Genomic DNA, 111,089 nt, shown 5'->3' with positions numbered 1-111,089 from the left:
ACAAGGCACAGGGGTCGAGCGAGAACATCTCCTCGCTGTCGGCGGTGATCCAGCGCAATCCCCAAGATCCTGAAGGCTACAATGTGCGCGGCTCGGCCTATGGCCGTGGCGGCCAGTACCAGGCGGCATTGAAGGACTTCAACACCGCGATCCAGTTGAACCCGAATTTCTACCAGGCCTATTCGAACCGGGCTCTCATCCAGCGTTTCCTCGGCAATCAGCCGGCGGCCTTGGACGACTATAACCACTCGATCCAGATCAACGGCAGTTATGACGCCGCCTATATCGGCCGCGGCAATCTCTATCGCAAGGCCGGTCGCACCCAGGAAGCCTTCAACGATTTCCAGAAGGCGATCCAGCTCGACACCACTGATGCGCGCGCCTACCACAATCGCGGCCTGATCTATCAAAGCCAGGGCCAGCACAAATTCGCCATCGAGGATTTCTCGACCGCCATCTCGCTGGCGCCGGACGCTGCCGAGCCTTACAACGGCCGGGGTCTCTCCTATCTGGCACAGAACGACGAGGACAACGCCTTCGCCGACTTCAACATGGCGATCAAGCTGGATGGCAAGAGCGCTGAAGCGTGGGCCAACCAGGCTCTCGTCTATGAAAGACGCGGCGACAAGGCCAAGGCGGCGAAATCCTATCGCGAAGCCGTCCACCTTGATCCGAGCTACCAGCCGGCCAAGGATGGCCTGTCACGCACGTCGGGCGCCGCGGCCGGCTAGAACCCGGCTGGCGCCGCAATGCCTCGCCTGCGCGCGATCCGCCGGCAACACTGTCACTCAACCTTAACCACAGGGGTCAAAGCGCTGACCCCTTGCCTTGTTCGCGCCAAGTTTTCGGCGGAACGGTCTGCTCACTTCAGCCGTTATTGCAGGCATTTGCGAAAGGACCTCACCATGATCAAGAAACTCATCTGCGCCGCCGCGCTAGCCACGACCGTGTTTGCCGCCCCGGCCAGTGCCGGCAAGCTGGAGCTCGGCGTGCTCGACTGCACCATCGACGGCGGCACTTCCTTTGTCATCGGTTCCAACAAGGGCGTGGCTTGCACCTTCCGCCCGCATCATGGTGGCCCTTCGGAAGCCTACACCGGTGTGATCTCCAAGCTGGGCATCGATCTCGGCCAGACGCATCAGGGCCAGTTGGTATGGTCTGTCCTGGCAGCGACGCGCAGCCGCGAGTCCGGCGATCTTGCCGGCCATTATTATGGCGTGAACGCCGAAGCCAGCGTCGTCACCGGTGGCGGCGCCAATCTTCTGGTCGGTGGCCTGGACAGCGCTTTCTCGCTGCAGCCGCTGAGCGCACAGGCGCAGACGGGCGTCAACCTGGCGGTCGCGGTCACCTCGCTTGAGCTGATTCACTCCTACAAATAATCATCTTGATGCCTCACCGTGCGGCGCGGAACCGGATAGGATCAACCGTCCCGTCCCGCGCCGCACGACCGAGGTCCCGAATGCCAAAGACGCTTGTCGCCATCGCCGCCCTCGCGGCCACTCTCGCCGGCCCGGCGAGCGCGCAGGACCGAGGCATTGAACTCGGCACGCTGGATTGTGCGATAGGCGGCGGCACCGGTTACATTTTCGGCTCGAGCAAGGATCTGAGCTGCACCTTCACCCCTGCTGACAAGACCTTTACGCCGGAAGCCTATTTCGGTGTCGTCAACAAATACGGACTCGACATCGGCACCACCAAGCAGACGGTGATGCAGTGGCTGGTGCTGACGCCGCTGAAAAACATCTATGCGCCGGGTGCGTTGGCTGGCGACTATATCGGCGCCAGCGCCGAGGTCACGGCAGCGGTTGGCGCCGGCGCCAACCTGTTGGTCGGCGGCTCGTCCCAGGCCTTCACGTTGCAGCCGCTCAGCCTGCAGACGCAAACCGGCATCAACATCGCGATCGGCGTCAGCCAGTTCCAGTTGCGTAGCACCGAGAACTGATCGTCGATCTATCGTCGGCGCATCGCGAAAATTCCCTCTTGAAAAAACTGCTTGAGCTCAACCTCGGTTGAGGTTCTACAAGCCTGCTTCGAACGGAGCGGCAAGCCCGATTGGGCACGAAACGCGCTCCCACGCCTTTGGCCGGTGCATGGTCCTGCCGGAAGTCGGAGCTGGCTTCTGGTGTCCCGTGCTTGCGTCAAGTTATGGAAGATTCGAGGAGTTAACGTGACCGACATCAGCACAAACAAGGTCGACTGGCGCGCTTTGTGGGCGACCGGCGATCTGGCGCGATTCTGCTTCGTCAGCCTTGGCATCCTGTTGCACGCCACCAATGAGACAATGGTGGCAACGGTAATGCCGGCCATGGTCGGCGAGCTGGCCGGCGTGCAGCTGGTCGGCTGGTCGCTGGCGATCTACGAACTCGGCGCCATCGTTGCCGGTGCCGCGGCCGGCCGGCTGGTGAGCTATGTAGCACTTCGTTCCAACATGATGGCCGCTGCCCTGCTCTACGGTGTCGGCGCGCTCGTCTGCGCCACCGCGCCCTCGATGGAACTGTTCCTTGCCGGACGGTTGATCGAGGGCCTGGGCGGCGGCGCGCTGGTATCGCTGGCTTATGTCTCGGTCGAGCGGCTCTTTCCGCGCTCCATCTGGCCGCAGCTCTTCGGCATCATGTCGGCTATCTGGGGCGTCGCCGCCTTCAGCGGTCCTATGCTCGGCGCGATCCTGACCGAGCTCCTGTCGTGGCGCTGGGCCTTCGGCATCTTCACGCTTGGCGGTGCGGTCATGGCGCTGGCGAGCTTCATCGTGCTCAACACGCCGGAAGCAACCAGGCCCAAGGCAACTTCGGGCAAAGCCCCGCCCTTCCCCTTCGCGGCACTCGGTTGTCTCGCCATAAGCGTTGTCCTGATCGCCTCGGCCGGGGTCGACATCGCGTTGCTGCGCTCGTCCCTGCTGATGGTCGTCGGCCTGATCGGACTTTTTCTGTTCTTCCGCATCGACGCGCTGAAGCCGTTGTCCCGGCTTTTCCCCTCGCGGCTTTTCTCGTGGCGCTCGCCTGTCGGCGCCGGCATGACCATGGTCGCGGCCTTTTCGGTGGCGACCTGCTCGTTCGGCGTCTACGGCCCACTGCTTCTGACCAGCCTGCACGGCATTCCGATCCTGACGACCGGCTACATCATTGCAGCGGAATCCATCGCCTGGTCGATCCTGTCGATCCTTGTCGCCAACGCGCCGCCGCAACGCGAACGGCTGATCATCGTCGCCGGCGCGATGATGATCACGGCGGGCATAGCCGGCTTTGCCTACACGGTGCCGCTGGGGTCGATTCCATTGATCCTGCTCTGCGCCCTGCTGCAGGGCGGCGGCTTCGGCATCGCCTGGCCGTTCCTCACGCGCGTCATCGTGGCCTCCGCCCCCAACAGCGAACAGACGATCGCCTCCGCCGCGGTGCCGACCATGCAACGTATCGGCTACGCGGTGGGCGCGGCGCTGGCAGGGATCATCGCCAACGCCAGCGGCTTTTCGGAAGGTCTCAACCGCGAGGCGGCCGCCAATGTCGCGTCCTTGCTGTTCCTCGCCTTCGTGCCGCTCGGCGTTGTCGGATGCCTGGCGGCACTTCGCATGTCCGCCAGAGCGAACCGACCGATGCCGGCGGCCAGCCACCTCTAGCGCGGCTCGCGCATCATGCTGAGATAAGTTGGGTCGAACTCGGCGATTTCCTGCAGCCGGTGCCAATCGAGAATGGTCACCGTGTGGTTTGCCCAGCTGACGACGCCAAACTTGCGCAGAGCGCCAATGACGCGATTCATGTGCACAACGGACAGGCCCAGCACATCGGCCATTTCCGCTTGCGAGAGCGGCAAATGAAAACTCATCCCGTTGGTGCGTTTGACGACCTGCAGCCGCACGAAAAGCTCGCACACAAGATGGGCAAGATGCGAGGTTTTGGAGCGTCGCCCCATGGCGACGATCCATTCGCGGTGGATCGCGCCATCGACCAATGTGTCCAGCCACAACAGGCGCGTCAGATGCGGCGCCTCTTCTGTAATCGCACGAAGCCGGCTGTGATCGGAAAAGATCACATGGCAGGGAGACAGGGCAACAATGCCGTGGTCCATGGTCTTCAGAAGGAATGCATGAAGGTCGACGAAGTCACCCGGCACCTGCAATGACGTAAACTGCCGGCCGCCATTCTCCAGCACCTTGTAGCGCGCTGCCAGGCCATCGAGGATAAGGGTGCTGTAGGTCGGGCGCGACCCGGAGGCCACGATGTCCTGGCCGATCGAGAAATGCCTCTCGAACGTCATCGCACCGGCGAGCAACGCCTTCTCCGCATCGGAAAGCGCATCATGCTGGCCAAGATTCAGATAAAGGGGTTCAAGCACCGCAACCTCCAGCGACAGGGCTCAGAGCCGATCGCCAAGTGTTGTGTCGGAAGCAAGGGGCGGCTGCCGCTGCACTAGGCCTTCGGGCGGTGACGGGCATTAACATTTGTTAGACTGCGCTTATTCTCCGGCAAATGCCACCACTGATGGAACAATCGATTAGCCCGCGAATTGACGGTTGAATCATACCTTTGGGCCATCAAGTTAAGCCGAGCCGCACCATGCCTCGATACTATCTTGACCTTTACAACGGCGACGGCCTGACGGTGGACGATGAAGGCCAGGTTTTCGAAACACGCGAACGCCTGCGGCGAGAAGCAATCCGCATATTGCCTGATATCGTTCGAGACGAGATGCTGGAAGGCGATCGAACGGCCATCACGGTCAAGGTCCGCGACGAGGACGGACACCGCATCTTCGAGGCATCGCTGGTCATCTCCTCGGGCTGGTGCGACTGACTACTCTCCAAGCACAGCACGAAAAAAGGCCGCGGAACCATCATTTGTAATCGTCAACGCCGCCGCCTCGCTGCACCATGACGCGGAGGAGGATCTGGCGAGATGACGACAATTCAGAAACCGACGTTCCGGCAGGTCGCGGAACAGTACATTGACAGCAGGAAGACAGTGGCAACGCCCATATCAACGGCACACGCGCTTCTCGCTTTGAAATCGGCCATGCCGAACTGTGCCCTGTCCGATCCCGAGCTTGTGAACCTGGTGATCGAACTGGCCGTGCAACGTGGCAGAAGTGTTCATTTCGATGTGCCGGCAGCAAGGGCAAGCGGCATATGAACCGAGCGAAGGTCGATACGGAGCGCGACGAACGGGCCAAGCGCGAATCTCAGATTGTCATTGCCGCCGAGCGGGCGGCGCGTGAAGACAAAACCGCCAGATTGAAAGCGCTGCGCCTTGCCATGCAATCAAACGAGTCATTGGCAACCTCCGAAAAAACGTCGCCGCATCGTAGCCGCCCCAAAGCCTGATCCCTTTCGGCCCAGCCGGAGATCGTGATCTAGACGACCACCGTCTTCAGCCGATCCGCGATCAGGGCGGCGAGCCGAGCAGCCACTTCGTCCTTGCTCATCTCCGGCCATTCCTCGATGCCGGCTTTCGAGACGATACGGACCCGGTTGCGGTCGCCGCCCATCACGCCCGAAGGGCCAATGCCGCTCTCGTGCGAGACATCGTTGGCAACGATGAAATCAGCGCCTTTCTTCTTCAGCTTGGCCTCGGCATTGGCGACCAGATCCTGTGTTTCGGCGGCGAAGCCGACCACCAGCGACGGACGCTGCCTGTGATGGCCGATGCCCGCGAGAATGTCGGGATTTTCGACCATTTGCAGCGCCGGCGGCCCCTCGCCGGCCACCTTCTTGATCTTCTCACCCGCCGAATTCTGGGTGCGCCAGTCAGCGACGGCGGCCACGAACAAGGCCGCGTCAGCCGGCAGAAGCTGTTCCACCGCATCGCGCATCTCTTCGGCGCGTTCGACATGGATGGTTTTCACGCCAACCGGATCGGCGATGTTCACTGGCCCCGATACAAGCCGCACATCGGCGCCAAGCCTTGCCAGGGCCGCCGCGATGGCATGGCCCTGCTTGCCCGACGAACGGTTGGCGATATAGCGCACCGGATCGATCGGCTCATGCGTGGGGCCGGACGTGACGATGATCTTGCGGCCCGACAACGGCTTCGGGCTGACATCGAGCAGCGTCTCGATGGCGGCGACGATCTCCAGCGGTTCGGCCATGCGGCCTTCGCCGGCTTCGTTGCTCTCGGCCATCTCACCTTTGGCCGGGCCGACAAAGGCAATTCCGTCCTTCTGCAGTGTCGCACGGTTGCGGCGCGTCGCTGGATGGGCCCACATCCTGGGGTTCATCGCCGGTGCCATCAAGACGGGCTTGTTCGTGGCAATAAGCACCGTGGAGGCGAGATCATTGGCATGGCCATTGGCGAGCTTGGCCATCAGGTCCGCCGTCGCTGGCGCCACCACCAGCAGGTCGGCTTCGCGCGACAGCCTGATATGGCCGACATCATGCTCGTCCTGACGATCGAACAGGTCGGTGAAGACGTGGTCGGCGGATAGCGCCCCGACCGACAGCGTGGTGACAAACTCCTGCGCGGCCGATGTCATGACGACACGCACCGCCGCGCCGCGCTCGCGCAACCGGCGGATCAGGTCGAGCGCCTTGTAGGCGGCGATGCCACCGCCAATGATGAGCAGGATGCGCTTGCCGGAAAGGGTCATGGCCGGGACCAGTTCTTGTAATATGTCATGCCGGCTTCAGAGCCGGTTCGATATCGGTATGGATGAAATCATTGCCCTTGAAAAGCAGCGGCATGTTTTGGGTCTTGGCCAAGGCATAGGCGAAACAATCCCCCATGTTGAGTTTTGCCGGATGGCCATTGCCCCGGCCATAGAGCGCATAGGCCTCTATTCCAGCCTGCGCGTGCTCGGCCGAGAAAGCGACAATCGTGACTTTCAGCCTTGTCAGAAGGCCCGTCAGCGCGGCCGTGCCTGCCACGCCAAAACGACCGCCGACAACCGTGCCGCATTCCATCATGGTTGCGGCGCTCATCAATATCCGTTGATTTCCCGCAAGGCGCTGGGCAATTGCCGGTGCATCAGGTTCCTGCTTCAGGATAGCCAAAATTGCCGAGGTGTCGACGACCAAGGTCAGCCCTCCTCGACAAACGACCAGAGATCATCGGTCAGCTTCTTTTGATCGAAGTCCACTTTTCTCAATCGTCTGCCGAACTCGAGGATCTCCTCTGCGGTAACGATGTCATGCTCACTGGCCGGTATCGCCTCCTTGAGCAACAGGCTTCTCACCTCCTGCTCCATCGACACGCCATGTCTGGCCGCGCGCTCGCGCAGCCTCTGCTTCAGATCGTCGTCGAGATTGCGGATGGTCAGGGTGCCCATGACTACTCTTGCACCCCTGCGCTCGATTGAGCCGCAGTCTTCCTGAATGTCATGCCTCGGTGGTCGAAGCCCTTCGTGGTCGGAAGTCCAACCGATGCCGCCAGTATGTCCCGCGCTTCCTGCTCCATGGAAACGCCGCGCGCCGCGCCGCGTTCACGCAGCTGCTGCATGACACTATCTTCCAGATTGCGGACTGTAATCCTGGCCATATGCGCACTCCTGCACGCTATATAGTGCTACCAAATCCCGACTGCAATGACAGCAATGCTGTCGTTGCAGTCATTCAGACCAGCTTCCAGGCGATATAGATCAACGTCAGCGCGATCACCCAAAGCGCCAGCCGCCCGGAGCGGCTGTAACGCGCCTCGGCCTTGCCGATGGCACGCGCCGTGGTCTCGTCGAAGCGCAGGCCGTGTTCGGCCATCAGGTCGATCTCACGCGATAACCGCTCGGTGCGGGCCGCGAGCTCCGGCGCCTGACGGGCCAAGGCCAACAGCGCCTTGGCGCCATCGCGCGCATCGACCATCAGGCCACGCGGACCAAGGTTGCCGGCAATCCAGCCGCCCACCACCGGTTCGGCGGTCTTCCACATGTTGAAGGCAGGATCGAGCGTGCGCGCCACGCCTTCGACCACGACCATGGTTTTCTGCAACAGGATCAATTCGGGCCGCGCCGCCATGTCGAACAGTTCGGTCACCTCGAACAGCAGCGTCAAAAGCTTGGCCATGGAAATCGTCTCGGCCGGCTGGCCATGGATCGGCTCGCCAATCGCCCGGATCGCCTGCGCGAAGGCCGCGACATTGTGCTGGCGCGGCACGTAGCCAGCCTCGAAATGCACTTCCGCGACACGCAGATAGTCGCGCGTGATGAAGCCGTAGAGGATCTCGGCAAGGAACCGGCGCTCCTTCTTGCCAAGCCTGCCGGCAATGCCAAGATCGACAGCGACAATGGTGCCGTTTGCTTCGACGAACAGGTTTCCCGGATGCATGTCGGCATGGAAGAACCCATCGCGCAGTGTATGCCGTAGAAACGACTGGATGAGGTTGGTGGCAATCGCTTTGAGATCGTGACCGGCGGCTTCGAGGCCGGCAATGTTGTTCATCTTGACGCCGTCGACCCATTCCATGGTCAGCACGTCGCGGCCCGTACGCTCCCAGTCGACGGAAGGCACGCGAAAGCCCGGATCATCCCTGGTGTTCTCGCCGAGTTCCGAGAGCGCTGCCGCCTCAAGCCTGAGATCCATTTCGATCCTGGTGGTCTGCGCCAGGGTCTCGGTCACCTCCACCGGCCGCAGCCGGCGTGACGAAGGGATGTATTTTTCCTGCAGGCGGGCGGCGAGGAAATAGCTCTCGAGATCCTGGAAGAAGCGCCGGCGCACGCCAGGCCGGATCACCTTCACCGCAACTTTCGTGGTGACCCCGTCACGAACCGTGTCGGCGGCATGAACCTGGGCAATGGAGGCCGCCGCGACAGGATCGCCGAACTGCGTGTAGAGATCACCGATCTTGCGTCCGAGCGAGGCTTCGATCGCCGCGACCGCTTCGGCCTTCGGAAAGGTGTGCATCTTGTCCTGCAACATGGCGAGATCGAGCGCCATGTCGTTGCCGACGACGTCGGGCCGGGTCGCCAGGAACTGACCGAGCTTGACATAGGACGGGCCGAGCCGGACCACAGCCTTGGCCAGCCGGTCGCTGCGCTCATAGGCCAGCGCGCGGCGGCGAGTGAAAAGCCGCGCCAGCCGCCAGCCGAATTTCGGCAGGCCTGACAATTCCTCGCCCGGCAAAGCGGCAACGACACCCTCGCGGACCAGCACCCAGCCGGCCCGTACAAGCCGAAATCCAGCGGCAACGGTGCTCATGAGTGGGCTCGCCCTGCTGGCTTTGCGAACCGGCATACAGCACATCGATCATGAAGAATGCGGGTCAGCCTCAAAGCTTCCAGCCCGAATGAAGTGCCGCGATGCCGCCGGAATAATTGCGGAACGAGACGCGGTCGAAGCCCGCGCGGGTGATCATGGAAGCAAAATTCTGCTGGTTAGGAAACTTGGCGATCGATTCGACCAGATAGGAATAGGGCTCGCCGTCTCCGGTCACCGCCTTGCCTATCGCCGGAATGGCCTTGAACGACCAGGCCTCATAGACCTTGTCGAGCAGCGGCATTTCGACTTCGGAGAATTCGAGGCAAAGCAGGCGGCCGCCGGGCTTCAGCACGCGGAACGCCTCACCAAGCGCGACATCGATGCGCGGCACGTTGCGAATGCCGAAAGCAATCGTATAGGCGTCGAATGTGGCATCCGCGAAAGGCAGTTCCTCGGCATTGGCCTCGACGAAATCGGTATTCCGCGACATGCCCTTCTTCTCGGCGCGGTCACGGCCGACGGCCAGCATCGAACCGTTGATGTCGAGCACCGTGGCATGGGCATGGCCATGGCTGGCCTCGACGATGCGGAAGGCGATGTCGCCGGTGCCGCCGGCCACATCGAGCACGCGCCAGCCCGGTCTCTTTGGCGGATTGAGCCATGTCACCATGGCGTCCTTCCACAGCCGATGCAGTCCGGCCGACATCAGATCGTTCATCAGGTCGTAGCGGTTCGCAACCTTGTGGAAAACATCGTTGACCAGGGACTGCTTGTCTTCAGCCCCTACACGCTTGAAACCATAGGAGGTTTCCATGCCGCCCGCGGCCGTGGTTCGCTCAACTGACATTTTTTTGATCCGTCATAAAACCGGCGGGACCATAGCCGATCGATGGTGCGGGCGCTATTGTTTAAGGCGCGGTGTTCGGCCGCGCTTCCAGGTGGTGGGCGTTTGCGACCTGGACCGACCAGACGGGAAGATTGAATGCCTTTGAAAGCAGAACTGCACTGCCACATCGAAGGGGCGGCGGCGCCCGAACTCGTCATCAGCCAGGCAAGGAAATACGGCAAGGACACCTCGCCTTATATTCAGAACGGCTCCTTTGTCTGGCACGATTTCACCTCCTTCCTCGCGGCTTACGATTTTTCCGCCGATCTGTTCCGCACCGAGGAGGATTATGCCCGGCTGGCCGACCACTATCTGACCAGCCTTGCCCGCGATGGCGCCATCTATTCCGAGGTCTTTACCTCACCGGATCATGCGAAAAAGGCCGGCCTGTCGCCCAAGGCCTACACCGATGCGCTTGGTGAAGGCATGGCCCGCGCCAAGGCCAAGACCGGCATCGAAGGCCGCATGATCGTCACCGGCGTACGCCATGTCGGCGTCGAGTCCATCGAGCAGGCGGCGCGCTTCGCGGCACGCTGCGGCAATCCGCTGGTGACCGGCTTCGGCGTCGCCGGCGACGAGCGGATGGGTGATTTCGAGGATTATGTGCGTGCCTTCGAGATCGCGCGTGAAGCTGGGCTCGGCATCACCATCCATGCTGGGGAGTTGATGGGCTGGGAAAGCGTGGCGGCAGCGCTAGACCACATCCGCCCTTCCCGCATCGGCCATGGCGTGCGCGCCATCGAGAATCCGGACCTTGTCAGGCGCATCGCCGACGAAGGGATCGTTCTCGAATGCTGCCCTGGCTCCAACATCGCGCTGAAAGTCTTCGACAGCTTTGCCGACCATCCGTTTCCGGCCTTGCAGGCGGCCGGCTGCAAGGTGACGCTCAATTCCGATGATCCGCCCTATTTCTGGACCTCGCTGAAGCGCGAATACGACATCGCCGCCGAGCATTTCGCCATGAACGAGAAGGCGCTGGCCAATGTCACCCGCACGGCCATCGAAGCCGCTTTCGTCGACAGGAAGACCAGGACCGCCCTTCTCGCCAAGCTGAACGGCAGCGCGCGCTGATTTTCTTCGACAAAGCTGTGGTCGGCGCCGGCAAACGGTTCCTTGCGGGACGCATTGCCGATAGGGTCGTTCCAACAGCTGGAATTCAGGAGAACACCATGAAGGGTGTCACCGTCGTCGACCATCCGCTTGTCCAGCACAAGCTGACCATCATGCGCAAGAAGGAAACATCGACCGCCGGTTTCCGGCGGCTGCTGCGCGAAATCTCGTTGCTGCTCGGCTACGAGGTCACCCGCAACCTCGAACTGACGACGACCACAATCGAGACGCCGATGGAGACGATGGAAGCGCCGACACTGGAAGGCAAGAAGCTTGTCTTCGCCTCGGTGCTGCGCGCCGGCAATGGCTTGCTCGAAGGCCTGCTCGACCTCGTGCCGGCGGCGCGCGTCGCCCATGTCGGCCTCTACCGCGACCACGAGACACTCGAAGCGGTCGAATATTTCTTCAAGGCGCCGAGCGACCTTGGCGACCGGCTGGTGATCGTTGTCGATCCGATGCTGGCCACCGCCAATTCGGCGATCGCGGCGATCGATAAGTTGAAGGAACGCGGCGCCACCAACATCCGCTTTCTCTGCCTGCTGGCCGCACCGGAAGGCATCGAGCGCTTTACCACGGCGCATCCTGACGTTCCGGTCTTCACCGCCTCCATCGACCGCCAGCTCAACGAAAAGGGCTACATCATGCCAGGGCTCGGCGATGCCGGTGACCGGATGTACGGCACCAAGTAGCCGCGTTTACCAATCGTTTACGAAAACGCACGGTTTCGGCTGGCGTTAAAGCGGCAAACACCATCCCGGGATTAAGGATCGGCTCCCACAAAGGCCGATCCATGCTGCAAAAGCTTCTCATCCTTGGCGCGTTTGCCGGAATATCGGCATCGATCCCGATCATCTTTCAGACAAACCCGCAGGCCTTCGACGGCCTGCTGAAATCGGCGGTACCCGCCAAGCCGGCGGACGAAGCGCAACCGGACGTGAACCTGGTCTCGGTGCCCAACAAGCCGACGACGCCGCAACTGCTTGGCCGCAAGGTTGTCGTCAATGCCGATGCGCGTGGCCATTTCTCATCGACGTTCAAGCTCAACGGCCGACAGGTCGATGGCATGATCGACACCGGCGCGACGCTCGTCGCCGTCAACACCTCGACGGCGCGCAGGATTGGCCTGTCGCTGAACGCGTCCGATTTCAACCGCGAGGTCAACACCGCCAATGGCTCCATCAAGGCGGCCGTGGTGATGATCGACCGCTTGCAGATCGGCAGCATCACCATCAACGACGTGCAGGCCATCGTGCTCGACGACAGGGCGCTGCAAACCAATCTGATCGGCATGAGCTTCCTCAACCGGCTCGACAAATATCAGGCCGAGAACGGCGCGCTGCTGCTCGTTCAGTAGACCGAAAACCGGAAACTTTTCTGACTTCAGCCGCGCGGCAGAATGCGCCGGATGACGCTCTTGTCGGCTACAGGCTTCGAAACGCCGACCGTATAGGCCGAACGCACGGCCGTTGCCGCGGCTTCGGCATCCGCGGCGGAACGGGCATGGATCAGCGCCAGTGCCTCGCCGTCTCGAACCTCCGCGCCGATCGGCAAAAGTCTGGTGATGCCGACCGCCGGATCGACCTTGTCATCCGGCCTTGTGCGGCCACCGCCAAGCCCGACCACGGCCAGGCCGATATCCCGCGTGGCAATGCCGGTGACGAAGCCGTTTCCGCTCGCCCTCGCAACGAATTCCGTCGGCGCCGCAGGCAGATATTTCTCCGGCCTCTCGATGAAATCGGCAGGGCCGCCCAGCACCGCCACCATGCGCGCGAAGGTGGCGGCGGCACGGCCGCTGGCCAGCGTTTCGGTGGCGCGCCGCATGCCGTCCTGATTGGACGACACCAGCCCGGCCGATTGCAGCATTTCGGCGGCCAGGGCCAGCGTCACTTCCTCCAGCCTGCGGTCGCGAAGCCGGCCGGTGAGGAAATCCACGGCGTTGCGCACCTCGACCGCATTGCCGGCGGCGGACGCCAGTGGTTCATTCATGCCGGTGATCAGCGCCGAGGCCTTCAGCCCGGCGCCGTTGGCGACCTCGACAAGGCTGTTGGCCAGCGCGGTCGCGTCGCGCGATTTCTCCATGAAGGCGCCATTGCCGACCTTGACGTCGAGCACCAGCGACTGCAGGCTGGCCGCGAGTTTCTTCGACAGGATCGAGGCGGTGATCAGCGGCACCGATTCGACCGTGCCCGTCACATCCCGGATCGCATAGAGCCGGCGGTCGGCTGGCGCCAGATCGGCGGTCTGGCCGATGATGGCACAGCCCGTTTCCAGCACCGCCTTGCGGAAGAGCGCGATGTCGGGTTGGCTGACATAACCGGGGATGGCATCCATCTTGTCCAGCGTGCCGCCGGTGTGGCCAAGGCCACGGCCGGAAATCATCGGCACATAGGCGCCACAGGCAGCCACGATCGGCGCCAGCATCAGCGAGACATTGTCGCCCACGCCGCCTGTCGAATGCTTGTCGGTGACCGGTCCTGGCAGATCCGACCAGTCGAGCACGTCGCCGGAATCGCGCATGGCCATGGTGAGCGCCACGGCTTCATCGCGGCTCATGCCGTTGAAGAACACCGCCATGGCAAAGGCGCCGACCTGGCCGTCCGACACAGCGCCCGACGTCACGCCATCGACCAGCGCGGCGATCTCCTGCGCGGACAGCTTCTGGCCGTCGCGCTTGCGGCGGATGATTTCCTGCGGAAGCATCAGGCGGAACCTTCACTCTCCGGCAACCCGTCGCGGAACACACGCTGGAGGATCGTCGCCAGCCGTGCCCCGCCGACCGGCGCCATGTCCTTGGTTTCCTGATGCGATAGCTCCGCGCCAGTCATTCCGGCGGCAAGGTTGGTAACCACCGAGCAGGCAGCGACGCGCAGCCCAAGGAAGCGGGCAAGAATGACCTCCGGCACGGTCGACATGCCGACGGCGTTCGCGCCCATGACGCGCGCCATGCGGATTTCGGCCGGTGTTTCGAAGCACGGCCCCGAGAACCACATGTAGACGCCCTTGTGCAGCCTGGTGCCGGTTGCCTTGGCCGCCCGCTCGATCGCCTTGCGGATGCCAGCGTCATAGGCTTCGGTCAGGCCGACGAAGCGGCGGTCGCTCGGCTCTCCGATCAGCGGATTGGTGCCCGAGAAATTGATGTGATCGGTGATCAGCATCACCGACCCCGGCGCCATCTCCGGATCGACCGAACCGGCGGCATTGGTGAGGATCAGTTTCGTGATGCCGATGCCGGCCAGCACTTCCAGCACCGGCCGCATGGCGGCGGCGTTGCCGTGCTCGTAATAATGGGCGCGGCCCGACAGCATCAACACCGGCGTACCGGCAAACAGCCCCGCCACCACCTCGCCGGCGTGGCCGGTGACGCCGCTTCTGGGAAAGCCCGGCAGGTCGGCATAGGGAATGCGGACCGGGTTCTCAATCTGATCGACCAGCCCGCCCAGGCCCGAACCCAGCACCAGTGCCGTGGCCGGCGCCAGCCCGTCCAGCTTTTCGACGAGATGATCGAGGGCCTTTTCCGTCATTTCAGCCAGCTCTTCATTTCAAGATATCGCCACGGAAGCCGTAGGGCAGCATGTCGCCCATGGTCACGGTTTCAGCCACGCCGCTGTTGTCGCAGAGATAGAGTTTTGTGTCGGGCTGGCAGAATTCGGCCAGCCGTTGCCGGCAGCCGCCGCAAGGCGAGCATTTCGCCATGCGTTCGGCGATGACGGCAATCTCTGTGATCCTGCCGCCGCCGCCCATGATGTAATGGCCAAGCGCCGTGGTTTCGGCGCACCAGCCTTCCGGATAGGACGCAACCTCGATGTTGGCGCCGGTAAAGACGCGCCCATCCTCGGTGCGTAGCGCGGCACCCACCGGAAACTTGGAATAGGGTGCGTAGGCCTTGGCCATGGCAGCCTGGGCCGCTTCGAACAGATCATGCGACATCTAGGTGTTCTCTCCGATGATCATGTCCAAAAGCCGGCGCTCAGCGTTCCTTGACATAGGGCACGCCGCCGGCGCGCGGCGGGATCGCCTTGCCGATGAAGCCGGCGAGCAGGATGACGGTGAGAATGTAGGGCAGCGCCTGCATGAACTGCGCCGGCACCTTGCCGATGATCGGCAGCGGCGAGCCTTGCAGGCGGATCGACAGCGCGTCGAGGAAGCCGAACAGCAGGCAGGCGAACATGGCGTTGACCGGCTTCCATTTGGCGAAGATCAGCGCCGCCAGCGCGATATAGCCCTTGCCGGCGGTCATGTCCTTCACGAAGCCGCCATTTTGCGCCATCGACAGATAGGCGCCGGCGACACCGGTGAGGATGCCCGTACAGATCAGCGCCCGGTAGCGCAGCCACGCGACGGAAATGCCGGCGGTATCGACCGCCGCCGGATTCTCGCCGACCGCGCGAAGGCGCAAGCCGAAGCGGGTGCGAAACAGCACCCACCAGGTGAACGGCACCATCAGGAAAGCGAGATAGACGAGGATCGAGTGGCCGAGGATCAGCTCGTTGAAAACCGGGCCGACGCCGGGGATGTTTCCAATCGCGTTGGCGATCAGAGCCGGCACATACAAAATCAGCCCGCGTATCGATATCAGGACATCCGCCAGGCTGTCGGTGCCAAAATGATAGTTGGCCAGGAAATCCGATACGGTCGCCGGGGTTATCGGCGCGAAGCGCTCACCCTCCCCCAGCGCGGGCGTGCGCCCACCTTGCTGGAACCAGGCCTGGCCAAGGATGATGGTTGACCCCGCCGCGATGAAATTGATCGCCACACCGGAAACGATCTGGTTGCCGCGATGGGTGATCGAGGCAAAGCCGTGCACCATGGCGAAAGCGACAGAAACCACGATGGCCATGCCGAGGCCGAGAAAGGCCGAATGGAAGACGGCGGCCGCCGCGGCACCGGCAAAGGCGCCGACCAGCATCTTGCCTTCAAGCCCGATGTCGAAGATGCCGGCGCGTTCCGAATAGAGGCCAGCGAGGCAGGCAAGCAGCAGAGGCACGGACAGGCGGATGGTCGAGTCCAGCGTCTGAATGATGGCGTTGAAAATATCCATCTCAGGCACCCTTCCCTTTGACGGCTTCCATGCCGACCGCGCGCGGACTGAAGGAGGCAAACAGCGACTGGATATAGGGCCGAAACATGTGTTCGAGCGCACCGGCGAACAGGATGACCAGGCCCTGAATGATGACGATCATGTCGCGGCTGATGGCCGGCATCTCGAAGGCGAGTTCGGCGCCACCCTGGTAGAGCATGCCGAACAGGATCGCCGCCAGCACGATGCCGACAGGATGCAGGCGGCCCATCAGCGCCACCGCGATGCCGACGAACCCGGCGCCCGAGACGAAATCGATCGCCACATTGTGCTGGTCGCCCATGGTCGGGTTGAGTGTCATCATGCCGGCCAGCGCGCCCGAAATCATCATCGCGACGATGATGATGCGGGTTTCGGAAATCCCGGCATAGCGCGCCGCTTTCGGGCTGTGGCCATAGGTGCGCATTTCATAGCCAAGCTTGGTGCGCCAGATCAGCAGCCAGACCAGGTAGGCCATGAGCAGTGCCAGCAGGAAGCAGATATTGAACGGTGCCGAGCGGATCTTGGCGCCGAACAGCTCGATCATCCAATTGAGCTTCGGCAACTCCCCCCCCGCGAAGAAGTTGCGCGTCTGCGGCGCCTGGGACGCGGCGGGTTTCAGCGGCCCCACCAGGAGGTAGACCATCACCGAAGCGGAGATGAAGTTGAACATGATGGTGGTGATGACGATGTGCGAACCGCGCTTGGCCTGCAGATAGGCCGGGATGAGCGCCCAGAGCGCGCCGACAACCGCAGACGCGACGATCGCCAGCGGAAAGGTCAGCCACCACGGCAACACGCTGTCGAAGGTGAGGCAGACCACGGCGACCCCGAGGCCGGCAATATAGGCCTGCCCTTCGGTGCCGATATTGAACAGGCCGCAATGCGCCGCGACCGCGACCGACAGGCCGGTGAAGATGAAGGTGGTGGCATAGAAGAGCGTAAAGGCGATGCCTGTTCCCTTGCCGAAAGCGCCCTCGACCAGGATGACGGCGGCCCGGAATGGGTTCTCGCCGACCAGCATGACGACGAAGCCGGCGACGACGAAGGCGACGAACAGGTTGATCAGCGGGATCAGCCCGTAATCGGCCCAGGCTGGCAGCTTGGCGTATGGCGTGCTCATTGCGCTGCCTCCTGGTGTTCGACACCGGCCATCAGCAGGCCAAGCTCGCCTTCGGTCGCGTCGCTGCCGCGCTCGCCGACGATGCGGCCGGCAAACATCACCAGAATGCGGTCGGAGAGCGAGCGGATCTCGTCGAGTTCGACCGAGACCACCAGCACCGCCTTGCCCTGGTCGCGCATGGCAATAAGCCGCTTGTGGATGAATTCGATGGCGCCGACATCGACGCCGCGCGTCGGCTGGCCGACGATCAGCACGCCGGGATCCTGTTCCATCTCGCGCGCCAGCACGATCTTCTGCTGGTTGCCGCCGGAGAAATTGGCGGTCTTCAGGCGCGGATTGCCGGGACGTATGTCGTATTTCTCAATCTTGTCCTTCGCATCGGCCATGATGGCGTCGATGTTGAGGAACGGCCCTTTCAGGTAGCGCGGGTCATCGTGATAGCCGAGAATCGAATTCTCGTTCTCCTCGAAGGCCAGCACCAGCCCGACATGATGGCGGTCTTCCGGCACATGGGCGAGGCCCCGGTCGCGCAACTCACCGGGATCGGCGGCACCGGTCAGATCGATCGGCTTGCCGTCGAGCATGACCGAGCCCGAGACGGCCCGCCTGATGCCGGAGATCGCTTCCAGCAGTTCCGACTGCCCGTTGCCGGCAACGCCGGCGATGCCGACGATCTCGCCGGCACGGATATCGAAGGAGATGTCGTCGACCATGGTGACGCCGCGCGAATCCTTCACCGTCAGGTTCTTGACCGCGAGCTTGACGCCACCGGCCGCCGCCTCGCCCTTCTCGACCCTGAGCAGCACGCGCCGCCCGACCATCAGCTCGGCCAGTTCCTCGACCGTGGTCTTGGCGGTTTCGCGCGTCGCCACCATCGTGCCCTGGCGCATGACCGAAACCGTGTCGGTGATCGCCATGATCTCGCGCAATTTGTGCGTGATCAGCACCACCGTCTTGCCCTGCTCCTTCAGCTGCTTGAGGATGCGGAACAGGTGGTCGGCCTCGGCCGGTGTGAGCACGCCCGTCGGTTCGTCGAGGATCAGGATCTCGGCGCCGCGATAGAGCGCCTTGAGGATTTCGACGCGCTGCTGCAGGCCAACCGGCAACTCCTCGATGATCGCATCGGGATCGACTTCCAGGCCATATTCGCGTTCGAGACGTTCGAGCTCGGACCGCGCCTTGGCGATGCTCTTCTTCAGCAGCGCATCGCTTTCGGCGCCGAGAATGATGTTTTCCAGCACCGAGAAATTGTCGACCAGCATGAAATGCTGATGCACCATGCCGATGCCGAGCGCGATCGCGTCGTTGGGCGTCTTGATCGACGCCGGCTTGCCGCCGACACGAATCTCGCCGCTATCGGCCTGGTAGAAACCATAAAGGATCGACATCAGCGTCGATTTGCCGGCGCCGTTCTCGCCGACAATGCCGTGGATGGTGCCGCGCGCGATCTCCAGGTTGATGTCGCGGTTGGCGCGCACGGCGCCAAAACTTTTGTTGATGCCGATCAGCTCGATTGCGGCTTGCGCCATGCAGCCTGTCCCACTCTTATTTTTTTATCACTTGGTCAAAACGCCTAGCATGACGCTCCGCCCATGCCAATTGGCCGTAGCAATGCCACTCTCGACAAATCCCTGCATGCTTGTCAATTTCCAACGTGGCCGGCGCCCTCACATTCGCTAATATGGCGAAGCCTGGGCCTGACAAGGCGCAAGGCATTGCGATGCAAGACTGGGGATTTTGAATGATCATGCCTGCCGACCGGCTGACGACGCTGGAAATCCGCGCCGCCGAGCAGGAAAAGACCATTGAGGAACTGTCCGGCCAGATCGCCGAGCAGTGGAAGGTGATCGAGCGCATGCAGCGCAAGCTTGACGCATTGACCGACCGTTTTCTGGCGCTGGAAGAGCAGGCCGCGCCAGAGATACCGGTGACCAAACCGCCGCACTGGTAGCAATGGAGGGGATGCCATGGCCAGCGAAAGCGACCGCATGGCACGGGCCGGCGATTATGTGCTGGGACTGATGAATGACAGCGAGCGGGAGCGCGCCGAGCGGGACCTCGAAATCGATCCTGCCTTCCGCGATGCGGTGGTGCAACTCGCCGAGCGCATGCATGTCTTCGACAGAGCCCGGCCTGCGGACGAAAGGGACCGCTGGAACCAGATCACCGCGCGGATTGCCGAACTGCCGCAGATGCGCGCCTCAGGCCTGGACGACATCAAACCAGTGATCCGCGGCCTCGCCCGCCCACCATATGGCATGGGACTGCACGCGCTCGGCGGCCAGCGGGGATTTCTCGTCGCCGCCGGGCTGATTGCCGCTTTTGTCCTCGGCTATATCTCGGGAAGACTATAGCCCAGGCCGACGTGCCATCAGCATCATCGTTTCGCCGTCCTGCTCGACACTCTCAACCGCACCCCAGCCGAGCGCCGCGTAGAATTCACGCGCTTCCCATGTGTAGAGGTAGAGCATCTCGACACCGGCTGACGCGGCATGCGCCTCGACCGCCTTGACCAGCGCGGCACCGATCCCCTTGTGCCGATGGCCGGCATCGACGACAAGCCCGGCCAGCCACGGTGTCAATTCATGCGCCGGCTCCAGCTCATGGCGGACCAGCAGGCAGGTCCCAACCGGCACACCGCCGATACGGGCAACAAATGCGGCCTCGAAGCCATCGCCGAGGAGCAGCTTGCGAAGGTCGGCCGCATCGTCCTCAAGCGTCCTGCCGGTGCCTTCGAAAAACGCAGCCACCCGCATTCGCGCGACGGTTGTGACATCGCTTTCGACCATCGGCTCGATTGTCGGCGGCATCGCACTCTCAAACATCATCTCTCGGTGGTTGGTTCAGATCTTCCCGGTCTGAAAAAGCAAGACCGCCGGGCTAGCGCCCGGCGGTCCGCAGATCATGGCAACAGAGGCCGCCGATCAATAGGGGCAGGCGTTGTCAGCCGTATAGTCGTGCACCTTGATCGTGCCGGCGATGATGTCGGCCTTGGCCTTTTCGACAGCGGCCTTCATAGCGTCGGTCACCAGCGCCTTGTTGTTGTCGTCCATGGCGTAGTCGACGCCACCTTCCTTGAGGCCGAGATTCTCGAGGCCGCCCTTGAAGGTGCCGTTCTTGCCATCCATGAAGGCGGTGTAAACGGCAACGTCGACGCGCTTCATCATCGAGGTCAGCACCTTGCCGGGCTGCAGGCCATTCTGGTTGGAATCAACGCCAATGCCGAGTTTGCCCGCATCAGCCGCCGCCTGCAGAACGCCGACACCGGTGCCGCCGGCCGCTGCGTAAACGACGTCGGAGCCCTGGTCGATCTGCGTCTTGGCGATTTCGCCGCCCTTGGTCGGGTCGTTCCAGGCCGCCGGCGTGTCGCCGGTCATGTTCTGGATGACTTCCGTCGCACCGGCCGCCTTGGCGCCGCCGACATAGCCGCATTCGAATTTGCGGATCAGCGGGATGTCCATGCCGCCGATGAAGGAGACCTTCTTCGACTTCGATGCCATCGCCGCCATGATGCCGACGAGGTAGGAGCCTTCATTCTCCTTGAACACCAGCGAGCGGACATTGGGCAGGTCGACGGCATCGTCGATGATGGCGAAGTTGAGATCGGGATATTCGGCCGCGACTTTCTTCAGCGCATCTTCCCAGGCAAAGCCGGCCATGACGATCGGATTGTGACCGTCCTCGGCGAAGCGGCGAAGCGCCTGCTCGCGCTGCGAGGCGTTGGACACTTCGAACTCGACATAGGGCGTGCCGGTCTCGGTCTTGAACTTCTCGGCGCCGTGATAGGCGGCCTCGTTGAAGGACTTGTCGAACTTGCCGCCCAGGTCATAGAGGATGGCCGGCTGAACATCGGCGGCGAAAGCCGGAAGAACCATTGCAGTTGCGGCCAGGAGGCCGAGAACGATACGTTTCATGTGATCCACACCCTGTCGGTTATTTTTTCCGTTACGCACCGCCTGCCCGCCCGGTTCACCGGCAAGTAAGCGACGTCAGCCAGGAGTGTATTCCCCTCCCGCTCCTGGGCAATCTGGCATGCCCCGAAACAAAATTCACGCGGAATTTTGACCTTTTGGAAAAGCATGGCGCGGCTGCGCCCGGCAACGGTTCATTCGTTTCGCCAAAGCGCTCAGGCGGAGGTCGCGGCCGGAATGGCGCAGGCGACGCCGGTGCCCTTGAGGTTGCAGTAGCCATAGGGGTTCTTGGCCAGATACTGCTGATGATCGCCTTCGGCGAAATAGAATTCAGGCGCCGTTGCGATTTCGGTGGTGATCTTGCCCCGGCCGGCACCGCGCAACAACACCTCGTAAGCCTCAGCCGAGGCGGTCGCCGCCCGATATTGTGCGTCGTCCAGCGCATAGATCGCCGATCTATAGGTGGTGCCGACGTCATTGCCCTGGCGCATGCCTTGGGTCGGGTCGTGGCTTTCCCAGAACAGTTTCAAAAGCTCGGCGTAAGAGACGATCCTGGGGTCGTAGACGACGAGGACAACCTCGGTGTGGCCAGTGAGACCGGTACAGGTTTCCTGATAGGTCGGGTTGGGCGTGATGCCGCCGGCATAGCCGACGGCGGTGACCCAGACGCCCTCGGTCTGCCAGAACAGCCGCTCCGCCCCCCAGAAACAGCCAAGCCCGAACATCGCGGTATCCAGCCCTTGGGGATAAGGCCCCTTGAGCGGCCTTTTCAGGACGTGGTGCTTTGAAGTCGTCGCAATCGCCTTGGCGCGGCCCGGCAGCGCCTCGGAAGGCTTTGGCAGATTGAGCTTCTTGTTCAGCATGTCGCTGAGAAAAAACATGCGCGGTCTGCCTTTTCGGCTTGGGGGACAGTCAGCGGCAAGTCATCAGGTCGGCGCGAACTGCCCGGTGCGCGGCTGGCGCCGATAGCCCAGCGCGTAGAGCAGAAAGGCAAGCACCGCGAACACGGCAAAGCCGGGCTGGTTGAGCACCCAGGCGATGCCACCGTCCCACAGCAGCGGATTGACCTTGCCGCGAATGAAGGTTTCGAAAGCCGCCCGCGTGTCTGGCGAGACGGCCAGCCAGCTGGCGTTGAGCGGGGTCAGCACAAGCGCCGAAGCCGCCACCGTGCGTGTCGCGTCGAGCACCGCCATGATCACCGAGATCGACAGCGCGACCATGGCCGCGAGACGGAAGACGAAACGGATCATCAGACACCTTTCTCCCTCGCAGGCCCCTCCCGGGATTCTCCAGCAAGTGTTTCGGACCGAGAAATAGAATGGGCGCGTTGCATGCGCAATCGCGACACGCGAATTTGAATCCCGGATGCGAAATGAAGATCTCGCCGACACAGCCTAGCCGGCCGGTTTGCGCTTTCGCCGATGCACCCACCAGACAGCGAAAATGCCTCCGCCAATGGCGCCGACAATCAGTCCGCCAATCCCTATGAACAGGGCAAAGTACCCGCAGGCGCCCTCGAAACAGCTCATCTCTGTAGCATCCGCGATCACCGAGCCGGCGAAGAACCCGCCCACCGCGCCAATGACAGCACCAAGGATGGTGCCGAGCACGGCAGCGATGATCGAGACGAAGACCGGCGGTCGTTCGGTCTCAGCGCTGGCATAGACCGTTTCCGCGCCGGAGCCGCGGCGCAGCAGATAGATGCAGAGCACCCCGATGGCGATTTCCGCGGCGGTGATGACCAAACCCCGGCCCGAGAAAACGAAACCGGGGGTGGCCAGGAAATAAGCCTGCCGCGCCAGCAGCCACAGGATGGTGGCGACCTGCCAAATGGTGAACTGGCGCGGGAACCGCGCCGAGCGGCCAAAGGCGAGGCCGAGCAGGTAGAGCCCCCAAAGCAGCGTGATGATGTCGACGGCTAGGCCGCCATAGATGAGATAGAAGACGCTGTCGGGCAGGCCGTGGTCCGAAAACAACCGCCAGGACGAAACCAGGCCGTAGACCGACCACGCCATGACGAAGACAAGCCAGCCCGGCGGCACATAAGACAACCCGCTGTCCGGCCGTATCCCCGGCGGCGGGCCCGCCGGCTGTTCATGGGTCGATGTCATCCCGACGATGCCCCCCGCAAAGCCTGCTGGATCACTCGACAGGCGGCTAAGGACGAAGTCAAGCGGCACGGTCATTGCCGCCTGTACGGTGCACATTATTCGCGGCCGCCGCCACATGAAAACGAGCGCTCTGACGGCTCGGCAAAACGTTCAACACCGGCCAAAGCGAATAGAGTGCCGTTATGGCTTGGCATTCGCCGCCGGATCGACTAGATGAGCCCCCGCGCCTGTTGCTTTGACGGCTCAGGTGCGAAGGGAAGGCGTTTGCTGGTTGGCGACGCTCACGCTGCGGAAATCGCGCAGCGGAACCCTGAAGGGACTGCATTGTCCCCAACCCGCGCGGCGAAACCGGCCGATGCGAAAATGCAAGGACGGAGAGGTGGCCGAGTGGTTGAAGGCGCACGCCTGGAAAGTGTGTTTACGGGAGACCGTAACGCGGGTTCGAATCCCGCTCTCTCCGCCAGTCTTTTGTCCCGCATTGCGAAATCGCTCAGTAAGGCTCTTGCGGCCTCGGCTATAGTGCCGGGCGAGGTGTAAATGTTGCAAGAGCCTGAACGTTCAGCCGATCCCATCAGAGTGCACGAGGGCTACATTGCTCCTCTGTTTTCACTGCCTCTAAAGCTGCCCGCAACAGCATGGCACGGTCATATTCCTTTCCTTTTCGTCCTGTTTCGAAATCTGAAGCCTGCGCGTTACGTTGACCTCGGCGTCCACTGGGGGGCCAGCTTGATTGCCGCGGCAAGCGCTTCGCAAGCCTATGATCTGGAGACAGAATTGTGGGGCATCGACACCTGGGCGGGCGACATCCACACGCAGGCATACGAAGGCGACGAAATGTATGCCGATCTGCGATCATATCTGGATCGGAATTTTTCCGGCGTGCATTTGCTGCGCTCAACATTCGATCACGCCCGGGAAGGATTTGACGGCCGCCCGGTCGACTTGCTGCATATCGACGGCCTGCACACCTATGAAGCCGTCAAGCACGACTTTGATACCTGGTTGCCCGTCATGAGCGAGCGCGGAGTGGTGCTCTTTCACGACACGATGGAACGGGATCATGGCTTTGGTGTTTGGCGCCTCTGGGAAGAATTGAAGCACGAATTCCCCTCGTTGGAATTTGTCCATTCGCATGGCCTGGGTGTGCTGTTTGTTGGTGCAAAAAGCCTCGATGATCCGTTTTTGAAGCGCCTCGTCGAAGATCCGGCGCGGTTCGAATCCTATCGCGCCACGGTTTCTCGGATCGCCGGTCTATTGCCTTTTCGCTGCGCTCATCTCCATTTCGAAGCAGAGCTTCAGTCCTTCGTGGCGAACGGAGATGACCCCGAGGAAATCGTGCAGCGCTATAAGGCCCATATGGAACCGGCGGCCAAGCCATTGCTGTCACGGACCGGAGAGAGCCGGGGCCTTGCTGCCAGAGTTCGAAGATGGCTTAAGGGTCGATCCCGAGGAGCGACCAGACGCCCGGACGACCAGGGCGAACCACCAGGCAAATAATCAGCGTTTCGCTTTGAGCATCTTGCCGGCGGCGCGCGGGATACGGAACAACTGAAACCAAACCCCCATGTTTCGCTCTTGTCGATGCTGTTGTTCAGCGTCTTGCCTGTAAGTCCAGCCCCTTCACCACTTCGTGTGTGACAGCCGGTATCGCGGGACTCCCCCTATGCTATCGTCTTCCCACGTTTTCCTGAGGGGAGAAAACTCATGCCGGACGCAGGCCAAACCAAACCAGTATCATGGACGCCATTCCGGGTGATGGCCGCTCTGCTGATCCTGCCCTTTGTCTGGCGGCTTTGTATCCCCGGCGGTGAATATTCCAGCCGGGGCGTCATCTGGCTCGATATCCTCATCAATCTGGGGCTGCTGTTCGGTCTCTATGGTGCTCGCAAGCAGCTCCAGCGCAACGCCTCAGGTGATGAGCGCTGGAAGATCGGCGCCCCCCTCTACTGGGCAGCGATGATCGCAGGTATCGGCGTGCTGTTGATCCGCGTCAGCAGCAGCCATGGCTGGTGGACAGGACATCTGACGTAGGGCGTCCGTTGCCCTGGCTTCAGCTCGAAAACTGTCCGCGTCCCATCTGGAACCTCCTGCCGTGTCGCGCGTTTGAAGGCGTCCCATTTGGACGCGCCCGGATATTTCTCCCGGCGCCGCGACAGATCAGGAGCCTCGCTTCATGCACGACAAGCTGTTTCATTCACCGGTCGCATTGACCGTCGGCCTTGGCTTCAAGCGCGAGATTGCCTCGCTCGCCGACATGCACGATTTCCTTACCGACTGGACGACCTCCCGTCGCGGGCCCCTCTACCAAAATGCCATCAAGGCATGCGACCTCGCCATCCCCGGCTATGTCACCACGGATCAGGCGCGCCAGGCGCTGGTCGAATTCGCCGAAGCCACCGGCATTCTCTGGCCCGATCTCGAACCCGTTGTCGGCGCGCGCGCCGTTGCCCGTGGCTATGGCGGCTACGCCGCCTGATGATTGATGACACCTCCCGTCGTGGTGGCTAGATCCCAAATAGCCATCACAGAAAGCCCGGCTTGGCCCTCCCAGCCGGGCTTTCGCTTTTCCGAGAAGGATTGATCCACCTATGCCGCTTCCGCGGCGATGTTCACCGCCGACTCCGCGATCTGCGTCAGGGCTTGGTCCGTCGCCTTTTCTTCCGTCAATGTCGTTTCGAGAAGTGTCACGGCCTCGTTCAAGCCGAGCTCTTCTGCCCAGGTCCTGAGCGTGCCGTAACGAGAGATCTCGTAGTGTTCCACCGCTTGCGCAGCCGCAAGAAGCCCGGCGTCAAGCGCAGGGGAACCCTTGTACTCCTTGATGATCTCGGCACCTTCCTCCGTAATGCCCATGATGGCCGCGCAGGTCTTGCCGACCGGCTTCTTGCCAAACACGCCGAAGACCTTTTCAAGCCTTGCGACGTGTACTTCGGTCTCGGTGCGGTGCTTTTCAAAGGCGGCCTTGAGGGTGGCGCTCTGAGCGGCCTTGGCCATTTTGGGCAGTGTCGCCAGGATCTTCTTTTCAGCGAAATAGATGTCTTTCAACGTGTCGTGAAAGAGGTCGTCGAGCATTTTCTGTTTTGCCATGGTCGTCTCCTTTGCTGTCCCTCGCACCGACAATTTCGTGTTGGCGGATTTGTTCCGCCCACAGGAGCAAGCCTCCGACCCAAAATCTTTATAAAATTCCTATTTCTTTCCTGCCCGTCCCGTCTCGAACCTTTATGGCGATCGGGTCCATATTCCGCCTGAGAAAACCACATCGGTGCCGTCGCTTGTGAAACAGCGGCGGACCGCCTTGCGGTATTGCGACCCTTTCGACCAAGGTCGTGAAATACAAAGCGGACACAAGGAACAAACAAAATGGACATCGTTGTTCTCGGGATAGGGGTTTTATTTTTTGCCCTGTCCTTCGCCTACATCAAAGCTTGCGACAGAATTTGAGCGAGGATCGGATCATGATTGTCGATTACATCCTCGGTGGTGGCGTGACCTTGTTCCTGCTCGCCTACCTGACATACGCCCTCGTTCGTCCTGAACGCTTCTGAAGGCACGGAAAGCCACAGCCATGACACTGAACGGTTGGATACAGATCCTCGTCTTTTGCGGGATCATCATTTTGCTGGTGAAGCCGCTCGGCGGTTACATGCACCGCGTCTTCAGCGGCGACCGCACGCTGCTGTCGCCCATCCTCGGCCCGCTCGAGCGCGGGCTTTATCGCATTTCCGGAACCAACGAACGCGAGGAACAGCACTGGACCACCTACGCCGCGGCCCTGCTGCTCTTCAATCTGGCCGGTTTCCTGGTTCTGTATTTCCTGCAGCGACTGCAGGGCAGCCTCCCCTACAATCCAGCCGGCATGACTGCTGTTGAGCCTGGATTGGCCTTCAACACCGCCGCCAGCTTCATGACCAACACCAACTGGCAGAACTACGGCGGCGAAAGCACGATGTCCTACCTCGTGCAGATGGCCGGCCTGACGGTGCAGAACTTCGTTTCCGCCGCCACCGGCATCGCCATCGCCATCGCCCTGATTCGTGGCTTCGCGCGCGCTTCCGGCAAGTCGATCGGCAATTTCTGGGTCGATATGACCCGCGCCACCTTCTATCTGCTGCTGCCGCTCTGCATCGTCTTGACCCTGGCCTATGTCTGGCTCGGCGTACCGCAGACGCTTGGCGCCTACATCAACGCCACAACGCTGGAAGGCGCACAGCAGACGCTGGCCATCGGCCCTGTCGCTTCGCAACTCGCCATCAAGATGCTGGGCACCAATGGCGGCGGTTTCTTCAACGCCAACTCCGCCCATCCGTTCGAAAACCCGGACGCCATCTCCAACCTGATCCAGATGGTGTCGATCTTCGCCATCGGCGCTGCCTTGACCAACGTCTTCGGCCGCATGGTCGGCAACCAGCGCCAGGGCTGGGCGATCCTCTCCGCCATGGGCGTCATGTTCATCGCCGGCGTCGTCGTCTGCTACTGGGCGGAAGCCGCCGGGAACCCGCTGGTCCACGCGCTGGGCATCAACGGCGGCAACATGGAGGGCAAGGAAACCCGATTCGGCATCGCCATGTCGGCCCTGTTCGCCGTCATCACCACGGCCGCGTCCTGCGGCGCCGTCAACGCCATGCATGGCTCCTTTACCGCGCTCGGCGGCATGATCCCGATCATCAACATGCAGCTCGGCGAGGTCATCGTCGGCGGTGTCGGCGCCGGTCTCTACGGCATCCTGATGTACATCGTCGTTGCCGTCTTCGTTGCCGGCCTGATGGTTGGCCGCACGCCCGAATATCTCGGCAAGAAGGTCGAGGCCAAGGAGATCAAGATGGCGATGCTCGCCATCCTGTGCCTGCCGCTGGCCATGCTGATCTTCACCGCCGTCGCGGTCGTGCTGCCGACCGGCGTGGCGTCGATGGGCAATGCCGGCCCGCACGGCTTCTCGGAGGTTCTCTATGCCTACACCTCCGCTGCCGCGAACAATGGTTCCGCCTTCGGCGGCCTCGGCGGCAACACGCCCTGGTTCAACATCACCATCGGCATCGGCATGTTGATGGGCCGCTTCCTGGTCATCATCCCGGCGCTGGCGCTAGCCGGTTCGCTGGTGGCGAAGAAGACGGTTCCGGCCTCCGCCGGAACCTTCCCGACCGATGGTCCGCTGTTTGTCGGACTGCTGGTCGGCGTCATCCTGATCGTCGGCGGTCTCACCTTCTTCCCGGCACTCGCCGTCGGCCCGATCATCGAGCATCTTGCGATGATCCACGGGCAGACATTCTGAGAACCGTCATGTCCTGGTTGAAAAACATGCACCGCAACGAACGGGACCCCGCCGATCGCGGAAAGGATGAGCGGCCTCCTCCTTTTCCGACCATGTCGACCTTTCTCGGCATTGCCGCCGCCATGATCGCTCTCTGGCTGCTTGCCTACGGGCTTCCGCATCTTCTTTCGGCATCCGATCGGTCGGTGCCGCCTAACAACACTGAAGCTGGATCTTCAAAATGAGCCACTCAAAATCAGCCAGTATCATGGATGCTCACATCCTCTGGCCAGCCATCGGCGGCGCCTTCCGCAAGCTTGATCCGCGCACCCTGGTCAGGAACCCAGTGATGTTCGTCGTCGCCGTCGTCTCGGCACTCACCACCGTGCTATTCGCCAAGGATCTCATCACTGGCGGTGGCGATCTCGGCTTCTCGCTGCAGATCATCATTTGGCTGTGGTTCACGGTGCTGTTCGCCAACTTCGCCGAGGCCGTCGCCGAAGGGCGTGGCAAGGCGCAGGCGGATTCGCTGCGCAAGGCGCGCACCGAAACCCAGGCCAAGCTTTTGATCGGCGAGGACCGGACAAAATTCAAGCTGGTGCCCGGCACCAGCCTGAAGGTCGGCGACGCCGTTCTGGTAGAAGCCGGCGACATCATCCCTTCGGACGGCGAAGTGATCGAAGGCGTCGCCTCGGTCAACGAGGCGGCGATCACAGGCGAATCCGCACCGGTCATACGTGAATCCGGCGGCGACCGCTCGGCGGTCACCGGCGGCACGCAGGTTCTGTCCGACTGGATCCGCGTGCGCATCACCGCCGCCTCCGGCCACACCTTCCTTGACCGCATGATCTCGCTGGTCGAGGGCGCCGAACGTCAGAAGACGCCGAACGAAATCGCGCTCAACATCCTACTTGTCGGCATGACGCTGATCTTCGTGCTGGCGACCGCGACGATCCCGAGCTTTGCTTCCTATTCTGGCGGCTACATCTCGGTGACCGTGCTTGTCGCCCTGTTCGTCACCTTGATCCCGACCACCATCGGTGCCCTGCTTTCGGCCATCGGCATCGCCGGCATGGACCGCCTGGTGCGCTTCAATGTGCTGGCCATGTCTGGCCGCGCCGTCGAAGCCGCCGGCGACGTCGACACGCTGCTGCTCGACAAGACCGGCACGATCACGCTCGGCAACCGGCAGGCGACGGAGTTTCGCCCGGTCAAGGGTGTCACCGAGCAGGAACTGGCCGACGCCGCACAGCTTGCCTCGCTGGCCGACGAAACGCCGGAAGGCCGCTCGATCGTCGTGCTGGCCAAGGAGAAATACGCCATCCGCGCCCGCGATATGGCCACCCTGCATGCGACCTTCGTGCCTTTCACCGCGCAGACCCGCATGAGCGGGGTCGACATCGACGGCTCCTCGGTGCGCAAGGGCGCGGTGGATTCGGTGCTTGCCCATGTCAGCCAGTCGACGGTCGCCGCCCACGCCACGCGGCCCGGCAGCGATGTCGTGCGCGATCTGCAGACCATCGCCGACGAGATCGCCAAATCAGGCGGCACGCCGCTGGCGGTTGAGCGTGACGGGCGCCTGCTGGGCGTCGTCCACCTCAAGGACATCATCAAGGGCGGCATCCGCGAGCGCTTCGCCGAGTTGCGCCGCATGGGCATCCGCACGGTGATGATCACCGGCGACAACCCGATGACGGCAGCGGCGATCGCCGCCGAAGCCGGCGTTGACGACTTCCTTGCCCAGGCAACGCCCGAGGACAAGCTGAAGCTCATCCGCGACGAGCAGGCCAAGGGCAAGCTTGTCGCCATGTGCGGCGACGGCACCAACGACGCGCCGGCCCTCGCCCAGGCCGATGTCGGCGTCGCAATGAACACGGGCACGGTGGCGGCGCGTGAGGCCGGCAACATGGTCGACCTCGACAGCGACCCGACCAAGCTGATCGAGATCGTCGAGATCGGCAAGGCGCTGCTGATGACGCGCGGCTCGCTGACCACCTTCTCCATCGCCAACGACGTGGCCAAGTATTTCGCCATAATCCCGGCGATGTTCGCTGCCTTCTACATCGCGCCGGGGCAGACCTCCGGCCCGCTGCAGGCGCTCAACGTCATGCATCTGGCGACGCCGCAAAGCGCCATCCTGTCGGCCATCATCTTCAACGCGCTGATCATCATCGCGCTCATCCCGTTGTCGCTGAAAGGCGTCAAATACCGGGCGGTCGGCGCCGGCGCGCTGCTCAGCCGCAACCTTCTCGTCTACGGCCTCGGCGGCATCATCGTGCCGTTCGTCGGCATCAAGGCAATCGACATGGCCATCACGGCCCTCGGCCTTGCATAAGGAATCACGTCCATGCTCAAGCAAATCAGACCCGCGATCATCATGATCGTCTTCTTCACCGTCCTCACCGGCCTCGTCTATCCCTTGGGGATGACCGGCATCGCCCAGGCGCTGTTCCCGCGCCAGGCCAATGGCAGCCTGATCGAAAAGGATGGCAAGGTCATAGGCTCGGACCTGATCGGGCAGGCCTTCGCCAGCGACCGCTATTTCCATGGCCGCCCCTCGGCTGCCGGCGACGGCTACAACGCCGCCTCCTCCGGTGGCTCAAACCTCGGCCCGACCAATCCGAAGCTGATCGACCGCATCAAGGGCGATGCCGAAAAGCTCAAGGTCGAAAACCCTGATGCCCCGGTGCCGATGGATCTCGTCACCACGTCAGGCAGCGGGCTCGATCCGCAGATCAGCCCCGAAGCCGCCTATTTCCAGGTCGCCCGGGTTGCCAAGGCCAGGGGCATCGAAGAGGTCAAGGTCAAGACACTGGTCGACGGCCATGTCGAGGACCGCGAATTCGGCTTCATGGGTGAGCCAACCGTCAATGTGCTGGCGCTCAACCTTGCGCTGGACGACGCCACGAAACAATGAACGATAGCGCCGGGGATCGACACGATCCCCGGCGCCGTTCAAATTGGATGCCGATGCCCGACGATCGAAGCAACGCTGAAAACAGGCCCTCTCCCGACGCGCTGCTCGACCATGCGGAGCGGGAAGCGCGCGGCCGGCTGCGGATATTTCTCGGCGCGGCACCTGGCGTCGGCAAGACCTACGAGATGCTGATGTCGGGCCGCGCCAGACTGGCTGGCGGCACCGACGTGGTGGTGGGTGTCGTCGAGACGCACGGCCGCAAGGAGACCCAGGCGCTGGTCGAGGGCTATGAGATCATCCCGCGCCGCCATGTCGACTACAAGGGCCGCGTCCTCGACGAGATGGATATCGATGCCATCCTGGCACGGCGGCCGGCGCTGGTTCTCGTCGACGAGCTAGCCCACACCAATGCGCCGGGCAGCCGCCACCCGAAGCGCTATCTCGATGTTCAGGAAATCCTGACGCACGGCATCGATGTCTACACCACGCTCAACATCCAGCATGTCGAAAGCCTGAACGACATCGTCGCCCAGATCACCCGGGTCCGTGTCCGCGAGACGGTTCCCGATTCCATTATCGACCAGGCAGACGACATCGAGATCATCGACCTGACGCCCGACGACCTGATCAAGCGGCTGGAGGAGGGCAAGGTCTATTTCCCCAACACCGCCCAGCGCGCCATCGAGAATTATTTCTCGCCCGGCAACCTGACCGCGCTCAGGGAACTGGCGCTGCGCCGCACCGCCCAGCGCGTCGACGACCAGTTGCTCAACCACATGCAGGCCCACGCCATATCAGGACCTTGGGCCGCCAGCGAACGGGTGCTGGTCTGGATCGACGAGGACCCGCGCGGTGCCTCGCTGGTGCGCTACGCCCGCCGGCAGGCCGAGCGGCTGCGCGCGCCATGGCTGGCCCTCTATGTCGAGACGCCGCGCTCGACCGGCCTCTCCGAGCAGGACCGCGACCGGCTGGCGGCGACACTGCGCCTCGCTGAACAACTGGGAGGCGAAGCGGTCACCATTCCGGGGCAGGATGTCGCGGTCGATATCGTGCGCTACGCCAAGGCCAACAATGTCACCCACATCATATCGGGCCGGCCGCGCAAGTCGCGCTGGCGCGAGTTTTTCGAAGGCTCCGTCGCGCATGAACTGATCCGCATCGCCGGTAACATCAGCGTGCATGTCGTTTCCGGCGACGAGCACAACCAGCCGCAAGTCTCGCGCTCCTTCACGCAGGCGGCCTCGGCGCGCTTCGACATCAAGCCTTACCTGATCGTCACCGCCTATGTCGGGGCCGCACTGCTGTTTGGCGAACTGCTGTCGCGCGTACTTGATGTCAGGAACATAGCGCTTGTCTTCCTCATGGGCGTGCTGGCATCGGCTGTGACAGTGGGCCTGTGGCCTGCGATCTTTGCTTCCATCATCAGCGCGCTCGCCTACAATTTCTTCTTTCTCGACCCGCTCTACACGCTCGACATCAGCGACCCGGAAAGCGCTGTCGCGCTCGGCTTTTTCTTCTGCGTGGCGGTCATCGCCAGCAACCTGACGGCGCGTGTGCAGCGTCAGGCAGTGGCGGCACGATCGCGCGCCCGCACCACGGAAGACCTCTATCTCTTCTCCAAGAAGCTGGCCGGCACGGGCACGCTCGACGATGTGCTGTGGGCCACGGCCTTTCAGATTGCCTCGATGCTGAAACTGCGCGTGGTGCTGCTTCTGCCTGAAAACGGCTCCATCGCGGTCCGGGCCGGATATCCGCCCGATGATACCCTGGCCGAAGCCGACATCGCCGCCGCGCGCTGGGCCTGGGAGCACAACCGCGCCGCCGGGCGTGGCGCCGACACGCTGCCTGGCGCAAAACGCCTCTACCTTCCCTTGAGAACCGGGCGCACGGCGATCGGCGTCATTGGCCTCGACAATGACAGGCAAGGTCCGTTGCTGACACCTGAACAGCAGCGCCTGCTCGATGCGCTGGCCGACCAGGCGGCGGTCGCCATCGAGCGCATCCAGCTTGTCGCGGACGTCGACCGGGCCAAGCTCGCGGCGGAAGCGGACCGGCTGCGTTCGGCGCTGCTGACCTCCATCTCCCATGATCTGAAAACGCCACTCGCCTCCATCATGGGGGCCGCCGGCACGCTGCGGGAATTCGCGCCCGCGCTTCCCGAGCAGGATCGGGTGGAATTGCTGTCGACCGTGCTCGACGAGGCCGAGCGGCTGAACCGCTTCATTGCCAACCTGCTCGACATGACCAAGATCGAATCCGGTGCGATGGAGCCGAACTTCGCCTTCCATTATGTCGGCGACATCGTCGGCTCCGCCTTGCACAGGGCGAGAAAGATCATGGCCGAGCACAAGAGCGAGGTGGATATCCCCGCGGATCTGCCGATGCTGCGGCTCGACCCTGTCCTGTTCGAGCAGGTGCTGTTCAACCTTCTCGACAATGCAGCGAAATACGCACCTCCCGCCTCTACGATCCGCCTGCAGGGCTGGACCGACAATGGTTCTGTCATTCTGCAGATCATGGATGAAGGACCTGGCATTCCGCCCGGCGATCTCGAACGCGTCTTTGACACTTTCTACCGCGTGCGCAAGGGTGATCAGGTCCGCGCCGGCACCGGGCTTGGCCTGTCGATCTGCCGTGGCTTCGTCGAGGCGATGGGCGGAACGATCACCGCGGCCAACCGGACCGACCGCTCCGGCGCTGCCTTCACCATCCGCCTGCCGGTGCCGGCTGAACTGCCCGATATGAGCGACCCCAGCATGGACGATCTGGCATGACCAACTCAAACGTCAGGATTTTGGTGGTCGATGACGAGCCGCCGATCCGCAAACTGCTGCGCGTCGGCCTTGGCAGCCAGGGCTACGCGATCAGCGAGGCACCCAATGCCAAGTCCGCGATCGAACTGGTTGGACAGGAAAAGCCGGATCTGATCCTGCTTGACCTTGGCCTGCCCGGCATGGGCGGCCATGACCTGTTGCGCAAATGGCGCGACGAGGGCCTCGACATTCCCGTGGTCATTCTGTCCAGCCGAACCGATGAGGCCGGCATCGTCGGCGCGCTGGAACTCGGCGCGGACGACTATGTCACCAAGCCGTTCGGCATGAACGAACTGATCGCGCGCATCCGCGTGGCGCTGCGCCACCGCTTCCAGCAGCAGGGTGAAAAGCCTGTCTTCCAGACCGGTGATCTCTCCGTCGATCTGGTCAAGCGCATCGTCAAGGTCGAGGGCAGGGAGATCAAGCTGTCGCCGAAGGAATACGACATCCTGCGCATCCTCGTGCAGTATGCCGGCAAAGTGCTGACCCATCATTTCCTGCTGAAACAGGTCTGGGGCGACACGACCGACGTGCAATATCTCAGGGTCTATGTCCGCCAACTCAGGCAGAAGATCGAGAAGACCCCTGACCAGCCACGCTACATCACCACCGAGACCGGCGTCGGCTATCGTCTGCGCGAGGTCGAGTGATGCGGATCACCGAAAGCGGAAAAGGCGCGCCATGCCTGACGCGCCTCCGGTATCTGACAGTCCGTCGATCTAATTCGCCAGAAGTTCCGCGGTCCGGGTCAGCGCACCGCTGAAGCCGTTCAATGGAATGGAAAAGTTTACCGCTTGCCCGGTATCCGCCGCGAAGGCATCGATCTTCAAGGTCGTGCCTGCCTTGAGCAAGGGCGTGACGGTCGCGTCGAACGTCACCGGCACCAGGCAGCCGACGACCTGACAGGTGTTGAACTGCAGGCTGCCATCGAGCTTCTGGTCATCGATCGTCAAGGTGATGCCCTTGGCCAGCGCCAAACCGAACGGCAACGCCAGGGTTCCCGTCGCGTCGTCGCCGGTCTTGCTCGACAGCTCGATCGCCAGCAGGCGCTGGTTGCTTTGCTTGTTGAACTGCTGATGCGAAAGGCTGCACGCCTTGGTCGTGCCGGTGATCTGGCAATTGACGGTCCAGTCGCCATGGGTTTCGGACAAGGCCGAAGCACCGCCCGGCAGTTGCGGTGCATCGGCGGCGGCAGCAGCCGGCACGACCTTGTCACCCTTGGTTTGCGCCGCCACGGCCGGCAAGCCGACGATGCAGGCCGCACCGACCATTGCCACGAAATACGCATACTTTCTCATAAGGTCCTCCCCTGCGACGCCACCCCTGACGGGCATTGCCGATGCCGGCCCGATAGAGCGGCGAATCGACAGCGCCCGTCAAGTACAATGCCGGTTTTCCGGGCTGATTCTCGGTGGCCGCGAAGAGAAAAACCGACCGATGGGGATTGCTACCGGGCAGCTGATGCTCCGGGTCCATCACGATTGGTGACGTGCCCATGGCGCAACCGGACAGACACCCTATATTCGGCTCGGGAATTCATTTCCTGCAGGAATAAGCTTATGTCGCCACTCCGCCCGTCAACCGTTTTCGTATCGGCAATTCTGGCCGCCGCCGTGCTGGCGGGCGCCAGCATTTCCGCCTCCGCGCAGGTCCAGATTCCCGGTACCGGCAACCGGTTGATCCAGCAGAACGACCTGCAGGCCCTGGAGAACAGGCTGCAGCGGCAGCAGTTCCAGGAGCAGCAACAGCAGTTCCGCGCCCAGGATCGCGTGATCGTGCAGCAGCCGCAGCCGGTCGTGCCGCAGTTCAAGCCGAGCTGCCAGACACAGGCAATCGGCACCACTGTTTTAAGCAATTGTCGCTGACAAGCCGGCGTTTTCCATTTATTTAGCCGACTTATGTACCTGAAGTGCCGAACGGCATCGTGGGCGTTTTGGGTTTTGCAACGGTGGCGCTTCGCGTTAAGGGGCATTACGTCGATTGGATTCGCTATGGCAGCAATCAAGAAAAAGGCCGTACGCAAGGCAAAGAAGGGGGAAAGGATCCGCCAGGTGGCGGCCATACCCTTTCGGCTGGGTGCCAAGGGCGATGTCGAGGTCATGCTGGTCACGTCACGAACCACCAGGCGCTTTATCGTCCCCAAAGGGTGGCCTATGAAGGGCAAGAGCGGGCGCAAGGCAGCCACCATCGAGGCGCAGGAAGAAGCCGGTGTGCTCGGCAAGACGCTGAAGGATCCGGCCGGCACCTATTCCTATTGGAAGCGGCTGGCCAATCGCTTCGTCCGCGTCGATGTGATCGTTTATCTGCTGGACGTGACGGAGGAATTGGCCAACTGGCAGGAAGCCAAAAGGCGGCAGCGGGCGTGGTTGACGCCGAGCGATGCGGCGATGCTCATCGATGAGCCGGACCTCTCGACGCTGGTGAGGACCTTGCATATTCCAAAGTCTTCGCCGGCTCCGCAGGTTTGAGCCGGCGCATACTTCCTGGGCGCAGCCGCCCTCTGAACACCACAGCGCAGCGATCTCCGGTAGACGGCTACCGATTGTTAAAATACAATCAACCCGGAATTGAAGCGTGTTCTTGACGTGGGGTAATCTACGGTTGCTGAGAGTTGCAGTCATCAATTGGAAGGGTTCTCAAGTATTTATTCGCTGTTAAGCCCCCCGTGATAACCGGATTGTTGTCGCCACTGCTGGACGACATGAGGGAAGAACATAGCCTCAACCGACGGATGAAACAGTCGGACAGGTGCATTGACCAGGCCATGGCGGCTTCCATGAAATTGCGATGAAACTGTCATCTACAGATGCCAGCCCCCGGCTGCTCGGGCTCGTTTGGCCATTCATCGCCGTGGTCCTGGTCCAGGCCTTGGTCGCCAGCCTCAGTATTTACACATTGTCAGCTGTACGCGCCTATGTCGGCGGTGAGAGCCAGTGGTCCAAGGGACAAAAGCACGCCATCTATTTCCTCAGCCTTTACGCCGATACCGGCAACGATGAGTTCTTTGCTGAGTATCGCGAGGCGATCGCCGTACCGCTGGCCGATCGTTCTGCACGGCTCGCGCTCGAGCAAGCGGTCCCCGACACCAACGCGGCGCGCGCCGGCTTTCTGCAAGGCGGAAATCACACCGACGATGTGGGCGGGCTGATCTGGCTGTTTCAGAATTTTCGCGGTTTCAGCTATCTCGATGCCGCCATCCGGCACTGGACCGCCGCCGACGACATGATCCTCTCCATTGAGCGGCTCGGCGACACGATGCACGAGAGCTTGAGGAACGGGCCGGCGTCCGTGGCCCAGGCCAAGGTCTGGAAGGCCGAGATTCATCAACTCGACCGTCAGATCGGCCCGCTCTCCAAGGCGTTTTCCGACAGTCTCGGCGAAGGTTCGCGCTTCATCAAAATGGCGCTCACCTTGGCCAATCTGGTCACAGCCGCGTTGCTGATCCTGCTGGCGGTGTGGCGCACGCGCAAGCTGCTCGGGCAACGCCAGGCGTTCCAGAATGCTCTCAATGCCGAGCGCGAGCGTGCCCAGGTCACATTGGCCTCGATCGGCCAGGCCGTGATCAGCACCGGCGCGGATGGGCGGCTGGATTATATGAACGCCGTTGCCGAGCGGCTGCTTGCGTGCCCGTTCGGCGCCGCCCGGGGCAAACCGATCGCCTCGCTCTTCCGTCTGGTGGACAAGGATACCAGCATTGAGGAGCCGCGCCTGATCGAGCGGCTTCTGGCTGGCGAGCCGCGCCGCTCCAATGTCCGCCCGCAGCTCTTGCAGCGCATGGACGGCACGGTTGTTCCGGTGGCATTGAACGGCGCGCCGCTGCTCGTCGCCGGCCAGGTCGTTGGCGTGGTGCTGGCCTTCCACGACATGACGCGCGAGCAGGACTATATCGAGCGGCTTTCATGGCAGGCGTCGCACGATGCACTGACCGGCCTGATCAACCGACGCGATTTCGAGAGCCAGCTGGAAAGAACGATCGCCGAGTTGCCGGACCAGCCCCGCCAGCATGCGCTGATGTATCTCGACCTCGACCAGTTCAAGCTCGTCAATGACACCTGTGGCCATGCCGCCGGCGACCAGTTGCTGCGCCAGATATCCGGGCTGCTGACCAACGGACTGCGGCCGGGCGATCTCCTGGCCCGGCTGGGTGGCGACGAGTTTGGCGTGTTGCTCGTCGATTGCGACACGGAAACCGCGGCGGACACCGCCGAACGGTTGCGCGCCACCATTCAGGACCTGCATTTCGCCTGGGACGGCAGGCCCTTCAACACCAGTGTCAGCGTCGGCCTGGTGCAGATCGCCGACACCCAAGTCACCCTCGAGGAAACCCTGCGCGCGGCTGACGTCGCCTGTTACATGGCCAAGGAAAAGGGCCGCAACCGCGTCCAGATTCACAGCGATGGCGACATGGACTTGCGGGAGCGCTTCGGCGAGATGGCCTGGGTTCAACGCCTGCATGCCGCTCTGGAAGAAAACCGCTTCAGGCTTCATGCCCAAGAAATCGCGCCGCTCAACGACGATGCCGCGGAAGCAGGCGCGCATATCGAAATCCTGCTGCGGCTGAACGACGAGAATGGCAACTTCGTCACGCCGCAAAGCTTCATTCCGGCTGCCGAGCGTTACGGCTTGATGCCGTCGATCGACCGCTGGGTGGTGCGCAACACGTTCCGCGTCCTGGCGGCACGGCTCGCCGATCCACACATGGCGCCGATTTCCACGTGCGCCATCAATCTCTCCGGCGCGAGTTTTGGCGACGAGACATTTCTCGGCTTCCTGCGCGAACAGTTCCTGGTCCATGGCATTTCGCCAAAGATGATCTGTCTCGAAATCACCGAGACCAGCGCCATCGCCAACCTCACCAATGCCATGCGCTTCATCGCCGACCTGCGCGGACTGGGCTGCCGTTTCGCGCTCGACGATTTCGGCTCGGGCATGTCGTCCTTCGCCTATCTGAAGCACCTGCCGGTCGACTACCTCAAGATCGACGGCGGCTTCGTCAAGGATATGCTGGAGGATCGCACCGACCATGCCATGGTCGAGATGATCCACCACATCGGCAAGGTGATGGGCAAACGCACCATAGCCGAATTCGTTGAGAGCGACGGCATTGTCGCTGCCCTGAAGAAAATCGGCGTCGACTACGCACAGGGCTATGGAATCGCCAGGCCCCATCCATTTGACGCAACGACGGTACTGCTCGCTCAAGGCACCATGCCGGGGGCGAGCAGCACTGCATACCCATGGGCCGATCTCGCGCCGAAAGCGCGCCGCAAGGCCAGCTAGGGCAATCCTGAAACGTCGGGCGGACGGTGCGCCCGCCTCAGTTCAATTTGACCAGAACCACCCGCCGGTTCTTGGCACGGCCGGTTTCATCGTCATTGCTGGCGACGGGCGCCATCATGCCGGCGCCGGCCGATGTCAGCCGTGCGGCGTCGATGCCGTATTTCGACACCAGCGCCGCCTTCACCGCTTGCGCGCGCCGCGACGAGAGGTCGCGATTGTAATCGAAGGCGCCCTGGTTGTCGGTGTGGCCGACGACGATCACCGCCATCTTTGGCTCATTGGCCAGCAGCGTCGATATCTCCTTCAGCGTCGGTTCGGATTCCGGCTTGATCTCTGCCTTGTCGGTGTCGAAGAAGATGCCATAGAGGGAGATGCTGCCGATGGCGGTCAGTGAATCCGCCATCTTGGCCGCTTCGACCACCACCATCTTCTTGTCGCGTGCCTTGGGTTCCAGCACTTGAACGACGGCGACGGTGCGGCCGTTGAGCGCCTTGCAGTAGAGATCGTCGGTCAAGGAATAAGTTTGCACCGTGACATAGGCGTCGCCACCATCCTGCGGCACCCTGGCCGAGAAGAAGCGCTGGTCGTTGATGCCCGAAGCCAAGGCACAGGCGCCATTGGAAAAGGCTGCGTCCTTGAGATCGCTCTCGTGGAAGAAATACATCGTCAGACTCATGTCGCCGCCGCCGCCGCTCGAAGAACGGTCCGCGGCGCCGCCACATTCCTCCTTCTTGCACTCGAACAGAACCTCGCCGCCGGCTGCCTGGATCACGTCCTGGTAATTGCGCAGCACTTCAAGCGGCGAGCGCTCGGTCGGCAGTACATAAGCAATGCGGGTCAAGGCGCCTTCGGCCTCGGTCTTCTTTTCCGGCGCGAAAACGCGATTGTTCATCGCGTCATGCGCGTCGGTGTCAGCGCTTGGCTTCAGCGGTGACAGCGGCACACTGAAGTCGGTGAAGGCGAGTTTCTGGTAGGAGACGATGAACGAGCCTTCGTAGCGTTTGGCCAGATGATTGTCGGCCGCGCCCTTGATATCGGCCTTCGGTACCGTGGCGTCGGCAGCGGCCAGTTGCAGCGTCAGGAAGAGCGACAGCCCCGCCAGGAAAAGCTTCGCCGCCGTCGTCGAAATTGCATGCATCGATCATCCCCCCACTTGAAGGATCGATGCTTAGCAGAGCAGGCATGTCCAGTCGATGACGGGCCTCAGGCGACCCGCTCCAGCATGATGGTTGGAGCGTCGTGATAGAAGGTCCGCGCAACTTCGCTGTAGCCGCACTTCCTGGCTACATTGAGCGAAGCCGTATTTTCCGGATCGATGATGCAGACGGTTTTCGAGCGGCCAAATGTCTCCTCTCCCCAGGCGAGGACGCGGGTGACGATCTCCGTGGCGAGACCCGAACCATGCGCTGCCGGCGCAAGCGCCCATCCGGCCTCGGGGATGCCCTCGATCCGCGGCTCGATATCGCGCTTGAGATCATGAAAGCCAGCCTCGCCGATGAAACGGCCCGTCGCCTTCTCCTCGATTGCCCAGAACCCATAGCCGAGCAGCGACCAGAGGCCTGCGTGACGCAGGAAACGCATCCAGCTCTCTTCGCGCGTGCGTGGCTTGCCGCCGATGAAACGGGTGACGGTGGGATCGGCCCACATCGCTGTATAAGCGTCGAAATCCGCCAACCGGTGTGCCCTCAGGATGGCCCGTTCCGTCTCGATGAGAGGGACATTGCCAGCTTGCGGATTGCTCATGGAAAATACCTCGCTTGTGCCGCCGAGGGCTAGCAGACGTTCGCAGCCGAGCTAGAGCCAAGGCGGCGCATGTCATCTTCCAGACAGGGAAAACCGCTTCAGCCGCGCCAGGCCATGTTCATGTAGATGCCACCGCGCCGCAATTCGTCGAGCATCTGGTCGAGCCGCTTCTGCCTCGTATCCGGGCGCTTGGCGCGAGCAATCCAGCCGAGATAGTCATTCCTCTGGTAATCCGGGCGGGCCTCATAGCCCGCCATCAGGCCGTGTTCTGTCAAGGCGGCACGAGTCTCGTCCGACATTGCATTCAAGGCGCGTTTCAGTCCGGTCATACCGAGAAATTACCTTGCCGGTAATCGGCGTCAACGGTGCTGATGGCTAGGTATCGTCGACCCGCTATGAGAATTTTGCCGGACAGTGTTACTTTCGAGGCAGACTGATTCAGCACCTGGCGGCTCTGTTGGACGCTGGCCGTTGCCATCAAACCCAAGGGAACGAGCATGGATACCACCGATCTCATACTGGCGATTGTCCATCATCTGCTGGTGTTTTCGCTGGCCGGGATCATCGGCGCCGAATTCGTGCTGATCCGAGGCGACTTGCCCGCCACGACGATCCGGCGGCTGGCCGGCATTGACCGTCACTATGGCGCCATTGCCATGCTGATCATCATCATCGGCATCGGCCGCGTCGTATACGGCCTGAGGGGCTGGGAGTTCTATGTCCACAATTGGGTGTTCTGGGCCAAGATGATCGCCTTTGGCATCGTCGGGCTGCTGTCAATCCAGCCAACCATGCGCTTCATTTCCTGGAACAGGCAAGCGCGCGCCAATCCCTCGTTCCTGGTGCCGGCAAGCGAGCTTGCCTCGGTGAAGACCTTTATCCGCGCCGAGGCCGCCGTCTTCCTGCTGATCCCGATCTTCGCCGCCGCGATGGCGCGCGGCTACGGGATCTGATTTTCGGCGGCCGTTTCAAGCGGTTCAATCGGCACCAGTGGTGCGGCAATGCCCGCCGTCTTCTCCGCAGCCTTGCAGATGTCGGCGATGACGCAGGCCGGGCAATCCGGCTTGCGAGCCTTGCAGACATAGCGGCCGTGCAGGATCAGCCAATGATGCGCATGGCGCATGTATTCGTCGGGAATGATTTTCAGCAGGCCCTGCTCGACCTGCTCAGGCGTCTTGCCCGGCGCCAGCCCAAGCCGGTTGCCTATGCGGAAAATGTGCGTATCGACCGCCATCGTATGCTGGCCAAAGGCCATGTTGAGCACGACATTGGCGGTCTTGCGTCCGACGCCCGGCAACTTCACCAGTTCGTCTCGGTCATCAGGCACCTCGCCGCCATGGTCGCGGATCAGCGCTTCCGATAGTGCGATGACATTCTTGGCCTTGTTGCGCCACAGGCCGATGGTGCGGATGTGATCGCCGACCTTGGCTTCGCCGAGCGCCAGCATCTTTTGCGGCGTGTCGGCAATCTTGAACAGTGCCCGCGTCGCCTTGTTGACGCCGACGTCGGTTGCCTGCGCCGAAAGCACCACCGCGACCAGCAACGTGAAGGCGTTCACATGCTCCAGTTCGCCCTTCGGTTCCGGCCGCTGAACCGAAAAGCGCCGGAAAATCTCATGCACCTCGGCCGGGCTGTAGCGCGACGAGCGTCGCACCGGCCGGGGACGCGGCTTGGCGTTCGACCCGTCGCGCCGCCCGGGCAACAGCTCTTTTTTGGGAATGGAAGAATCTTTGGACTTGGGGCTCGCCATTCCCTTCCTATAATATCCTGGCATGAGCGATACAAACGCCTCTTTCCAGGCTGACGAACCATTCTTCCAGGCGCTGCTGACACCGCATCGGTCGCTGGGCAAGACCGGGTTTGCCGTGCTGATGGGCACACTTCTGTTCGGCTGGGTGGTGACCGGCGCATTCTTCCTGTCGCGTGGCGCCTGGCCGGTGTTCGGCTTCTTTGGCCTCGATGTGATCGCCGTCTATATCGCCTTCCGCGTCAACTACCGCGCCGCGCGGGCCCGTGAGGAGGTCTCGGTGTCACGCACCAGCCTTGATATCCGCAAGACGGCTCCGTCGGGGAAATCGGAAGCGCATCGCTTCAACCCGTTCTGGGCGCGCTTCTCGGTCTCCCGCCACGCCGAGATCGGCATCACCGCGATGACAGTGGAAGGCCAGGGGCAGAACGTGCCGATTGGCGGCTTCCTCAATCCCGACGATCGCGAGAGCTTTGCAACCGCTTTTTCACGCGCGCTGGCGACCGCCAGGACGCGCTAGCCAGACGCCTTGGAACCGGCATCACAACAGCCTTAGTATCTCGTGGGCGCCGGATGGAATGCAGCAGCCTCAGCCGATTCTATCTGGGTATGCGCGCGAAGAAGGCAAGTTTCGGGTGGTGCTCGCGGCCCCAAGGGGCGATATTCCGGATCAAGGAGATCGTTCGATGAGCACACAGACAGCAATCCTCAAAAAGGACATCACGCCCGAAGGCAGCGACTACGAAATCGTGCGCCGCGCCATCGAGAAGATCAGCCTCGATTATCGAGACCAGCCGTCGCTGGAAGAATTGGCGGAAGAAGTCGGCGAAACGCCGACCGGGCTGCAGAAGCTGTTCACCCGCTGGGCCGGCCTGTCTCCCAAGGCCTTCCTGCAAGCGGTGACGCTCGACCATGCCCGAAAGCTGCTTGATTCCGGCATGCCGCTGCTCGAGACGTCGTTTGAATTGGGCATGTCCGGCCCCGGTCGGCTGCACGACCTGTTCGTTACCCATGAAGCAATGTCGCCTGGCGACTATAAGACGCGCGGCGCGGGGCTCACCATCCGTTATGGCTATCATACGTCGCCGTTCGGCACCGCCTTGATCATGGCTACCGACCGCGGGCTCGCCGGCCTTGCCTTCAACGATCCGGGCGAGGAACGCGCCGCCTTCGCCGACATGTCCAGCCGCTGGCCGAACGCCGTCTATGTCGAGGACATGGCCGCGACCGGCCCTTACGCCGCGCGTATTTTCGATCCGACGCTGTGGCGTGCCGACCAGCCGCTGCATGTCGTCATGATCGGTACGGACTTTCAGGTTCGCGTCTGGGAAGCGCTGCTCAAGATCCCGATGGGCAAGGCCAGCACCTATTCCTCGATTGCCGCCAGCATCGGTTCGCCATCCGCCAGCCGCGCCGTCGGCGCCGCCAATGGCGCCAACCCGCTTTCCTTCGTGGTGCCGTGCCACCGCGCCATCGGCAAGTCCGGTGATCTCACCGGCTATCACTGGGGCCTGACCCGCAAGCGCGCCATCCTAGGTTGGGAGGCGGGCCAGATCGCTTCTTGAAATATCGTTTTTCTGGAGTTTTGACCAGAAATAAATCCGCTGCGTTGCACCAAGTATTACTTTATATATATTTCGTAATTTACTAAGGTACAACCGCATACAACTTTGAATTAACAATGATCTGTTAAAATGATGTAAAGAATCGGGCCGTCGAGTAACAGAAAATTAACCACGATGAGCCGATGATGATCTCAGGTTAGGTCGGAATTTCCGATCTATCAGGAGGTTCCAATGAGACTTCTTCGCCTCGCCGCAGGAGCGGCCTTTCTGGTCCCCTGCATGGGCCAGACTGCATCGGCCACGACGCAAAATGTCATCTTCAATGGCGTGATCACCGCGACCTGCACGCTTGTGGTCGTCACCAGTGGCACGATGACGGCCAGCCCGGACCTCCAGTCGCTGAGCTCCCACAACTCAGGCGGACTGCCTGGAACCGTGACACTGACCACCACCGGCGGTGTGTCGCTCAGCGTTGATCCGGTGACCACAGTCACGGCTCCTGCAGCCGACGCCACAGCGACCACGTGGGCGCCCACCTATTCCTCGACCGGCGCGCACACCATCGCCGAAACGGGTTCGACCACCAGCCTGAGCGCCCCGGGGGGGTCGCTCGTCTCGGTCAATCTTGCCGGCACCAAGGGCGGCAGCAACCGCTTCGCCGCCGGCAACTATCAGGCAACAGTTACAGTGCGCTGCGAATAACACCCTCGGAGGGGTCCTTGAAACAAGTTCTCAACCTGACGGCGGCGCTGGCCGTCGGCCTGCTGCCGGTTGCTGTCTCGGCCCAGTCGATGTCGCCGATGCGCGGTGAGGTCAACAGCTTCACCAACGCTTTCGCGGTCCGCGTCTTCCCGGCCAATCCCTACGACAAGAAGATCAAGGTCGAGGTCCATGTCTATGATCAGGATTTTCAGCCGGTGAACGCCAGGATCTCGCCTAATGTCTTCCAACTGGCGGGACAGGCTTCTCGTCCGGTTCTTGTGGTTGTGCCCTTCGACGGCGCCACTGATCGCAAAGTGCGTATCTGTACCGAAAGCATCCCCTTTCCCAACGAACAGACGCAGATAAGGGCTCAGATATGCGGAAAGTTTTTTGGGCACCACAAATCCTGACACTGACGCTTATGCTTGCCGCGGCAGGCACGACTTCAACCCAGGCCCAGGAACAAGTCTACAATCTCAATCAGAATGAGAACGGCTTCAATTTGCCCGGCGTCACCTTGCCTCAGGGCCAGGACGAGGTCCACGCCGCCGACGGCACAACCTGCCGCTCGGCGGTTTCCGGCAGCGGCGCCTATGTCGACCTCGGTGTCATCAGGGGCAACAACCAGTCGGACAACGGCGTCGCCACCTACGGCCGCGTGGTGATCCCGATCGGCCGGCAGCCGAAACGCGTCGATTGCGGGCGCCTCTACGAGCTTGAGGTCGAGCGCCTGCAACTGGAATTGAAACTCCTCAAAATGGGCCTCGGTGGAGATGGTCAGACGGCGAGCGTTGCCGCCACCACTCGCGCGCCTGCATCAGCCGGATGGGCCAACGAAGGCTGGAGCCTCAGAACCGGAAATGGCGATGGCAAGAAAAAGAAGAAGAAATAACCGCACGCTGCTTGCGATGGCGGCATTTGCCAGCCTCAGCCAGCCGGCGCCGGCGGCGATCATCGGCACTTGCACCATCGTGGTCGGCCCATCTGGAACGATGAAGGCGAATACCGCCATCAACATCTTGGGATCCAAACAGGCCGGCGGACAGAGCGCCAGCGCCACCATCACCGCAAGCTCCCTGCTCTGCAGCTTGCTCAACCTGCTCGACTGCTACTCCGTGTCCGCACCAGCACCCGCCGCATTCACTTCAGCACCCAGCGGCGGTGGCACGAACGTCACCTTCAGCACGGTCTACCGCCTCGATGGCACCGGCGCCGACACCAACGGAAGCGTGCCGCAAAGGGTCGCCAACGGCACCCACCCTATCGAGGTCGATCTCACCGCCACCAAGTCGAGCGGCGTCTATCCGGCCGGCAGCTATCAAGGCACGGTGACCATACGCTGCGAATGATGGCATAGCGGCAAACCACATTCGACATCTGGCAAGCCGTGGCCTTCCGGGGTAGCTTCCCGCGCAAATATAGCGGGAGGCATTTCTTGATTATCGTAATCGGCTCGATCAACCTCGACCTCATCGCCAATGTCGACCGCTTGCCGAGCCCCGGCGAGACGGTGCGCGGCTCGGCCTTTGTCACCGCACCGGGCGGCAAGGGCGCCAACCAGGCGCTGGCCGCCGCCCGCGCCGGTGCCTCGGTCCGCATGGTTGGAGCCGTCGGCAAGGACAGTTTTGCCGCCGAAGCGCTGGCGCTGCTGCGTGACGGCAAGGTTGATCTCTCTGGCATCGCCGAAACATTCGCCTCCACCGGCACGGCGCTGATCATGGTCGGGGACGACGGCGAAAACGTGATTGCGGTGGTGCCCGGCGCCAACGCATCGGTCCTGCCCGGCGACCTTTCCAAGGCCTTCCTGGCGAAGGGCGATGTGGTCCTGTTGCAGCATGAGATCCCACTTGCAACCGTCGACGCGGCACTTGACGCGGCAGCGGCGGCGGGCGCCATCACCGTGCTCAATACGGCACCTTTCCAAGCCGAGGCAGCCGGCTTCCTCGGCAAGGCCGACTATGCCGTCGCCAACGAAACCGAATTCGACCTCTATGGCGAGGCATTGTCGCTGAGCGGCCGAGACCGTCCGGCGCGGATGCGCGACTATGCCGGCAAGACTGGCCGCACCATCGTCGTCACGCTCGGTGGTGATGGCGTGCTGGCCGCGACGCCAAGCGATTTCCTGACCATTCCAGCGGTCAAGATCACGCCTGTCGACACGGTCGGCGCCGGTGACACGTTCTGTGGTTACTTCGCCGCCGGCCTGTCATCGGGCCTGGCGCTCGACCAGGCGCTGACGCGCGCCGCCGCGGCCGGATCGCTGGCCTGTCTGAAGCCTGGCGCCCAGCCGGCGATCCCGCTGGCCAAGGACGTCGATCAGGCGCTGTTGAAATCCAACTGAGTGACGATCATGCGCCCTCGGACAAAGCACGCCGTACCGGCTGCCAGTGACATCTGCCGTCTCTCCGCCGTCGAGCTTGCCGGCAGGATAAAACGAAAAGACCTTTCGGTGCGCGAGGTGGTGGAAGCCTTCCTCGACCGCATCGAGACGGTCAATCCGATGGTCAACGCCATCGTCTCGTTGCGCGACCGCGCCGACATCCTGCGCGAGGCCGATGCGGCCGATGCCCGGCAGCCGGACATAGAAACCGGCCCGCTGTTCGGCTTGCCGATCGCGGTCAAGGATCTGGCCATGACCAAGGGACTCAGGACCTCATTCGGGTCGCCGATCTTCGCTGACTTTACGCCGCCGGAGGACGATTTCTTCGTCGAACGCATGCGCAAGGCCGGCGCCATCATCATCGGCAAGACCAATGTCCCCGAATTCGGCCTTGGCTCCAACACCTACAACACCGTGTTCGGACCGACGTTGAACGCTTTCGATCCTGCGCTCACCGCCGGCGGCTCGAGCGGTGGCGCCGCCGTGGCGCTGGCGCTCGACATGGTGCCAGTCGCGGATGGCAGCGACTTTGGCGGCTCGCTGCGCAACCCGGCCGGCTGGAACAATGTCTATGGCTTCCGCCCGTCGCAGGGGCTTGTCCCTGGCGGCCCTGATGTCGAGGTGTTTCATGCGCAGATGGGCGTTGAAGGACCGATGGGCCGCAATGTCCGCGACATGGCGCTGCTGCTCGATGTGCAGTCGGGCTATCATCCGCACGCGCCGCTATCTTATGAAAAGCAAGGTTCATTCCTCGCAGGGCTGGAGACAGCCGCAAACGGCCGCCGCATCGCCTGGCTTGGCGACCTCGGCGGCCATCTGCCGATTGAGCCAGGCATCCTGGAATTGTGCGAGGCGGCCCTCAAACGGTTTGAGGCCGTTTCCTTCGTGACCGAACCGCTGCTGCCGGAGTTCGATTTTGAAGCGCTGTGGCAGGCCTTCGTGACACTGCGGCAGGCCAGCAGCGGCTGTGCGCTCAAGGCGCACTATGACGAACCTTCGAAACGCGGCCTGCTGAAGCCCGAGGCTGTCTGGGAGGTCGAAGCCGCGATGCGCCTCACGGCGCCGCAGATCCGCGCCGCCTCCGTCATCCGCTCATCCTGGCATCGCGCGCTGCTGTCGCTCTTCGACCGCTTCGATCTGATCGCTTTGCCGACCGCGCAGGTGTTTCCTTTCGCGGTCGGCACGCCTTGGCCACGCGAGGTCGCCGGCCGGACAATGGACAGCTACCACCGCTGGATGCAGGTTTCCTCGTTCGCCACGATGGGCGGCTGTCCGGCCGTCAACGTGCCGGTTGGCTTCGATGATCAAGGCCGGCCGATGGGCATGCAATTGATCGGAAGGCCGCGCGGCGATCTTGCCGTGCTGCGGGCGGCGGCCGCCTATGAAGCGATTTTGCCGTGGCAGGCCGGCGCCTGAACCAGGCGAAGGTTGCGGCATTCGTGTCGGCTTGCGCCGGCATCCTTGTCATGCATTGATTGTCGCCAACCGCGCCGCACAATCGGCATTGTGAGGGAAAAACATGTCGCTGGAACTCTACGCCGCCTATGTCCTTGCTTGCATCGTCATCATCCTGGTGCCCGGGCCGACGGTCACGCTGATCATCGCCAACAGCATCCGTCACGGCTCCCGTGCCGGTCTTGCCAATGTCGCCGGCACGCAGGCCGGGCTCGCCATCATGATCGCCGTCGTCGGCATCGGCCTGACCTCGCTGATCGCGGGCATGGGCCACTGGTTCGAATGGGTCAGGCTGATCGGCGCGGCCTACCTGATCTGGATGGGCGTGCAAATGTTCCGCTCGAAGGGCACGCTGAACGCCGACGGATCGCCGCGCAGACCGCGCGGCGGGTTCTTCCTGCAAGGCCTGCTGGTGGCGCTGAGCAATCCCAAGACGCTGATCTTCTTCGGTGCCTTCTTTCCGCAGTTCATCTCGCCGACCGGCAATTACCCGCTGCAGATCGCCATCATGGGCCTGACCGCCATGATCTTCGCCGCCATGTCGGATTCGACCTACGCGCTCGCCGCCAGCCGCGCCGGCCGCCTGCTGTCGGCCAGCCGCATCAAGCTGCTGTCACGGATCACCGGCAGCTTCATGATCGGCGGTGGCCTGTGGCTGGCGTTCTCGCGGTCGAAGTAGCGCCTTTCCTTCTCCCCTTGTGGGAGAAGGTGGATCGGCGCATAGCGCCGAGCCGGATGAGGGGTGTTCCAGCGAAGTTAGACGCTGGTGTTTCCTGGAACACCCCTCATCCGACCTCGCCTCGCGAGGTCACCTTCTCCCTCAAGGGGAGAAGGTAAAAAGAACCCTAAAGCCGCCCCAGCCTCTCCACCAGCAGGGCGAAAAAGGCATCGTGGTCGATGTCGCGCATCACCATGGCGTTCTTCGGCCGCTTGGTCACGCCCCACCAGTCGATGACGGTCATGCCCATGGTCAGTTCCGAGCTGGTTTCCACGCTGACATTGCAACTGCGCCCCTTGAACAGCTCCGGCTTCAGCAGATAGGCGATCACGCAAGGGTCGTGCAGCGGTCCGCCGTCGGTGCCGTATTTTTCCTCGTCGTAGCGCTCGAAGAATTCGAGCATGTCGGCGGTGGCGGTGCCGACCCTGGTGCCGAGCTTGCGGAAAGCCTCGATGCGCTTGGACGTGGTCAGTGCCTTGTGGGTGACATCGAGCGGCATCATGACGATCGGGATGCCGGACTTCAGCACCACGTCGGCGGCGTGCGGATCGACATAGATGTTGAACTCGGCGGCCGGGGTGACATTGCCGCCTTCGAAGAACCCGCCACCCATCAGCACGATTTCCTTGATGCGCGGCGCGATCTTCGGCTCGCGGATCAGCGCCAGCGCGATGTTGGTGAGCGGCCCGAGCGGGCAAAGCGTGATGGTGCCGCTCTCTTCACGCATCAATGTCTCAACAAGGAAATCGACGGCGTATTGCTCCTGCAGCTTCATGGTCGGCTCAGGCAATTGCGGCCCGTTGAGGCCGGTCTTGCCGTGCACTTCCTCGGCGGTGACCGGTTCACGCATCAATGGCCGGATGGCGCCTGCATAGACCTTGGTGTCGGGACGGCCAGCCAATTCGCAGATCTTGCGGGCATTCTTTTCGGTGAGCTTCAGCGGCACATTGCCGGCAACCGCGGTGATGCCGACGATCTCCAGTTCGGCACTGCCCAGCGCCAGGAGTATGGCTACGGCATCATCCTGGCCGGGATCCGTGTCGATGATGATCTTGCGTGATTGGGGCATTTCAATTCCTTGGTTTTGCGAGTCTTTTTGGGCAGGTATCAGGGCGGGTTCATTGATGGCTTGAACTTGGTCGCGGGGCGGACCATATCAACACCACAGGGAAAAATGCCATCAGGGTTTTTCCACTTTATGTCGCTCTTGAGAGGACAGTGTAACATGAGCCGAATGACGCCATTTTCCAGCCCGCTTCTCCTTGGTTTCGATGCCATGGAAAAAACGCTGGAGCGTCTGGCGAAGTCGGGTGACAGCTACCCTCCCTACAACATCGAACGCCTCAGCGGCGACGACGGCAAGACCGAAAGGTTGCGCATCACACTGGCAGTCGCCGGTTTCGCCGAAAGCGATCTCGATGTCACCACGGAAGAAAACCAGTTGGTCGTGCGCGGCCGTCAGACCGACGACACCGAGCGCGAGTTCCTCCACCGCGGCATCGCCGCACGCCAGTTCCAGCGCTGTTTCGTGCTGGCCGACGGCATGCGGGTCATCGCGGCGGAACTGAAGAACGGCCTCTTGTCGATCGATCTCGATCGGCCCGAGTCCGAACGGCTGGTACGGAAAATAAACATATCGGTGAAAGACTGATCTTTACCACCGCGTCGGCCGGGAAATCCGTACCGGTTTTTCGATAGCACGATGCGGCAAATCGAATGGCTCTCATGCAGGATGGCCCTGAGCGGCATCCTCGCGCCAAGGAGGCTTGAAATGACCAGAACTGAAGAAAATATCACCATGACCAGCGGCGAATTCGCCCATCTCGGTGAAGGCTCGGTGGCCTATCTGCGCAAGGTCTCGAGCGATGAATTGCTCGGCCGTTTCCCAAATCTCGGTGAAATCGCCCCCGGCATGGAACTGTGGGCGCTGTTTGCCGCCAACGGCCAGCCGATCCTGCTTTCGGACGCGCGTGACCGCGCGTTGGCCGGCGCCATGGAAAACGACCTGACCACGGTCGCCATTCACTAGAACGCCCCCTCCGGATGCGCAAAGGGCCGCCCATGGCGGCCCTAGCAGGGATAGTAATCCACAAGCAGCTTCAGGCCGCGTGCGAGGCCTGTGTGTCAGACAAGAGCGCGTGGATAGCCACGGCATCGCGCGTGCCCCTGATCTTGGCAACCGTGTCTGCATCGCGCAGCACGCGTGCGATGCGCGACAAGGCCTTGAGATGATCGGCACCGGCACCCTCGGGCGCCAGAAGCAGAAACACCAGGTCAACCGGCTGGTCGTCCAGCGCCTCGAAATCGACCGGCGTCTCCAGCCGTGCGAAAACGCCGGCGATTCGCTTCACGCCGGCCAGCTTGCCGTGCGGGATGGCGATGCCGTTGCCGACACCCGTCGAACCAAGGCGCTCGCGCTGCAGGATTGTATCGAACACTTCCCGCTCCGGTATGCCGGAAATCGCCGCTGCCCTTTCGGACAGCATTTGCAGAAGCTGCTTTTTGGAGTTCGCCTTCAACGCCGGCAATATCGCCGGAACGTTGATAAGATCGCTCAGATCCATGCTTGAAAATCCCTTGTTCGCCTGCCGTCACCAGTCCCCACCCCCCGTGCGGCTGGTTTTTTTATCCCTGTGCGACTTTGGTCGTGGACGGATCGATCCAGCCGATGTTCCCATCGGGCCGGCGATAGACGATGTTGAGATGGTCGTTTCCAGCGTTGCGGAAGACGAAGACCGGGCTGTCCTTGGTGTCGAGTTCGATCACCGCCGATGCCACCGACATGGTCTTCAGAACCATGGTTGATTCGGCGACGATGGCCGGGGCGAAATTCTCCGGGATCTCCTCGTCGTCGTCCGCGAGCGGCGCCATCACCGTGTAGGCGATGTCGGTCGGCTCGCCGTTGCCGGAGCCCAGATTGTGTGACTTCAGCCGCCGCTTGTAGCGCCTCAGCCGGGTCTCGAGCCTATCCGCCGCCGCCTCGAAGGCAAGCGTCGGGTCCTGGGCATCGCCGGTCGCCTGCAGCGAAGTGCCGGAATCCAGCCGGATCATGCAATCCGCCGAATAGCGCGAGCCCGATTTGATGACAGTGACGTGTCCGGCAAAGCCGCGATCGAAATATTTCCCGATCGCTTCACCGACACGATCGTTGATGCGTGTCCGGAACGCATCGCCGATATCCATGTGTTTTCCCGATATGCGCAAATTCATCTGAAAACTGACCTTCCTTGCTCAGGCTTCAAACTCGCCAGAGTTTATACTCGTGATCCGTGCGCACAAGCTTTGCGGCGTCACTCGCGCCGATTTAAATCCGAACTTTCCGATTGATCACAAGCCGCCCTTTTGGGCCGTCCCGAGGCCAACGTCGTGACGGACCATCCGCATGCGGGCATCAGCCCGTCTCATGCGGGCGGGCTTCTAGCCACTTCACCGCGGCTTGTCAATGAAGCTCAAAAGCCGTGGAAAGTCAGAACGGGTTCAGCGACCGGCGCTGGCGCGCGCGCGCTTTTCACGCCGGCGTTGCACCGAGGAGGGAATATTCATGCCTTCCCGGTACTTGGCGACCGTGCGCCTGGCGATATCGACGCCACTTTCCTTCAACATGTCGACGATCGCGTCATCGGAAAGCACATCGACGGGCTTCTCCTCATCGATCATCTGCTTGATGCGATCGCGCACCGCTTCCGACGAATGTGCATCGCCGCCGCCCGACGCGGCGATCGAAGCGGTGAAGAAATAACGCAGCTCGAACACGCCCCTCGGCGTCAGCATGTATTTGTTCGCTGTCACCCGGCTGACCGTCGATTCATGCATGCCGATGGCGTCGGCCACCATCCGCAGGTTGAGCGGCTTCAGCTGCCGCACGCCATGGACGAGGAACGCATCCTGCTGGCGCACGATTTCGGAAGCGACCTTGAGGATGGTCTTGGCCCGCTGGTCGAGGCTGCGCGTCAGCCAGTTGGCGTTTTGCAGGCATTCAGCCAGAAAATCCTTTTCCGCCTGGTTCTTGGCATGCGGCGAAACCTGGGCGAAATAGATATGATCGACCAGCACGCGCGGCAGCGTTTCGGCATTGAGCTCGACCGTCCAGCTGCCGTCATTGGCCGCACGCACCTCGACATCGGCGACCACCGCATCGCTGGCGCCACCCGAAAAAGCTGTCCCGGGGCGCGGATCGAGCGCCCGGATTTCGGCCAGCATGTCGAGCAGGTCCTCCTCGTCGACGCCGCAGATCCGTTTCAGCGCCTGGAAATCGCGCCGCGCCAGGAGTTCGAGATTGGCGACCAGCGCCTTCATCGCCGGATCGAGACGGTCGCGCCCGGCAAGCTGCAGCGACAGGCACTCGGCAAGGTCTCGGGCAAAGATGCCGGCTGGCTCAAAGGTCTGGCACACCGCCAGCACTTTGTTGACGGCGGCAGCGTCGGCGCCGAGGCGTGTGGCGATCTCGTCCATGTCGGCGCGCATGTAACCGGCCTCGTCAAGACCATCGGCAAGCTCACCGGCGATCAGGCGCGCCGCAGGCTCAGTGAAGGCAAGCGCGACCTGTTCGCCGACATGGTCGCGCAGCGTGATCGCCGCGGCCGCCATGTCGCCAGCGTCAAACCCCTCGGACGAGGCCCCTGAGCCATTTCCCGATGCCGACTTCCATTGCGCCGTCAGGTCGGGGCCGAGGCGCTCGCTGGTGCCAGGATCGTCGGGAAACAGGTTCTCCAGTGACGTATCAAGCTTTTCAGAGATCGCCTCGGCGCTCCACTGCGTCTCATTTTCAAACCAGTCGCCGTCGGCAGCCGCCTGCGGCGCCTCATCGGCCTTCTGCGCCTGGTCGCTGACGGCGTCTTCCTGCGGTTCGGCCCGCTCCAGCAGCGGGTTGCGCTCGATCTCGTCGTCGATGAAATGCTCAAGCTCGGCATGGGTGAACTGCAGCAGCCGAATCGACTGCATCAGCTGCGGCGTCATCACCAGCGACTGCGATTGTCGTAGCTGTAATTTCGCCGACAACGCCATGGCTTGGTTCAAACGCCTCCTCTACGCATCCGCACTGCCGAAAAATTCAGCAACCGGGTATAGAAACTGGCCCGGCTTTTGCTTGTCAAGGCAATGACTAGCAAAAGCCGCTTACCGGAGCGTTAGCCGCGGGCAAAATCGGAGAAATCGGGACGGGGCGCGCTAAAATCGCTTCTACAGGCCGTTTCACGCCTAGAGCGTGAAGCCTTCGCCGAGATAAAGCCGCCGCACGTCGGGGTTGGCGACCACTTCGTCAGCCCGGCCGTGGGTCAGCACCTGGCCGGCATGAATGATATAGGCGCGATCGATCAGGCCGAGCGTCTCACGGACATTGTGATCGGTGATGAGCACGCCAATGCCGCGCGCCGTCAGGTGACGCACCAATTGCTGAATATCGGCGACGGCGATCGGATCGATGCCGGCAAAAGGCTCGTCGAGCAGCATGTAGGCCGGGCGCGTCGCCAGCGCGCGCGCGATCTCCAAACGTCGCCGCTCACCGCCGGACAGCGACATGGACGGCGCCTTGCGCAAGTGGCTGATGTGGAATTCCTCAAGCAGTTCGTCGAGATTGCGCTCGCGCTCCTTGCGGCTCTTTTCGACCACTTCGAGCACAGCACGGATGTTCTGCTCGACATTCAGCCCGCGAAAGATCGAGGCTTCCTGCGGCAGGTAGCCGATGCCGAGCCGCGCACGCCTGTACATGGGCATCGCGGTGACGTCGAAGCCGTCGATTTCGATCGTGCCCTCGTCGACCGGCACAAGCCCGGTGACCATGTAGAAGCAGGTCGTCTTGCCGGCGCCGTTGGGACCAAGCAGGCCCACGGCTTCGCCGGCGCGCACCCCAATGGTGACGCCGCTGACAACCTTGCGCCCCTTATAGCTTTTGGTCAGGCCTTTCGCGATCAAGGTTCCTTTGAACTTTGCCGCATCGACAGTGACCGTGGCCGGCGCCGAAAGCTTGCTGGCGGCTCGTCCCGGAAGACGCGCCGCCAGCGACGACAGACTGGCCATCAGGGTTTCGCCGTGTCCGATTTCGCTGGCGGTGTGATCGACATTTGGACGCGCTGCCCGGCGCATGGATCAACCTGTGCCAGCCCGCTTTTCATCTGCACGGTCAGCTTGCAGCCTACCAGGACGTTGTCGTTTTGCGAAAGAACAACCTTTTTGCCCGAAAGCACCAGGACCTGGCTTTTCATGTCGAAGCTGCCGCTGTCGCCGGTCGCGACCTGCGCATCCGACTTGATGTAAACCTTGTCGGAAATCTCCAGGTGATCGATATTGGCCGAGCCGGTCATCGCCGCACCAGCGGCTTCCGTGCCCTTGGCCGCGGCATTGGGATCCTTGACGTAATAGACCATCATCTTGCCAGCCTTCAGCATTGTCGGTCCCTGAACGACGGTGACATTGCCGGTGAAGACGGCAACGCTGTCCGCCTGACGGACTTCCAGCTTGTCGCTTTCGATCTGGATCGGCTTGTCGCCGGACAGTTTGAGGCCAGACACCTGGCTGGTGGCGCCGGACTGCGCCAATGAGGGCACCAGTCCAAGCAGCAGCAACACCGAAGTTGCAGCCGCGAGCCGCGTCGAACTACTGAGCCGCATTGGTTTCTCCGCTTTTCCCCTCAGCCGCCTTCAGGGCGGCGGGATCGATATTGACGCGCACTTTATTCTCGAAAATCAGAATCTTGCCATTGTCCTGAACCGACATCGAATCCGCCGTGATCCGAGACCCGCCACGGCCGACATCAACGGGGTCATCCGTCTTCATAGTGCCTTTGCCCATGTCGAGGAAGACGGATTTGAACTTGGCTTCCATGCCGTCGGTGGTGGTGATGGTGACATCGCTGGTCAGCTTCATCGTATTGCCGTCGCGATTGTAGGTGCCGCGAGAGGCCTTGACCGCCGCGATGTTGTCGAGCGCGATCGGCACCTTGGCGTCGATGCCCTCGAGTTCGATGATGCCTTGTGTGCTGACGTCCTGGATGGCGCGCAGCGCGGTCATGGAATAGGGCTGCTTCTGCTTGGTGAAACCGTTCAGTTTGGGGTTGGCCATCACCAGCTTGCCATTGGAAAAGGCGGTGCCTTCGGCCTGGACCGGTGCCGGGATGGGTGCGGCGAGATAAGAATACACCGGAAAGGCAACGACGATCAGCACGGCAGCCAGCGGAACCGCCAGCTTCAGAATGCGGACGCGGCGCGAATGACGCTGCGCACGGTCGAATGCCTCGACCCGCGCCTGGCCATCCACCGGGGAGACCAACTCCATCTCGGGGTTGGTCGGTTCGATCGGTCGCGCTAACATCACTGCTTTCTTATATAAGTTGCCCGTGCACTCTTGCCCGCCGGGCACCGCTTATAGGTGGTACACCGACGCCCTCGCGCAAGCACAAGCCGAGGAAAACCGCAAAAATGTGACCGTTGCTGTTGTACAAATCAAATCGGCATCAGCACAACAGCCTGTATCTCATACCAGATGCCGGTGGACAGTAACATTTTTTTCACTGCCATGACCGGGCCGCCTGGTCAGGAAACCGGTAGCGGGGCGAAGGCGCTTGCTTTAAAAGCGTCGGCTTCCACCGACTGTGAGGCTTACCATGGCACTGAGAGCCGACGACATGATCGACCGCCGCCGCTTGCGGCGCAAACTGACATTCTGGCGCATGGCCGCGATCGGCATCGTCGCGCTCGGATTGATCGGCATCGCGGCCTGGATGTATGGCGACGATTACGCCGGCTCCTCGGTCAGCCATATCGCCAAGGTCCGGATCGAAGGCACCATCACCGAGGATGAAGAGCTGATCAAGCGGCTGGAGAGCATCCGCCAGTCCTCGAACGTGAAGGCTGTGATCCTGTCCATCGATTCGCCCGGCGGCACCACCGTCGGCGGTGAATCGATCTACGAAGAAGTCCGCAAACTGGCCGCCGACAAGCCCGTGGTGGCGGAGGTCGGCACGCTCGCCGCTTCGGCTGGCTATATGATCGCAACCGCCGCCGACCACATCGTTGCCCGCAAGACCTCGATCGTCGGTTCAATTGGCGTGCTGATCCAGTACCCCGACGTCAGCGGCCTGATGGACAAGCTGGGCATCAAGCTCGAGGAGGTGAAATCCTCTCCGCTGAAAGCCTCGCCCTCGCCTTTCAAGCCAACCAACGATGACGAGCGCGCCATGGTGCGCAAGCTCATCCTCGATAGCTACGACTGGTTCGTCGGCATCGTCGCCGAACGCCGCAAGATGACCCGCGAGCAGACACTGGCGCTCGCCGACGGCTCGATCTTCACCGGCCGTCAGGGTGTCGCCAATGGCCTGATCGACGCCGTGGGCGGAGAGAAGGAGGCCATTGACTGGCTGGCAACCAAGGGTGTCGACGCCAAGCTCAAGGTCGTGGAATGGAAGAATACCGAAAGGCGCGGCGGTTTCCTGTTTTCCAAGACAATGGCGCAAACGATCGGCAGCGCGCTCGGCTTGCCAGCCTACAGCGGCGATGTCATTCAGGAACTCGGGGCCGACCGCTTGTTTCTTGACGGTCTCGTTTCCGTCTGGCACCCTTGAGTTGCCGTTTGGGGCGAGCGAAAAAACAAATAAAATCATCCTCATAATTTTGACCGCACTGCTTTCACGGGGATCCTTCTGATGATCAAGTCCGAACTTGTGCAGATTATTGCCACGCGCAATCCGCATCTTTTCCTGCGCGACGTGGAAAACATTGTCGGTGCGATCTTCGACGAGATCACCGATGCCCTGGCCGAGGGCAACCGGGTCGAACTGCGGGGCTTCGGTGCTTTTTCGGTGAAGAACCGCCCGGCCCGCACCGGACGCAATCCGCGCACCGGTGAATCCGTCGAGGTCGAAGAGAAATGGGTGCCGTTCTTCAAGACCGGCAAGGAGTTGCGCGAAAGGCTGAACGGAGGAAAGTAGGCAAAGCCTGCTTCCAACGGAAACCATCATGCTCAATCGTTTCGTGCTTATCGTCGTCTTCGTGCCGCTGGCCGTCATCCTGATCGCGCTGGCCGTCGCCAATCGCGAGTTGGTCGCCTTCACGCTGGACCCGTTCAATCCCGGCAATCCGGCGCTGACGCTGACCTTGCCGTTGTTCATCTTCCTGTTTCTGGCTCTTGCCATCGGCATGATCGTCGGCAGCCTGGCAACCTGGGTCAAACAGGGCCGCTATCGCAAGCTCGCGCGCCAGCGCGGCGTCGAGGCCGAGAACCTGCGCCAGGCGGTCAGCCGCGCTCCCGCCACGCCGCAAGGCCCCACCTTGCCCAAACCAACCAGCTGAGCTGGTTGGTATTTTTCTTTCCACGGAGCTTGCCATGCAGACCATTTCGGCCGCCGAGGTCGACCGCGCGCTGACTTTTCCCGCGCTGGTCGAGACGCTGCGCACTGCTTTTCGTGATGGCGCGGTGCAGCCCGTCCGGCATCACCACGCGGTCGAACGTCCTGACGGCGCCGAGTCCACACTGCTGCTGATGCCGGCCTGGACCGATTTCAACGCGGCCGGCACCTCGTCCGGCGGCCATATCGGCGTCAAGATCGTCACTGTCTCGCCTGACAACAATGCCATCGGCAAACCAGCGGTGATGGGGCTTTACCTGCTGCTCAACGGCGTGACTGGCGAGCCCGAGGCGCTGATCGACGGCCAGCGGCTGACGCAGTGGCGCACGGCCTGTGCTTCGGCACTAGCTGCCTCCTATCTGGCGCGTGAAGACGCCTCGCGGCTGCTGGTGGTCGGCGCCGGTGCCTTGTCGCCCTTCCTGGCCAAGGCTCACTCGGCGGTGCGGCCGATCAAGACCATCCGCATCTGGAACCGCACCCCGGCCAATGCCGAAAAGGTCGCCGCCGACCTGCGCGCCGAAGGCCTCGCGGCCAGCGCCGCGCATGACCTCGACGCCGAGCTTGCCGAGGCCGACATCGTCTCCTCGGCGACTATCACCACCGCGCCATTGATCAGGGGCGCGCTGTTGCGGCCGGGCACCCATGTCGACCTCGTTGGCGGATTCACGCCGGCAATGCGTGAAAGCGATGACGATGCCATCACCCGCGCCCGGGTTTTTGTCGACACCCGCGCCGGCGCCACCAAGGAAGCCGGCGACATCGTGCAGCCACTGGCCTCGGGTGTCCTGAAGCCGGAAGCCATCATCGCCGACCTGCACGAACTGACGCGCGGCCAGAGACAAGGCCGCCAGAGCGCAAGCGAGATCACGCTGTTCAAGTCAGTCGGCGCGGCGCTTGAAGACCTTGCCGCCGGCATTGCCGTCTACAAATCCCTCAAGTCCTAGCTCGTTGCCTTGCCGACCTTGGCGCCCATCGCCCCGGCGATCAGGGAGAAATCGGCAGCGCTGACCGGGAACAGGCCAAAGCGGAGCTGATAGCCCCAGTTCGACTTGCCGGCGGTGAACTCCAGCCTCTCAAGCAGAGGCTTGATCGCGGCCTCTTCGGCCTGTGCCCAGTCGACATCCCTGCGAAACGGCGTGAATCCACCGCCCATTTCTCCCTGGTAGGGCTCTCCTTCCCGCACGGTGCCGATCGCCGTGAAAGCCTGCAGGCCGTCTTTCTCACCCAAAACAGTGGTTGGCGAATAATAGACGATCCCGTCGCCTGGCTTGACGCGGCGCAGCGGCGCTGCCTTGCCGTGATTGACCTGCATGAAGCCTTCTTGCCGGCCACGGCGGACATGTTGGGCCGACGCCACCGCGATCCAGTGCGCGCTCATTTTTGTTCTCCATTGGTCTGTTCCCCATCGGCCAGCCAGTAGACGCGCAGCCGATGATTGTCGGGATCGAGCGCGACGAAGGTGCGCCCGAAATCCAGGTCAGTCGGCGTCTGCGCGATCTTCAGCCCGCGCTTGGCCCAGTCGGCATGGGTGGCATCGACCGCATGGGGCGTCTCCAGCGCAAAGACGATCTCGGCGCCGCCGCCTGAAGCGGCGGCTGCCGGCTCCACGGTATGGCGCGACCAGAGGCCGAGCTTGAAGCCGTTGTCGAGCACGAACAGCACGAAGGTCGGCGCACTCTCGACCGGTTCGCGGCCAAGCAGCGCACTGTAGAACGCAGCGCTTAGCAGCGGCTGGTCGACATACAGAATGATGAAATTTGGGGTGATCATTTCCGGTCTCCGAAGGTTTCGACTGAAATGACCATAAGACGTGCTACTGTCAGATTCTGGCAGTAGCCATCATCGGTCAGGTGCATAGCGGCGCGGGCCGTCGAGCGTTGCGCGCCATTCCTTGAGCAGCACCTGACGGCGGCGGGGGTAGCGTATGTCCGTGGTCTTGAGTTTCGCGATGCGATCGGCACGAAAATGGCGGAAATCCTGCCGCATCTCGCACCAGGCAACCACCACGCGCACCTTGTCGAAGAACCCCAGCGCGAATGGCCAGACCGTGCGCTCGGAAGCGGCGCCGCCGGCATCGCGGTAGAAAAAGCAGAGTTTGCGCTCGTTGCGGATCGCTTGCCGCACCATGCCGAGATCGACGCCCTCGATCGCCTTGGCCGGCGGCCCGACCAGCAGTGTGGAAGCATCGAGGTCTTCGCGCAGATCGTCCGGCAGCACCGCGGCGATCTTCACCAGCGCATTGACGGCGGCGGCCGACAGGCGCTCATCCGGCTGCTTGGCGACCCAGCGCGAGCCCAGCACGATCGCCTCGATCTCCTCGTCGGTGAACATCAAGGGCGGCAGCATGAAACCGGGCTTCAGCACATAGCCGAGCCCCGCCTCGCCCTCGATCGGCGCGCCCTGGCCCTGCAGCGTCGCGATGTCGCGGTAGAGCGTGCGGATCGAAATCCCAAGCTCATCGGCCAGCACCTGCCCGCTCACTGGCCGCCGGTGCCGGCGCAGGGACTGGATCAGATCGAGCAGGCGTTCGGAGCGGGACATGGCGCGGATTTTGTCTGTTTCTTTGGCGTTGGTCTATCGCCAGCCAACTTACCCGGCGGCTGCCTTGGTTGCGAAGCCGGTTGCCCTGTGCCAAAAGCGGCCACGCTGCTCGGAGATGCTGCTGCTTGAAGTCTTTTCGCGACAAACGCCGCGACAATCGCCCGCCCGCCAAGGCTGGAGCCGGGGACGCACGTCCGCGCGAAGGCCGTGAAACAGCCAGGCCCGACGCCAGGCCGCGTGAACGGCATGAGATCAGAACCGACGACCGTTCCGAGCCGAAATCCGCGCCGCGCATTCTTGCCCGCCGCGAAGGCACTTTGCCCGCCGAACAGCTGCCTGTGATCCTCGAAGTGGCGCCCAACGCCGACTACGCGCTTCTCGACAGCGGCGCCGGGCAGAAGCTTGAACAATACGGCCCCTACCGCATTGTCCGGCCCGAGGGCCAGGCGATCTGGCAGAAGGCATTGCCGGCGAAAGACTGGGACCGTGCCGACGCCATCTTCACCGGTGACACCGACGAGGAAGGCATCGGCCGCTGGCGCTTCCCCGGCACGCCGCTTGGCGAGACCTGGCCGATGAAGCATGACGGCATCGACTATCTCGGCCGTTTCACCTCGTTTCGCCATGTCGGCGTCTTCCCGGAGCAGGCGTCGCACTGGGATCATATGGCCGGACTGATCGTGGCGGCGAAACGGCCGGTCAAGGTGCTGAACCTGTTTGGCTATACCGGTGTCGCCTCGCTGGTGGCGGCCCGCGCCGGCGCCGAGGTCACACATGTCGACGCCTCGAAGAAGGCCATCGGCTGGGCCCGCGAAAACCAGGAGATGTCGCGCCTCGGCAGCAAGCCGATCCGCTGGATCGTCGACGACGCGGTGAAATTCGCCGAGCGCGAGGAGCGCCGCGGCAGCCGCTATGACATCATCCTGTTCGATCCGCCGGCCTATGGCCGTGGGCCCAAGGGCGAGGTCTGGCAATTGTTCGAGGACCTGCCGGCGCTGACGGATCTCTGCCGTTCTATCCTCACGCCAAAACCGTTGGCCGTCGTGCTGACCGCCTATTCGATCCGCGCCTCCTTCTTCGCCATCCATGCGCTGATGCGCGATACCTTTGCCGGCATGGGCGGCAAGGTGGAGTCGGGAGAACTGATCATCCGTGAAAAGTCCGCCGGCCGGGCGCTTTCAACCTCACTGTTTTCGCGCTGGGTGGCCTGAATGAATGAGCGGCACGCGGGCTCGCCAGGACTGGTGAAGGAAGTCACCAGCCTCGCCAACCCGCTGATCAAGGACATCAAGGCGCTTGCGCAGAAGAAATTCCGCGACCAGCAGAATGCCTTCATGGCCGAGGGCCTGAAACTGGTCATCGACGCGCTCGACCTTGGCTGGTCGATCAAGACATTGGTTTTCGCCAAGGCCGGACGTGGCAACGCGGCGGTGGAGAAAGTCGCGGCGCGCACGGTGGCCGCCGGCGGCACTGTGCTGGAAGTGTCGGAAAAGGTGCTGGTCGCCATCACCCGCCGTGACAATCCGCAAATGGTGGTCGGCGTCTTCGCGCAGAAATCGCTGCCGCTGAAGGACATCCGCGCCGAGAATGGCGACGTCTGGGTGGCGCTCGACCGGGTGCGTGATCCCGGCAATCTCGGCACGGTCATCCGCACCGTAGATGCGGTCGGCGCCAAGGGTGTCATCCTGGTCGGCGAGACCACCGATCCTTTTTCAGTCGAGACCGTACGGGCCACGATGGGGTCGATCTTCGCCGTGCCGGTGGCCAGGGCGACGACCGAAGCCTTCCTCGCCTGGCGCGGCGGCTTTTCCGGCCTTGTCGTCGGCACGCATCTGAAAGGCGCCGTCGACTATCGCTCGGTCGATTTTTCACGTGGCCCGGTGCTGCTGATGATGGGCAACGAGCAGCAGGGCCTGCCTGAAAGCCTCGCCGCGAGCTGCGATCGGTTGCTGCGAATTCCGCAGGCGGGACGCGCCGATTCCCTCAATCTCGCGGTTGCCACCGGCGTCATGCTGTTCGAAATCAGGCGCGGCGCGCTGAAGCTGGAACCCGTTGTGGACTAAGGCATGATCCCGGAATCCGGTTCATGCTCAAGCAAACGGCCCCGAACTAGCAAGGAAGGCTGCAAACCCGTGAAGTCATGGTCCCCCTACGCCCTGCTGGTTATCGCTGCCATCGCGCTCGACCAGTGGATAAAATACATGGTCGAGACCGGCCTCGCCTTTCAGGAGAAGCTTGATCTCGTGCCTTTCCTGGCGTTGTTTCGCACCTACAACACCGGCATCGCCTTCTCGATGTTCTCGTCCTTCGGCGACACCGGCCTGATCGTCATGTCGCTTGGCGTCGTTGCCTTCGTGCTGTATCTCGCCACCCGCACGCCAGCCGGCCATGTTCTTGCCCGCACCGGCTTCGCGCTGATCGTCGGCGGCGCGCTCGGCAATCTGATAGACCGCGCCACCTACGGCCACGTCATCGACTATATCCTGTTCCACACGCCAGTCTGGTCCTTCGCCGTCTTCAATCTCGCCGATGCCTTCATCTCGGTGGGTGCGGTGCTGGTGGTCTTCGACGAACTCTTCGGCTGGCGGCGTGTGGCCAAGCCGCAAGGTCCGGACGCTTGAACGATTGACCTCAGGCCACCGGCATCCCACAGTTGGCCTATCGCCAGCTTGAGAGAAAAAATGCCGGAAACCTTCAAAGCCATCCTCGTTTCGCGTGATGCCGAGAAAAAGCAATCGGTGGCGGTGACCGATCTCACCGAAACCGATTTGATGGAAGGCGACGTCACCGTCGAAGTCGAAGCAACGACGGTGAACTACAAGGACGGCCTCGCGATATCAGGCAAGGCGCCGGTGATCCGCCGCTGGCCGCTGGTGCCGGGCATCGACTTCTCAGGCACGGTCATTTCCTCTTCCCACCCCGACTGGCGCAAGGGCGATCAGGTCATCCTGAACGGCTGGGGCGTCGGCGAAACCCATTTCGGCGCTTACTCCAAGCGTGCCCGCGTCAAGGGCGACTGGCTGGTGCCGCTGCCGCAAGGCATGAGCCCGCATGATGCGATGGCGGTCGGCACCGCCGGTTACACCGCCATGCTGAGCGTCATGGCGCTGGAACGGCACGGCATCCTGCCCGATCGCGGCCCGGTTGTGGTGACGGGAGCCGCCGGCGGCGTCGGATCCGTCGCGGTCTCGCTCCTTTCCAGCCTCGGCTACCATGTCATCGCCTCCACCGGCCGCAATGCCGAAAGCCCCTATCTGATCGACCTCGGTGCGGCGGAAGTGATTTCGCGCGACGAGCTTGCCCAGCCGGCCAAGCCGCTGGCCAAGGAACGCTGGGCCGGTGGCATCGATGCCGTCGGCAGCCACACGCTGGCCAATGTCCTGTCAATGACGTCCTACGGCGGCGCGGTCGCTGCTTGCGGCCTCGCCGGCGGCATGGACCTGCCGTCGAGTGTTGCTCCCTTCATCCTGCGCGGCGTGTCACTGCTCGGCATAGATTCCGTCATGGCGCCAAAGGTGGTGCGTATCGAAGCCTGGCGCCGGATCGGCACCGACCTTGATCTGCGGAAGCTTGCCAGCCTGTCCACGACCATCGGTTTCGACGGCATCATCGCCGCAGCGCATGATATCGTCGATGGCAAGATCCGGGGCCGAGTCGTCGTCGATATGTAAGCCGGCTCGAGGATAACAAAGGAGATGGATCGTAGGAGCTGATGGCATAACTCCAGCCTCGACAGCACCGGAATCCGCGCATCCGCTAAAATTCGAACGATCCGCCGCAGTCTTCCATAATCTCTGTCTGGCAAGGATTTCGCATGATCGCGGAATCCGGCATCAAAGAGGCGGGCAGTGCCGAAGACGTCGACGGGGTGCGTCCCGAGGCGCCGAGGCGCCGTGTTGTCGCCGCGCCGCCGCTGGCGCCGGAGCTGACGCCGACCAATCCTGAAGGCCTGCCGTTCCTGACATTCGTCGCCGTCCTGGTGCTGGCTGGCCTGGCCCATCTGACCGGAGCGCCGATCTTCATCTCCATGGCGTTGCTGGCAACCGGAATGGCTGTTCTTGCCCTGCATCTGCGCGGCAGGCGCGTGGAGCGCCGCACGGCGGCACTTCTCGACGAAACCGCGGCCCGCAGCCGCGCCGAGATCGAGACGTTGGCCGACCGCATGTGGGAGATGCAGGAGAGCGAGGAGCGCTTTCGCGGGCTGATCGACGCGCTGGGCGATCTTGTCATCCACCGCGACCGCGACGGCCACATCGTCTATGCCAACAAGGTCTTCGCCGATCTCGTCGAAACCGATCCACGCGACCTGCCCGGCAAGACCCTGGTGGAACTCGGCATCGACGTCGGCATCGTGCCCGATGCCGCCTTCTCGGATCACGAGTGCCTGAGTTCAACCGACGTTGCCATCCGCACGCCAACCGGTCCGCGCTGGTTCTCCTGGATCGAGCTGTCGGTGCGCGACAAGGACAGCGGCGCCGTCTCGCATCGCGCCATCGCCCGCGACATCACCGCCCGCAAACGCGCCGAATCATCGCTGATCACCGCGCGGGAGCGCGCCGAATACGCAAGCCAGGCCAAGTCGCGCTTCCTTGCCACCGTTAGCCATGAAATCCGCACGCCGATGAACGGCATCATGGGCATGGCAAAACTGCTGGCCGACACCAGCCTGTCTCCCGAACAGCAGACCTATGTCGGCGCCGTCTCGACCTCGGCCAGTGCATTGCTCGCGCTGATCGAGGACCTGCTCGACTATTCCAAGATCGAGGCCGGCCGCTTCGATCCCGAACCGCAGCCGATGTCGGTGCGCGAGATCGCCGACAACATCATCGAATTGCTGGCCGCCAAGGCTTTTGCCAAGGATATCGGTCTCGGCTGCCATGTCGAACCCGATGTGCCGCAGATGATCACCGCCGACCCGGGCAGGGTCAGGCAGGTCCTGCTCAATCTCATCGGCAATGCCATCAAGTTCACCGACAGCGGCGGCGTGCTGGTGAGCATCGCTCGTGTCCGTACCGAGACCACGGACCGCATAGGATTCACCATCACCGATACCGGCCCCGGCATGCGCGATGACGACATGGAGCGCATCTTCGAGGAATTCGAACAGGCCGATGGCACGTCGACACGATCGCATGGCGGCGCTGGTCTTGGCCTGGCCATTTCCAGGCGTCTGGTGATCGCCATGGGCGGCACGATTTCCGTATCCAGCCGGCTTGGCCAGGGGTCTGAATTCGTCTTCGAAATCCCCGCCATAGCGGCCACCGGGGCGCCGCAGAGCCGGCAGAATGCACTGTCAGGCCGGCACGCGGTGATCCTGTCGAAAAACGCCGTCGAGGCCGACGCCATCGCCCGCACCATTCGAGCCAATGGCGGCATGGTCGACATCGCGACCACCGCCGCCCAGGCCGCGCCATTCGCGGTCAATTGTGACGTGCTGCTGATCGACGCGGCCATGGAAGAGAGCGACGGACGATTGCTCAAACGCCTGCGCCAGAACGGTTTCACCGACTGTGAAGCGATCACAATGATTGCACCGACCGATCGCGGCATGCTTGGTGAATTCAGGGCCAACGGCTATGCAACCTTCCTGGCCAGGCCGGTGCGTGGCGGAACGCTCTTGCGCGTCCTTCTGAGCAGGGATGCACCTGATCTAGCCCAGCCACAGCCGGAGAAGCGCCGCGCACCTGCTCACCGTGCCACCGGCATCCGCCAGCAGGGCCTGTCGGTGCTGATCGCCGAGGACAATGACATCAATGCCATGCTGGCGCGTGCCACGCTGTTGAAGGCCGGGCATCGGGTGCATGTGGTGGGCAACGGCAAGGCCGCTGTCGAGGCTGTCACCGGCGTTGGCCGCAAGCAGCGCTTCGACGTTGTGCTGATGGATCTGCACATGCCGATCATGGACGGGCTGGACGCCATCGCCGCCATCCGGCGCCACGAGGAAGAAACCGCCGCCCCGCCGGTTCCGATCATGGTGCTGTCGGCGGATAGCCAGGAAAAAACCCGCCATGCCGTGCTTGCGCATGGCGCCAGCGGCTTCGTCACCAAGCCGCTCGACCCCGACGCACTGGTCCATGCCGTCGAGGGTCAGGTCGCTGCTTGAACTTCCGCAAGCAACGACTTCCCTGACTTAACGTAGCCGGTTGAGAGCATTCGCCAGCCGACGAAGTATTGCCCGATGCGTCGTATCACGGTACTGTCACAATCCTGTTGCACCTACACCGTATCCCCGTGCCAAGAGGGATGGCTCGAAGGAGAATCACTCGTGCATACAGTTATGCCGGAATGTGACACTCGGCCGAACGCCAGCAGCGCCTTGCTCGCCGGGCGTAACGTCGATTCCGTCATAAAAGGCGCTTCGCTCGGTCGAATCGGCAACCTCGAGGTGCGGCTCGCCCGCAACGAGGCCGAGATTGCTGCCGCGCAGGAAGTGCGCTACCGCGTCTTTTACGACGAGATGGGCGCCCGCAAGAACCTGTTCCAGGCGCAGGACCGTCGCGACGCCGATCGGTTTGATCCGCTCTGCGATCACCTGCTGGTCTTCGACACTTCGCTCTCCGGCCCCGAGCATCGCCGCATCGTCGGCACCTATAGGCTCCTGCGGCAAGAAATCGCGGCCGCCGCCGGTGGCTTCTATTCCGAAGGCGAATTCGAGCTCACCAAGCTCATTGCCCGCCACCCGGGCCAGCGCTTCCTGGAGCTTGGACGTTCCTGCGTTCTGCCCGAATACCGCTCCAAGCGCACCATCGAGGCGCTGTGGCAAGGCATATGGGCCTACATCAAACATTATGAAATCGGTGTGATGACCGGCTGCGCCTCGTTCCACGGGACGGTGCCGGCGGCGCATGCCGAAGCGCTCACCTATCTCGCCCATCACTGCCGGACCAATTCGGCCTGGGATGTGCGCGCGGTATCCGGGCGCTACTGCTCGATGGATCTGATGCCGATCGAGGCGGTCAATCCCAAGGCGGCAATCGCGGCGATGCCGCCGCTGGTCAAGGGCTATCTCAGGGTCGGCGCACGCATCGGCGACGGCTGCGTCATCGACCGCGAATTCTCGACCGTCGACGTGTTCGTGGTCATGCCGGTCAAGGAAATCGGCGCGCGCTACGTCAATTATTATGGCGGGGAAGCCCAGCGCTTCGCCGCCTGAGACGGTGACCGGCAATCTTTCCAGCGCTTTCGAAGCAATGCGGCTCGCGGCGCGTGGCCTGCCGGATATTGTCGAAACCACGTCCTACGGCACGCCGGCCCTGAAGGTCGGCAAGAAGCTGCTTGCCCGGGTCAAGGATGCCGAGACGATCGTCCTGATGTGCCCGCTCGAGGAGAAAGAGCTGCTGCTGGAAGCGGCACCATCCATCTATTTCGAGACGGATCACTACAAGGGCTGGCCGGCGCTGCTTGTCAGGCTGGCGGAAATTCCATCCGACGAATTGCGCCATCGGCTCGAACAGACATGGCTACGGCAGGCGCCGAAAACGCTCATCAAGAATTGGCAGGCAACAAACCCTGATTTTCAGGGAATATCTTCCGGACGCCGGCCCGGACGGCTCTTGTAGGACGGAAACGACCAGCCGAATTTGAGCGCCCCGCCGCGCACGGCAAAGGCAGCCACGAAGCCCGCGACGCTCGACGCCAGCGGCGGCAATCCGGCGAGATCGCCAAGCGTGTAGAGCGCGGCACCAGCAAGTGCCGCCGTCACATAGACTTCCGGCTTCAGCAGCACCGATGGCTCCCCGGCCAGAAGATCACGAAGGATACCGCCAAAAGTGGCGGTCAGCATGCCGGTGATGATCGATACGGCCGGCGAGCCGGTAATGGCCAGCCCCTTGGCGGCGCCCATCACCGAGAAGGCGGCAAGGCCGATGGCGTCGAGCCAGAGCAGCAATTTGTAGCGGGATTCGACCCGGTGCGCGGTGAAGAAGACCAACACCGCCACGACCGCGCAGATCAGCACATAGTCGCGGTTTCCGACCCAGAACACCGGCACGTTGAGGATGAGGTCGCGAAACGTGCCGCCGCCGATGCCGGTGACGCTGGCCAGGAACAGAAAGCCGATGATGTCGAGCTGCTTGCGCGATGCGGCAAGGGCGCCGGTCGCCGCGAACACAGCGACGCCGGCATAATCGAGAAGCGCGATCGGGTGCATCGGCGGCCGTTCGGTAAGGGAATAAGGTAATACGGCAGTATGTACGGCAAAGCAGTACGGTTGCCTACTGAACTCGCGCCCCTACTGCCTACTGCCTACTGCCTACTGCCTACTGCCCTCAGGCATCCTTCTCGGCCTGCTCGTTGACTGGGCCCGGCTCGACCGTGGCTTCATTTGCCACGATCTTGGGGCCGCCCTTGGCGACACCGACCATGGCGGGGCGCAGCACCCGCTCGCCGATCGAGTAGCCTGGCTGGACAACCTGGACCACGGTGTTGGCCGGAACATCCGGGTTGGGCACTTCAAACATCGCCTGGTGGAAATTGGGGTCGAACTTCTCGCCTTCCGGCGCGAGCTTCTTCACCCCGTGCCGCTCCAGCGTCGACAGCATGGCACGCTCGGTGAGCTCAACGCCTTCTATCAGCGCCTTGAAACCTGCATCGCCGGCAGCCTTTGCTTCGGCCGGGATGGCGTCCAGCGCGCGGCGCAGATTGTCCGACACCGACAGCATGTCGCGGGCGAAATTGGCCACCGCGTAGGCGCGCGCGTCCTGCACGTCGCGCGCGGTGCGGCGGCGCAGATTTTCCATCTCGGCCGCAACGCGCAGCGCTCGGTCCTTCAACTCTTCATTTTCCTTCAGCAGCCGCACCAGTGCCTCATAGTCGCCGTCGATGCTGCCGTCGGTGCGCTCGGCAGCGGCTTCGATCGCCTCGGCCTCATCGGGCGCGCGTTCGTCTTTTGCCTGGTCGCTCATCGCCATGTCCCGTCATCTCGAATGGTGTGGATTTGAGCCCGATATCGAGGTTTGGCGGCCAAAAATCAAGGGGCAAGCGATACTGGCGGCAATCGACCGAGTTTGATCGCGGCCGGCGAAGACCTTTCGATTTTAATTCAAATTTTACTGTAATCCCCGGCTTCGCTTGCCAAGATGGTGCGATGCGGGAACCATTCCCTTGCTGGAGGAGTTTCGAAACCGACAAAGGATTTTGAGATGATGACCCGCGACACCGGCGAAAGACGCGAAGGGCTCGCCACCGAGATCAGGCGGCAGTTTGGCAACCAGGCGACGACCCGATTTCTGCGCACCTTGCCGGCGTTCCGGACGGAGGGGGACATTCCCGACCAATTCAGGGAACTCCTCGAGCGCCTGGATGGCATTGAAAGCAGCACGCCGGGCGGGGGACGACAGTAGCGCCAGCGCGTTGACGGCGATCAAGACTATTGGAGCAACGTGAGCGCCGCCGGCCACGCGACAATTACTCACAGTAATTTTGCGTGAACCCAACCTTGCGGCGGCGGGGCCCGCCGCCTATGCTTCCTGATGAACATGATTTCCCCTGACGCGGCCGCTAACAGCAAGCGCGCCTGGTTGAAGATTCTGGCGCGCTATAAAAAGCCGGACAGGCGACGCAGTTCCATTGAACTCGCCATCACCCTTATCCCATTCGTCACGCTCTGGGCGCTTTCCGCAGCAGCCTACGCCTATGGCCATTGGTGGGGCCTTATCCTCATCTTGCCGGCGGCCGGTTTCTTGGTGCGGATTTTCATGATCCAGCACGATTGCGGCCATGGTTCCTTCTTCGCCAATCGCTACGCTGATGACTGGATCGGCCGCGCCCTCGGTGTCCTGACATTGACGCCTTATGACTGCTGGCGCCGTGCCCACGCCACGCATCACGCCAGTGCCGGCAATCTCGACGAGCGCGGCATGGGCGACATCAAGACATTGACCGTTTCCGAATACCGGCAGCTATCGTGGCGCGGTCGCCTCAGATATCGCCTCTATCGTCACCCTCTCGTGATGTTCGGCCTTGGCCCGACATGGCTTTTCATCTTCGAACACCGGCTGCCGATCGGCCTGATGCGTTCCGGGCTGACGCCTTGGGTGTCCTCGATGTCGACCAACCTTGCCATCGCCCTTGCCGCGACGGTCCTCATCTGGTTCGTTGGTCCGGGCGCGTTCCTGATCGTGCACCTGCCCATCGTCATCCTCGCCGGCTCGGCCGGCATCTGGCTGTTCTATGTCCAGCACCAGTTCGAGGAGACGGAGTGGGAGAATGGCTCCGAGTGGGAGTTCCAGCATGCCGCGCTGCACGGGTCGTCCTATTACGACCTGCCGCCGGTTCTGAACTGGTTCACCGGCAATATCGGCGTCCATCATGTTCATCACCTGTCCGCCAAGGTGCCGGGCTACAGGCTGCAGGAAGTGCTGAGGGATTACCCCGAACTGCGCGGCATCGGGCGCGTGACGCTTCTCGACAGCCTGCGCTGCGTGAAGCTGGCGCTGTGGGATGAGAACCGCCGCAAGCTGGTGTCATTCCGCGAAGCACGCTTGGCGGCGTAAGAAGTTCCGCCGCGCGTTGAGCGCGGCGGATTTCCATAAAACCTGTTCAGGCCGCGGCGCGCTCCTCACGCATCAGGATTTCGCCGTGGCGAATGTCGGTGCCCAGCACCTTCAGGCATTCGCGCATGAAGGCGGCGAGGCCCGGCCAGCCTTTGGCCGACACCAGGTTGCCGTCGACATGGGCGCCAGTGGGCGCGACATCGATATAGATGCCGCCAGCCAGAGTGACTTCCGGCTCGCAATACTGGAGCGCAGCCACTTCCCTGCCCCGCACCACGCCATCGACCGCGATCAGGATCTGCACGCCGTGGCAGATGGTGAAGATCGGCTTTCCGGTGTCATGGAAATGCCGGACCAGCGCCTGGACCCGCTTGTCGATGCGGATGTATTCCGGGCCGCGCCCGCCTGCCGCGTAGACGGCGTCGTACTTGGCTGGATCCACCTCGGAAAACGTCTTGTTGAGGATGTAGTCGTGGCCGAGCTTTTCGGTATAGGTCTGGTGGCCCTCGAAATCATGCAGCGACGTCTTCAGGATGTCGCCGGCCTTCTTGTCGGGACAGACGACATGAACCGTATGCCCGACGGCATGCATCGCCTGCTCGAACACGAAAATCTCGTACTCCTCGCTGAACTCACCAACGAGCATCAATATCTTCTTGCCAGCCATTCCCGGTTCCTCCCTTGTGGCAATTTATTTCGAAGTTCGAAATAATAGACCTATCCTAGGGTGAAGACAGCGAAAGGAAAAGCGTGAATCTGATAATTGGTCAGACCAGATTTAACCAATGAAGCCGATCGCCGCGAAAATGGCACTTAGTATCTGAATGGACTGCATAACTGGTTCGACCAGATTGACCGCTAGACGCCAGCCCGGATCATGTCCGCCGCCTTCTCGGCAATCATGATGGTCGGTGCGTTGGTATTGCCGCCAATCAGCGTCGGCATCACCGAGGCATCGACAACGCGCAAGCCCTTTAGCCCACGCACCCGCAGCCGCGGATCGACAACCGCCATATCGTCGACACCCATGCGGCAAGTGCCCACGGGATGATAGATCGTGTCGGCGCGCGCCTTGATATGCGCCATCAACTCGGCATCGCTAGAGGCCCCGGCGGTGTAGATTTCCTTCTGACGGTATTTCGCCAGAGCCGGCGCCTCGAGTACTCCGCGCATCATTCTCGCCCCTTTGAGCAGCAATTCGGCGTCGCGCTCGTCGGACAGGAAGCGCGGGTCGATGCGTGGTGGTGCCAGCGGGTCAGCCGTCGAAAGCCCTACCTCACCGCGCGAATGCGGGCGCAGCACGCAGACATGGCAGGAAAAGCCGTAGCCCATATGCAGCTTGCGGCCGTGATCGTCGACGATGGCGATGCAAAAATGCAGTTGCAGGTCGGGCCGCTCGATCGACGGATCGGACTTGAGGAAGGCGCCGCCTTCCGCGTAGGGCGTGGCGATCATGCCGCCGCCGTTCTTGCGCCAGCGCATCATGTGGCGCAACAGGCCCGGCAAGCCGCGCAGGCCGATGCCCATCAGCTCGGTGTCCCGCGATGTCCAGGACATGATGAAATCGAGGTGGTCCTGCAGGTTCTTGCCGACACCCCGCAATTCATGGACGACCGCAATGCCATGCGCGGCGAGTTCAGCCGCTGGACCGATGCCAGACAGCAACAGAAGCTGCGGTGAGCCGAAGGCGCCGCCGCAGACGATGACCTCGCGTGAGGCCTCGACAACGGCTTCGCCCTTGCGCGTGCGATAGCGCAGACCGGTGGCACGCTTGCCGTCGAGAATGATGCCGGTGGCATGCGCTCCCGTGATGACCGTCAAATTGCTGCGGCTCATGGCCGGATGCAGATAGGCGGCGGCGGCCGAGCAGCGCTCGCCGTTGCGGCGCTCGCCCCAGAATTGCGTGACCTGATAGAGCCCCGCCCCTTCCTGCTCAGGTCCGTTGAAATCATCGTTGCGGCGGATCTGGTTCTCGCCGCAGGCTTCGACGAAGGCCCTGGAGATCGGGCGCGGCTCCTGCTGTTCGCCGACCCTCAGCGGCCCGTCGCCGCCATGCAGCGCATCAGTGCCGCGCTGATTGCCTTCAGCCCGCCGGAAATAGGGCAGAACCTCATCCCACGACCAGCCGTCGCAGCCGAGGCCGGCCCATTCGTCATAGTCGCCACGATGGCCGCGCGTGTAGAGCATCGCGTTGATGGCGCTGGACCCGCCGAGCGCCTTGCCCCGGGGTTGATAACCCTGGCGGCCGCCAAGCCCTGCTTGCGGGACCGTCTTGAGGGCCCAGTTGTTGATCTTCGGCCGGCCCGGCAGAAGCGCTATGATACCCGCGGGGGCACGGACCAGCAGATCCTTGCCCTCACCGCCCGCCTCGATCAGGCAGACGGTGACGGAAGGATCCTCGGAGAGCCGCGCGGCAAGCGCGCAGCCGGCGGAACCACCGCCTGATATGACGTAGTCGAACCGCATGAAAACCTCCCGAGTCCCGGCGGATGTTTCCGTCCGGATGGTCCAGAGAAGTCCCGATCAGGATCGTTGTAAAGGCACTCAAGCTTACCGCTGCGTCAGTCGGCCCGCGGCGTCAGTCGGCGCGCACCCGCCGCCACGAGTAGGCGGGCCCTTTGGGCTCCGGCACGGCAGCCGGCTGGTAGTAGAGCGACAAGCCTCCGGTGTTGCCTTCCTCCAGCCGCTTCAGCAGCACCGGATGCGAGACCTCAAACTCGTCGAAGCCAAGCCGAAGCATATGCGGCAATTGATCGATCAGAACCTGGCCAGTCGCGCGGATCGCGCCCTCGAACTGGTAGCGGCTGCGCAGCAACTCGCCCTTGGAGAAGCTGCGGCCATCGCTGAAGGCCGGGAAGGCCAGCGCCACCAGCGACAGCTGGTCGAGCAGGCCGGCGATCTTCTCAAGCTGGTCGCCGGGCTGCAGCACGACGCCGAGGCGCTCCTTGGCCGAGCGGCGCACCTCCGGATCAAGGTCGAGGAAGGCTTGTAGCGGCAAGATGAAACGGCCGTTGCCGGACAAGGCATCAGCATTTTCGGCATGAGCCCAGTCATCTTCTTGAAATCCCCTAGGGGTCCAGAGCCGGGTTTCCGGTTTAGTCGGTTCGGTCATCAAAACTTCCTAAAGAACAGACAGTCCAAGCGTGCGCTACCGTTTGCAGCCGGCATCACCTGAACGTCAATATACCCTACAGCGAGGCGTCGGTCAGCGACTTCTCCAGCCCGGAAAGGTGGATGCCGCACTCGGTCTTGGCATGCCCTGCCCAGCGGCCGCTGCGCGCGTCTTCGCCCGGCTGCACCGGCTGCGTGCACGGGAAGCAGCCGATCGACAGGTAGCCATAGGCAACCAGCGGGCTTTCGCGCAACGCATGCGCCCGCATGTAGTCGGCCTGGTCAGCCGTCGTCCAGCGCGCCAGCGGGTTGATGCGGATGCGCGAACCAACAGCCTCGAAGACGGGAAGGGCTGCCCGCGTTGCGGCCTGGAAACGCTTGCGGCCAGTGAACCAGGCGCGGAACGGCTCGACGCCACGCGCCAGCGGCTCGACCTTGCGGACATCGCAGCAGGCATCGGTGTTGGTCTGGTGCAGATTGCCCGTCGGATCGATCCGCGACAGCGCTGCTGCATCGGGCGTGATCGCCTTGATGTTGGTCAGCCCGAAATCGGCGGCCAGCGCGTCGCGATAGCCAAGCGTCTCCTCGAAATGCTTGCCGGTGTCGAGGAAGATCACCGGCAACGTGCGGTCGATCTCGGCTATCATGTGCAGCAATACGGCCGAATCCGCCCCGAAGGACGAGACAGCGGCGATCTCGCCCTGGAACAACTCCCTGGCTGAGCGCTCGATGATCTCAAGCGGATTGAGGTGACCATAAAGCGCGTCGAGGCCTGCCGCCTCGGCGGCGACGCCGGCCTCGACGTCGATGATACGGTCAAGCGGCCTTGGTTTCGCCAGCATAGAGCGCCTCCTTGAACGGCGCGGGACCGACACGGCGGTAGGCGTCGATGAATTTTTCCTGTGGGTCGGTCCGAAGGCCGAGATAGGTGTCGACGATCGTCTCGATGGCGTCGGTGATCTCTTCCGACGAGAAGCCGCGGCCGATGATCTCGCCAACCGAGGTGTTCTCGTCAGCCGAACCGCCCAGCGTCACCTGATAGAGTTCGGAGCCCTTCTTCTCGACACCGAGAATGCCGATATGGCCGACATGGTGATGGCCGCAGGCGTTGATGCAGCCGGAGATCTTCAGCTTCAACTCGCCGATCTCGCGCTGCCGCTCCAGTGAAGCAAAGCGGAGCGAGATTTCCTGCGCGATCGGGATCGAACGCGCCGTGGCCAGCGCGCAATAGTCGAGCCCGGGGCACGAGATGATGTCGCTGATCAGGTTGTTGTTGGCGGTCGCCAGGCCGATTTCGACCAGCGCATCATAGACGGCCTTGAGGTCGGCACGCGCCACATGCGGCAGGATCAGGTTCTGCTCATGGCTGACACGCAGTTCATCGAACGCGTATTTCTCGGCAATGTCGGCAACCGCTTCCATCTGGCTGTCAGAGGCATCGCCGGGGGCCTCGCCAATGCCCTTGAGCGAGATCGTCACCGCGGCATAGTCGGGATGGCGGTGGGTGATCACGTTCTGGTCGAGCCATTCCGAAAAACTCTTGGAATCCAGGCGGGCGAGCTTGACCGCCGCGTCGCCTTCCGGCCGGTTGGCCAGTGCCGGCGGCGCGAAATAGGCCTCGATGGCGCGGATATCGGCCTCCGGCAGCTTCAGCTCGGCGTCCTTCAGCTCCTGCCACTCGGCCTCGACCTGGCGCGTGATTTCCTCGACGCCGGTCTCGTGGACGAGGATCTTGATGCGCGCCTTGTACTTGTTGTCGCGCCGGCCATAGAGGTTGTAAACGCGCAGGATCGCGGTGCAGTAAGACAAAAGATCGGCTTCCGGAAGGAAGTCGCGTATCTTCTTGGCGACCATCGGCGTGCGGCCCTGGCCCCCACCGATATAGACCGCGAAACCCAGTTCACCGGCCGCGTTCTTCTTCAGGTGCAAGCCAATGTCATGCGTCTGGATCGCGGCGCGGTCGCGCTCGGCGCCTGTCACCGCGATCTTGAACTTGCGCGGCAGGAACGAGAATTCCGGATGCACCGACGACCACTGGCGCAGGATTTCCGCATAGGGGCGCGGATCGGCGGCCTCGTCGGCGGCGGCGCCGGCAAAATGGTCGGCCGTGACATTGCGGATGCAGTTGCCGCTGGTCTGAATGGCATGCATCTCGACGCTTGCCAGATCGGCCAGGATCGCTGGAATGTCCGACAATGCCGGCCAGTTGAACTGGATGTTCTGGCGTGTGGTGAAGTGGCCATAGCCCTTGTCGTATTTGCGGGCGATGTGGCCAAGCATGCGCAACTGCTTGCCGCTCAGCGTGCCGTAGGGCACCGCGATGCGCAGCATGTAAGCGTGCAGCTGCAGATAGACGCCATTCATCAGCCGCAGCGGCCGGAACTGGTCCTCGGTGATCTCACCTGCAAGGCGGCGCTGAACCTGGTCGCTGAACTCGGCGACGCGGGCCTGGACAAAATTGCGATCGAACTCATCGTAACGGTACATGCTTCGTCTTTCAGGGCGCGTCCGCCCGCTTCATGAATTCTGGCCTACGCCGCCCGGACGGCTGCCGGACGGGCCTGCTTGCCGAGATCATTGCGATTGGTGGGGCCGGCGGCACGGATCTTTTCGCGCAGGCGCACCGCCTCGACCACGCCGTCAACGACGGTGACGTCGATCAGGTTGACGTCGACCACTTCATTGTTGGCGTAGGCCTTGGCGCCGATCGCTTCCAGCCTGTCGTCGGCCACCTTGTCGTGGGCGAGATCGGCATTGTCGATCGTCTCGGCCCAGCCGCCATTGGCGTACCAGACGGCCTCGCCGTCGGTGAGGCGGTTCGCGGTCAGAACTTTCACGAGTGAACTCCCTCAGTCGCTGTTGCAGCAGCGCTGTCATGCCTATGTGCCGCGAGCGGCTCGGAACGTTCGAAATTGGCGCCGGCGACCGCATCGCCGATGATTGTCATCACCGGGCCGGAAAGGTCGGCGCGCGCCTCCAGCGAGGGCAAATCGGCAAGCGTGCCGTGGAAACGGCGGCGATTGGCAAGGCTGGCATTCTCGACCACCGCGACAGCGGTATCCGGCGACAGGCCTGCTTCGATCAGCCGGCCGGCAACCTCGGCCGCGACCGAGCAGCCCATATAGACGGCGACGGTAGCGCCGGAGATGGCGAGCTTGGCCCAGTCGGGCAGCGAATTGCCCTTGAGATCGTGGCCCGTGGTGAACACCATCGACGACGACACGCCGCGCAGCGTCAGCGGCAATTCGAAATCGGCAGCGGCGGCAAAAGCGGCGGTAACGCCAGGCACCACTTCATAGGCAATGCCGGCATCGCGCAAGGCGGCCATTTCCTCGCCGGCTCGGCCGAACACCAGCGGATCGCCGCTCTTCAACCGCACGACGCGCTTGCCTTCCCTGCCAAGCTCGACCAGCAGCGCATTGATCTCGGCCTGGCTCTTGGTGTGGCAGCCCTTGCGCTTGCCCACCGGCAGCCGCTCGGCATCGCGGCGGCCCATGGCGACAACCGCCTCCGGCACCAGCGCGTCATGAACGATGACGTCGGCTTCCATCAGCAAACGATGCGCGCGCAGCGTCAACAGGTCTTCCGCTCCCGGACCAGCGCCAACCAGCGCGACATGACCCGACACAGCAGTGTTCGAGAGCAAAAGACCGACCGCGGCGTCATGCGCCTGTGAGATGTCGCCAGCCTCGATGGCTCGAGCCGGCGCACCACTGAAAAAGTCACTCCAGAACCGGCGGCGGGCATTGCCCTTCGGCAGCAGTCTTTCAGCCGCGTCGCGAAACGACGCGGCAAGCGTTGCCAGGGGTCCGAGCGACGGCGACAGCATGCGGTCGATGCGACCGCGCAGCATCTGAGCGAGTACCGGGCCGGCACCCTCTGTGCCGATCGCGATGGCGACCGGCGCGCGGTTGACCAGCGCCGGGGTGAAGAAATCGCAAAGCTCGGGCCGGTCGACAGCGTTGACTGGAATGCCCATCCGGCGCGCATCGGCCACGACGCGGCGGTCAAGCGCTTCGTCGCCGCTGGCGGCAAACACCATCACCGCGCCTTCAAGCTGGACGGCATCATAAGCCTCGGCGATATGGGCCGCGCCGCTCTGTGTGATGAAAGTCAAAAGGTCCGGCTCGGCAGCATCAGTGACAATGCGCAACACAGCACTCGACTGGTCTATCAGACGCGCCTTGGCCAGCGCCTCCTCGCCGCCGCCGACGATGGCCACGGCTTCGCCCTCGACCCGCATGAAAACGGGAAAGGCGTTGAGCTTGGTTGCTGCATTTGACATGACGCGGGCAGGATCCTGAACAGGCTGCCAGTTTTACGCGTAAGCGCGAAAAATCAGAAGGCATGCTCTCGCGCACCGCTTGAAGGGAGGCAATCGCTTTTCTGAAAGCGCTGCAGCAAAGAGAAAAATATTCCGCATTGGTGCACTGGGCGGATTCAAGCCGCTGCCGCCGGCCTTGATCTGGCGTCTTTTTATCGGCAAGCGCACTCAACAGCAAAACAGTTTTTTCTAAATTCTACCAAATTAGTAGATTAAAGACACCATCACGGAGAAATACCCTAAGGCCTCGATCGCGCCGATGTGACATGGCGCGGCGGCTGACCCTGACCGATCTCCACCAAGTCTCGGCTTTTTTGCGCGGCAGCGTCGATTTCCCGGCTCTACGGGTTGCATCGCCGATACCCCATCCACCATATTGGCAACAGGCGGCGGCTTCGGGCGGCGCACATCCGACATCGTTATTCTGAAAGGCGCTCCATAGACAATGCCGCATGACACGCCCCTTATCGCCACCATCGTCGCCGGTCTGGGGCTGGCTTTTGTCTTCGGTGCTCTCGCCAACCGCTTCCGCATTCCACCGCTGGTCGGCTACCTCGTGGCCGGCGTGCTGGTCGGGCCGAACACGCCCGGCTTCGTCGCCGATGCCGGCCTTGCCAACGAGCTGGCCGAGATCGGCGTCATCCTGCTGATGTTTGGCGTCGGCCTGCATTTCTCGCTCAAGGATCTCCTCTCCGTCCGGGCCATCGCCGTGCCCGGCGCCATCGTCCAGATCGGCTTTGCCACCGCGCTCGGCGCCGGCCTTGCCTGGATGCTCGGCTGGTCCATGGGCGCCGGCCTGGTGTTCGGCCTGGCGCTGTCGGTCGCCTCAACCGTGGTGCTGCTGCGCGCGCTTCAGGAGCGGCGGCTGATCGAAACCGAGCGTGGCCGCATCGCCGTTGGCTGGCTGATCGTCGAGGATCTCGCCATGGTTCTGGCGCTGGTGCTCTTGCCGGCCCTTGCCGGCGTGCTCGGCGGCCAGGAACAGGCCGACGTCCATTCCAGCGGCCTGCTGTCACTGCCGGCCAGCTACGGCATATGGGGTGTCGTTGGCATCACGCTGGCCAAGGTCGCGGCCTTCGTCGTCGTCATGCTTGTGGTAGGCCGCCGCGTCATCCCCTGGATTCTTCATTACGTCGCCCATACCGGATCACGCGAATTGTTCCGGCTGGCCGTGCTGGCCATCGCGCTTGGCGTCGCCTTCGGCGCGGCCAAACTGTTCGGCGTTTCGCTGGCGCTCGGCGCCTTCTTCGCCGGGATGATCATGAGCGAGTCCGAACTCAGCCATCGCGCCGCCGAGGAATCGCTGCCGCTGCGCGACGCCTTCTCCGTGCTGTTCTTCGTTTCGGTGGGCATGCTGTTCGACCCGTTCAGCCTGATCAGCAATGGCTGGCCTATCCTGGCAACGCTGGCCATCATCGTCATCGGCAAGTCGCTGGCCGCCTTCGTCATCGTCGTCGCCTTCCGCTTCCCCCTTGCCACCGCGCTCATGGTCTCGGCGAGTCTGGCCCAGATCGGCGAATTCTCGTTCATCCTGGCCGAACTCGGCGTTGGTCTGAAGCTGCTGCCCGAGCAGGGCCGCGATCTCATTCTAGCCGGCGCCATCCTGTCGATCGTTCTCAATCCGCTGATGTTCCTGGCTATCGACTGGATGAAGCCATGGCTGGAAAGGCGCGCCGCCAGAACGGCGCCACCAGCCGACACCAAGCCGGTCGGCCCGGCGACGGAACCGGGCCAGGTGGCTTCGGTCGCAGCCGTAGCCAGTAAGGAAGACGGGCCACCGAAGACAACACTCACCAACCACGCCATCCTGATCGGCTATGGCCGTGTCGGTGGCCTCGTGGGCGCCGCGCTGAAACAGGCGTCCCTGCCCTTCCTCGTCGTCGAGGACGCCGACAAGACACTGGCCAGGCTCAAGGCCGACGGCATCGAAACCGTTGCGGGCAATGCCGCCAACGCGGAAGTGTTCGCCGCGGCCAATCCGGAAGGCGCCAGCCGGCTGATCCTCGCCATCCCTAACGCCTTCGAGGCCGGCCAGATCGTCCTGCGGGCGCGCGCCGCCAACCCCGGCATCAATGTCATTGCCCGCGCCCATTCCGATGCCGAGGTCGACCATCTCAAGGGGCTCGGCGCCGACACCGTGATCATGGGCGAGCGCGAAATCGCGCGCGGCATCGTTGAAGAGGTGCTTGGCCGTGCGGCGCCGTCGAACGAAGCGCCGAAAGTGGCGGAGCCCGCCGCCGCATAGTCCGCCGAACGAGGCCCGCTTCACTCAGACGTGCTGGCCGCCATTGATGTGGATTTCCGAACCCGTCACATAGGATGCCTGCTGCGAGCACAGGAAGAAGATGATGTCGGCGACTTCCGCCGTCGTACCCAACCTTCTCAGCGGAATGGTCTCTACGATCTTCTCGGTGCCCGGCGACAGGATCGCGGTGTCGATCTCGCCTGGCGCGATGGCGTTGACGCGGATGCCATGCGGCCCGAAATCATGCGCCATCTCGCGCGTCAGCGAACCAAGTGCCGCCTTCGACGTCGCATAGGCCGTGCCAGCAAACGGGTGCACGCGGGTGCCGGCGATAGACGTGACATTGACGATCGAGCCTTTCGCGCTCGCCAGTTCCTTGAACAGGCCGCGCGCCAGCATGATCGGTGCGAAGAAATTCACCTGGAACACGTCGCGCCAGACATGCATCGGCGTGTCGATCGAGTTCATGCGGCTGTTGCCGTCCTTGAGCTTGGGCGAGATGCCGGCATTGTTGACCAATGCGTGCAGCTGGCCGCCCTGCGCTTCCAGCCGATGGCGGATTTCCGACACCGCGATGCCGACATCTTCCTGGTCCGCGAGATCAACCTTGATGTGATCCTCCGGCCCGGCCGGCCACGGGCAGTCCTCGGCAAAGGCCTGGCGCGAGCACGTGATGACGCGCCAGCCCTCGCGCGAAAAGCGCTTGACCGTGGCATGGCCGATGCCACGGCTGGCGCCGGTCAGCACGATGGTTTTTCTTGTGTCGATCTCAGCCATGTCGCGGTCTCCAGCCGGAGATGTAGCGGAAGGCGATTGCGGTGGCGAGGGGCGAGTTGCCGCTCTTGGGCTACACCCATGCTTCATGAACAAAGCCATGTCAGGATTCAGGTCAAGCCGAGACGAGATGGGACGTGCGGAAACGCCCTGGCCGGCGGAATCTCAATATGCCTTAACCGCCGCCGAGGATGTCGAGGATCGACGTTTTGCGCTTCTTGGTTGGGCCACCGACGTCGCCGGGCGGCACCGGATGCTTGATCGACGCCGTGGTGCTGTCATCATCGCTCGGCATGCCGGAGCCATCGGCATCGACAGTCTGTGCCGGGCGCGCCACGCGTAGCGGTGCGGGCGGCTGAGGGGCTCGGGCCACGGGGGCCGCCACGGATACGGCGGGCGCCGAATGCCCCACTGAGGCGGACGGTACCGGCGGTGCGACATCGGCCGACGGGATTTCATCCGGCACGACGGTGTCGGCCGGCGTCGATTTCCAGGTGCCGGGCAGCGGCCGCACCGGCACGCCTTCATGCGCCGCCACCATGAACTCATGCCAGGCCTGCGCCGGCAGCGCGCCGCCGGTGACCTTTTTCATCGGCGTGCCGTCATCATTGCCGAACCACACGCCGGTGGTCAGGTTGGCGGTGTAGCCGACAAACCAGGCGTCGCGCGAATTCTGGCTGGTTCCGGTCTTGCCGGCCGAGGGCCAGGCAAAGGCCGCTTTTTTCGCGGTGCCGATTTCGACCGTACCGGTCATCATCGAATTCATCATGCCGACGATCTCGGGCTTGACGACGCGCGGCGCACTGCCGCCACCGCCTTCATAGAGCACTTTGCCCTCGGCGGTCGTCACCCGGCGGATGAAATGGATATCGGGCTTGTAGCCGCCATTGGCGAAGGGGACATAGGCCGACGTCAGCTCCAGCGGCGTCACTTCCGAAGTGCCGAGCGCGATCGATGTGTTGGCCTGCAGGTCGGACTGGATGCCCATGCGATGGGCGGCTTCCACCACCGCATTGGGCCCGACTTCCATGGTCAGCTGCGCGGCCACCGAATTCAGCGATTTGGCCAGAGCCGTCGCCAGCGTCACCTTGCCGAAATACTTGCCGCCGTAATTGTCCGGCGTCCAGTTGCCGATCTTGATCGGCGCATCGTTGCGCGTGCTGTCCGGCGTGCGACCGGCTTCCAGCGCCGCCATGTAGACGAAGGGCTTGAAGGCCGATCCCGGCTGGCGGCGCGCTTCCGAAGCGCGGTCGAACTGGCTGGTCGAGTAGTCATAGCCGCCGACCATGGCGCGCACGGCGCCTGAATCGTCGATCGAGACCAGCGCGCCCTGGGTGACATTGAGCTTCTTGCCGCTTTCGTCGATCAGCCGGCGTATCGACTGCTCGGCAAGCTTCTGCAATGTCAGGTCGACAGTGGTGTCGACGACGATATCGCCGCGCACATCGCCGATCAGGTCAGGCAATTCCTCCATGATGGTGTCGGCGACGTAGTTTTCAGAGCCGGTCCAATAGGATGCCGCGCGCGTTGCCGGCGCGCTCATCGCCGACGTCAGTTCCTTGGCGCTGATCTTGCCCTCGTCGCGCATGGCGGCGAGCACCAGTTGCGAGCGCTCCTCTGCGGCCTTCGGATCACGTGCTGGAGACAGCCGCGACGGCGCCTTCAAGAGGCCGGCAAGCAGGGCCGCTTCCGACAGGGTCACATCCCGGGCGCTCTTGCCGAAATACCGGCGCGAGGCCGCTTCCACGCCATAGGCACCCGAGCCGAAATAGACCCGGTTGAGATACATTTCGAGGATCTGATCCTTGGTGTGCTTGTGCTCCAGCCAAAGCGCCAAAAGCACTTCCTGCACCTTGCGTTCCAGCGTGCGGTCGGGCTTCAGGAACAGGTTTTTCGCCAATTGCTGGGTCAGCGTCGAGCCGCCCTGCGAGAAGTGGCCACCGAGCAGGTTGGTCACGATGGCGCGGGAAAGGCCGATCGGATCGACACCGAAATGCGAATAGAAACGGCGGTCCTCGATGGCGATGACGGCTTCGGGGATATAGGGCGACATTTCGTGTAGGCCGACGGCCTCGCCGCCGCTCATGCCGCGATTGGCGAGCAGTTGGCCATCGACCGAGACGATCTTGATGTTGGGCGCGCGGTCAGGGATCGACCAGGTTGTGGCCGCGGGCATCTTGGCGCCGTAGTAGATGACGATGCCGGCGACGGCGATACCGCCCCAGATGCCCAGCACGAAGCACCAGTAGGCGAGCCGGCCGAGCACGCTGAACAGGCCGCGCCGGCTTCTGCCACGCCCACCACGCGAAGACTTCGCCTTGGCCGTCTTGCGCTTTGCGGAGGCTTTGCGGTTGCTCGGCACGACGCGATCCTCCTCGCTCACCGACAGCCCGCCCGAGGATTTCGCCCGTGGCGGCCCCTCGAAACTGGGTTCTATGCGGCTGTCTCTGCGGTTCGCCATGCGTTGCGCTGTCCGTCCCCGTGCCTATGGCGCTCCGATTGAAGGGTAGATGCGGCGGTTTAAGGGCGGGTTAAGCGCGAACAATTTGGCGCTTCGATAGGCCAACCGCATGCAAGCCGGCTCTGTGCCGCGCCACATCTTGGGCCTCGCGTGGGCTCCGATCAGCGAGGCGCGACGATCTGATCGTAGAGATGCATCGTCCTGCCGAGGTATCGCGAACCTTCATACGAGAGATGAGCGCCGTCTCGATAGATCATGACGTCTCCATCCTGAACCTTGCAGAACCTGTCGCCGCAGAGGAAATCGTCGAGAATGATAACCTTGTACCGGTCTCTAAAACTTTTCAACATCGTGCGCACATTCGCACCTGCCTTGCGCACATCGGCGGAAAATGGCGTGCATTTCTCGCCATCTTCATCCAGCCATCTCGATCTGGCCAGGCATGCGCCGATGTCGCGACCGTCGCTCGGCGCCGGCGAAACCAGGATAGGCGTGATCCCTTGCGCCGTCAGCCAGTCGAGAGTGGCTTGCAACTGGCCTCGCCCGAACTCTTCGCTTGATGGGATGACCTCCCCCTGAAAGCGGACTGTCTGGTCGCGCACATATCCGTAGGTTGAAGACAGAACGGCGAACCGCAGCGACTTGGTTTTGGCAATGTAGGCTTTGGCATTGTCATTGAAGGCCTGGCAGTCGCCCGGAAAATCCAGTGATGTGGGCGAGGCGTCCAGAAGCGACCAGCAGGCGCTTTTGGTGAATTGCACAATCGCCGCATCAGGATTTGACGCCATGATGCCGCCGACCAGTTGCATGGCAAAGGAATCTCCCCAGACGATCATCGTCGGGGCTTTGCTTGTGCTGCATGTGCTGGAGAGGGGCAGCCGCCCATCGCAATCATCGCCAAGGCCGGTGTTGGGACGCATGCGCTCCTTCAGGCTCACGGCCAGCTGCCGGTCCGTCCCACGCATCGGCAAACCGCTGGTCTTGTCGGCGGCAACGCCAAACGCGACCAGCGCGGCCGCCACCGTGCCCAGCAGCAAGAAGAAGCGGCCCCTTGTGAAACGTTGCCGATTGCGGAACGGCTGTTCGACATACCACCACGTGACGCAGGCGAGCAGCAATGTCAGCGCGATCAAAGACAGGTAAACCGTGGTGGAGACATCACCAAACAGCCGCATCCGTGCGAAAGCAAAAAGCGGCTGATGCCAAAGGTAGAGGCTGTAGCTGATCAGGCCGATGAAAACCAACGGCCGCCAGGCCAGCAGCCTGCCGACCATGGTTTCGGCATTCGCCATGGCAATGATCAAGCCGGAACCGACAACAGGCGCAAGCGTCCATGGACCGGGATACGGCACGGAGCCGTTCAAGAGGAAAATCGACCCGATGACCAGGGCCAGGCCGGTCATCGAAAGGACCTCCGCCGCAACTCTGCCGACCGGTGATCCTGTTGGCCGCCACAATGCCAGCAAGGCGCCGGCGCCAAGCTCCCAGAAGCGGGTTGGCAGCAGATAGAAATTCGCGGCGGGTCCGAACCTGGCGAAGACGAAGGTGAGCGCGAAGCTGACCGCGACCAATGCGGCGACGACAGGAAACGCGCTGCCACGCCGCCGCAATGCCCAGAGCAGCATTGGGAAAACCAGGTAGAATTGCTCTTCGACGCCAAGCGACCAGGTATGGATCAGCGGCTTTAGTGCCGAGCTGTCGTCAAAGTAGCCAGCTCGCTTCCAGAACAGGAAGTTCGACACCGAGAGGTTGGCCGTGGCGAGGCTCTGCCCATAGGCATCCAATTCCTGCGGAACCATCCAGAGCCAGGCGAAAGGTATGGTTGCAATGCACATGACGGCGAGCGCCGGTGAGATACGGCGAAAGCGGCGCTCGTAGAATCCCAGGAAGGTAAACGTGCCCGCCTTGAGTTCATCGTCGATGACCCTGGCGATCAGATAGCCGCTGATGACAAAGAAGACATCCACACCGGCAAAGCCGCCAGGAACCCAGGAAAACCCGGCATGAAAGAACAGCACAGGCAACACAGCGACGGCGCGCAGGCCATCGATCTCGGGACGATATTTCATCGGTTGAGCTGCTCGGCGATTGGGATGGATGCGATCTCGATGGAGATGGGCCGTCGAAACACCAAGCTTTTCAAATACGGCCCATCGCTCGCGGCGGGCTGACCCAAGGGTGTCACCGCGACGGCCCAGGAAGCTGAGTTGGAGAAACAGTTCAAATCCGGACCAGGTCGTGTTCTGGTCGCGGCACTTGCTCGCCCACGATCGATGCCAGCGGGAAAAAGGTGAGAATTTGCTCTTCGCAGGTTACCGCCACGACGCTGTTCGAGCGGTCGATGTCGAGCCCCTTCGGGCCGCCTTCCTCGGGATTGGCCCTGCCGCGCAGAAAGGTTTCCTCGTCGAGAACGGCGACAGAGCGCGGCATGTGATGTCCATGCCACCCGGCGCCACGGTCATAGACATGCAGCATCGGGCTGCCGGCGTCGGCAACCAGAATGTGCTGGTCATCGGCGGTAAAGCGCACACCGTGCGGATAGTTGGCGTCCCGCAGGATGCCGTCCGGTTCAGTCGCCGGTCCAAGCGAGTCGGACATCCTGTAAATCTTCACATCCGCTGTATTGTGGCTGCTGACAGCGATCCACGCGCCGTCGCGGCTGACGGCCACACCGTCGGGTATATCAAGGCCGCGCTTCAGAAGGCGCTGGTTCCTGGTCGCGCGGTAGCCCAGCCACCGATTGACGACGTGCCGGGTGACCACATGCGTGTAATTGTTGCAGATCAGCAGGCTGACGTTGCCGTTCGCTTCCTGCTTGACGGCAATCGAGCCAGGTGACTTCAACCTGCAGAACATGCCGCCCTTGATTTGCCGAAGTGGCGCGACTTCATGGCTTCGGCCAGCCGGCTCGCCATGCGGCAGGGCAAGTATCGCGACCAGTCCATCGCGGTTGGCGACCGCAAGCGTCTCGTTGTCTATGAAATCAAGGCCATGGACATCGCCCATGCTCGCCGAGGTCAGTTCCATGAAGTCCGGAATGTTGATCCGGGGGCCGTTAACTGTCGGCTCGATGTCGATGCGCAGGATCAGGCAACGCATGCGCCCGTATCCAGCAATCGCCAGCCAACGATTGTCAGGCGAAAAGCGCAGATCTTCGGTGCGCCCAACGGCTGAAAGTGCCGCCCGCACGGCATCGCCGGCGTGTTATTTGCGAAATCACCTGAGGGTCTGACCTGGAAAAACATACAAAATAAGCCGAGGACTAAGCACGATACGGCGCTGGCCGGTCAAGCGAGCCAAGCTGCTTTTGAACAGACCGCCACTCAATTCTGCTGAATGGATATGCCCTTGTCGTCGATTTTAAGCTCGACGCCTTTCGGCTTGGTCTGCTCGCGGTAAACATACGCGCCGAGCGCGATGACCACGACGACGAGCGCGCCAATAAGGAGATAGAGAGTATTCTGCTTCATGGCGCGCTCTTTATATTGTCGAGCCTCACGCTCGTTTCAAAACCTTGACCAGCACCAGCAGGATGATGGCGCCGAGTGTGGCGTGGATGATGGAGGCGAGAATGCCGCCACCGATGGAGAATCCGATTCTCGGGAAAAGCCAGCCGGCGATAAACGCACCGACGATACCGACGATGATGTTACCGATCAGGCCGAAGCCAAATCCTGAGACGATGAGACCGGCGAGCCAGCCGGCGATGGCACCAATGATGATGAAGACGAGCAGGCTTTCGACACCCATAGAGCGTTCCTCCGAACATGAGGGCGACGGCGGAGCGGAAGGCTCCGAATCGGCCTCGATATCAACGATTTCAGGCTATTCGAAAGCCGGCGGCCCCGCCAGCGACTCGCCTAATTGTCGTCGCCATCGCTGGATGGAGGCCGCCAGCTGATCGGCTCGACCTTCTTCTGCGTATGGCTGTCGACATAGACCCACCAGCCATCGTCGCGATGTTGCGCGATGGATTCATTGATCACGCCGTCGCTGTCTTTCCACGTTACGGTGACCTTGGAGCCATCCGTGGGAGCGGTCGATATCGGCTTGCGGTCTGCCATGTGATCCCCTCTTTGATCCGAAACAACGCGGCGGTGCCGCGCCTGGTTCCCGGCAACGGCCTTTGAGGGCTCGCTACCGCCCCGCCATCAGCTATGGGCGAAGATATCCTCTTCACCCCAGCCCATGAGGTCAAGCTTGGCGCGTGTCGGAAGGAAGCGGAAGCAGGCATCGGCTTCCTTCGTCCGGTTCTCGCGCGCAAGCCGCCCGGCAAGTACCTCGCGCAATCGGTGCAGGTAGAGCACGTCCGAAGCGGCGTATTCGAGCTGCTCGGGCGACAATGTCTCCGCAGCCCAGTCCGACGATTGCTGCGCCTTGGACAGGCCAACGCCGAGAAGCTCGTTGCAGATGTCCTTCAGCCCGTGCCGATCTGTATAGGTGCGGGTCAGCCGCGAGGCGATCTTGGTGCAGAACACCGGCTCGGCCATTGCCCCGAAGGAATTATAGAGCACGGCGATGTCGAAGCGGCCGTAGTGGAAGAGCTTGGTGACATTGCGGTTCTTCAGCAGGCTGACGAGGTTGGGCGCCTTCTTCTGGCCCGGATCGATCTGGATGACATCGGCGCTGCCGTCACCTGGCGAGATCTGCACGACGCAAAGCCGGTCGCGGTGTGGATTGAGCCCAAGGGTCTCGGTGTCGATGGCGACCGCGTCGACATTGTAGTGCTTGAGGTCGGGCAGGTCATTCCTGTGGAAACGGATGTCGGCCATTGTCTTCTCCGGTCGCGGACCGCGGCGGCCCGCGCTATCAAACGCAAGGCCGTCCGCAGAACCTGAATTGGTGACCCGTCCTCGCCGCGATCCGCTGAAAAATCAACAGAAAGTTGGCTCTTCGCCCCGTCAGTGCGTCAATGCTTCCAGAATACGCGCCCATGAGCGCTGTCCCTTGTGGAACGAGCTCAATTCATACTTCTCGTTGGGCGAGTGGATGCGGTCGTCGTCGAGGCCGAACCCGACCAGCAGCGATTCCATGCCGAGATAGGTCTGGAAATCGCCGACCACCGGGATCGAGCCGCCGCTGCCCGTCGTCACCGCCGGCTTTGGCCACTCATCCGACAGCGCATTCTTGGCCTTGGCCAGGAAGGGCGAGTCATAGGAAAGCTGGATCGCCGGCGAGCCGCCATGCGGGTGGAACTCCACCGAACAGTCAGCCGGAATGCGCGCCTTGACGAAGGCCTGGAAGGCGTCGCGGATTTTTCCGGGGTCCTGCTTGTGGACGAGACGGAACGAGACCTTCGACGAAGCCTCCGCCGCGATCACCGTCTTGAATCCCTTGCCGGTATAGCCGCCGATGATGCCGTTGAACTCGGCCGTTGGCCTTGCCCAGGTCAGCTCCAGCACCGAGCGGCCTTTTTCGCCGGACGGGATGGAAAGGCCGACAGGCCCAAGGAATGTCTCGGCGGTCTCGCCCAGCGTCTCCCATGATTTCAGGATCTGCGATGGTGTCTCCTCGACCCCGTCATAGAAACCGGGAATGGTGATATGGCCGTCCTTGTCGTGGATATCGGCAAGGATCTTGGCCAGGATACGGATCGGGTTGGCGGCGGCACCGCCGTAGAGACCGGAATGCAGGTCGCGATCAGCCGCCTTCACGGTGATTTCCTCGCCGACCAGCCCGCGCAGCCCGACGCAGATCGAAGGCGTGTCGCGGTCCCACATGCCGGTATCGCAGACCAGCGCGAAATCGGCCTTGAGTTCGTCCGCGTTGGCTTCGAGGAACGGCTTCAGCGACGGCGAACCGGACTCCTCCTCGCCCTCGAACAGGATGGTGATGCGGCACGGCAGGTTGCCATGCACCTGCTTCCAGGCGCGGCAGGCTTCGACGAAGGTCATGAGCTGGCCCTTGTCGTCGGCGGAGCCGCGCCCGGTGATCACCTTGTGGCCAGGCCCGACCTCCTTGACCGCGGGCGCGAACGGGTCGCTTTCCCACAGTTCGATCGGATCGACCGGCTGCACATCGTAATGGCCGTAGAACAGCACGTGCGGCGAACCGGCCGGGCCGTCATGATGCGCGACCACCATCGGGTGACCGGGTGTGTCGCGGACACTCGCGTCGAATCCGATCAGCTTGAGTTCGGCCACCAGCCATTCGGCTGCCTTGCGGCAGTCGGCGGCATAGGCCGGATCGGTGGAGATCGACTTGATCCTGAGCAGGCCGAACAGGCGCTCCAGGCTCTGGTCGAGATTCTTGTCGAGGCGGTCGAGGACGGGGGAAACGGATGACATGTGCAAAAGCCTTTCGATGCAGAACCGGGACCGTAAAGGCAGGACGGCAAAACGAAAAGCCCGCGATCATTGGACCACGGGCCGTAAATGCCTATCTGGGAGAAAAATGCCGCCGTGGTGGAGGGGGAACCACGGCGGCGTTTTACTCGAAACGATGCGGCAGCCCGGAGAGGGGGATAGGCTGCCGCAATTGTCCGGGATAGGCGGGGGACGGGCCTTGCTCCGGACTCGGCGAAAACTGCCGATGACCTTTATTTGTGTCTTTGAACGTGGCGATTCAAGGGCACGAAAATTACACTTTTGTAACATGGACGTGAGCACACGCACGTGTCAGCGGCTTGTCAGGGTGTTGCCGGAACCGATATTTGGAACCGCCTTTGGCATGGACCGCGGCGCCGCGCCGCGCTATCCCTGCCGACATGAAAAAAGGCGATCATCTCTTTCTTGTCGACGGCTCCGGCTACATCTTCCGTGCCTATCACGCGCTGCCGCCGCTGACCCGCAAATCTGACGGTTTGCCGGTCGGCGCCGTGTCCGGCTTCTGCAACATGCTGTGGAAGCTGATGCTGGATGCCCGCAACACCGATGTCGGGGTCGTGCCGACGCATTTTGCCGTTATTTTCGACTATTCGTCGAAAACCTTCCGCAACGAGCTCTACCCCGAATACAAGGCCAACCGCTCGGCGCCACCGGAAGACCTGATCCCGCAATTCGGCCTGATCCGCCAGGCGACCAGGGCATTCAACCTGCCTTGCGTCGAGATGGAAGGTTTCGAGGCCGACGACCTGATCGCCACCTATGCCAGGCTTGCCCGCGAGGCCGGCGGCGACACCACCGTCATCTCCTCCGACAAGGACCTGATGCAGCTGGTCGGCGATACGGTTGGCATGTACGACCCGATGAAGGACCGCCAGATCAGCATTCCCGAAGTCATCGAGAAATGGGGCGTGCCGCCGGAAAAGATGATCGACCTGCAGGCGTTGACCGGCGATTCGATCGACAACGTGCCGGGCGTGCCGGGTATCGGCCCGAAAACGGCGGCGCAACTGCTTGAACAGTTCGGCGATCTCGACACGCTGCTCGCCCGCGCCGGCGAGATCAAGCAGGACAAGCGGCGTGAATCGATCATCGCCAATGCCGAGAAAGCGCGCATTTCGCGCCAGTTGGTGACTCTGAAGAACGATGTGCCGGTCACGGAAGGGCTGGACGATTTCGTGCTGCATGCGCCGGACGGGCCGAAGCTGATCGGCTTCCTCAAGACCATGGAATTCACGTCGCTGACCCGCCGCGTGGCGGAGGCGACCGGAACAGAGGTTGGCGACGTGCAGGCCGTCACGGTGGCGGTCGAGCGTGCAGACACCGCGCACGGTCCCGATGTCGGATCGGGAGCCCCGGCCAAACCGGCTGACGCGAAAGACACCGAAGAGGCAACCACCGGTGCAGCCAAGCAAGGCGACGCGCCTTCGCTGCTGTCGGCGTTTCGTCTTGAGGCCGCGACCAGCCGCAAGATCGACACCTCGGCCTATCATTGCATTCGCGATGTCGCGACATTGAAGGCCTGGGTCGCCGAGGCCACGGAAACAGGGATTGCCGCCTTCGACGTCAGGGCAACGTCTTCCGACCCCATGCAGGCCGAACTCATCGGCCTTTCCATCGCCACGGCGCCCGGCCGCGCCGGCTACGTGCCGTTTGCCCACAAGAGCGGCAATGGCGACCTGCTCGGCGGCGGCGTGCTGGAAAACCAGATTCCGCTGCGCGAGGCGCTGGCGGTGCTGAAGCCGCTGCTCGAAGACAAGTCGGTTCTGAAGATCGCGCAGAATCTGAAATACGATCTCGTCGTGATGAGCCGCTATGGCGTCGATGTCGCGCCTTTTGACGACACCATGCTGATCTCCTACGTGCTCGATGCTGGCAACTCCCATGGCCATGGCATGGATGCGCTGGCCGAGAAATGGCTTGGCCACACCCCCCTCCAGATCAAGGACGCGACCGGTTCCGGCAAGAATTCCGTCGGCTTCGACCAGGTCGGTATCGACAAAGCGACCGCGCACGCCGCCGAGGACGCCGATGTGACGCTGCAGCTCTGGCTGGTGCTGAAGCCAAGGCTGGCCGCCAAGGGCCTGGTCTCGGTCTATGAGCGGCTGGAGCGGCCACTGGTGCCGGTGCTGGCGCGCATGGAGCAGCGCGGCATCTCGGTCGATCGGCAGATCCTGTCGCGGCTCTCCGGCGAACTGGCGCAAGGTGCGGCCCGTCTCGAAGAGGAAATCTACCAACTCATCGGCGAACGCATCAACATCGGCTCGCCAAAACAGCTCGGTGACATCCTGTTCGGGCGCATGGGCCTGCCGGGCGGCTCCAAGACCAAGACCGGCCAATGGTCGACCTCGGCGCAACTTCTGGAAGACCTCGCCGCCGAAGGCCACGAACTGCCACGCAAGATCGTCGACTGGCGCCAGCTGACCAAGCTGAAATCAACCTACACCGACGCCCTGCCCGGCTTCATCCATCCCGACACAAAGCGCGTCCACACCTCCTACGCACTGGCCGCAACGACGACGGGCCGGCTGTCATCCTCCGATCCGAACCTGCAGAACATCCCGGTGCGCACCGCCGAGGGCCGCAAGATCAGGACGGCCTTCATCGCCGACAAGGGCAATCGGCTGGTTTCGGCCGACTACAGCCAGATCGAATTGCGCGTGCTCGCCCATGTCGCCGAAATCCCGCAGCTTCGGCAGGCCTTTGCCGACGGCGCCGACATTCATGCCATCACCGCGTCGGAAATGTTCAACGTCCCGGTCGAAGGCATGCCCTCGGAGATTCGCCGCCGCGCCAAGGCGATCAATTTTGGCATCATCTATGGCATCTCGGCCTTCGGTCTCGCCAACCAGCTTTCGATCCCGCGCGAGGAAGCCAGCAACTACATCAAGAAATATTTCGAGCGCTTCCCGGGCATCCGCGACTATATCGAAGAGACCAAGGCCTATGCCCGCGAGCACGGTTTCGTCGAAACGATCTTCGGCCGCCGCATCCACTATCCGGACATCCGTTCGTCGAACCCATCGCTGCGCGCCTTCAACGAGCGCGCCTCGATAAACGCCCGCCTGCAAGGCACCGCCGCCGACATCATCCGCCGCGCCATGGTGCGCATGGACGATGCGCTGGAAAAGGCGAAGCTCTCGGCCCGCATGCTCCTGCAGGTGCATGACGAACTGATCTTCGAGACGGTCGAGGCGGAGGTAGAGGCGACGATCCCCATCGTGCGCCACGTCATGGAGAACGCGGCAATGCCGGCGGTATCAATGTCGGTGCCGCTGCATGTCGACGCCCGCGCCGCCAACAATTGGGACGAGGCGCATTAGCGCCAAGACAAGGTGTGTTGAGATTCAGGTCAGGCCGAGTCGAAAATGGCTGATAGCGAGAACCGGAGCGGAGCGTACTTAAGGTACGTGCGCACCGGAAGCGCAGGTATCAGCCATTTGCAGGCCGGCGTCACCTGAATATCAACACGCCTTAGGCAGCTTCAGCCAAACACTTGGCACACGTACCACGAAACTCGATCACCGCTTTCTTGGCGGCGAAGCCGGTGGAGCGCACCCATTCGTCCAGCCGGTGACCGACATCATGGTCGGACATTTCGGTCACCTGCCCGCAGGTGTCGCAAATGGCGAAGGCCGTCATCGAATGGTTGTGGTCATGCGGTTCGGCGCAGGCAACGAAGGAATTGATGCTTTCCAGCCGGTGCACGAAGCCCGACTTCACCAGCGTGTCGAGTGCGCGATAGACCTGCAACGGCGCCCGGAAACCACGCTCGCGCAACTGGTCGAGCAAGGTGTAGGCGCTGAGCGGCCCGCTGGCGGTCTCGAGCTTCTCGAGCACGCACAGCTGGTTTTTCGTCAGCACATCCCTTGCCGCCATGATCCTGTACCCAACCTGTCCTGCCTCACTTGTCCCCTGAGATAGCGACGAACAGCCGGTTTTGCTACTGTTTCTGCCTGACAAAGACGATATCGCCGCCTTCATGGCCTGAACGCTCGATCGGACGCTCGTTGCGGCGGTCGCCAAAGTATCCGCTTCCTGTGGCGCCTTGCCCACGGACAGCCCAGCCTGCGCCTGTCCCACCATCAGGATTGTGGCAAGCATCGCCACAAACAGCCGTGCGATCGCCCATTGTGCGCTTCTCGAGCGGTACCACGGCGCCCGCCCGCCCGGCATGGCCATCTCCATCAAAACCCCAGTCCCGCAACGATCTTGTCGATTGCACATGATGGAAATGAGGCGAATGCCGATTGTGGGTTGATCGCCGGCGCAACATTCAAAATACTGACAAAATCCTCAACGAGGGTGGTATCGCTTGGAAATTCGATCGGGCTTGGGGAAGCAATCATGATCAAGTTGACACGGCGGACGCTGCTTGTCGGCACGTCCGCGCTGACGATGGCCGGCATGGTGTCATTCCGTGCCATGGCCGCATCGCGCACCTATCATGCGCTGCTGGTCGCCTGTACCGAATATCCGGCGCTGCCGCAGAAAAACTGGCTGATCGGACCGAAGAACGACGCCGGGCTGGTGCACGAATATCTCCTGAAGAACGTGCCCGATCCGGTTCGGTTTGCGCCGGAAAACGTCACGCTGCTCGCCAAGGATGTGCCGGGCGCCAGCGGCCTGCCGACGCATGCGGCGATCAAGACGGCACTGGCGGCGCTGGCCGCCAAGGTCCAGCGCGACGACTTCGTCTATCTCCATTTGTCCGGCCACGGCGCGCAGCAGCCGGAGATGATCAAGGGCGACGAGACCGACGGCCTCGACGAGATTTTCCTGCCCGTCGACATCGAGAAGTGGATCAACCGCGACGCAGGCGTGCCCAACGCGCTGGTCGACAATGAGATTGGCGCAGCCCTCGACGCCATCCGTGAGAAGGGCGCTTTCGTCTGGGCTGTGTTCGACTGCTGCCATTCCGGCACCGCGACGCGCGCCGTCGAAGTCGATGATGAGATGGAGCGCAAGGTCGAGTTCGCCGACCTTGTCGGCGGCAATGACGCCGAACGCGCCGCGGCCCTCAAGGCCTATGACGAGGTGACATCCGCCGCCGCATCGCGCGGTCTCGACGACAATGGCGCCCGCAAGCCGGCCTTCAACCTGACGCCTACCGGCGGCGAGCCGATCACCAAGGGCAAACTGGTCGCCTTCTATGCGGCGCAGACAATCGAGACGACGCCGGAAATGCCGCTGCCGAAGGGCACCACCGATGCACCACGCTTCGGCTTGTTCACCTTCACCATCCTGTCGAAGCTGGCCGAGAACCCCAATGTCACCTATCGCCAGCTCGGCCAGGCCGTGCTGCAGCAATATTCGGCCGACAGCCGCACCCGGCCGACGCCGCTGTTCGAGGGTGAGCTGGATGCGCGCGTGTTCGGCACCGACAAGACAGACGCCGTCATGCAGTGGCCGATCGTCATCAAGGACGGCGACGCCACCATCGGCGCCGGACTGCTGCACCGCCTCACCCCCGGCAGCAAGCTCGCCATCCTGCCGTCGGCGCTGTCACCGCTTTCCGATGCCGTCGGCTTTCTGGAAGTGCAGTCGGCGAAGAACCTGGAAAGCCGCGTCAAGCCTGTCGAGTTCGACAAGAAGCCAGCGCTCAGGCTCGCTGACATTCCCCCCAATGCCTATGCGCGGGTGGCCGAGATCGCTGTGGACTACAAGCTTGTCGTGGCCCGCCCCGCTGCCGCCAAGGGACTTGAGAAGGAAACCGCGCTGGTCAACTCGGTTCTCGACGAACTGGCCACGGCCAAGGAAACCGGCTTCAATATCGAGCTGGTCGACGCCGGTAAAAGCGCCGAGCTGCGCTTCGCCGTGATGCGCGAGAATGCCATTGCCGGTGCCGCCAAGGACGCGACCGACAAGCCGGCACTTTGGTTCCTGCCGGCGTCGGGCGACGTGACCTTGAAGAACGGCGGCAAGCCGCCGCTGATCATCATTCACATGGACGACCGCAAGAAGCTGGCCGATGCAACGGCCAGGAACCTGCGCACGATCTTCCGTGCCACCGGGCTTTCGCGGCTGGCCGCGGCATCCGACTACAAGCCCGAAGAGGTCGACGTCGAATTCCAGATCAAACGGCGCGACAAGGACGGCCTTGAGCCGTTGCAGGCCGCGGCGGTGCCGCGCGTATCGCCGGGCGATGAGGTGCATGTCCTGGCTAAGAACGGCTCGGACCAGCTGGTCGACATCAACGTGCTCTACGTCGGCAGCGATTATTCGATCACCCACATCGTCGCCGAGCGTCTCGCACCGAAGGCAACGCTTGAAGAGGGGCTGCTGGCCTTTACCGACACCAGCTTCGGCATGGAGCGGATGATCGCGGTTCTGACCGAGGCGCCGCCGGAGAGCGAGAAGGAAGACCTGAGCTTCCTGGCGCAGGATGGCGTCGCCGCCGCGACACGCGGGCTGGGCCCAGCCAGCTTCTCCGACATGCTGACCGACATCGGCATGGCGCCGGCAACGCGCTCGGTCATGCGGCTTGCCGACAAGAGCGGGCCGAAGGGCGCGGTGATGATCTTCCCTATGGAAACGGTGCCCCGCGCCTGAGCCGATGCCGGCCCTTTGCGCGGTCGGCGGGATATGAGAACATTCCCGACCGCGGCCTTGGCGCCTGACGGTCGGAAAAAGCGAATAGGATCGATTGTGAAGAACTCTTTGTTTTCCTGGCTTGGAGCGGTTGCAGGCCTTGCTGGCGGCCTCTTCCTCATCACCAGCGCCAGTGCCGACGAGGCCTGCGGCCTGTGCGTCAAGCAAATCGTCATCAACTCCGAATTGGCGACCTGCTTTCTCGACCAGTACGATCAGATCGCCGGCACCGGTAAGGACGCGGTCGTTGTCGATCTCAGCAATTGCGCTTCGCGCGGTGTGGTCGAGGCCTTGCCGTCGCCGAACAAGATCCAGACCGAGCCGGACGTGCAGTTCATGATCTCGCGCCTACAACTGCAATGCCTGAAAAAGAAGCTGGAGGCTCCGGGCATCGTTCTGGATCCCTCCGCCACCATCGAACTGGACAGCTGCGGATGAAGAAGCCGGCGGCCAACCCGAGGCAAACAGCAACCGCCGCGCCGGCGAAGACGCCGGCGGCCAAGCCGGCATTGCCGGAAACCACCGAGGGATTTCCGTGGCCGAGCAGCCATGAAATCAAGAAGGAGAGCAATCCCTTCACCGATCGCGACTGGCGCATGCTGGTCTATGCCTGGTCCGGCATGGCAGTGCGCTTCGCCATCATCTTCACGTTGATGTTCTCGGTCTACCAATATCTGGCCAACCAGGAGCAGAAGCGCGTCGAGCAGACTATGTCGCTGGTCGAGCTCTGGGAAAACAAGGACTACCAGCAGGCGCAACGTGCGCTGAAGGATCGGCTGACCGCGCTCAACGCCAAATATGACAATCTGCTCAGCGCCAACCCCTCGCCCACCGAGGAACAGGTGTTCCGGCAGCGCATCGGCATCGAGGCGATGACCGCCGGCGGTGGCGACATGCCGCTTGCCGACTTCAGGGACAATTTCGACCGTATCGTCTATTTCCTCAACCGCCTGTCCTTTTGTGTCGACGGCAACCTCTGTTCGCAAAAAGTCACCGACGCCTATTTCCGCGACTATGCCGTCTCCTTCTGGAGTTATTTTGCCGGCTATATCGAGAAAGAGCGCAAGGTGGGTTCTCCCACCTTCGCCGTAGCGATCGAGAACTATGTGCGCAACGGGCCGCCCGCGGCCGCCTCCAAGTAGTGATGGGAAACCCGCGATGAGCGTCCGCCTTATGCGTGCCTTGCGCTGGCTTGCCGTCGCCGGCGCCTTGGCAGCCACCTCATCCGTGCGCGCAGAAGAGGCGGCGGACTTCCATCTCGATCTCGACACCGGCGGCCACAGCGCACAGGTCACCGATCTCGCCTTCACGCCGGACGGCGAAGACCTCGTCTCCGCCTCCAGCGACAAGACGATCCGCATCTGGGACTGGCAAAGCGGCGTGACGCTGCGCACCATTCGCGGCTATCTTGGCAATGGCAGCGACGGCAAGATCTTCGCGGTCGCGGTCTCACCGGATGGCAAGACGATTGCTGCCGGCGGCTATTTCGGCGCCAGTCTCGGCGACAAGCCGCCTTACGGCGACATCAGGCTGTTCGATTTCGCCACCGGCAAGATCAAGGCAGTGCTCAAAGCCGCCGACTATGCGACCTATGACCTTGCCTTCTCGCCCGATGGCAAGACGCTTGCCGCGGGCGGTGCCGACGGTGTCATCTATCTCTGGAAATCCGACGACAAATCCGCTGCCGGCTGGACACTGGACAAGAAGCTCGACGCCGATTCCTGGCACATCGACAAGCTTGCCTTCGCCGCTTCGGGAACACGGCTGGCGGCGACGACCACCGACAACGGCATCCGGCTCTGGGACATCACGAAGGGCAAGGAGATCGCCTTGCCCGCGGAAGCCGAGCCGCTGCGCGACGTCAGCGTCATGGCGCTCGCCGTGTCCCAGGACGGCAGCCTGTTTGCGACCGGCAGCAAGGATGGCCAGGTCCAGCTCTGGCGTGCGGCGGACGGCACACTTGTACGCGCCATGCCAAGCCAGGACTTCCTCATCGGCTCGCTGACCTTCGCCAAGGGCGCACGGCTGATTGCATCCTGCGGCTATCGCTGCGCCGACAAGCATCGCTCGGTCATCTGGAACTCGGACACAGGCGCGCCAGTGCTCGACTATGCAGGGCATGACGGCACTGTCTATGCCAGCACCGCCAATGCCGATGGCTCACTGGTGGCGACCGCCGGCGGCACCCGCAATGCCATCCAGGTCTGGGATCCTGCGACGGGCGAACGCAAGGCCCTGCTACAAGGGAAAGGCGAGCCGGTAACCGCCGTTGGGCTCGACGCCGCCAAGGGCATCATCGCATGGGGCAATACCAACCCCTGCCCCGAGCGCGTATCTTGTCCGGAAGTGCAAGGCGGTCTGGCCAAGACACTGGCTTTGCCCAGCGTGGATCGCTTCTTCGACAACCCGCAAGCCGTGGCAGAGCCTGATACCTTCAGCCGCGCCAAGCTTGCCGACGGCCAGTGGTCGCTGCGCACAGCAGCCGGCGGCAAGGACGCGCTGGAAAATGCCGTGCTGGAGATCGCCAACGGCGGCAAGGTGGTGCGTGGTATCGAAAACGACGCCACCAACGGTTTTGTCCATTCCGCCTACACGCTGATCGACAATGGCCTTGGCCTGATCACCGGGGGTAATGACGGGACCCTGCTCGAATACAGGACAGCGACGGCGAAAGTGTCGGGCGAATTCACCGGCCACACCGGCGAGATCAACGCCATGGTTGCCTCGGAGAAGACCGGCCTGCTGGTCACCGGCAGCGCCGACCAGACATTGCGGCTGTGGAACCTGAAGACGCACGAACTGATCGTGTCGATGTTCTTTGCCGGCTCTGAATGGATCGCCTGGATGCCGCAGGGCTACTACTATTCGTCCGACGAAGGCGACAAGCTGATCGGCTGGCAGGTCAACCAGGGCCGCGACCATGAAGGCCGCTTCATCCGCGCCGGCCAGTTGAAGAAGTATCTCTGGAGCCCGGAAATGGTGCGCCGCGCCATCATCCTGCGCAGCGCCAAGCAGGCGGTCAAGGAAATGCGGCCGGGCGTCGACAACGAGTTGCAGAAACTTCTGCAGCGCAAGCCGCCGGAATTCAATCTCCGCCTCGCCGCCGATCAAAGCAATGTCCGCGAAGGCTACGTCGCGGTGGAGATCACCGGCGCCAAGGAAGCTGGCACCGACGTCGCCGGCTTCTCCATCCTGTCCAACAGCCGCAATGTCGGCGATGTCACCACGCGTTCGGTGGATGGCGGCGGCAGCACGATTGTCGAGGTGCCCGTCGAGAATGGCCAGAACACCATCCGCATCACCGGCATCAATGAATATGGCTACCTGACCGAGCGCAGCGTGGAAGCGCTGGCGAAAAAGACCGAGAAGGCCGAAAACAAGGGCAAGCTCTATGTCGCGGTCATCGGCGTCGACAAATATCCGTTCCTGACCGATGCCTGTTCGGGTCATGCCTGCGATCTGCGTTACCCCGTCGATGATGCGACCGAATTCCTCAAGGTGATTTCGGAAAAATCGGCGCCGCTGTTTTCGTCGATGGAATCACTGGTGCTGGTCAACCGCGAAGCGCTGGACGAAGCCCCCGACAAGGCCAAGCAGACCTACACGATCGCGAGTGCCGATGGCATCATGGAACCGGATTCGCATACGATCGACGGCCAGCTCGCCGATTTCCTCGACAAGCCGGGCGAGCATGACACGACCATCATCTTCGTGGCCGGCCACGGCATCAACATCGATGAGGATTACTATTTCATCCCGACAGACGGCCGCAAACAGGATGCCGAACGCTGGAAACGATCCTCGCTGGTCGACTGGAGCGATATCCAGAAATCGGTCGAGCGTGCCAAGGGCATGCGCTTCATGCTGCTCGACACCTGCCACGCCGCCAATGCCTTTAACCCGCGCCTGGAGAAAGACGCGCAGGACGCCCGCATCGTCGTCTTCTCGGCCACCGCCGCCAACAATACAGCCGCCGAATTGCCGGAACTCGGCCACGGCGTCTTCACCTATTCGATCCTCGAAGGCCTTCGCGGCCAGGCAAAGACCTCCGATGGCGGCGTGACGCTGTTTGGCCTTGCCGACTATATTTCGCGCGAGGTGGTGCGGCTGACGGCGGCCCGGCAAAAGCCGTTCTACTATGTCGGCGGCGTGGAGAATATCGTTCTGGCCGAGCCATGAGGGACGAACAGTTGGGCGCCGCCATTCGGCAACTGTTGGCTGTCATCCTGCTCGTCCTCCTGCCACTCCCCGCCTTCGCCACCCCTGTCGTCTGTCCGGCCGGCTCCGAGAACTTCCCGCCCTTCTATGACGATGCCCAGTTGTTCAAGGATGCCATCGCCAAGGTCGCCGATGTCGAGCCGTCCAACCAGCGGCTGACAGGCATCGTGGTGCCGCATCACCTTCTGGCCGCCGATCTTGTCGCGCTGGGGTTCCATGCCGCTTCCGGCTTCCGCTACAAGCGCATCATCATCCTGTCGCCGGACCACTTCCACAAGACGCACAAGCTCTATGCCACCGCGTTGCGCGGTTTCGACACGGTGCTCGGTCCGATCGCCGCCGACACGCAGGCTGTGCGCCTGCTTGAGAACAACACCGACATGGTCGAGGACTCCTGTCTGTTCGACAAGGAGCACGGCGTGCGCGCCATGCTGCCGTTCCTGCACCACTATTTCCCGGAGGCCAGGATCGTGCCGGTGGCGATGTCGGTGAAGGCCAAGCGCGGCGACTGGGACAGGCTGGCTGAGGCCCTGAAGCCGATCCTCGACGGCGACACGCTGATCGTCGAGTCCACCGATTTCTCGCACTATCTGCCGCAGCACGATTCCCGCCGGTTCGACCAGCAGTCGCTGAACATGCTGGCCGCCGGGTCACTCGACGGCATCGCGGGCCTTCGCCAGCCGGATCACGCCGATTCCGTTGGTGCGCTGTACATCCAGACGAAGCTGCAGCGGGAACTGTTCGGCGCCCAGCCGCTTGTGGTCGCCAATGAGAATTCGCAGGAACATACGACCGATTATGTCGATCGGACCACCAGCTATGTCGTGGCGCTGTTTGGTGCCTTCGGCCCCGGCTTCAACAGCCCGGCTCGGGCTGGGGACAAGGTCTACTATTTCGCTGGCGACGTGAATTTTGGCCGCGCCATGAAAAAGATCCTGCTGCGCGATGGCGTCGCGGATCGCATCACCGACAGCGTCTTGGCCTTGACCCGATCCCGGCCGCTCGTCGTCAATCTCGAAGGCGTCATCCTGCCCAATGTGCCGGAAGCGATCGACGACATGACGCTCGCCATGCCGCAAGGGCTGGCCGTCGACATGCTGAAGAAGCTTCATGTCGCCGGCGTCGGGCTCGCCAACAACCACGCCTTCGATCTGGGACCATCGGGCTATGCCGAGACTTTGCGCGCGCTGGACGAGGCCGGCATCCCGCATTTCGGCCAGGGAGAGACGCTGGCGCTGCCCGATCTCGACCTCGTCGGCCTGACCGATATCGACACCAACGGCTCGAAAAACACCGATCTGCTGACACCTGCTCTGCTTGACCGGCTGATGCACGAGAACGCCGAACGGCCGGTGGTCGCCTTCGTTCACTGGGGACGGGAGTACAAGACCGTGCCATCGCCGCGCGAGGTTGCGCTGGCCGACCAGATGCGACTGCGTGGCGTCTCGGCCATTGTTGGCGGCCATCCCCACGTGTCGAGCGAAGCGATCGTGCCGCTCGGCGGCGGCGATGTGGCCGAAGTCTATTCGCTTGGCAATTTCCTGTTCGACCAAAAAGCCGCGCGCTCGTCAGGCTCGATGCTGGAACTGCGCGTCTTTGCCCAGGGCACCGTCTTCGCCCGGCTCATTCCGTTGCCCAACTATTTCGAGATGGGACGGAAATGACCCCTACCCGACCAGGGTGTGTTGAGATTCAGGTCAGGCCGGGTCGAGAGCGATAGGTTCCGAGGCCCGGGGCGGAGCGGACTTTTGGGTCCGTGAGCACCGGAAGCGGAGGAGACCGCCATTCGCAAGCCAGCATCACCTGAATATCAATATGCCTAGCCGCAGCCGACCATATCGCGTGGCAGATAACACGCCGCCGGCTCGGTCTTGGTCTCGAACAGCGACTGCTTCGGCCGGAAATAAAAGAAGGTCACCGGCTTGCTCTCGCGCACGCTGCCATCGGCGAAATGCGCGGCGATGCTGAAGCTGTGGATCGACGACATCGACGACCACATTTTCAGCCGCGCCGTATAGGCGCTGACATTCTTGTTGCCGCGCATCGGCATGGCAATCGTGTAGTCGTGCTTGCCGATCGGGAATTCGATGTTCTGGTAGCGCATCGCTTCCGGCGTGCCGCCACCACCGTCACCACATTCGGCCATCGATTCCGGAGTTTCGAAAACCGCCATGGTCACGGAGGTGCGGAACGGCTCGCTCTGCTGATAGACATGGCCTTCGTCATCTGACCACGAATAGTCGAACTTGCCGATCGCATTCAGCGTCATCGCCTGCTGCATATTGCCGAGATAGTCGCCAACCTCGCCGAACTTGATCTTATTGGTGAGCTGGCTGCGGCAGACATTGAGACTGTCCACCGAAGGACAGGGAAACCGCCCGGTCTCGAGGCTGGCGGTGTCGACGCCGGCTTCCGTCAGCACGCTCTTGATCGACACGTCGACGCCTTCGCCGAAACCGCCAACGTCCTTGGTGAACATGCGGCTCGGCTCGCCGGTCGGATTTCCGTCTTCGTCGACCGACGTGAACTGGATCGACATCTTCATGTCCTTGGCGTCGCCCCAGCCATTGTTGATGATCGAGAAATCGGGGCGGAAGCCGACACAGCCGAAATGCTCCGATATCGACAGCATCGGCTTGCGGTAGGCATCGCTGGACGCCACCTTCATTTCCAGGCTGTCGAGCTTGACCCTGGATTGGTCAGTGGTTTTCAGGTCGACCTCGGCAAAGGCCGGCGTGTCCTCCCAGTCCCTTCTGCCATAGACATTGTTTGTCGTGATCTGCCCGGTGCCGTTCCAGCTGTCATTGTCTTCGTCGGCCAACGGGTAGATCGCGATGTCCTCGTCGCGCACCAGATGCTGGTACTGCATGTCGGATTGCTGCGTCATGCGCTGGTCGACGACGACGCCGATCTCGACCTTGCCGGCATCGCCGCCGCCGGTCTGCGCCTTGAGCAACCCGCTCACCCGCGCGTCGGCCAGCACATCGGGACGCGAACCGCCGATCTCGTTGCCCATCGCCCATTGCGATTCATAAATGGTGCCGCCGGCGAGCCGTCTGCTTCCCTTGCCGTCCTTCAGCCCATTCACGAATGAGCCGGCAAATATCTCTCCCGTCCTCGACAGCAACCGGCCTTTGCCATTCGGCACGCCGGCGACGAACTGCCCCTCGTAGCGGTTGCCCTCGGCATCGACATGAACGCCGCCGCCATTGAGTTCGCCAGCAAGCCACTGGCCTTCGAAAACCTCGCCCGAGCGCAGCTCCAGCCTGCCCTGGCCGTCCGGCCGGCCATTCCTGACATCGCCGAAATAGCTCGAATAGACGGTCTTGGGATCGTAGCTCGCCGAACCGCGCACGCGCCAGATGAGTCTGCCCTTGCCGTTGATGGTACCATCGGCGGCAATCGTCCGATCGGGCGACTGGCCCGCCGCCGGTTCCCAGACAAAGTCCAGGTTCTTCTCAGGTTGGGAATCCCAAACCCGCACCGTTCTGCGCAGCACGGAACGGGTCTCGCTCTGGTAGAGGACCTGCACCCGTTCAGCCCAGGCGCCGCCTGAGCGTGGTGCGTCAGGCCCGGCGAATGCCGGTGCCGACACCAGCACGGCCAGCATGGAAGCGGCCGCCATTGCCTTGATCCTGAAGATCGTCTTCGCCCGCGCCATTCTTCCCACCTTGTGGATCGCCCCAACCCCTTGGGTGACCAAGCGTAATCGGCGATGCCGGCTGGCGCAAGGGAAGCCGAACCAGAAGGCGGATCAAGAAAAAAGGCGGCGGGATTGTCCCGCCGCCTTTGATTTCACCGGTGAATGCCGCAACCGCTATTTATAGAGGCTGTTGATCCACTGGATGTTGGCGGCGTTTAGACGTACGGCGGTGTTCGCCTCCGGGCTTTCGGCCACGTTCACGCCGGTGATGATGCGCTGCTTGGAGTTGTTGTCATAGGCGTAGACCGAGCTGCCGCTCGACCCTGGGAACGTGTCGCAGTCATACTGGAAATATTCCGCGCCGATGTTCTCGGCCTTCACTTCGCAGCTTGCCTTCCACATCGTGCCCATCGGCTTGTCACCGGGGTAGCCAACGAGGTTGGCGGTGAAGTCGCCAAGATCGTCATAGTTGGCATAGCCCAGCCAGCCGAGGTTGGTGCCGACATCCTGCTTGAGCGTAATGATGCCGAGATCCCACGGGATGACCGAACCGTAGTAGCCCTGGTAGTTGTCGATGAAGCCCTGCAGCACATAAGCGCTTTCGTAGGTGAAGGCGCCGAACGGCGCGTCGTCGGCGGTGCTGCCGTTAAGGCCTGGCACGAACAGATAGTCCGAGAGCCAGTCCTTGTCCTCATGGCTGTAGAGGCAGTGCGCCGCGGTAAGCACGGTGCGCGGGCCGATCAGCGTTGCCGAGCAGCTGCCATAGCTGCCCGTCTTCGGTGACTTGGCCTCCAGATAACCGATCGCGCTGAATGGATAGGTCTTGGTGTTCTTGACCTGCTCGCGATCGTCCGTTCCAAACACCTGGCGGCCGGCTTCGCCTTCGCCAAGACCGGGGTCCTCGGTTTTCCGCTGAGCCCCTGCCGCCCCATCCGCCGGCGCATTCAGCTGCTTGAGAATCAGGTCTCTCAGCGCTTCGTTCGCCTCGATCTTGATTTCCTTGCCATCGGCGGAACGTCCAACGATGCCATAGGATTTGACAACTGTTGCCTCGTCGGTAAGCGGCGCGGCGCGGTTGTCTTCGTCAGTCAGTGTCGGCGGCGCGATTGGCTTAGCCCGCCCAGGCTTGAAGTCACCTGAAGTTACGTCCCGCATGCTTTCACCATTGCCGGCACTGGCGGAGCCAGGATCGGCGGCGAAAGCCGGAACAGTCCACAATGCGGTGGAAAGCAATGCGGATGCAATGAGTGCGTTTGTCAGTTTTGTCATGGTGAGACTCTCCCAAAAGTCAGCAAGGACTGGATCAAAATACAGAAATATTGTCGAGATCGTGGTGATGCCGAAAAATGAATTTGGTTACCGGCATCTGAACCTGATCATCGCCCCATGCGGACGGTCGAAGGCCCCCGCCAAAGACACCCGCTCGGACATACTGCCTAAACTAATACAACATTGGAATGACAAATCGCTTCCACGTAGCCCGTGGGGGGCTATAGGGTTTTGAACGGCTTCCGCACAGGAAAGCGATCCGCGAAGCGATGCCTGACGGGCAGGCGCGGTTTGCTGACCATATGCAGGCTGGCTTGTTCGGGAACGTGTCTCAGGAGGATTTCAGGTGCACATCATCCATCGGTTCAGGCCGGTCGCCGCGGCGTCGCTGCTCGGCATCGCGGCAGCCCTTGCGGCCGTAAACACCACCCAGGCGGACGAAGGCGCCGCCCGGCCGGAAGCGTCCGTGTCACCCATGGAGCGGGTAGCGGCGGCCAGGGCCAAAGCGCTTGCCGAAAACCCTGACAGCACCGACCGCGTCTATGGTGGCAATCAGGCAGAGAAGGGCGCCTATCCGTTCCAGGTGGCGCTGCTCACCACGAACAGGCTTGACCAGAGCCCGGCCTCGCAGGCGAACGCCCAGTTTTGCGGCGGCAGCCTGATCGCCCCGCAATGGGTGCTGACCGCGGCGCACTGCCTCAACGACAAGGGCCAGCCGATTTCACCCGACTCCGTCACCGTGCTGACGGGCGCCACCGACCTCAGCGAAGGCAAGCGTCACAAGGTGCTGCAGGTCATCGTCAACGAGGGCTACAGCGACCAGACGCTGGACAACGACCTTGGCCTGCTGAGGCTTGCCGAACCGGCCGATGCGCCGACCATCAAGCTCGCCCATGAGGCGACGCCCGATACCGGCAAGACCACCGTCACCGGCTGGGGCAAGATGCAGGATGGCACGTTTCCGACGACGCTGATGGTTGCCGATCTCGACCTGCAGCCCAACAAGGCCTGCAACAGCGGCATCAAGGCCATCTATGCACATGACCTTAAGGCAGCGCTGGGCGACCTGTCGCACCGCATGCGCTATTCGGAAAAGGGCATCGATGCCGCCGCCAATGCGATTGCCGCCGATATGACCGATCCGCTGACCAACAACATGATCTGCGCCGGCACCACCAGTGGCGTGCGCGACGCCTGCAACGGCGACAGCGGCGGCCCTCTGTTCATGACCGGCGCCGGCGGGCCGGTTCAGGTCGGCATCGTCAGCTGGGGCGAAGGCCCGGCCGACGGCAGCGCCGCCTGCGGCCATAAGGACGCCTACGGCATCTACACCCGGCTGGCCAACTACACCGGCTGGATCGAGACCAAGATGAAGACGCCGGCGCCAGCACCCGACAAGCCGAAGGCAGGACTGGGCACGGCGCAGAAGCCGGCCACGCCCTGACATCCGACGAAGGCCTGACACCTGGCGAAAGCCCAGAAACCTGGTGAAGGCGGGCACAAAAACGGCGGGAGCATCTCCCGCCGTTTTCATTTGCCGGCTATTCCGATGGCCGATTACTTGCGAGCCGGCCCATTGCGTTCCGCCGAAGCCGCCCACAGATTGATGTCGGACTCGCGCGCGTAGGTGTCGATCTCGGCGAGTTCGGCATCGCTGAACTCGAGTGCTTTCAGCGCTCCGACGCAATCCTCGACCTGTTCAGGCCGGCTGGCGCCGATCAGGGCCGAAGTCACCCTGCCCTTGCGCAGCACCCAGGCCAGCGCCATCTGCGCCAGCGTCTGGCCACGGCGCCCAGCGATCGCGTTGAGCGCTTCGATGTTGGCGATCGCGTTGTCGTTGATGAAGGCCGTCTTCAACGACTTGCCCTGCGAGGCACGGCTGCCTTGCGGAATGCCGCCGAGATATTTGTTGGTCAGCATGCCTTGCGCCAGCGGCGAGAACACGATGGAACCGACGCCAAGCCCTTCCAGCGTGTCGAGCAGGCCATCTTCCTCGACCCAGCGGTTCAGCATCGAGTAGCTCGGCTGGTGAATGACGCAGGGCGTGCCGAGCTGCTTCAGGATGTCGGCGGCTTCGCGCGTGCGCTGCGAATTGTAAGACGAGATGCCGGCATATTGCGCCCGGCCCGAACGCACGGCGTGATCGAGCGCGCCCATCGTCTCTTCCAGCGGCGTGTCGGGATCGAAGCGGTGCGAATAGAAGATGTCGACATAGTCGAGACCCATGCGCTTCAGGCTCTGGTCGAGGCTGGCCAGCATGTATTTGCGCCCGCCCCATTCGCCGTAGGGTCCGGCCCACATCTCGTACCCCGCCTTGGTCGAGATGATCAGCTCATCGCGGTAGCCGGCGAAATCGGTGCGCAGGATTTCGCCGAAGGCGGTCTCCGCCGAGCCGGGCGGCGGGCCGTAATTGTTGGCGAGGTCGAAATGCGTGATGCCGAGATCGAAGGCCTTGCGGGCGATCGCCTGCTTGGTCTTGTGCGGCGTGTCATCGCCGAAATTGTGCCAGAGCCCAAGCGAGATCGCCGGCAGTTTCAGGCCGGATCGACCGCAGCGGTTGTAGATCATCTTCTCGTAGCGGTTTTCGGCGGGAATGTAGGGCATTGGGGATTTCCTCAAATTGAAACGAGCCAGGCACCGCCAAACGCGATGAGTCGGCTCTGCCCCTCACCCTTAACCTCTCCCCGCCGAAACGGGGAGAGGGAGTAGACAACGTTGGTGTCGGGGCGCCGCCCTATTTCTTCGCCAGAAGCTCTTTCGCTTCCTTGACGCCAAGTGCAGCGGGACGCTCGCACGTGGTCTGCATGGCGACGAACTTGCCGCTCTCTCCCGACCGCAACAATCCGGTCATCACATCCACGGCATGCAGCGCCAGCTCCATCGAGCAGCGGTGTGGCCGCCCCTCGACAATTGCCAGGGCCATGTCGGCGAGGCCGGCGGTACGGTAATTGGCCATCATGCCTTGTCCGTGCATCTCGTTGGGCACGCTGAACGGGTGAGGCCACTTCGGCAGTTTCTTGACCGGCTTGGCCGCCTCGGTGAAGCGTACTTCGCCGCCGAAGAAATTGGGATCCGGCACGAACACGGTGCCTTCCTCGCCATAGAGCTCCATCGGCGCGTGGCCATGGCCCCAGACGTCCCAGCTGGTGTTGAGCGTCACCACGGCGCCATTCTCGAACTCCATCACACCGTGGATAGTGGTCGGCGTGTTCACAGGGATTTTTTCGCCCGCGCGCGGCTTGGACGAGATCGTCCGCTCCTTGGCCGGGGTCGTGGCGAAAGCCGCCACCTGTTTCACCGGTCCGATCAACTGGATCAGGTTGGTGATGTAGTAAGGCCCGATGTCGAGCACCGGTCCTGCGCCCGGCTGGAAGAAGAAGTCAGGATTGGGATGCCAGTGCTCCATGCCATGGCTCATCACATGGCAAGTGCCGCTGGTGATCCGGCCGAGCTTGCCGGTGTCGATCAGGTTGCGGACAAGCTGGTGCGCACCACCCAGGAACGTGTCGGGCGCCGACCCGACGCGCAGGCCTTTTTTCTCGGCCCGCTTCTTCAGATCGAGCCCTTCCTTGACGGACAGCACGAACGGCTTTTCCGAATAGACGTGCTTGCCAGCATCGAGCACCTGCTTCGACACGTCGAAATGCACCGCCGGAATGGTGAGGTTGACGATGATGTCTATGTCGTCAGCCCGTAGCAGCCCCTCGACTGTCTCGGCGCGCAGCTTGAATTCCTTTGCCCGCGCCCTCGCCGCATCCATGTTGATATCGGCACAGGCGCGCATTTCGATGCCGCGAAACAGCGGCGCCAGCGAAAAATACGCCTTTGAAATATTGCCGCAGCCGATAACGCCGACCCCGAGTTTCTTTGCCATGATCGTTGCTCCTA

At 62.6% G+C, this 111,089-nt stretch carries 117 protein-coding genes and 1 tRNA gene (2 of these 118 only partly in view); 60 read left to right on the top strand and 58 right to left on the bottom strand.

All coding sequences use genetic code 11. From position 1 onward, the window contains the following. From GA829_RS10195 to GA829_RS10180, 4 genes are all read left to right on the top strand, one after another. Positions 1-731, top strand: partial view of a tetratricopeptide repeat protein gene (locus GA829_RS10195; protein WP_195178370.1) — the 3' portion only. Its footprint begins 127 nt before the window's first position; the window shows 731 of its 858 coding nt (coding positions 128-858); its start codon lies beyond the left edge, outside the window; its stop codon occupies positions 729-731. Between the two features lie 174 nt (positions 732-905). Next, complete coding sequence (locus GA829_RS10190; RefSeq protein ID WP_195178369.1) at positions 906-1,379, top strand: DUF992 domain-containing protein; 474 nt, start codon at positions 906-908, stop codon at positions 1,377-1,379. Positions 1,380-1,459: 80 nt separating this feature from the next. Beyond that, positions 1,460-1,942, top strand: a complete 483-nt coding sequence (locus tag GA829_RS10185; protein ID WP_195178368.1) for a DUF992 domain-containing protein — start codon at positions 1,460-1,462, stop codon at positions 1,940-1,942. A gap of 225 nt (positions 1,943-2,167) precedes the next feature. Beyond that, positions 2,168-3,610, top strand: a complete 1,443-nt coding sequence (locus GA829_RS10180; RefSeq protein WP_195178367.1) for an MFS transporter — start codon at positions 2,168-2,170, stop codon at positions 3,608-3,610. On the opposite strand, the gene GA829_RS10175 is transcribed toward GA829_RS10180, so the two are convergent. Continuing rightward, the gene (locus GA829_RS10175; RefSeq protein ID WP_195178366.1) at positions 3,607-4,326 is read right to left on the bottom strand and encodes a Crp/Fnr family transcriptional regulator; all 720 of its coding nucleotides are present in this window, start codon (positions 4,324-4,326) and stop codon (positions 3,607-3,609) included. The genes GA829_RS10180 and GA829_RS10175 overlap by 4 nt on opposite strands. Before the next feature lie 221 nt (positions 4,327-4,547). On the opposite strand from GA829_RS10175, the gene GA829_RS10170 reads away from it, so the two are divergent. The 3 genes from GA829_RS10170 to GA829_RS10160 all read left to right on the top strand — a co-directional run bounded on the left by GA829_RS10170 (position 4,548) and on the right by GA829_RS10160 (position 5,311). Further along, positions 4,548-4,784 (top strand): DUF6894 family protein, encoded by a 237-nt coding sequence (locus GA829_RS10170; RefSeq protein ID WP_195178365.1) that lies wholly within the window; start codon positions 4,548-4,550, stop codon positions 4,782-4,784. A gap of 102 nt (positions 4,785-4,886) precedes the next feature. Next, positions 4,887-5,120 carry a hypothetical protein gene (locus tag GA829_RS10165; RefSeq protein ID WP_195178364.1) on the top strand — a complete coding sequence of 78 codons (234 nt, stop codon included), beginning with the start codon at positions 4,887-4,889 and terminating at the stop codon, positions 5,118-5,120. Beyond that, the gene (locus GA829_RS10160; protein ID WP_195178363.1) at positions 5,117-5,311 is read left to right on the top strand and encodes a hypothetical protein; all 195 of its coding nucleotides are present in this window, start codon (positions 5,117-5,119) and stop codon (positions 5,309-5,311) included. Before GA829_RS10165 ends, GA829_RS10160 begins: the two co-directional genes overlap by 4 nt. A 29-nt stretch (positions 5,312-5,340) precedes the next feature. Here the strand turns inward: GA829_RS10160 and coaBC are convergent, their stop codons facing one another. The 6 genes from coaBC to ubiE all read right to left on the bottom strand — a co-directional run bounded on the left by coaBC (position 5,341) and on the right by ubiE (position 9,956). Beyond that, positions 5,341-6,573: a bifunctional phosphopantothenoylcysteine decarboxylase/phosphopantothenate--cysteine ligase CoaBC gene (coaBC, locus tag GA829_RS10155; RefSeq protein WP_195178362.1), complete on the bottom strand. Its 1,233-nt coding sequence runs from the start codon at positions 6,571-6,573 to the stop codon at positions 5,341-5,343. 25 nt (positions 6,574-6,598) lie between these two features. After that, complete coding sequence (locus GA829_RS10150) at positions 6,599-6,976, bottom strand: type II toxin-antitoxin system VapC family toxin (protein ID WP_308462339.1); 378 nt, start codon at positions 6,974-6,976, stop codon at positions 6,599-6,601. 26 nt (positions 6,977-7,002) lie between these two features. Beyond that, positions 7,003-7,251, bottom strand: a complete 249-nt coding sequence (locus GA829_RS10145; RefSeq protein ID WP_195178360.1) for a FitA-like ribbon-helix-helix domain-containing protein — start codon at positions 7,249-7,251, stop codon at positions 7,003-7,005. A 2-nt stretch (positions 7,252-7,253) separates the two neighbouring features. Continuing rightward, entirely contained in the window at positions 7,254-7,460 is a 207-nt protein-coding gene (locus tag GA829_RS10140; RefSeq protein ID WP_195178359.1) for a FitA-like ribbon-helix-helix domain-containing protein, read from the bottom strand. Between the two features lie 74 nt (positions 7,461-7,534). Beyond that, positions 7,535-9,109, bottom strand: a complete 1,575-nt coding sequence (gene ubiB / locus GA829_RS10135; protein WP_195178358.1) for a 2-polyprenylphenol 6-hydroxylase — start codon at positions 9,107-9,109, stop codon at positions 7,535-7,537. A gap of 70 nt (positions 9,110-9,179) precedes the next feature. Then, positions 9,180-9,956 (bottom strand): bifunctional demethylmenaquinone methyltransferase/2-methoxy-6-polyprenyl-1,4-benzoquinol methylase UbiE, encoded by a 777-nt coding sequence (gene ubiE / locus GA829_RS10130; RefSeq protein WP_195178357.1) that lies wholly within the window; start codon positions 9,954-9,956, stop codon positions 9,180-9,182. Positions 9,957-10,091: 135 nt separating this feature from the next. On the opposite strand from ubiE, the gene GA829_RS10125 reads away from it, so the two are divergent. The 3 genes from GA829_RS10125 (at position 10,092) to GA829_RS10115 (ending at position 12,459) form a co-directional block, all read left to right on the top strand. Then, a complete protein-coding gene (locus GA829_RS10125) occupies positions 10,092-11,066 on the top strand; it encodes an adenosine deaminase (protein WP_195178356.1) in 975 nt (324 codons plus the stop codon). Between the two features lie 98 nt (positions 11,067-11,164). Continuing rightward, the gene (upp, locus tag GA829_RS10120) at positions 11,165-11,794 is read left to right on the top strand and encodes a uracil phosphoribosyltransferase (protein WP_195178355.1); all 630 of its coding nucleotides are present in this window, start codon (positions 11,165-11,167) and stop codon (positions 11,792-11,794) included. 101 nt (positions 11,795-11,895) lie between these two features. Next, positions 11,896-12,459, top strand: a complete 564-nt coding sequence (locus GA829_RS10115) for a TIGR02281 family clan AA aspartic protease (protein ID WP_195178354.1) — start codon at positions 11,896-11,898, stop codon at positions 12,457-12,459. A 26-nt stretch (positions 12,460-12,485) separates the two neighbouring features. Here GA829_RS10115 and deoA read toward each other — a convergent pair whose 3' ends face one another. Genes deoA through GA829_RS10085 form a run of 6 tightly spaced genes read right to left on the bottom strand, consistent with a single transcriptional unit; the run spans position 12,486 to position 18,813 of the window. Then, complete coding sequence (deoA, locus tag GA829_RS10110) at positions 12,486-13,805, bottom strand: thymidine phosphorylase (protein WP_195178353.1); 1,320 nt, start codon at positions 13,803-13,805, stop codon at positions 12,486-12,488. Continuing rightward, positions 13,805-14,626, bottom strand: a complete 822-nt coding sequence (locus tag GA829_RS10105) for a purine-nucleoside phosphorylase (RefSeq protein ID WP_195178352.1) — start codon at positions 14,624-14,626, stop codon at positions 13,805-13,807. Before GA829_RS10105 ends, deoA begins: the two co-directional genes overlap by 1 nt. Positions 14,627-14,639: 13 nt before the next feature. Further along, positions 14,640-15,032 carry a cytidine deaminase gene (gene cdd / locus GA829_RS10100; protein ID WP_195178351.1) on the bottom strand — a complete coding sequence of 131 codons (393 nt, stop codon included), beginning with the start codon at positions 15,030-15,032 and terminating at the stop codon, positions 14,640-14,642. 40 nt (positions 15,033-15,072) lie between these two features. Further along, a complete protein-coding gene (locus GA829_RS10095; RefSeq protein WP_195178350.1) occupies positions 15,073-16,143 on the bottom strand; it encodes an ABC transporter permease in 1,071 nt (356 codons plus the stop codon). 1 nt (position 16,144) lies between these two features. Then, the gene (locus tag GA829_RS10090) at positions 16,145-17,284 is read right to left on the bottom strand and encodes an ABC transporter permease (protein ID WP_195178349.1); all 1,140 of its coding nucleotides are present in this window, start codon (positions 17,282-17,284) and stop codon (positions 16,145-16,147) included. Continuing rightward, on the bottom strand, positions 17,281-18,813 hold the full coding sequence (locus GA829_RS10085) for an ABC transporter ATP-binding protein (protein ID WP_195178348.1): 1,533 nt from the start codon (positions 18,811-18,813) through the stop codon (positions 17,281-17,283). The genes GA829_RS10090 and GA829_RS10085 overlap by 4 nt, the downstream gene beginning before the upstream one ends. A gap of 212 nt (positions 18,814-19,025) precedes the next feature. Here GA829_RS10085 and GA829_RS10080 point away from each other — a divergent pair, with 212 nt between their 5' ends. Then, positions 19,026-19,235, top strand: coding sequence for a SlyX family protein (locus tag GA829_RS10080; RefSeq protein WP_374940394.1), 210 nt, complete (start codon positions 19,026-19,028; stop codon positions 19,233-19,235). 16 nt (positions 19,236-19,251) lie between these two features. After that, complete coding sequence (locus GA829_RS10075; protein WP_195178347.1) at positions 19,252-19,638, top strand: hypothetical protein; 387 nt, start codon at positions 19,252-19,254, stop codon at positions 19,636-19,638. On the opposite strand, the gene GA829_RS10070 is transcribed toward GA829_RS10075, so the two are convergent. The 5 genes from GA829_RS10070 to GA829_RS10050 form a co-directional block, all read right to left on the bottom strand. Beyond that, positions 19,633-20,094, bottom strand: a complete 462-nt coding sequence (locus GA829_RS10070; protein WP_195178346.1) for a GNAT family N-acetyltransferase — start codon at positions 20,092-20,094, stop codon at positions 19,633-19,635. The two genes, GA829_RS10075 and GA829_RS10070, sit on opposite strands and share 6 nt — an antisense overlap. A gap of 114 nt (positions 20,095-20,208) precedes the next feature. Continuing rightward, entirely contained in the window at positions 20,209-21,198 is a 990-nt protein-coding gene (locus GA829_RS10065; RefSeq protein WP_195178345.1) for a BMP family lipoprotein, read from the bottom strand. Positions 21,199-21,410: 212 nt separating this feature from the next. Next, entirely contained in the window at positions 21,411-22,076 is a 666-nt protein-coding gene (gene msrA / locus GA829_RS10060) for a peptide-methionine (S)-S-oxide reductase MsrA (RefSeq protein WP_195178344.1), read from the bottom strand. A gap of 45 nt (positions 22,077-22,121) precedes the next feature. After that, entirely contained in the window at positions 22,122-22,445 is a 324-nt protein-coding gene (locus tag GA829_RS10055; protein WP_195178343.1) for a hypothetical protein, read from the bottom strand. 144 nt (positions 22,446-22,589) lie between these two features. After that, positions 22,590-23,402 carry a hypothetical protein gene (locus GA829_RS10050; RefSeq protein WP_258052248.1) on the bottom strand — a complete coding sequence of 271 codons (813 nt, stop codon included), beginning with the start codon at positions 23,400-23,402 and terminating at the stop codon, positions 22,590-22,592. Between the two features lie 277 nt (positions 23,403-23,679). Here GA829_RS10050 and GA829_RS10045 point away from each other — a divergent pair. The 4 genes from GA829_RS10045 to GA829_RS10030 all read left to right on the top strand — a co-directional run bounded on the left by GA829_RS10045 (position 23,680) and on the right by GA829_RS10030 (position 25,782). Beyond that, positions 23,680-23,769 (top strand) — tRNA-Ser (locus GA829_RS10045). A gap of 74 nt (positions 23,770-23,843) precedes the next feature. Then, positions 23,844-24,803, top strand: a complete 960-nt coding sequence (locus GA829_RS10040; protein ID WP_195178342.1) for a class I SAM-dependent methyltransferase — start codon at positions 23,844-23,846, stop codon at positions 24,801-24,803. Positions 24,804-25,010: 207 nt separating this feature from the next. Then, positions 25,011-25,337, top strand: coding sequence for a hypothetical protein (locus GA829_RS10035; RefSeq protein WP_195178341.1), 327 nt, complete (start codon positions 25,011-25,013; stop codon positions 25,335-25,337). 142 nt (positions 25,338-25,479) lie between these two features. Further along, on the top strand, positions 25,480-25,782 hold the full coding sequence (locus GA829_RS10030) for a DUF982 domain-containing protein (RefSeq protein ID WP_195178340.1): 303 nt from the start codon (positions 25,480-25,482) through the stop codon (positions 25,780-25,782). A 110-nt stretch (positions 25,783-25,892) separates the two neighbouring features. On the opposite strand, the gene GA829_RS10025 is transcribed toward GA829_RS10030, so the two are convergent. After that, on the bottom strand, positions 25,893-26,390 hold the full coding sequence (locus GA829_RS10025; RefSeq protein ID WP_195178339.1) for a YciE/YciF ferroxidase family protein: 498 nt from the start codon (positions 26,388-26,390) through the stop codon (positions 25,893-25,895). 368 nt (positions 26,391-26,758) lie between these two features. Here GA829_RS10025 and GA829_RS10020 point away from each other — a divergent pair, with 368 nt between their 5' ends. Genes GA829_RS10020 through GA829_RS09990 form a run of 7 tightly spaced genes read left to right on the top strand, consistent with a single transcriptional unit; the run spans position 26,759 to position 34,931 of the window. Beyond that, a complete protein-coding gene (locus GA829_RS10020) occupies positions 26,759-26,848 on the top strand; it encodes a K(+)-transporting ATPase subunit F (RefSeq protein ID WP_032808122.1) in 90 nt (29 codons plus the stop codon). A gap of 20 nt (positions 26,849-26,868) precedes the next feature. Then, complete coding sequence (gene kdpA, locus GA829_RS10015) at positions 26,869-28,572, top strand: potassium-transporting ATPase subunit KdpA (protein ID WP_195178338.1); 1,704 nt, start codon at positions 26,869-26,871, stop codon at positions 28,570-28,572. A 26-nt stretch (positions 28,573-28,598) separates the two neighbouring features. Beyond that, on the top strand, positions 28,599-28,796 hold the full coding sequence (locus GA829_RS10010) for a hypothetical protein (RefSeq protein WP_258052247.1): 198 nt from the start codon (positions 28,599-28,601) through the stop codon (positions 28,794-28,796). Continuing rightward, on the top strand, positions 28,793-30,886 hold the full coding sequence (gene kdpB / locus GA829_RS10005; RefSeq protein WP_195178336.1) for a potassium-transporting ATPase subunit KdpB: 2,094 nt from the start codon (positions 28,793-28,795) through the stop codon (positions 30,884-30,886). The genes GA829_RS10010 and kdpB overlap by 4 nt, the downstream gene beginning before the upstream one ends. A gap of 12 nt (positions 30,887-30,898) precedes the next feature. Beyond that, positions 30,899-31,468: a potassium-transporting ATPase subunit KdpC gene (kdpC, locus tag GA829_RS10000; protein ID WP_195178335.1), complete on the top strand. Its 570-nt coding sequence runs from the start codon at positions 30,899-30,901 to the stop codon at positions 31,466-31,468. Between the two features lie 53 nt (positions 31,469-31,521). Further along, positions 31,522-34,242, top strand: a complete 2,721-nt coding sequence (locus tag GA829_RS09995) for a sensor histidine kinase (RefSeq protein ID WP_195178334.1) — start codon at positions 31,522-31,524, stop codon at positions 34,240-34,242. Continuing rightward, the gene (locus GA829_RS09990; protein ID WP_195178333.1) at positions 34,239-34,931 is read left to right on the top strand and encodes a response regulator transcription factor; all 693 of its coding nucleotides are present in this window, start codon (positions 34,239-34,241) and stop codon (positions 34,929-34,931) included. Before GA829_RS09995 ends, GA829_RS09990 begins: the two co-directional genes overlap by 4 nt. 69 nt (positions 34,932-35,000) lie before the next feature. Here GA829_RS09990 and GA829_RS09985 read toward each other — a convergent pair whose 3' ends face one another. Then, positions 35,001-35,579 carry an invasion associated locus B family protein gene (locus tag GA829_RS09985; RefSeq protein ID WP_195178332.1) on the bottom strand — a complete coding sequence of 193 codons (579 nt, stop codon included), beginning with the start codon at positions 35,577-35,579 and terminating at the stop codon, positions 35,001-35,003. A gap of 261 nt (positions 35,580-35,840) precedes the next feature. On the opposite strand from GA829_RS09985, the gene GA829_RS09980 reads away from it, so the two are divergent. From GA829_RS09980 to GA829_RS09970, 3 genes are all read left to right on the top strand, one after another. Further along, entirely contained in the window at positions 35,841-36,146 is a 306-nt protein-coding gene (locus GA829_RS09980) for a hypothetical protein (RefSeq protein WP_195178331.1), read from the top strand. A 126-nt stretch (positions 36,147-36,272) separates the two neighbouring features. After that, a complete protein-coding gene (locus tag GA829_RS09975; RefSeq protein WP_195178330.1) occupies positions 36,273-36,749 on the top strand; it encodes an NUDIX hydrolase in 477 nt (158 codons plus the stop codon). A 319-nt stretch (positions 36,750-37,068) separates the two neighbouring features. Further along, positions 37,069-39,561 (top strand): EAL domain-containing protein, encoded by a 2,493-nt coding sequence (locus tag GA829_RS09970; RefSeq protein ID WP_195178329.1) that lies wholly within the window; start codon positions 37,069-37,071, stop codon positions 39,559-39,561. A gap of 37 nt (positions 39,562-39,598) precedes the next feature. Here the strand turns inward: GA829_RS09970 and GA829_RS09965 are convergent, their stop codons facing one another. The 3 genes from GA829_RS09965 to GA829_RS09955 form a co-directional block, all read right to left on the bottom strand. Continuing rightward, positions 39,599-40,699, bottom strand: a complete 1,101-nt coding sequence (locus GA829_RS09965) for an OmpA family protein (protein ID WP_195178328.1) — start codon at positions 40,697-40,699, stop codon at positions 39,599-39,601. Between the two features lie 65 nt (positions 40,700-40,764). Then, positions 40,765-41,304 (bottom strand): GNAT family N-acetyltransferase, encoded by a 540-nt coding sequence (locus GA829_RS09960; RefSeq protein WP_195178327.1) that lies wholly within the window; start codon positions 41,302-41,304, stop codon positions 40,765-40,767. 98 nt (positions 41,305-41,402) lie between these two features. Further along, the gene (locus tag GA829_RS09955; protein ID WP_195178326.1) at positions 41,403-41,633 is read right to left on the bottom strand and encodes a YdeI/OmpD-associated family protein; all 231 of its coding nucleotides are present in this window, start codon (positions 41,631-41,633) and stop codon (positions 41,403-41,405) included. Positions 41,634-41,801: 168 nt separating this feature from the next. Here GA829_RS09955 and GA829_RS09950 point away from each other — a divergent pair, with 168 nt between their 5' ends. Beyond that, complete coding sequence (locus GA829_RS09950; protein ID WP_195178325.1) at positions 41,802-42,257, top strand: DUF2214 family protein; 456 nt, start codon at positions 41,802-41,804, stop codon at positions 42,255-42,257. Here the strand turns inward: GA829_RS09950 and nth are convergent. Further along, positions 42,245-43,054, bottom strand: coding sequence for an endonuclease III (gene nth, locus GA829_RS09945; protein WP_195178324.1), 810 nt, complete (start codon positions 43,052-43,054; stop codon positions 42,245-42,247). The genes GA829_RS09950 and nth overlap by 13 nt on opposite strands. Positions 43,055-43,076: 22 nt before the next feature. Between nth and GA829_RS09940 the strand changes: the two genes are divergently transcribed. The 9 genes from GA829_RS09940 to GA829_RS09900 all read left to right on the top strand — a co-directional run bounded on the left by GA829_RS09940 (position 43,077) and on the right by GA829_RS09900 (position 49,832). Beyond that, positions 43,077-43,571 carry a DUF2244 domain-containing protein gene (locus GA829_RS09940; RefSeq protein WP_195178323.1) on the top strand — a complete coding sequence of 165 codons (495 nt, stop codon included), beginning with the start codon at positions 43,077-43,079 and terminating at the stop codon, positions 43,569-43,571. A gap of 166 nt (positions 43,572-43,737) precedes the next feature. Then, positions 43,738-44,616: a methylated-DNA--[protein]-cysteine S-methyltransferase gene (locus tag GA829_RS09935; protein WP_195178322.1), complete on the top strand. Its 879-nt coding sequence runs from the start codon at positions 43,738-43,740 to the stop codon at positions 44,614-44,616. Positions 44,617-44,847: 231 nt separating this feature from the next. Next, positions 44,848-45,318, top strand: a complete 471-nt coding sequence (locus GA829_RS09930; RefSeq protein WP_195178321.1) for a hypothetical protein — start codon at positions 44,848-44,850, stop codon at positions 45,316-45,318. 89 nt (positions 45,319-45,407) lie between these two features. Then, positions 45,408-45,728, top strand: coding sequence for a hypothetical protein (locus tag GA829_RS09925; RefSeq protein WP_258052328.1), 321 nt, complete (start codon positions 45,408-45,410; stop codon positions 45,726-45,728). After that, complete coding sequence (locus GA829_RS09920) at positions 45,695-46,210, top strand: hypothetical protein (RefSeq protein WP_195178320.1); 516 nt, start codon at positions 45,695-45,697, stop codon at positions 46,208-46,210. Before GA829_RS09925 ends, GA829_RS09920 begins: the two co-directional genes overlap by 34 nt. Then, complete coding sequence (locus GA829_RS09915) at positions 46,185-46,667, top strand: hypothetical protein (protein ID WP_195178319.1); 483 nt, start codon at positions 46,185-46,187, stop codon at positions 46,665-46,667. Before GA829_RS09920 ends, GA829_RS09915 begins: the two co-directional genes overlap by 26 nt. Before the next feature lie 86 nt (positions 46,668-46,753). Beyond that, complete coding sequence (locus GA829_RS09910) at positions 46,754-47,659, top strand: ribokinase (RefSeq protein ID WP_195178318.1); 906 nt, start codon at positions 46,754-46,756, stop codon at positions 47,657-47,659. Between the two features lie 6 nt (positions 47,660-47,665). Continuing rightward, positions 47,666-49,114: an amidase gene (locus tag GA829_RS09905; protein WP_195179590.1), complete on the top strand. Its 1,449-nt coding sequence runs from the start codon at positions 47,666-47,668 to the stop codon at positions 49,112-49,114. A 103-nt stretch (positions 49,115-49,217) separates the two neighbouring features. Continuing rightward, positions 49,218-49,832, top strand: a complete 615-nt coding sequence (locus tag GA829_RS09900; RefSeq protein WP_195178317.1) for a LysE family translocator — start codon at positions 49,218-49,220, stop codon at positions 49,830-49,832. A 166-nt stretch (positions 49,833-49,998) separates the two neighbouring features. Here the strand turns inward: GA829_RS09900 and GA829_RS09895 are convergent, their stop codons facing one another. Continuing rightward, a complete protein-coding gene (locus tag GA829_RS09895) occupies positions 49,999-50,940 on the bottom strand; it encodes a nucleoside hydrolase (protein WP_195178316.1) in 942 nt (313 codons plus the stop codon). Between the two features lie 156 nt (positions 50,941-51,096). On the opposite strand from GA829_RS09895, the gene GA829_RS09890 reads away from it, so the two are divergent. Together GA829_RS09890 and GA829_RS09885 are read left to right on the top strand one after the other, a co-directional pair. Further along, positions 51,097-51,522, top strand: coding sequence for an Hsp20 family protein (locus tag GA829_RS09890; protein WP_195178315.1), 426 nt, complete (start codon positions 51,097-51,099; stop codon positions 51,520-51,522). Between the two features lie 120 nt (positions 51,523-51,642). Beyond that, positions 51,643-51,900 (top strand): BQ00720 family protein, encoded by a 258-nt coding sequence (locus GA829_RS09885; protein ID WP_195178314.1) that lies wholly within the window; start codon positions 51,643-51,645, stop codon positions 51,898-51,900. Between the two features lie 70 nt (positions 51,901-51,970). On the opposite strand, the gene ptsN is transcribed toward GA829_RS09885, so the two are convergent. The 6 genes from ptsN to lptC all read right to left on the bottom strand — a co-directional run bounded on the left by ptsN (position 51,971) and on the right by lptC (position 57,176). Continuing rightward, positions 51,971-52,435 carry a PTS IIA-like nitrogen regulatory protein PtsN gene (gene ptsN, locus GA829_RS09880; protein ID WP_195178313.1) on the bottom strand — a complete coding sequence of 155 codons (465 nt, stop codon included), beginning with the start codon at positions 52,433-52,435 and terminating at the stop codon, positions 51,971-51,973. A 61-nt stretch (positions 52,436-52,496) separates the two neighbouring features. Further along, positions 52,497-53,081, bottom strand: coding sequence for a ribosome hibernation-promoting factor, HPF/YfiA family (hpf, locus tag GA829_RS09875; RefSeq protein ID WP_195178312.1), 585 nt, complete (start codon positions 53,079-53,081; stop codon positions 52,497-52,499). Between the two features lie 267 nt (positions 53,082-53,348). Further along, positions 53,349-54,875 (bottom strand): RNA polymerase factor sigma-54, encoded by a 1,527-nt coding sequence (rpoN, locus tag GA829_RS09870; protein WP_195179589.1) that lies wholly within the window; start codon positions 54,873-54,875, stop codon positions 53,349-53,351. A gap of 192 nt (positions 54,876-55,067) precedes the next feature. Then, complete coding sequence (lptB, locus tag GA829_RS09865; protein ID WP_195178311.1) at positions 55,068-55,886, bottom strand: LPS export ABC transporter ATP-binding protein; 819 nt, start codon at positions 55,884-55,886, stop codon at positions 55,068-55,070. Continuing rightward, on the bottom strand, positions 55,886-56,476 hold the full coding sequence (locus tag GA829_RS09860; RefSeq protein ID WP_195178310.1) for an LptA/OstA family protein: 591 nt from the start codon (positions 56,474-56,476) through the stop codon (positions 55,886-55,888). Before GA829_RS09860 ends, lptB begins: the two co-directional genes overlap by 1 nt. Continuing rightward, positions 56,463-57,176, bottom strand: a complete 714-nt coding sequence (gene lptC, locus GA829_RS09855) for an LPS export ABC transporter periplasmic protein LptC (RefSeq protein ID WP_195178309.1) — start codon at positions 57,174-57,176, stop codon at positions 56,463-56,465. The genes GA829_RS09860 and lptC overlap by 14 nt, the downstream gene beginning before the upstream one ends. Before the next feature lie 292 nt (positions 57,177-57,468). Here lptC and sppA point away from each other — a divergent pair, with 292 nt between their 5' ends. From sppA to lhpI, 4 genes are all read left to right on the top strand, one after another. Further along, entirely contained in the window at positions 57,469-58,425 is a 957-nt protein-coding gene (gene sppA, locus GA829_RS09850; protein ID WP_195178308.1) for a signal peptide peptidase SppA, read from the top strand. Between the two features lie 81 nt (positions 58,426-58,506). Further along, entirely contained in the window at positions 58,507-58,791 is a 285-nt protein-coding gene (locus GA829_RS09845; protein ID WP_006200394.1) for an integration host factor subunit beta, read from the top strand. A gap of 28 nt (positions 58,792-58,819) precedes the next feature. After that, on the top strand, positions 58,820-59,152 hold the full coding sequence (locus GA829_RS09840; protein WP_195178307.1) for a lipopolysaccharide assembly protein LapA domain-containing protein: 333 nt from the start codon (positions 58,820-58,822) through the stop codon (positions 59,150-59,152). Positions 59,153-59,186: 34 nt separating this feature from the next. Beyond that, positions 59,187-60,152, top strand: coding sequence for a bifunctional Delta(1)-pyrroline-2-carboxylate/Delta(1)-piperideine-2-carboxylate reductase (gene lhpI, locus GA829_RS09835; RefSeq protein WP_195178306.1), 966 nt, complete (start codon positions 59,187-59,189; stop codon positions 60,150-60,152). Here the strand turns inward: lhpI and GA829_RS09830 are convergent. The 3 genes from GA829_RS09830 to GA829_RS09820 all read right to left on the bottom strand — a co-directional run bounded on the left by GA829_RS09830 (position 60,149) and on the right by GA829_RS09820 (position 61,749). Continuing rightward, the gene (locus GA829_RS09830; protein ID WP_195178305.1) at positions 60,149-60,586 is read right to left on the bottom strand and encodes an EVE domain-containing protein; all 438 of its coding nucleotides are present in this window, start codon (positions 60,584-60,586) and stop codon (positions 60,149-60,151) included. The genes lhpI and GA829_RS09830 overlap by 4 nt on opposite strands. Continuing rightward, a complete protein-coding gene (locus GA829_RS09825) occupies positions 60,583-60,978 on the bottom strand; it encodes a VOC family protein (protein ID WP_195178304.1) in 396 nt (131 codons plus the stop codon). Before GA829_RS09825 ends, GA829_RS09830 begins: the two co-directional genes overlap by 4 nt. Positions 60,979-61,047: 69 nt before the next feature. Continuing rightward, positions 61,048-61,749, bottom strand: a complete 702-nt coding sequence (locus GA829_RS09820) for a helix-turn-helix transcriptional regulator (protein WP_195178303.1) — start codon at positions 61,747-61,749, stop codon at positions 61,048-61,050. A 125-nt stretch (positions 61,750-61,874) separates the two neighbouring features. Between GA829_RS09820 and GA829_RS09815 the strand changes: the two genes are divergently transcribed. The 7 genes from GA829_RS09815 to GA829_RS09785 all read left to right on the top strand — a co-directional run bounded on the left by GA829_RS09815 (position 61,875) and on the right by GA829_RS09785 (position 69,308). Then, on the top strand, positions 61,875-62,960 hold the full coding sequence (locus tag GA829_RS09815) for a class I SAM-dependent rRNA methyltransferase (RefSeq protein WP_195178302.1): 1,086 nt from the start codon (positions 61,875-61,877) through the stop codon (positions 62,958-62,960). Then, positions 62,961-63,812 carry a TrmH family RNA methyltransferase gene (locus GA829_RS09810; RefSeq protein ID WP_195178301.1) on the top strand — a complete coding sequence of 284 codons (852 nt, stop codon included), beginning with the start codon at positions 62,961-62,963 and terminating at the stop codon, positions 63,810-63,812. A 69-nt stretch (positions 63,813-63,881) separates the two neighbouring features. Then, positions 63,882-64,370 (top strand): signal peptidase II, encoded by a 489-nt coding sequence (gene lspA, locus GA829_RS09805; protein WP_195178300.1) that lies wholly within the window; start codon positions 63,882-63,884, stop codon positions 64,368-64,370. Between the two features lie 60 nt (positions 64,371-64,430). Beyond that, on the top strand, positions 64,431-65,420 hold the full coding sequence (gene acuI, locus GA829_RS09800; protein ID WP_195178299.1) for an acrylyl-CoA reductase (NADPH): 990 nt from the start codon (positions 64,431-64,433) through the stop codon (positions 65,418-65,420). A 143-nt stretch (positions 65,421-65,563) separates the two neighbouring features. Next, on the top strand, positions 65,564-67,852 hold the full coding sequence (locus GA829_RS09795) for a hybrid sensor histidine kinase/response regulator (protein WP_195178298.1): 2,289 nt from the start codon (positions 65,564-65,566) through the stop codon (positions 67,850-67,852). A gap of 174 nt (positions 67,853-68,026) precedes the next feature. Beyond that, on the top strand, positions 68,027-68,902 hold the full coding sequence (gene olsB, locus GA829_RS09790; protein WP_258052327.1) for a l-ornithine N(alpha)-acyltransferase: 876 nt from the start codon (positions 68,027-68,029) through the stop codon (positions 68,900-68,902). Next, positions 68,871-69,308, top strand: coding sequence for an MmcQ/YjbR family DNA-binding protein (locus GA829_RS09785; protein ID WP_374940393.1), 438 nt, complete (start codon positions 68,871-68,873; stop codon positions 69,306-69,308). The genes olsB and GA829_RS09785 overlap by 32 nt, the downstream gene beginning before the upstream one ends. On the opposite strand, the gene GA829_RS09780 is transcribed toward GA829_RS09785, so the two are convergent. After that, positions 69,266-69,898 (bottom strand): trimeric intracellular cation channel family protein, encoded by a 633-nt coding sequence (locus GA829_RS09780; RefSeq protein ID WP_195178296.1) that lies wholly within the window; start codon positions 69,896-69,898, stop codon positions 69,266-69,268. The two genes, GA829_RS09785 and GA829_RS09780, sit on opposite strands and share 43 nt — an antisense overlap. A 118-nt stretch (positions 69,899-70,016) precedes the next feature. Further along, complete coding sequence (gene grpE, locus GA829_RS09775; protein WP_195178295.1) at positions 70,017-70,652, bottom strand: nucleotide exchange factor GrpE; 636 nt, start codon at positions 70,650-70,652, stop codon at positions 70,017-70,019. A 237-nt stretch (positions 70,653-70,889) separates the two neighbouring features. On the opposite strand from grpE, the gene GA829_RS09770 reads away from it, so the two are divergent. Together GA829_RS09770 and GA829_RS09765 are read left to right on the top strand one after the other, a co-directional pair. Then, positions 70,890-71,090 (top strand): hypothetical protein, encoded by a 201-nt coding sequence (locus GA829_RS09770; RefSeq protein ID WP_195178294.1) that lies wholly within the window; start codon positions 70,890-70,892, stop codon positions 71,088-71,090. Positions 71,091-71,219: 129 nt separating this feature from the next. Beyond that, positions 71,220-72,242 carry a fatty acid desaturase gene (locus tag GA829_RS09765; RefSeq protein ID WP_195178293.1) on the top strand — a complete coding sequence of 341 codons (1,023 nt, stop codon included), beginning with the start codon at positions 71,220-71,222 and terminating at the stop codon, positions 72,240-72,242. A gap of 46 nt (positions 72,243-72,288) precedes the next feature. On the opposite strand, the gene GA829_RS09760 is transcribed toward GA829_RS09765, so the two are convergent. The 7 genes from GA829_RS09760 to cysG all read right to left on the bottom strand — a co-directional run bounded on the left by GA829_RS09760 (position 72,289) and on the right by cysG (position 79,638). Then, complete coding sequence (locus tag GA829_RS09760) at positions 72,289-72,909, bottom strand: DJ-1/PfpI family protein (protein WP_195178292.1); 621 nt, start codon at positions 72,907-72,909, stop codon at positions 72,289-72,291. Between the two features lie 191 nt (positions 72,910-73,100). Further along, positions 73,101-74,708, bottom strand: a complete 1,608-nt coding sequence (locus GA829_RS09755; protein ID WP_195178291.1) for a GMC family oxidoreductase — start codon at positions 74,706-74,708, stop codon at positions 73,101-73,103. A 112-nt stretch (positions 74,709-74,820) separates the two neighbouring features. Further along, positions 74,821-75,354 (bottom strand): DUF934 domain-containing protein, encoded by a 534-nt coding sequence (locus tag GA829_RS09750; protein WP_195178290.1) that lies wholly within the window; start codon positions 75,352-75,354, stop codon positions 74,821-74,823. Between the two features lie 76 nt (positions 75,355-75,430). Beyond that, positions 75,431-76,195 (bottom strand): phosphoadenylyl-sulfate reductase, encoded by a 765-nt coding sequence (locus GA829_RS09745; RefSeq protein ID WP_195178289.1) that lies wholly within the window; start codon positions 76,193-76,195, stop codon positions 75,431-75,433. Further along, on the bottom strand, positions 76,170-77,840 hold the full coding sequence (locus GA829_RS09740; protein WP_195178288.1) for a nitrite/sulfite reductase: 1,671 nt from the start codon (positions 77,838-77,840) through the stop codon (positions 76,170-76,172). The genes GA829_RS09745 and GA829_RS09740 overlap by 26 nt, the downstream gene beginning before the upstream one ends. A 44-nt stretch (positions 77,841-77,884) precedes the next feature. After that, positions 77,885-78,190: a DUF2849 domain-containing protein gene (locus GA829_RS09735; RefSeq protein WP_195178287.1), complete on the bottom strand. Its 306-nt coding sequence runs from the start codon at positions 78,188-78,190 to the stop codon at positions 77,885-77,887. Then, entirely contained in the window at positions 78,187-79,638 is a 1,452-nt protein-coding gene (gene cysG / locus GA829_RS09730; protein ID WP_195178286.1) for a siroheme synthase CysG, read from the bottom strand. Before cysG ends, GA829_RS09735 begins: the two co-directional genes overlap by 4 nt. Before the next feature lie 484 nt (positions 79,639-80,122). Here cysG and GA829_RS09725 point away from each other — a divergent pair, with 484 nt between their 5' ends. Next, the gene (locus GA829_RS09725) at positions 80,123-81,922 is read left to right on the top strand and encodes a cation:proton antiporter domain-containing protein (RefSeq protein ID WP_195178285.1); all 1,800 of its coding nucleotides are present in this window, start codon (positions 80,123-80,125) and stop codon (positions 81,920-81,922) included. Positions 81,923-81,946: 24 nt separating this feature from the next. On the opposite strand, the gene GA829_RS09720 is transcribed toward GA829_RS09725, so the two are convergent. The 9 genes from GA829_RS09720 to GA829_RS09680 form a co-directional block, all read right to left on the bottom strand. Next, positions 81,947-82,786, bottom strand: coding sequence for an SDR family NAD(P)-dependent oxidoreductase (locus GA829_RS09720; RefSeq protein ID WP_374940416.1), 840 nt, complete (start codon positions 82,784-82,786; stop codon positions 81,947-81,949). 85 nt (positions 82,787-82,871) lie between these two features. Next, a complete protein-coding gene (locus tag GA829_RS09715; protein ID WP_195178283.1) occupies positions 82,872-85,157 on the bottom strand; it encodes a transglycosylase domain-containing protein in 2,286 nt (761 codons plus the stop codon). A gap of 161 nt (positions 85,158-85,318) precedes the next feature. Further along, on the bottom strand, positions 85,319-87,226 hold the full coding sequence (locus GA829_RS09710) for an acyltransferase family protein (RefSeq protein WP_195178282.1): 1,908 nt from the start codon (positions 87,224-87,226) through the stop codon (positions 85,319-85,321). Positions 87,227-87,377: 151 nt separating this feature from the next. Next, positions 87,378-88,256, bottom strand: coding sequence for a YncE family protein (locus tag GA829_RS09705; RefSeq protein ID WP_258052246.1), 879 nt, complete (start codon positions 88,254-88,256; stop codon positions 87,378-87,380). 224 nt (positions 88,257-88,480) lie between these two features. Next, a complete protein-coding gene (locus GA829_RS09700) occupies positions 88,481-88,627 on the bottom strand; it encodes a hypothetical protein (protein WP_027031097.1) in 147 nt (48 codons plus the stop codon). 25 nt (positions 88,628-88,652) lie between these two features. Next, on the bottom strand, positions 88,653-88,907 hold the full coding sequence (locus GA829_RS09695) for a GlsB/YeaQ/YmgE family stress response membrane protein (RefSeq protein ID WP_195178280.1): 255 nt from the start codon (positions 88,905-88,907) through the stop codon (positions 88,653-88,655). 110 nt (positions 88,908-89,017) lie between these two features. Then, on the bottom strand, positions 89,018-89,221 hold the full coding sequence (locus GA829_RS09690; protein WP_195178279.1) for a hypothetical protein: 204 nt from the start codon (positions 89,219-89,221) through the stop codon (positions 89,018-89,020). A gap of 87 nt (positions 89,222-89,308) precedes the next feature. Beyond that, the gene (locus GA829_RS09685; protein ID WP_195178278.1) at positions 89,309-89,929 is read right to left on the bottom strand and encodes a ribonuclease D; all 621 of its coding nucleotides are present in this window, start codon (positions 89,927-89,929) and stop codon (positions 89,309-89,311) included. Between the two features lie 129 nt (positions 89,930-90,058). Then, on the bottom strand, positions 90,059-91,444 hold the full coding sequence (locus tag GA829_RS09680; RefSeq protein ID WP_374940392.1) for a M20/M25/M40 family metallo-hydrolase: 1,386 nt from the start codon (positions 91,442-91,444) through the stop codon (positions 90,059-90,061). Between the two features lie 419 nt (positions 91,445-91,863). On the opposite strand from GA829_RS09680, the gene polA reads away from it, so the two are divergent. Beyond that, positions 91,864-94,803 (top strand): DNA polymerase I, encoded by a 2,940-nt coding sequence (polA, locus tag GA829_RS09675; protein WP_195179587.1) that lies wholly within the window; start codon positions 91,864-91,866, stop codon positions 94,801-94,803. 151 nt (positions 94,804-94,954) lie between these two features. Here polA and GA829_RS09670 read toward each other — a convergent pair whose 3' ends face one another. Beyond that, positions 94,955-95,359, bottom strand: coding sequence for a Fur family transcriptional regulator (locus tag GA829_RS09670; protein WP_195178276.1), 405 nt, complete (start codon positions 95,357-95,359; stop codon positions 94,955-94,957). Between the two features lie 468 nt (positions 95,360-95,827). Here GA829_RS09670 and GA829_RS09665 point away from each other — a divergent pair, with 468 nt between their 5' ends. The 5 genes from GA829_RS09665 to amrB all read left to right on the top strand — a co-directional run bounded on the left by GA829_RS09665 (position 95,828) and on the right by amrB (position 103,953). Further along, positions 95,828-98,032 (top strand): caspase family protein, encoded by a 2,205-nt coding sequence (locus GA829_RS09665; protein ID WP_195178275.1) that lies wholly within the window; start codon positions 95,828-95,830, stop codon positions 98,030-98,032. Between the two features lie 96 nt (positions 98,033-98,128). Then, positions 98,129-98,509 (top strand): hypothetical protein, encoded by a 381-nt coding sequence (locus GA829_RS09660; RefSeq protein WP_195178274.1) that lies wholly within the window; start codon positions 98,129-98,131, stop codon positions 98,507-98,509. Further along, positions 98,506-99,213, top strand: coding sequence for a DUF4760 domain-containing protein (locus tag GA829_RS09655; protein WP_195178273.1), 708 nt, complete (start codon positions 98,506-98,508; stop codon positions 99,211-99,213). The genes GA829_RS09660 and GA829_RS09655 overlap by 4 nt, the downstream gene beginning before the upstream one ends. 16 nt (positions 99,214-99,229) lie before the next feature. Next, positions 99,230-102,250, top strand: coding sequence for a caspase family protein (locus GA829_RS09650; RefSeq protein ID WP_258052245.1), 3,021 nt, complete (start codon positions 99,230-99,232; stop codon positions 102,248-102,250). After that, positions 102,247-103,953: an AmmeMemoRadiSam system protein B gene (gene amrB / locus GA829_RS09645; RefSeq protein ID WP_195178272.1), complete on the top strand. Its 1,707-nt coding sequence runs from the start codon at positions 102,247-102,249 to the stop codon at positions 103,951-103,953. Before GA829_RS09650 ends, amrB begins: the two co-directional genes overlap by 4 nt. 155 nt (positions 103,954-104,108) lie before the next feature. Here the strand turns inward: amrB and GA829_RS09640 are convergent, their stop codons facing one another. Then, positions 104,109-105,914 carry an MORN repeat-containing protein gene (locus GA829_RS09640; protein ID WP_258052244.1) on the bottom strand — a complete coding sequence of 602 codons (1,806 nt, stop codon included), beginning with the start codon at positions 105,912-105,914 and terminating at the stop codon, positions 104,109-104,111. Here GA829_RS09640 and GA829_RS09635 point away from each other — a divergent pair. Continuing rightward, the gene (locus tag GA829_RS09635; protein WP_195179911.1) at positions 105,898-106,116 is read left to right on the top strand and encodes a hypothetical protein; all 219 of its coding nucleotides are present in this window, start codon (positions 105,898-105,900) and stop codon (positions 106,114-106,116) included. The two genes, GA829_RS09640 and GA829_RS09635, sit on opposite strands and share 17 nt — an antisense overlap. On the opposite strand, the gene GA829_RS09630 is transcribed toward GA829_RS09635, so the two are convergent. Next, positions 106,107-107,201 (bottom strand): trypsin-like serine peptidase, encoded by a 1,095-nt coding sequence (locus GA829_RS09630; RefSeq protein WP_195178270.1) that lies wholly within the window; start codon positions 107,199-107,201, stop codon positions 106,107-106,109. The genes GA829_RS09635 and GA829_RS09630 overlap by 10 nt on opposite strands. Positions 107,202-107,547: 346 nt before the next feature. Here GA829_RS09630 and GA829_RS09625 point away from each other — a divergent pair, with 346 nt between their 5' ends. Then, a complete protein-coding gene (locus tag GA829_RS09625) occupies positions 107,548-108,645 on the top strand; it encodes a S1 family serine peptidase (RefSeq protein WP_195178269.1) in 1,098 nt (365 codons plus the stop codon). 113 nt (positions 108,646-108,758) lie between these two features. Here GA829_RS09625 and mgrA read toward each other — a convergent pair whose 3' ends face one another. The 3 genes from mgrA to GA829_RS09610 form a co-directional block, all read right to left on the bottom strand. After that, entirely contained in the window at positions 108,759-109,805 is a 1,047-nt protein-coding gene (mgrA, locus tag GA829_RS09620; RefSeq protein WP_195178268.1) for an L-glyceraldehyde 3-phosphate reductase, read from the bottom strand. A gap of 130 nt (positions 109,806-109,935) precedes the next feature. Next, positions 109,936-111,075: a Gfo/Idh/MocA family protein gene (locus GA829_RS09615; RefSeq protein WP_195178267.1), complete on the bottom strand. Its 1,140-nt coding sequence runs from the start codon at positions 111,073-111,075 to the stop codon at positions 109,936-109,938. An 11-nt stretch (positions 111,076-111,086) separates the two neighbouring features. Next, positions 111,087-111,089, bottom strand: the final stretch of a protein-coding gene (locus GA829_RS09610) for a sugar phosphate isomerase/epimerase family protein (RefSeq protein ID WP_195178266.1). Its footprint extends 744 nt past the window's final position; only the last 3 of its 747 coding nucleotides appear in the window; the start codon falls outside the window, past its right edge; the stop codon is at positions 111,087-111,089.

This window comes from Mesorhizobium sp. INR15, assembly GCF_015500075.1.
Classification (GTDB): domain Bacteria; phylum Pseudomonadota; class Alphaproteobacteria; order Rhizobiales; family Rhizobiaceae; genus Mesorhizobium.
Note: the sequence above shows the minus strand (reverse complement) of the source record. Positions and strands in the feature narration are given on the sequence as shown.

Excerpts from the sequence above, each read along its gene's own strand:
- GA829_RS10190 (WP_195178369.1), top strand. The coding sequence starts at position 906 with ATGATCAAGAAACTCATCTGCGCCGCCGCGCTAGCCACGACCGTGTTT.
- GA829_RS10185 (WP_195178368.1), top strand. The coding sequence starts at position 1,460 with ATGCCAAAGACGCTTGTCGCCATCGCCGCCCTCGCGGCCACTCTCGCC.
- GA829_RS10170 (WP_195178365.1), top strand. The coding sequence starts at position 4,548 with ATGCCTCGATACTATCTTGACCTTTACAACGGCGACGGCCTGACGGTG.
- GA829_RS10165 (WP_195178364.1), top strand. The coding sequence starts at position 4,887 with ATGACGACAATTCAGAAACCGACGTTCCGGCAGGTCGCGGAACAGTAC.
- GA829_RS10160 (WP_195178363.1), top strand. The coding sequence starts at position 5,117 with ATGAACCGAGCGAAGGTCGATACGGAGCGCGACGAACGGGCCAAGCGC.
- coaBC (WP_195178362.1), bottom strand. The coding sequence starts at position 6,573 with ATGACCCTTTCCGGCAAGCGCATCCTGCTCATCATTGGCGGTGGCATC.
- GA829_RS10145 (WP_195178360.1), bottom strand. The coding sequence starts at position 7,251 with ATGGGCACCCTGACCATCCGCAATCTCGACGACGATCTGAAGCAGAGG.
- GA829_RS10140 (WP_195178359.1), bottom strand. The coding sequence starts at position 7,460 with ATGGCCAGGATTACAGTCCGCAATCTGGAAGATAGTGTCATGCAGCAG.
- ubiB (WP_195178358.1), bottom strand. The coding sequence starts at position 9,109 with ATGAGCACCGTTGCCGCTGGATTTCGGCTTGTACGGGCCGGCTGGGTG.
- ubiE (WP_195178357.1), bottom strand. The coding sequence starts at position 9,956 with ATGTCAGTTGAGCGAACCACGGCCGCGGGCGGCATGGAAACCTCCTAT.
- GA829_RS10125 (WP_195178356.1), top strand. The coding sequence starts at position 10,092 with ATGCCTTTGAAAGCAGAACTGCACTGCCACATCGAAGGGGCGGCGGCG.
- upp (WP_195178355.1), top strand. The coding sequence starts at position 11,165 with ATGAAGGGTGTCACCGTCGTCGACCATCCGCTTGTCCAGCACAAGCTG.
- GA829_RS10115 (WP_195178354.1), top strand. The coding sequence starts at position 11,896 with ATGCTGCAAAAGCTTCTCATCCTTGGCGCGTTTGCCGGAATATCGGCA.
- deoA (WP_195178353.1), bottom strand. The coding sequence starts at position 13,805 with ATGCTTCCGCAGGAAATCATCCGCCGCAAGCGCGACGGCCAGAAGCTG.
- GA829_RS10105 (WP_195178352.1), bottom strand. The coding sequence starts at position 14,626 with ATGACGGAAAAGGCCCTCGATCATCTCGTCGAAAAGCTGGACGGGCTG.
- cdd (WP_195178351.1), bottom strand. The coding sequence starts at position 15,032 with ATGTCGCATGATCTGTTCGAAGCGGCCCAGGCTGCCATGGCCAAGGCC.
- GA829_RS10095 (WP_195178350.1), bottom strand. The coding sequence starts at position 16,143 with ATGGATATTTTCAACGCCATCATTCAGACGCTGGACTCGACCATCCGC.
- GA829_RS10090 (WP_195178349.1), bottom strand. The coding sequence starts at position 17,284 with ATGAGCACGCCATACGCCAAGCTGCCAGCCTGGGCCGATTACGGGCTG.
- GA829_RS10085 (WP_195178348.1), bottom strand. The coding sequence starts at position 18,813 with ATGGCGCAAGCCGCAATCGAGCTGATCGGCATCAACAAAAGTTTTGGC.
- GA829_RS10080 (WP_374940394.1), top strand. The coding sequence starts at position 19,026 with ATGATCATGCCTGCCGACCGGCTGACGACGCTGGAAATCCGCGCCGCC.
- GA829_RS10075 (WP_195178347.1), top strand. The coding sequence starts at position 19,252 with ATGGCCAGCGAAAGCGACCGCATGGCACGGGCCGGCGATTATGTGCTG.
- GA829_RS10070 (WP_195178346.1), bottom strand. The coding sequence starts at position 20,094 with ATGCCGCCGACAATCGAGCCGATGGTCGAAAGCGATGTCACAACCGTC.
- GA829_RS10065 (WP_195178345.1), bottom strand. The coding sequence starts at position 21,198 with ATGAAACGTATCGTTCTCGGCCTCCTGGCCGCAACTGCAATGGTTCTT.
- msrA (WP_195178344.1), bottom strand. The coding sequence starts at position 22,076 with ATGTTTTTTCTCAGCGACATGCTGAACAAGAAGCTCAATCTGCCAAAG.
- GA829_RS10055 (WP_195178343.1), bottom strand. The coding sequence starts at position 22,445 with ATGATCCGTTTCGTCTTCCGTCTCGCGGCCATGGTCGCGCTGTCGATC.
- GA829_RS10050 (WP_258052248.1), bottom strand. The coding sequence starts at position 23,402 with ATGTGCACCGTACAGGCGGCAATGACCGTGCCGCTTGACTTCGTCCTT.
- GA829_RS10040 (WP_195178342.1), top strand. The coding sequence starts at position 23,844 with ATGTTGCAAGAGCCTGAACGTTCAGCCGATCCCATCAGAGTGCACGAG.
- GA829_RS10035 (WP_195178341.1), top strand. The coding sequence starts at position 25,011 with ATGCCGGACGCAGGCCAAACCAAACCAGTATCATGGACGCCATTCCGG.
- GA829_RS10030 (WP_195178340.1), top strand. The coding sequence starts at position 25,480 with ATGCACGACAAGCTGTTTCATTCACCGGTCGCATTGACCGTCGGCCTT.
- GA829_RS10025 (WP_195178339.1), bottom strand. The coding sequence starts at position 26,390 with ATGGCAAAACAGAAAATGCTCGACGACCTCTTTCACGACACGTTGAAA.
- GA829_RS10020 (WP_032808122.1), top strand. The coding sequence starts at position 26,759 with ATGATTGTCGATTACATCCTCGGTGGTGGCGTGACCTTGTTCCTGCTC.
- kdpA (WP_195178338.1), top strand. The coding sequence starts at position 26,869 with ATGACACTGAACGGTTGGATACAGATCCTCGTCTTTTGCGGGATCATC.
- GA829_RS10010 (WP_258052247.1), top strand. The coding sequence starts at position 28,599 with ATGCACCGCAACGAACGGGACCCCGCCGATCGCGGAAAGGATGAGCGG.
- kdpB (WP_195178336.1), top strand. The coding sequence starts at position 28,793 with ATGAGCCACTCAAAATCAGCCAGTATCATGGATGCTCACATCCTCTGG.
- kdpC (WP_195178335.1), top strand. The coding sequence starts at position 30,899 with ATGCTCAAGCAAATCAGACCCGCGATCATCATGATCGTCTTCTTCACC.
- GA829_RS09995 (WP_195178334.1), top strand. The coding sequence starts at position 31,522 with ATGCCCGACGATCGAAGCAACGCTGAAAACAGGCCCTCTCCCGACGCG.
- GA829_RS09990 (WP_195178333.1), top strand. The coding sequence starts at position 34,239 with ATGACCAACTCAAACGTCAGGATTTTGGTGGTCGATGACGAGCCGCCG.
- GA829_RS09985 (WP_195178332.1), bottom strand. The coding sequence starts at position 35,579 with ATGAGAAAGTATGCGTATTTCGTGGCAATGGTCGGTGCGGCCTGCATC.
- GA829_RS09980 (WP_195178331.1), top strand. The coding sequence starts at position 35,841 with ATGTCGCCACTCCGCCCGTCAACCGTTTTCGTATCGGCAATTCTGGCC.
- GA829_RS09975 (WP_195178330.1), top strand. The coding sequence starts at position 36,273 with ATGGCAGCAATCAAGAAAAAGGCCGTACGCAAGGCAAAGAAGGGGGAA.
- GA829_RS09970 (WP_195178329.1), top strand. The coding sequence starts at position 37,069 with ATGAAACTGTCATCTACAGATGCCAGCCCCCGGCTGCTCGGGCTCGTT.
- GA829_RS09965 (WP_195178328.1), bottom strand. The coding sequence starts at position 40,699 with ATGCATGCAATTTCGACGACGGCGGCGAAGCTTTTCCTGGCGGGGCTG.
- GA829_RS09960 (WP_195178327.1), bottom strand. The coding sequence starts at position 41,304 with ATGAGCAATCCGCAAGCTGGCAATGTCCCTCTCATCGAGACGGAACGG.
- GA829_RS09955 (WP_195178326.1), bottom strand. The coding sequence starts at position 41,633 with ATGACCGGACTGAAACGCGCCTTGAATGCAATGTCGGACGAGACTCGT.
- GA829_RS09950 (WP_195178325.1), top strand. The coding sequence starts at position 41,802 with ATGGATACCACCGATCTCATACTGGCGATTGTCCATCATCTGCTGGTG.
- nth (WP_195178324.1), bottom strand. The coding sequence starts at position 43,054 with ATGGCGAGCCCCAAGTCCAAAGATTCTTCCATTCCCAAAAAAGAGCTG.
- GA829_RS09940 (WP_195178323.1), top strand. The coding sequence starts at position 43,077 with ATGAGCGATACAAACGCCTCTTTCCAGGCTGACGAACCATTCTTCCAG.
- GA829_RS09935 (WP_195178322.1), top strand. The coding sequence starts at position 43,738 with ATGAGCACACAGACAGCAATCCTCAAAAAGGACATCACGCCCGAAGGC.
- GA829_RS09930 (WP_195178321.1), top strand. The coding sequence starts at position 44,848 with ATGAGACTTCTTCGCCTCGCCGCAGGAGCGGCCTTTCTGGTCCCCTGC.
- GA829_RS09925 (WP_258052328.1), top strand. The coding sequence starts at position 45,408 with ATGTCGCCGATGCGCGGTGAGGTCAACAGCTTCACCAACGCTTTCGCG.
- GA829_RS09920 (WP_195178320.1), top strand. The coding sequence starts at position 45,695 with ATGCGGAAAGTTTTTTGGGCACCACAAATCCTGACACTGACGCTTATG.
- GA829_RS09915 (WP_195178319.1), top strand. The coding sequence starts at position 46,185 with ATGGCAAGAAAAAGAAGAAGAAATAACCGCACGCTGCTTGCGATGGCG.
- GA829_RS09900 (WP_195178317.1), top strand. The coding sequence starts at position 49,218 with ATGTCGCTGGAACTCTACGCCGCCTATGTCCTTGCTTGCATCGTCATC.
- GA829_RS09895 (WP_195178316.1), bottom strand. The coding sequence starts at position 50,940 with ATGCCCCAATCACGCAAGATCATCATCGACACGGATCCCGGCCAGGAT.
- GA829_RS09890 (WP_195178315.1), top strand. The coding sequence starts at position 51,097 with ATGAGCCGAATGACGCCATTTTCCAGCCCGCTTCTCCTTGGTTTCGAT.
- GA829_RS09885 (WP_195178314.1), top strand. The coding sequence starts at position 51,643 with ATGACCAGAACTGAAGAAAATATCACCATGACCAGCGGCGAATTCGCC.
- ptsN (WP_195178313.1), bottom strand. The coding sequence starts at position 52,435 with ATGGATCTGAGCGATCTTATCAACGTTCCGGCGATATTGCCGGCGTTG.
- hpf (WP_195178312.1), bottom strand. The coding sequence starts at position 53,081 with ATGAATTTGCGCATATCGGGAAAACACATGGATATCGGCGATGCGTTC.
- rpoN (WP_195179589.1), bottom strand. The coding sequence starts at position 54,875 with ATGGCGTTGTCGGCGAAATTACAGCTACGACAATCGCAGTCGCTGGTG.
- lptB (WP_195178311.1), bottom strand. The coding sequence starts at position 55,886 with ATGGCCAGTCTGTCGTCGCTGGCGGCGCGTCTTCCGGGACGAGCCGCC.
- GA829_RS09860 (WP_195178310.1), bottom strand. The coding sequence starts at position 56,476 with ATGCGGCTCAGTAGTTCGACGCGGCTCGCGGCTGCAACTTCGGTGTTG.
- lptC (WP_195178309.1), bottom strand. The coding sequence starts at position 57,176 with ATGTTAGCGCGACCGATCGAACCGACCAACCCCGAGATGGAGTTGGTC.
- sppA (WP_195178308.1), top strand. The coding sequence starts at position 57,469 with ATGGCACTGAGAGCCGACGACATGATCGACCGCCGCCGCTTGCGGCGC.
- GA829_RS09845 (WP_006200394.1), top strand. The coding sequence starts at position 58,507 with ATGATCAAGTCCGAACTTGTGCAGATTATTGCCACGCGCAATCCGCAT.
- GA829_RS09840 (WP_195178307.1), top strand. The coding sequence starts at position 58,820 with ATGCTCAATCGTTTCGTGCTTATCGTCGTCTTCGTGCCGCTGGCCGTC.
- lhpI (WP_195178306.1), top strand. The coding sequence starts at position 59,187 with ATGCAGACCATTTCGGCCGCCGAGGTCGACCGCGCGCTGACTTTTCCC.
- GA829_RS09830 (WP_195178305.1), bottom strand. The coding sequence starts at position 60,586 with ATGAGCGCGCACTGGATCGCGGTGGCGTCGGCCCAACATGTCCGCCGT.
- GA829_RS09825 (WP_195178304.1), bottom strand. The coding sequence starts at position 60,978 with ATGATCACCCCAAATTTCATCATTCTGTATGTCGACCAGCCGCTGCTA.
- GA829_RS09820 (WP_195178303.1), bottom strand. The coding sequence starts at position 61,749 with ATGTCCCGCTCCGAACGCCTGCTCGATCTGATCCAGTCCCTGCGCCGG.
- GA829_RS09810 (WP_195178301.1), top strand. The coding sequence starts at position 62,961 with ATGAATGAGCGGCACGCGGGCTCGCCAGGACTGGTGAAGGAAGTCACC.
- acuI (WP_195178299.1), top strand. The coding sequence starts at position 64,431 with ATGCCGGAAACCTTCAAAGCCATCCTCGTTTCGCGTGATGCCGAGAAA.
- GA829_RS09795 (WP_195178298.1), top strand. The coding sequence starts at position 65,564 with ATGATCGCGGAATCCGGCATCAAAGAGGCGGGCAGTGCCGAAGACGTC.
- olsB (WP_258052327.1), top strand. The coding sequence starts at position 68,027 with ATGCCGGAATGTGACACTCGGCCGAACGCCAGCAGCGCCTTGCTCGCC.
- GA829_RS09785 (WP_374940393.1), top strand. The coding sequence starts at position 68,871 with ATGGCGGGGAAGCCCAGCGCTTCGCCGCCTGAGACGGTGACCGGCAAT.
- GA829_RS09780 (WP_195178296.1), bottom strand. The coding sequence starts at position 69,898 with ATGCACCCGATCGCGCTTCTCGATTATGCCGGCGTCGCTGTGTTCGCG.
- grpE (WP_195178295.1), bottom strand. The coding sequence starts at position 70,652 with ATGAGCGACCAGGCAAAAGACGAACGCGCGCCCGATGAGGCCGAGGCG.
- GA829_RS09770 (WP_195178294.1), top strand. The coding sequence starts at position 70,890 with ATGATGACCCGCGACACCGGCGAAAGACGCGAAGGGCTCGCCACCGAG.
- GA829_RS09765 (WP_195178293.1), top strand. The coding sequence starts at position 71,220 with ATGAACATGATTTCCCCTGACGCGGCCGCTAACAGCAAGCGCGCCTGG.
- GA829_RS09760 (WP_195178292.1), bottom strand. The coding sequence starts at position 72,909 with ATGGCTGGCAAGAAGATATTGATGCTCGTTGGTGAGTTCAGCGAGGAG.
- GA829_RS09755 (WP_195178291.1), bottom strand. The coding sequence starts at position 74,708 with ATGCGGTTCGACTACGTCATATCAGGCGGTGGTTCCGCCGGCTGCGCG.
- GA829_RS09750 (WP_195178290.1), bottom strand. The coding sequence starts at position 75,354 with ATGACCGAACCGACTAAACCGGAAACCCGGCTCTGGACCCCTAGGGGA.
- GA829_RS09745 (WP_195178289.1), bottom strand. The coding sequence starts at position 76,195 with ATGCTGGCGAAACCAAGGCCGCTTGACCGTATCATCGACGTCGAGGCC.
- GA829_RS09740 (WP_195178288.1), bottom strand. The coding sequence starts at position 77,840 with ATGTACCGTTACGATGAGTTCGATCGCAATTTTGTCCAGGCCCGCGTC.
- cysG (WP_195178286.1), bottom strand. The coding sequence starts at position 79,638 with ATGTCAAATGCAGCAACCAAGCTCAACGCCTTTCCCGTTTTCATGCGG.
- GA829_RS09725 (WP_195178285.1), top strand. The coding sequence starts at position 80,123 with ATGCCGCATGACACGCCCCTTATCGCCACCATCGTCGCCGGTCTGGGG.
- GA829_RS09720 (WP_374940416.1), bottom strand. The coding sequence starts at position 82,786 with ATGAAGCATGGGTGTAGCCCAAGAGCGGCAACTCGCCCCTCGCCACCG.
- GA829_RS09715 (WP_195178283.1), bottom strand. The coding sequence starts at position 85,157 with ATGGCGAACCGCAGAGACAGCCGCATAGAACCCAGTTTCGAGGGGCCG.
- GA829_RS09710 (WP_195178282.1), bottom strand. The coding sequence starts at position 87,226 with ATGAAATATCGTCCCGAGATCGATGGCCTGCGCGCCGTCGCTGTGTTG.
- GA829_RS09705 (WP_258052246.1), bottom strand. The coding sequence starts at position 88,256 with ATGCGTTGCCTGATCCTGCGCATCGACATCGAGCCGACAGTTAACGGC.
- GA829_RS09700 (WP_027031097.1), bottom strand. The coding sequence starts at position 88,627 with ATGAAGCAGAATACTCTCTATCTCCTTATTGGCGCGCTCGTCGTCGTG.
- GA829_RS09695 (WP_195178280.1), bottom strand. The coding sequence starts at position 88,907 with ATGGGTGTCGAAAGCCTGCTCGTCTTCATCATCATTGGTGCCATCGCC.
- GA829_RS09690 (WP_195178279.1), bottom strand. The coding sequence starts at position 89,221 with ATGGCAGACCGCAAGCCGATATCGACCGCTCCCACGGATGGCTCCAAG.
- GA829_RS09685 (WP_195178278.1), bottom strand. The coding sequence starts at position 89,929 with ATGGCCGACATCCGTTTCCACAGGAATGACCTGCCCGACCTCAAGCAC.
- GA829_RS09680 (WP_374940392.1), bottom strand. The coding sequence starts at position 91,444 with ATGTCATCCGTTTCCCCCGTCCTCGACCGCCTCGACAAGAATCTCGAC.
- polA (WP_195179587.1), top strand. The coding sequence starts at position 91,864 with ATGAAAAAAGGCGATCATCTCTTTCTTGTCGACGGCTCCGGCTACATC.
- GA829_RS09670 (WP_195178276.1), bottom strand. The coding sequence starts at position 95,359 with ATGGCGGCAAGGGATGTGCTGACGAAAAACCAGCTGTGCGTGCTCGAG.
- GA829_RS09665 (WP_195178275.1), top strand. The coding sequence starts at position 95,828 with ATGATCAAGTTGACACGGCGGACGCTGCTTGTCGGCACGTCCGCGCTG.
- GA829_RS09655 (WP_195178273.1), top strand. The coding sequence starts at position 98,506 with ATGAAGAAGCCGGCGGCCAACCCGAGGCAAACAGCAACCGCCGCGCCG.
- GA829_RS09650 (WP_258052245.1), top strand. The coding sequence starts at position 99,230 with ATGAGCGTCCGCCTTATGCGTGCCTTGCGCTGGCTTGCCGTCGCCGGC.
- amrB (WP_195178272.1), top strand. The coding sequence starts at position 102,247 with ATGAGGGACGAACAGTTGGGCGCCGCCATTCGGCAACTGTTGGCTGTC.
- GA829_RS09635 (WP_195179911.1), top strand. The coding sequence starts at position 105,898 with ATGGAAGCGGCCGCCATTGCCTTGATCCTGAAGATCGTCTTCGCCCGC.
- GA829_RS09640 (WP_258052244.1), bottom strand. The coding sequence starts at position 105,914 with ATGGCGGCCGCTTCCATGCTGGCCGTGCTGGTGTCGGCACCGGCATTC.
- GA829_RS09630 (WP_195178270.1), bottom strand. The coding sequence starts at position 107,201 with ATGACAAAACTGACAAACGCACTCATTGCATCCGCATTGCTTTCCACC.
- mgrA (WP_195178268.1), bottom strand. The coding sequence starts at position 109,805 with ATGCCCTACATTCCCGCCGAAAACCGCTACGAGAAGATGATCTACAAC.
- GA829_RS09615 (WP_195178267.1), bottom strand. The coding sequence starts at position 111,075 with ATGGCAAAGAAACTCGGGGTCGGCGTTATCGGCTGCGGCAATATTTCA.